Origin of the sequence: Vibrio tarriae (assembly GCF_002216685.1) — a bacterium.
GTDB classification, from domain to species: domain Bacteria; phylum Pseudomonadota; class Gammaproteobacteria; order Enterobacterales; family Vibrionaceae; genus Vibrio; species Vibrio tarriae.
In genome coordinates, this window is record NZ_CP022352.1 from 114,180 (window position 1) to 229,522 (window position 115,343).

Sequence of the window (115,343 nt, forward strand, 5' to 3'; positions counted from 1 at the left end):
ACCACCGCGGCTCATTGGGACTGGAAACGCCGCGCGTTGACAGTCCCGCTTGAGGCGTTTGTTAGTTGCCCTACACCAACACCAGTGCTAACATTCGTACACACAACAAAGGAGCTCACAATGGATACTAGAATTCAATTTCGTGTAGACGAAGAAACAAAACGTTTAGCTCAACAAATGGCTGAAAGCCAAGGTCGAACTCTTAGCGATGCTTGTCGTGAACTCACTGAACAATTAGCTGAGCAACAACGCAAGGCATTATCTCACGATACATGGCTAACTGAACAAGTGAATCAAGCATTTGAGAAGTTCGACTCAGGAAAAGCAGTATTCATTGAACATGACATCGCCAAAGCACGAATGGCTGAACGTAAAGCTAAAATCCGAAATCGAGGCCACGCATGATTTTCTGGGAAGAAGCATCTCTCAATGATCGTGAGAAAATTTTCGAATTTCTCTACGACTTTAACCCAGCAGCCGCTGAAAAAACGGACGAGCTCATAGAAGCCAAAGTCGAAAATTTGCTTGAGCAACCACTAATGGGTGTTCAGCGTGATGGCATTAGAGGCAGATTGCTTATTATCCCTGAGATATCAATGATTGTTTCGTATTGGGTTGATGGTTCTAAAATTCGAATAATGCGTGTACTACATCAGAAACAAAAATTTCCAAACGAATGATTTGTTGCTGATTGGCAACTAACGCCCGCCTAAGGGGCTGGCAACGCATAACACTAAACTCAATCACAACAACCGAAACCACCGCGGCTCATTGGGACTGGAAACGCCACGCGTTGACAGTCCCTCTTGAGGCGTTTGTTATGAGCAGCTAGCTAAAGGTTACTCGATTACTTTTAACACTCGTGCTGGATTACCACCAATGACAACATTGCTACCAAAACTCTTTGTTACAACGGCTCCTGAGGCAACAACAACATTGTCACCTAACGTCACTCCTGGGTTGATCGTTGCATGACCTCCAATCCAACAGTTGTTACCTATTCTGATTGGCTTTCCAAACTCTAACCCATTGTTTCTCTGAATCGGATCGATTGGATGAGTTGCCGTATAAATTCCGACCTGTGGTGCTATAAAACAGTTATCACCAATACGAACTTCTGCTACGTCCAAAATGACACAGCCAAAATTGGCATAGAAATTCTCACCAACGTGTATATTCAGCCCGTAATCGCAGTTGAAAGTAGATTCAATGTGAATACTATTTCCTGTAGAACCCAGCAAGGATTTGATTATCTCTACTCTTTTATCTGGGCAACTTACACTTGTTTGATTTAGCTTCTCTGTGAGTAAACGCGCCTCAAGACGCGACTTGACGAGCTCAGCGTCACTCGGATCGTAATACTCACCAGAGAGCATTTTTCTCTTTCTGTCATATACAACTCAGTTCTAAATTTTACTGCTGCTCATAACGCCCGCCTAAGGGGCTGGCAACGCATTAACACTAAACTCAAACACAACAACTGCAACCACCGCAGCTCAATGGGACTGGAAACGCCGCGCGTTGACAGTCCTTCTTGAGGCGTTTGTTATAAGCCCGAACCCTAGACTTCCGGGTTGCCCGAACTGTTGTACGAAAACATTCGGATTTCATCTCTCGGATACCAATCTAACTTGGTATAGAAGTTCTGTGCCGCAACATTCTCAATCAACACAAACAAATGCGTCTTAGAAATGCCTATTCTTGATAATGCATCTGTCGCTTTTTGAATTAAAGACTTACCAATCCCTTGGCCTCGAAAGTCAGATGATACCGCCAGATGTTGTACGTAACCTCGCCTACCGTCTGTACCAACCAAAACAGTACCAATCACAAGAGAGTCTGAAACTGCGACAAAGCTTAAACCTTGATTTCTTTTCAAATAAGCTTCGATGTTTGGCTGAGAATCGGCATCTCTGAGGGATAAGTTTTCAGTAGTAGACCATAAAGCGATCACTTCGTTGTAATCGGAAATATCCATTTCCCTAAATGTAACCACAATTTCTCCTTGGCTTATAACGCCCGCCTAAGGGGCTGGCAACGCATCACCACTAAACTCAAACACAACAACTGCAACCACCGCGGCTCAATGGGACTGGAAACGCCGCGCGTTGACAGTCCCTCTTGAGGCGTTTGTTATGGCTAGCAACCCAATGATTTATTGCGTAAAACCATTTAAGGATGTTCTAACCTTTCATCTCGACATTCGTAAGAGCCCATTTCGAATTCTCGACAAATCCAAGGGCGATTTTCGTAAATTGTACACATAAACGTTTCGCGATTTAGAGCTGAGCACCAGCCATCCGCCAAACGCAGCATTGTCTCGCCACCCCATTCGTCGAATGCAATGTGCTGCTTTGGCACACCTGTATCGGTAATGATCATGACCTCTAAACGACAACAACAGGCATGGCAGTTTGAGCAAGATATTTCAGGATTTAAAACATTTTTAATTGGGATTGTCATCGAGTTCTTCTGCGAATTTAATTGCAGCATAGTACTCCAATTTAAATCCACTTATCGACATTCGTGATGAACTCAATTTGATAGCCATAACGCCCGCCTAAGGGGCTGGCAACGCATTAACACAAAACTCAATCACAACAACCGAAACCACCGCAGCTCAATGGGACTGGAAACGCCACGCGTTGACAGTCCCTCTTGAGGCGTTTGTTATGCGCAACTCACCGTAACTTCATAATTACGTTCAACATTAACGGAAACTTTACCCCACGTAGATGATTTAACTCTTAGCTGATGCCTATCAAAAGCAGTTTGATCTCTAAACTCTTCATAAACATCGAATCGACATGGGTTTTCTTCGTTTTGCGTGACTTCAAAAATCAGACAACCATCCTCTAATCTCGTCAAACGAATATGATTTTCTAGCTCGCTGATAACCGCTGTTAGTTCTGCTTGTGGAACAATAATGTAGCCTTTTAGAATTACCTTGCTCAATTTCTATCCTTTTAAATTTTGCAGATATAGCTGATTTTTCATGATAGGCGCATAACGCCCGCCTAAGGGGCTGACAACGCATTACCACCAAATTCAAACACAACAACTGCAACCACCGCGGCTCAATGGAACTGGAAACGCTACGCGTTGACAGTCCCTCTTGAGGCGTTTGTTAGCTTCGTAGCCCATTGTTTACCAATGACTTTTTAAACACATTTGCTTGAAATGCATTTTACGCAAAAGCATCACTCAAACACACGTCCAACGCCAAAAGCTGTGAAGTGAGCTGCCAAAACTTGCAGTGACCAAGGTTAAGTTGGCCACTTACTGCATTTCCGACAAAGAACGCGTGATTTCAGCGACGATGCTGCTTTTTGTGAAACCAAGCTGCCAGTGTTGAACATCCAACAACATTGAAACATCGAGACTTGATGGTTTTCAGCGACTTTGAAACTGCTGAGCATTCAACACTTTCTACCAAGTCAGAATCCGACAAACTCGGAAGCCAACTTGTGCAATTTGAACGCTAAAAGCTTATTTTTCAGAACGATTGAGTTTGGATTTTGATGATTCCAGCCTTTAAGAAGCTAACGCCCGCCTAAGGGGCTGACAACGCATAACACAAAACTCAAACACAACAACCATAACCACCACGGCTCAATGGGACTGGAAACGCCGCGCGTTGACAGTCCCTCTTGAGGCGTTTGTTATGCTTAAGCTTCAACACTTTACATTTGAACCAACTCAAGAATAACCCACTGAAATCATTGGCCAAACTCGAATTTTCTTGAACTAGAACTGACTCAAATTTTACCTATGAACTGACCAATGCAGGCTTTCATTTAGCAACTAGGCCAATGTAGAAAACCTCTCCGACAAACTCACTCACCACGCATGGGCACGATAACTCAATGAGGCAATCACACTGAAACTTACAGCGACAGACACATTGCCGTTTCATTAGGCAGCGCAAAACAATATTCAATTGCCGACAGACTTTAAGCCTGTAAGTAAAGGCACCAAACTGCTCAAAGCGACTTGAGAGAGCAAAAGTCACCTCGCGTGGACTCAAAAATCCAATGAGGCAATCACTCAGAATTTACAGCGCCAGATACATTGCCGCTTCATTAGGCAGCGAAAAACAATATTGAATTGCCGACAAAACCAGAACGAAATGCTAAAGGAATCGACAATCACAACCTGCTGATTTTTATGGATTAAGCATAACGCCCGCCTAAGGGGCTGGCAACGCATAACACTAAACTCAAACGCAACAACTGAAACCACCGCGGCTCAATGGGACTGGAAACGCCACGCGTTGACAGTCCCGCTTGAGGCGTTTGTTAGCTTCGTAGCCCATTGTTTACCAATGATTTTTTAAACACATTTGCTTGAAATGCATTTTACGCAAAAGCATCAAGCAAACACACATCCAGCGCCAAAAGCTGTGAAGTGAGCTGTCAAAACTTACAGCGTTCAAGGTTGAGTTGGCCACTTACCGAATTTCCGACAAAGAAAGCGCTATTTCAGCGACGATGCAGCCTTTTGTGAAACAAAGTTGACCGTGTTGAACATCCAACAACTTTGAAGCATTGAGACTTGTTGGCTTTCAGCGGCTTTGAAACTGCGGAACTTCCAACACTTTCTACCAAATCAGCATTTAGCAAAATTCAAATGCCAAATTGTGCAATTTGAACACTAAAAGCTGATTTTTCAGAACAAGAAGTTGGGATTTTATGATTTTAGCCTTTAAGAAGCTAACGCCCGCCTAAGGGGCTGGCAACGCATACCACAAAACTCAAACACAACAACTGCAACCACCGCGGCTCAATGGGACTGGAAACGCCGCGCGTTGACAGTCCCTCTTGAGGCGTTTGTTATGTACGACGCTCCAACAATTGTTGCCAATGTTCATGGCTTAGCGCATTTTTCGGAATGTAAATACTACGTTTCTGCATAGTCTCTTCAAAATATGAGATCTTTATGGTTGAGCCTATTCCTAACGGCAGAAAGTTATACAACAAAGTTACATCGCACGCTAAACCTTTGAAAAATAACTGCCCACCTAATATTTTTAGAGAGCCTTGCCGAAACTTATTCCATAACATAAGGATCCTAGTAGCTGCACCACAACACATTATTAATGTAAGTAATTGTATCCATTGATGATTACCACTTGAAAGCCAATATAAGACAAGCCACAAAAACACGATATAAGTGAGCTCTGTGAACACATATCTGTACATATTCAATCTAATGTTATTGTTCATTTTTTCTACCTAGTACTGGTGTACCCCACAAAAAGTAGACAGCACATAACTACCTACTTTCGTACTCAACTGGGCTGACATACCCCAACGCTGAGTGTCTTCTTCTGCGATTGTAAAATACCTCGATGTATTCGAAGATGCCCATCCGAGCTTCTTCAACAGTTTGATAGTCTTCTGCGTATATCAGTTCGACTTTCAGTCGACTGTAGAACGACTCCATCACCGCATTATCCCAACAGTTGCCCTGTCGACTCATGCTCGGTACACCTCCATGCTTGCGCATGAAGTCTTGATATTTATAGGCCCTGTATTGTACACCTCGGTCCGAGTGAATAATGACTCCCTTAGGCGGCTTACGTGACTCGAACGCCATTTTTAGAGCATTGGTGATGAGCTCGACTGTCATCGTTGTTTCTAGCGACCAACCCACAATGCGTCTTGAATGCAAGTCCATCACTGTCGCCAAGAAGAGCCAACGACTCTTCACCCAGATATACGTAATGTCCGTGACCCACTTCTGATTGGGTGTCTCTGATTCAAAGTCTCTTCGCAGTAAATTGTCGGCAACATTCGTCATAGCCGCTACATCCTTGCTGTATTTAAACCCTTTACCATTACGTGCCATGATACCTTTTTCCTTCATGATATCAGCCACATAGTTCACGCAGCAGGCATAGCCTGCTTCGTTTAGCTCTTCGGCTATGCGCACTGAACCGTAACGCGCCCGATATTGGGCAAAGGTACACATCACTAGCTGTTCAAAGCGCTCTCGCCGCTTTGAACGCTCACTCGGCGTATGATGACACCATTTATAGTAACCGCCTCGACTCACTTCTAAGGTGCGGCACATTAAGCTAATCGAGTACTCGCCGGTGTAGCTTTCAATGAACTCGTACTTCACTCTTGCTGCTTCGCGAAGTACGCCGAGACCTTTTTTAGGAATTCCATTTCATCTTTGAGCCGCTTGTTCTCGCGCCTTAGCGCTCGAAGCTCTTCGGACTCTTTCTTCGAATAATCGACACCATCTAAGGTGTTAAACTGTTTATCAGATAGGCGTGTGAACTGGCGCTTCCAGTTCCGGATCTGCTGGGCACTGATACCCAGCTCTTTAGCAACAGAGACGGCAGTTCGGCCGGGAAGGCTGGCCAGCCGAACTGCTTCTTTGCGAAACTCTTCGGTGTACGCTGGATTACGATGTTTAGCCATAAATCACCTCTCAATTAGACCCTAGATCTAACTTAGTAAAGTGTCTACTAAACGTGGGGTACTCGGGTACATAACGCCCGCCTAAGGGGCTGGCAACGCATACCACAAAACTCAAACACAACAACTGCAACCACCGCGGCTCAATGGGACTGGAAACGCCGCGCGTTGACAGTCCCTCTTGAGGCGTTTGTTATGTACGACGCTCCAACAATTGTTGCCAATGTTCATGGCTTAGCGCATTTTTCGGAATGTAAATACTACGTTTCTGCATAGTCTCTTCAAAATATGAGATCTTTATGGTTGAGCCTATTCCTAACGGCAGAAAGTTATACAACAAAGTTACATCGCACGCTAAACCTTTGAAAAATAACTGCCCACCTAATATTTTTAGAGAGCCTTGCCGAAACTTATTCCATAACATAAGGATCCTAGTAGCTGCACCACAACACATTATTAATGTAAGTAATTGTATCCATTGATGATTACCACTTGAAAGCCAATATAAGACAAGCCACAAAAACACGATATAAGTGAGCTCTGTGAACACATATCTGTACATATTCAATCTAATGTTATTGTTCATTTTTTCTACCTAGTACATAACGCCCGCCTAAGGGGCTGACAACGCATAACAACCAAACTCAAACACAACAACCGTAACCACCGCGGCTCAATGGGACTGGAAACGCCACGCGTTGACAGTCCCTCTTGAGGCGTTTGTTAGTTTCGTAGCCTATTGTTTAGCAATGATTTTTTAACACATTTACTTGAAAGTAATTTTACGCAAAAGCATCACGCAAGCACACGTCCAACGCCAAAAGCTGTGAAGTTGGCTGCCAAAACTTAAACCGTTCAGGCCGCTTAAGAGTCCGCTACAAAGAAAGCCAGATCACAGCGATGATGCAGCTTTTTATGAAACAAAACTGATCAAGTTGAACGTCCGACAACATTGAAGCATCAAAACTTGTTGGTTATCAGCGATTTTGAAACCGCTGAACGTTCAACGCGTTCTACCAAATCAGCATCAGGAAAAACCCAAAAGCCAAATTGTGCACTTTGAACGATAAAGGCTGAATTATCAGAACCTTGTGCGTGAATTTTTGATGATTTTTCCTGAGAGAAACTAACGCCCGCCTAAGGGGCTGGCAACGCACACCACAAAACTCAAACACAGCAACCGAAACCACCACAGCTCATTGGGACTGAAAACGCTACGCGTTGGCAGTCCCTCTTGAGGCGATTGTTAGTTTCGTAGCCTATTGTTTGCCAATGACTTTTTTAACACATTTGCTTGAAAGCCATTTTATGTAAATCCATCACACAAACACACGTCCAACGCCAAAAGCTGTGAAGTTGACTACCAAAATTTAAAACGATCAAGGTTGAGTTGACCACGGTTAAGAGTCCGCGACAAAGAAAACCAGATCACAGCGATGATGCAGCCTTTATGAAACCAAACTTTCCGTGTGGAGCATCCAACAATATTGAAGCATCGAGGCTTGTTGGCTTTCAGCGACTTTGAAATAGCTGAACTTTCAACACTTTCTACCAAATCAGCATCAGGCAAAACTCAAAAGCCAAATAATTCGACTTGAACGCTTAAAGCTGACTTTTCAGAACGTTAAACCTGAGCTTTTGATGATTTTTCTAGATAGAAACTAACGCCCGCCTAAGGGGCTGACAACGCATTACCACCAAACTCAAATACAACAACTGCAACCACCGCGGCTCAATGGGACTGGAAACGCCACGCGTTGACAGTCCCTCTTGAGGCGTTTGTTAAGTGCGTATTGGAAGCGGATACTTTAGCCTAACATCTTTTGTCTCTAACTCTCGGGGCCCTTTAGTCGGATCGTGGAAATACCAAATATTAAACTTTCGCTCATGTGGCTTGGTGTCATGCTGTAAGGAATCCCAACCCAAGTAACTCGCAATATTATCAGCAACTTTTAATTTTGCTGGTGAACTGGCTTTACCTTGAAATGCACTCATAACTGCACCCAGTAAAAAGTCGGCTATCTGAATTTGTTCAGACTCTTTAGAATCTTTTGTGACTACTGAGCGAATAGGCACTTCACCACCAAATTGCTTTTTAAGCATATTGTTTGCAATTTTATGGAAGGCTTCATCAGCTTTCTTATACCGAGATGGTAAAGGGTCAACCTCTATGCGGAATTCACATTGTCTTTGCGGATGAGCTTTATGGATAGCGCTAATTTTGGTTTGAATTAGTTTTGTGAAATGCTTACGCATTGCCAAGTCATAATCACCATCATGGTATTTTTTATCCACGATTCCTTTTCTGATAACAATACAATGGAATGCTAGCCATTGATGTTTAAAGAACATTTCAATCAGATCTTCATAAAAATCTGCATAATGCTTTTTATGAGCTTTTTGCCACTTAATCTCGTTTAAATAATTATGCTTTTCTCTTAACTCTCTAATGATCCGAACGAAGTCGCCCCTCCTTTGGTACTTCATCCAGAGTGAGCCAAAACCATAATATTGCTGCCCGTCAACACCAGATTCATCGCATGCAACATGCCAAATCAATTTACCGTTTTGCATTTCACCTCCAATGTACCAATGTTCTGAGAGCACTTAACGCCCGCCTAAGGGGCTGGCAACGCATACCACTAAACTCAAACACAACAACCGTAACCACCGCGGCTCTATGGGACTGGAAACGCTACGCGTTGACAGTCCCTCTTGAGGCGTTTGTTAGGGCTTAGTTGAGTTGAATTCGATTCTCAAAGGAAGGTCCGTCATTGCATAGTGAATGAATTGCTGACCCAAAGCTGTAAGTTCATACCCTTCCTCATCATCAAAAGCTGATACAAGAGGTTTGGGACCATTTCCTTTGGGTCTACGTTGCGGAGTCTTAGCTACAAAATTTCCGAAATAATCTGTTTCTCTGTATTGCCGAATAACTCCACCAGTACTTAAATCACGAATTAAAAGTTTATATAGATCTGCATCAGCAGAATCTTCACGGACAGTGCCTTTGCCAATTTTATGCCAAATCTGCCCTCTCGTGATGCCATTACTGTTGTAAATAGCAGCTATTACTTGGAAGTGCATTTCTGAATATTGATTAATCCAATCAATGAACATACGAATAACGTCATCACTTGAAACTGTACTACTTGCAGCATTAGCCAAAATATTTCTGATATATTCCCGCTTTTCTTCACTTTCCGCACAAGACCATTCTCTAAATGTTTTCTTGACTAATGACTGATATGAACGACTATCAACACGCTCAGAGATTGCTTGATCCTGCAAGTCTAAACGCGCCATTATTTCTACAATAGTTTCTTCTTTTTCTTTCAACTCATCTTCTAACATTTGGACCCAGTGCTGAAAGAATTTGTTTACTTTGTCTTGTTCATTTTCAGACCAAGCACCAGCTATCGCAGAGAAAACACCACCAACAAATGGAACAACTCCGCCCGCAGCTTGAAGAGCACCTCTAACAACTTTGCTTCCCTTCCCAGATTCTGGCATTTCATTTTCAACATCACTCATATTTCCTCCTGAGCCCTAACGCCCGCCTAAGGGGCTGACAACGCATAACAACCAAACTCAAACACAACAACCGTAACCACCGCGGCTCAATGGGACTGGAAACGCCACGCGTTGACAGTCCCTCTTGAGGCGTTTGTTAGTTTCGTAGCCTATTGTTTAGCAATGATTTTTTAACACATTTACTTGAAAGTAATTTTACGCAAAAGCATCACGCAAGCACACGTCCAACGCCAAAAGCTGTGAAGTTGGCTGCCAAAACTTAAACCGTTCAGGCCGCTTAAGAGTCCGCTACAAAGAAAGCCAGATCACAGCGATGATGCAGCTTTTTATGAAACAAAACTGATCAAGTTGAACGTCCGACAACATTGAAGCATCAAAACTTGTTGGTTATCAGCGATTTTGAAACCGCTGAACGTTCAACGCGTTCTACCAAATCAGCATCAGGAAAAACCCAAAAGCCAAATTGTGCACTTTGAACGATAAAGGCTGAATTATCAGAACCTTGTGCGTGAATTTTTGATGATTTTTCCTGAGAGAAACTAACGCCCGCCTAAGGGGCTGGCAACGCATACCACTAAACTCAAACAAAACAACCGTAACCGCCACGGCTCATTGGGACTGGAAACGCCACGCGTTGACAGTCCCTCTTGAGGCGTTTGTTATGCGATTTTCATTCGACCAGACAAGATCGTTACTGCTTGACCAGATAGCTTCACTTGGTTTGGATTGAGTAGTTCCACATCCACAAAACCACCTCTCTTTGAGGCCTGATAACCTTTGAGCTGAAACTTACCAAGCCTTTTCGACCAGTAAGCACACAAAGCACAATGTGCAGAGCCTGTCACGGGATCCTCATTGACTCCAACCCACGGCGCAAAATAGCGCGATACAAAATCTACACCAGAGTCTGACTTAGCCGTAACTAAAACACCGCGACCCTTCAATTTTGATAGTCCGCTGAAATCCGGGGAAAGACCGTTGAGTAAGGACTCATTATCAATGACGATGATCTGCTTGTTATCAAACTGACCGTAAGCGATTAAGTTTGATTGTGCCAACCCTAAGAAATTGAGCATATCTATGTTTGGGGACACTTTCATATCAAGCATTGGAGTTGGGAAAACCAAGTGGATGCTATTTTCGTCTAAATGGGCAGTCAAAATGCCCGATAGAGTTTTAAACTCAAGAACATCACCCGTTTTATAAATCCCCTGCTCTTTTAAAACATGAGCTACAGCTAAAGTACCGTGGCCACATAGGCTCACTTCAATTTCTGGTGTAAACCAACGCAGTTGCATCGTGCTCAGCGATAAAAACGCCGTTTCAGACACTGCCATTTCAGCAGCAATTGCTCGCATTGTCGCTTCATCAAGGCTAGTTTCTGTAATGCATACCCCAGCAGGATTGCCCTTAAACACTTCTGATGTAAACGAATCTACCTGAAAAATACTGACTTCCACTCGATATCCTTAATTTCTTATGATGTCAGAAAAATCGCATAACGCCCGCCTAAGGGGCTGACAACGCACTACCACTAAACTCAAACACAACAACCATAACCACTACGGCTCATTGGGACTGAAAACGCCACGCGTTGGCAGTCCCTTTGAGGCGTTTGTTATAGGGATTTTGCCAGCTTATTCAAATCATTACCTTCAAATCGGTAATACTCTTTTTCTCTAATCAAACTGGCTCCGATTGATTTGTAAAACTTTCCTGCTGTCGGATTCGTACTCTCTGCTGTCCAATCTAGGCGCTGACAGTTATGAGTAATAGCGATAGCAGCCAAGTGTTTCATCAATTGAAGTCCGATACCTTTACCACGAGCAGAGGAAGATACAAACAGGTCTTTCATATACATCTGGCCTGATAATTTTGGTGCCGGAAACATTATTGTGTAAGTTGCAAAACCTAAAATCTTATCGTGTTCAAAGGCTGCGATCACTTTTACGCCTGAGTGCTCAGAAAATACTTGATGACTAAGATAGTTGGCTAAGTCCTGCTCTGATGCAGCCTTATCACCGAAATAGTACTGCTCAAGTTCAATGAAGATCCCAACTAAATCAAGGCAATGGTGTTTATCAACTCTTTTGATTTCTACAGACATTTACATCCCTATAACGCCCGCCTAAGGGGCTGACAACGCATTACCACTAAACTCAAACACAACAACGGTAACCACCGCGGCTCAATGGGACTGAAAACGCCACGCGTTGGCAGTCCCTTTGAGGCGTTTGTTATAGCGGTGCTTTTAGTTACCCGTGGACATATGATGTGTTGCACATAGCTTATTGCCTGCTGGATCTCGTAAATAAGCTAAATACATTTTTCTTTGTCCACTCGTTCTGATACCCGGAGGATCTTCACAAGCAACACCACCATTTCCTAAACCGGCTGCATGCCATGCTTCTACTAACTCTGGACTACTAACTTTAAAACCAATTGTCATCCCATTACCATGCGTCGCAGGTTCACCATTCACTGGTTTCGTAATACCAAGTACACCGTCTTGGTTTATGTAGAGACAGCGGCCTTTAGCGTCAATAACACCCGCCGGATAACCTAACACTGACAATATTGCATCATAGAAAACCTTTGACTTTTCAATGTCATTTGAGCCGATCATGATGTGACTAAACATACTTGTTCCTTTTGTTGAGCAAAGTCGGAATTTACTCTGAGGCATCGATTGAGCAATGTCTAGGTTGAAATGTGAGATAAGCTATAACGCCCGCCTAAGGGGCTGGCAACGCATTAACACTAAGCTCAAACACAACAACCATAACCACCGCGGCTCATTAGGACTGGAAACGCCACGCGTTGACAGTCCCTCTTGAGGCGTTTGTTATGTTTTTAGTGGTACACGACCTTAAAGTGCTCTAAAACCAAGAGCATATCTTCTTGAAACTCTATTCCAAGCTCATGACATTCTCGTGAGAAAAAATTTCGATGAGCTTTCTGCCACCATGCCAATGACTTGTCACCCTCACCTTCTGACGCCGCAAAATCTTCAGTGACCTGATTGTATTGGCACTTAGAGACTGAGGTAATTTCGATAATACAAATCGGCTTACCATCCCAGTTAGTCACCACTTGAAGATGACCAACTTGAGGCATAAGTTCGCCTTTTTGACTGTACCAATATTCCAGACTGCATGATGCTCGTTTTTCGCCTCGTAGGATTAAATCGGCACATACATTTGCGTTGTATTCATCTGCACAAAAATAGTCTGTGCTGAAAGAGGTATATTTTTCAGATACTTCTCTAGGTAAAGAGCTAAGGTATTGTTCCAAAAATAACTGACTTCTTTCTTCCATGATTCACTAAACCTGATTAAAAACATAACGCCCGCCTAAGGGGCTGGCAACGCATAACAACCAAACTCAAACACAACAACCGAAACCACCGCGGCTCAATGGGACTGGAAACGCCACGCGTTGACAGTCCCTCTTGAGGCGTTTGTTAGATTTCTATACGTTGTAGCCTACATTTCGCATTTCTAACTTCAGTTGATCTTGCCATCCAAGACTTGCATCCATACCAACATAAACTACACCACTGATATCATTTGGTGTTTCTATATCTCCTTTTACAACTGCACAGACACGTGGACGACCTAACTTACCAATAAGGTATCCATGTTCGAAAACAACATTTTGGCGTGCGCGATATCGACCACTTAATGCCCCAACTTTAGCTCCTGTATCGCAAGGAGTATAAAGTACAATACCGAAGCCAACATTTGAATAATGCTCGATTTTTTCAATGATTGTCATTCCAGAACTAGCTTGCATATGTAAAATTATTGGTTGCAAACCTAAACTAGTAATGAAACTTGCGACATCTAGTTTTGCGATGTCATCATGTCCATGAACAATGAAAACTTGTGAAGTGTTAAACCCTTTTTCATCGTGACTTTCAGGTTTCAAGACCGGTGGCGGTGGCATTCTTCGCTGTATAGCTGCGTTGACTTGAGCTTGATTGAGATATCCGTGCCTCATGAGAATTTCAAATATTGGCTCATCTTTAACAGCCCAGTGTGTACGAGACAATTCAAAGCGCCCGAGGTCAATATCAACGCGCATAGCTTCAATTGCGCCAATAGGAAGGCTAGGTAAAATTGGGTCAAATTCATAATTGATTACGACAGAATTATTTCTCACCCTAATTTCCGTAATATAGCCAATCCTAGACTCAACCGACTCATTCTCTGTAACAAATAAAGTGGGAAAACTTTTTAATTCTTCAATTGCATTCTTATCAAAGAACTTGTATCGCTCACTGATCTCATCAGCCGTATATTCAACAATCGCTCTACTACGATCGCATTGATAAGGAGTGAGATCCCAAGTTTCAGGATCAGAGGAAATAATTAAGTTAAACAATATAAAATCTCCGCTTATATAGGCTCAAATAAAATCTAACGCCCGCCTAAGGGGCTGGCAACGCATACCACAAAACCCAAACACAACAACTGCAACCACCGCGGCTCAATGGGACTGGAAACGCTACGCGTTGACAGTCCCTCTTGAGGCGTTTGTTATGCAGTTGGTTGCCACAAATGCTGCTATTTTACGGTAAAACTAAACTATCGCTTGGTAGCCACTGCCTTTATTGAGACAATCCTCACCGGTATTTCTACACCAACGGACAACTATGAAACTCTTAGTTCGCAACCTTGCTCGTACCACAACTGAGCACGACATTCGTAAACTGTTTTCTGAACACGGCTCTGTGACCGAATGCACTCTCGTTTTAGACCAAGAAACCGGTCTATCGAAAGGCTTTGCTTTCGTCGAAATGCCAGATGCTTCAGAAGCAAAAACTGCAATTGCAGCCCTGAATATGGCAAACGTTGCCAAAAGTAAGATTCGAGTCAAAGCAGCTCAATAACGCAAATTCTAAAGCCAGCTGAAAATGCTGGTTTTTTATTGCCCAAAAACTGCATAACGCCCGCCTAAGGGGCTGGCAACGCATTACCACTAAAGTCAAACACAACAACTGCAACCACCGCGGCTCATTGGGACTGGAAACGCCGCGCGTTGACAGTCCCTCTTGAGGCGCTTGTTAGCTGTATTTTTCCATTACAAAGTTTCTTAGTTTTTGACCACGGACTTCCATTTCTTGGGCTTGAACTACTTTAAAACCGAAGTGTTCGTAAAATGGGCGAGCAGTGATACTGACTTCAGAAAAATAACGTTTTATACCGCGCGAATTGCCAACCTTAAAAACATGATTCATTAAAGCTTTACCTACACCTTTCCCTTGATATTCATGGTGACAAAAGAAATGGTCTATAAGCCCACTAGCTTGCAAATCTGTGTAGCCAACAATGACACCGTCTATTTCAGCAACAAACGGAGATAACCCTTTCATCCGTTTTTCCCAGACTGACGGTTCTAGACATTCTGGAGCCCAAGCTTCGACTTGAACTTGAGAATAGTCACGAATATTAATATTCCGAATTGTATAAAAGTGAATATTCCATAGAGCTTTGGCATCTTCTACGCTGTAATTTCTAATTGTAATCATCGTGCTTACTCCACAATACAGCTAACGCCCGCTTAAGGGGCAGCCAACGCTACTACTAACTTTCAGCATAATACCGTGATCACAAAAACCAACGCATAGTAAAAATGCCACGCGTTGGCTGTCCCTCTTGAAGCGTTTGTTAAGTTTTTTTAGGACGATACGCGATAATATTAACGGTCCCTTTGCCCTTGTACTTTGTCATTTCAAAATCTTCCTTAAGCAGTGCAATAACCTCTGGTAACTTTGACACTCCATAACTACGAGGATCAAAATCTGGCTTGGCTCGCTTCACGAAACCACCAACAGGCGATACATTAGCCCAACCCGTGTCATCTTGAAATCTTTCCCAAGCTTTACGAAGTACAGGTACTAATTGTTGAACTTTGCTTTGATTACCCTTTTCAACCTTGTCAGTTTGAGGAGTGTTTGCATCTTCTGAACCCAGGTTTTCGGTAAAGATAAAGTCATCGCATGCATTTCGAAATGCAACCGGGGTGGTATTTTTTCCAACACCAAAAACAAAAATTTCTGACTCGCGTAAACGAGATGCTAGCTTAGTAAAATCACTATCACTAGAGACAATGACAAACGCGTCGAATTTGCCAGAATACAGCAAATCCATAGCATCTATAATTAAGTAGGCATCTGTTGCATTTTTGCCTTGAGTATATGCAAACTGCTGGATTGGTTGGATTGCAAGTTCATTGAGAATACCTTTCCAGTTTTTCAAATACTCACTCGACCAGTCACCGTATGCACGTTTGATGACCATATGACCATGAGCTGATATTTCATCAAGTATTAAATGTAACTTTGAGTACTGAGTGTTATCCGCATCGATCAACACTGCAATCTTTTTATGATCATCCAGATCTTTCATATTCGACTATCTCTAATTAAAAACTTAACGCCCTGTTAAGGTGTGAGCAACGCCACCACGAAACTCAACCATACCATCGTAGACACAAAACCCAACGATAGAATGAAAAATGCCACGCGTTGCGAATCACTCTTAAACAGTTTGTTATGCGTCCCTACTCAACTTCAAACTCTTCCTTAGCTTTTGCCACAGTTTTTTTACCGACACCGGGAATAGCTAAAAGTGAGTTTTCGGTTAAGACGCCTTCCTTGACTCTATACTTGAATATTTCTTTAGCAACATTACGACTAATACCTAATAAGGCCTCAAGTTCATCAATAGTTGCATCATTGATATTTGTTTTTTGTGGAACTTTTGATGCTTCGGAAGTTAAGTATCCAAGCAAATCACCGACTACCATATAAGTATGAAATACAGCTTTTACAGCCTCTATTTGCTCTAACTCAGCATGAACTCCTTTATTGGCCAATTTATTAACTTTTTCTAGCCACGAACCCACAAAGTCTACATGTGATTTTGCAAGTTCTTTATTACTGTTGGACTCAATGGATTTATCCATAAATGCCCATAAACGATTGACATATTGCCCCTGCTTAAAGGTGCGTCCATTAACACTAACATCTGATACTGGAAACAATTCATCTGCAAGACCTTCTAATAATCGCCTGCAAGTCGTCAAAGCTTGAGACCATTCTTCTGGGTTCTTTGAAGATACACTCTTAAATGCCAACATTAGTTGTTCTGCTAGTTCAGGACTCAAATCTAGAAGCTGATCATCAATTTCAAACTTCAACAGTTCAAATGCATTTGATATTGTTCCTGAAAACTTAATTTCTTCATGAAGTTCAGAAGCTATAGCATGGGCCTTCCTCGTAACGTATGCGATATGTTCCTGAAGGTTAGTTTTGTAGTAGGTACCATCGTTTCCTGACTTAGTTTTAACTAAATCAGCATACATTTCTTGAACAAAGCCTATGCTGGAATAGCCACCACCACTCTCATCTCTTTTTACATTTAATTCTTCATTGGAGTAATGAAAATTACTCTTCATACCTAATTCAGCTAACCTTTGATGAAAGCTTAAAACCTTAGAATCCAGTTCTTTAGATGGAGATTGACTGCGCTCAACAAGTAACTCAATGAAGTCGGCTAAATCTTTTGTATAAACCTGATCACCTAGTTGGATTTTGCACCAAATAACAACATCTTCATTTGAAATTAGACTAGCAGCTCGCTGTAGTTTTTGTATTGCTGCTAATAAAGAGCCCTTTTGTGACTCTAGCTCATGAAGACTTTGCTCTATAAGCGCTAACGATTCAGTTTTTCTTTTGTCCACAAAAGCTCCGTATTTTATTGAAAGTTAAGCAATTGAATAATATGTCATACTTTATCTGTGGATACTTTGACAAGGGCACAATTTAGTATGCTGGAAGTTCAATCTTGATGGACGCATAACGCCCGCCTAAGGGGCTGGCAACGCATAACACTAAACTTAAACACACCAACTGCAACCACCGCGACTCATTGGGACTGGAAACGCCACGCGTTGACAGTCCCTCTTGAGGCGTTTGTTAGTTTCATAGCCTATTGTTTAACAATGACTTTTTAAACTCATTTGCTTGAAAGTCATTTTACGCAAAGCATCACTCAAACACACGTCCAACGCCAAAAGCTGTGACGATGGCTGCCAAAACGTTAAGAGTCCGCGACAAAGAAAGCCAGATAACAGCGATGATTCAGCTTTTTATGAAACCAAACTGATCAAGTTGAACGTCCGACAACATTGAAGCATCAAAGCTTGTTGATTATCAGCGATTTTGCAACCGCTGAACTTTCAACGCTTTCTACCAAATCACCATAAGGAAAAACCCAAACGCTTGAACGATAAAAACTGAATTTTCAGAGCCTTGTGCGTGAATTTTTGATGATTTTTCCTGGGAGAAACTAACGCCCGCCTAAGGGGCTGGCAACGCATGACACTAAACTCAAACACAACAGCCGTAACCCCCGCGGCTCATTGGGACTGGAAACGCCACGCGTTGACAGTCACTCTTGAGGCGTTTGTTAGCTATTTTTTCTCGGAAACTTGATGAGGTTATTGCACTCACTGCACCTATGACCAGTTAATAGAATGAGCTTCAGGAGTTTGTTATCCACACCTTTCTGAGCTTCTAAATGCGCGACTCCTTCGCATCCATTTTGGTCGCATTTAATCGGAATCATTAAAAATAGGCGAATTGGTATTGCTGTAAAAATAACAACTAACGGGAGCATCTGAATTAATGACATATCTTTTCGAAAGAAATAGATTGTCAAACCAAACATTACAAACGCAATAATTGCACTGAGTAATCTATGCAGATATTTATTCATTTATGATCATTCTTGTTCATTTATTCACACATCAGACATCCTCTGCCTGAAATTCACTTAAATAGCTAACGCCCGCCTAAGGGGCTGACAACGCATTACCACTAAACTTAAACACAACAACTGCAACCACCGCGGCTCAATGGGACTGGAAACGCCGCGCGTTGACAGTCCCTCTTGAGGCGTTTGTTATATGCGCGGTTCCTTGTTTGCCACTGTTCTATCTTTCGCTAGTTCGATGACGGCGTGCCCTAACTGAACTAGTGTGCCAAAGTTTGGCGTTGTTTCTGGCTTCAAGGAGCGATAAGCACTCGTACGACTTTTTATACCCGCCTTTGCAATAACTTGACCATGACCAAACTGCTCTACGTAAGAACGAATAGCCGCTTGCAAGATGTCGGGACGCCCCTCCATCATCGATTCCCATGAGGCCTGTTTGATGACGGCTTCCATTTCTTGAACATTAAAACTTAACTCCACCGACTTTTGTGAGCCCTTGGTTATGTCACGGAGTGTCGCGGCCGTTAACTCATTACCATCCCAATTTAATGAGCCATCACGAGTCAAGGAAAAGCGTTTAAAGTCCTTAATTTCTGAAAACGGTGCTTTTTTAAAGTATACCGACAAGTCGGCATAGCCTTGGTAACCATCATTGAACGTCAGTTCTAATGTATGGTCTGAGACAAAATCAACATCTATGACTTTCAACATAAATCACCTAACTTACCTGGATTTTCACCATTCACCGCTTTATTCCACATCACCATCAATTGCTCTCGATGTTCAAGAATATGGTTTTCAGCACGTTTTCGTTGCTTATTGGGTAAGTAACCCTCTAAACACTCACCTGTTTCAATAGCAATAATTAGCTCGTAACTACCGTACTTAACGTGAATATGAGGCAATTTATGCTGCTTGTTATCAAAGAAGTACAAGCAAAATGAAAGGCCTAATAGGGCATCAATCTCTGGCATAGCCACCTCTAGTTCATCGCTCTAAAGAGACTATAGCAGCGTATCCTTTAGGAGACAAACCCTATAAGCATATAACGCCCGCTTAAGGGGCAGCCAACGCTACGACTCACTTTCCGCATAACATCGTAACCACAAAAACCAACGCATAGCAAAAATGCCGCGCGTTGGCTGTCCCTCTTGAAGCGTTTGTTAACAAGCATTACTTTCGGTTTTTATAACATTCTAGGGCTGATTCTAACCAACCCTTTTGTTCTGTTATATTTTTTACTACCCAAGTCACAAAGGCTTCTGAATAACGATGAATATCAGTGAAGTTGTGATGTGTAGAATTATTATCCTGTTTAATTTTGTGTTTATAGCAAATAGCTTGAAAGGAGTGTCGATTTATTTTTTTACTACCCAAGATAGAATTAACTTTATTAATTGCCTCATTAGTCGTATGAGGATGTGTCGTGTTTAAATCTTTCGCTTGAGTGATAATAACTGCTTGCTGGCCATTGTAACCAACGCTAAGTGTAAGGTCTGCATTACTAGGATTCTTTGTTAGCGCTAGTTTATATTCGATTGATATTGAGTATTTGTCAGAATTAATTTCCTTAGCATTAGTCTCAAACTGCTTAAGGAAACTAGCCACTTCTGAAGCTGTAATGTCACCGTAACACTCTTTGATTACGCCGATCTCTGGCTCTGGCCCATCAAGAACAAGGCTTAACATACCAACACTTTGTCCTGCTAGTGGGGAGTTACCCATTTGATTACGATACCGCTCTTGGTAATTAAGTACGTTTGCTTGAAAAAGCCTCGACAACTGTGGTTGCAATTCGGGTATAAGTAAATGCGTAGCCTGATCTCGTAGTTGAATTAATGTTTCAATATTCAACCTTACCGGATCATTATTTTGTAATCTTAGAGGTAAAGCGTCGCTAATGGAGATACTTCTACCATTTTTATAAAATACTTTTTCTGAACCTAAAGCATCTAATATTTCTGCTTTCAAAAATAGTTCCCAAGCATTTACCATCATAATAGTAAATGCTTCTACACGGTTGCTCAAACTTGGTCGGTTGTAAACTTCAAGAGCTAAAATGAATGCATCAAGACTGCGTTTAATGAGTTTCTGATAAATTTTTTCGTTGGGCGTGAGCTTGCGAGCTGAAGTACTTTGCGACATCAAACGAATAAAATCATCATTTGATACTTGGGACAATCCTTCTGAAACCCAACCACCTTTATCCGACTTGAAGATATAAGTACCATTTAATTTTTCACTAATATATTTCCCAACACTTTTTGGATTATATCCCGTCGCATCAGCAGCTTGCTGAAAAGTAAAACTTGCTGATTTATTTTCTTGTTCACGGAAGAACTCCAATAGCAAGATTCTCTTGTCTTGTCTAACCATATACTTGAACTCTCCTGATGCTTGTTAACGCCCGCCTAAGGGGCTGGCAACGCATAACCACTAAACTTAAACACAACAACCATAACCACCGCGGCTCAATGGGACTGGAAACGCCACGCGTTGACAGTCCCTCTTGAGGCGTTTGTTATAGGGATTTTGCCAGCTTATTCAAATCATTACCTTCAAAGCGGTAATACTCTTTTTCTCTAATCAAACTGGCTCCGATTGATTTGTAAAACTTTCCTGCTGTCGGATTCGTACTCTCTGCTGTCCAATCTAAGCGCTGACAGTTATGAGTAATCGCGATAGAAGCCAAGTGTTTCATCAATTGAAGTCCAACACCTTTACCACGAGCAGAGGAAGATACAAACAGGTCTTTCATATACATCTGGCCTGATAATTTTGGGGCCGGAAACATTATTGTGTAAGTTGCGAAACCCAAAACCTTATCGTGATCAAAGGCTGCGATCACTTTTACGCCTGAGTGCTCAGAAAATACTTGATGACTAAGATAGTTGGCTAAGTCCTGCTCTGATGCAGCCTTATCACCGAAATAGTACTGCTCAAGTTCAATGAAGATCCCAAGTAAATCAAGGCAATGGTATTTATCAACTCTTTTGATTTCTACAGACATTTACATCCCTATAACGCCCGCCTAAGGGGCTGGCAACGCATAACACCAAACTCAACCACAACAACCATAACCACCGCGACTCATTGGGACTGGAAACGCCACGCGTTGACAGTCCCTCTTGAGGCGTTTGTTATATGCCATTTTTACCACTATAATCAATGCGCATTTAAAATACGCACGGAGTAACTTCATGAGAACCACGTTTAGTACACAAGCCCCCAAAAAGGCGACCAATCTTAGCTTAAACAGTGAGTTACTTGCTGAAGCTAAACGCCTTAATATCAATCTATCCGCTACGATGGAAAAAGCCTTAGAAAAAGAAGTTTCCTCTAGATTGAAAGCTGAATGGCTAGAACAAAATGCCGAAGCCATTGAAGCTTGTAACGAGCTTACTGAGACACATGGCCTTTTTTCTGATTCATACCGAGTATTCTGATGTCTCAATTTACCCTTTACGAAAATCTCGACAAAAGTACGACTACCGCTTATCCCTATTTTGTTGACGTACAAAGTGAGCTGCTCAATACGCTAAATACTCGATTGGTGATACCACTTACACCACTTGATTTACTAGAAAAGAAAGCACCAAGCCATTTGTGCCCAACGATCCACATTGAACAAGGTGACTTTGTCATTCTTACTCAACAGATCGCAAGTGTACCAACCAAAATCTTAGTTGAGCCCGTCGCAGACTTAAGCACTTTCAGAGATGAGATTATCGCTGCTATCGACTTTTTGATTACTGGCATATAACGCCCGCCTAAGGGGCTGACAACGCATAACACTAAACTTAAAGACACCAACTGCAACCACCGCGGCTCAATGGGACTGGAAACGCCATGCGTTGACAGTCCCTCTTGAGGCGTTTGTTATGGCGCAATTCTCAAGTTAGGCCACACAGCCAACCAACCCTTTGACTTTAATCGATTTTCGAAGATTCCATATTCTCGTTTAGGATTATGTGTGATGAAACCTTGAAATAAACTCTCGAAACCAAAGGCTGATATGCATTCGTAACGATCATGCTCGACTTTTCTCACCGCTACCGCCGTTTCTTTTTCAGGCCAATAGCTCATGGCATCCAATATGCTTTGGTAAGCATTGTCGCCATTTTGTAAGTGCATCTTAGCTTGATTTTTCACTTGCCAATTGAGCTGGGGCATTTGCTCCGACAACTTGAGCTCAAGTGATTTTTCATAATCTGAATCTAAACAATCGGCATCGAAGAAAATGACATCAATGTCGTTTAATGGCGTCAGCTTTACGTTGTGATGTAAAGAGTCCCAGACAAGATTTCGCACAAAACCTGCGGCTATGTAGCATTGAGGCAATTCAAGCTGATAAACACATTCTAGTGCTTCAAGTCGAATGAGATCTTTTCTAATTAAATCAACGATGGCTTTCATTTTCACCTTGCGCCATAACGCCCGCCTAAGGGGCTGGCAACGCATTACCACAAAACTTAAACACAACAACCATCACCACTGCGGCTCAATGGGACTGGAAACGCCACGCGTTGACAGTCCCTCTTGAGGCGTTTGTTATGTGAATTACCTACCGAAGCCTGTTGTTTTTGTTAAAGCGCCTAACTTTGGCTCGCATATTCTTCATTGGTGATGACGTGTTGAACTGGATCATTCGACCAAATGTCCATTGTTCATACCACGTCGTTTCATACAATTCTTCATTGCTTAAACTTGTGACTAACAAGATAAGCTTGTTTATTGTTGAGTCTAACTCCTGAAGTAAGTCCTCGTATTGCCAATCACGGTACTGATCGTGAAAACTGACTGCCAACAATCCAAGCTGATTCCATTTATAACCCGTGTCAGGAAAATCGACTGGCAAACCTTGAGACTTCAAACTGTGCCATTTCAAAACCAAGTTTCCCCAACCAACAAGATAAGCGACTGTGTCACAAACGCTAATTTGTGTTCCTTTTACGTTACCCTCAATTTCACACTGACGTGCCATTGATGCTGGAACGCTCCGATAGTCGTCTGGTGTACCCCACAAAAAGTAGACAGCACATAACTACCTACTTTCGTACTCAACTGGGCTGACATACCCCAACGCTGAGTGTCTTCTTCTGCGATTGTAAAATACCTCGATGTATTCGAAGATGCCCATCCGAGCTTCTTCAACAGTTTGATAGTCTTCTGCGTATATCAGTTCGACTTTCAGTCGACTGTAGAACGACTCCATCACCGCATTATCCCAACAGTTGCCCTGTCGACTCATGCTCGGTACACCTCCATGCTTGCGCATGAAGTCTTGATATTTATAGGCCCTGTATTGTACACCTCGGTCCGAGTGAATAATGACTCCCTTAGGCGGCTTACGTGACTCGAACGCCATTTTTAGAGCATTGGTGATGAGCTCGACTGTCATCGTTGTTTCTAGCGACCAACCCACAATGCGTCTTGAATGCAAGTCCATCACTGTCGCCAAGAAGAGCCAACGACTCTTCACCCAGATATACGTAATGTCCGTGACCCACTTCTGATTGGGTGTCTCTGATTCAAAGTCTCTTCGCAGTAAATTGTCGGCAACATTCGTCATAGCCGCTACATCCTTGCTGTATTTAAACCCTTTACCATTACGTGCCATGATACCTTTTTCCTTCATGATATCAGCCACATAGTTCACGCAGCAGGCATAGCCTGCTTCGTTTAGCTCTTCGGCTATGCGCACTGAACCGTAACGCGCCCGATATTGGGCAAAGGTACACATCACTAGCTGTTCAAAGCGCTCTCGCCGCTTTGAACGCTCACTCGGCGTATGATGACACCATTTATAGTAACCGCCTCGACTCACTTCTAAGGTGCGGCACATTAAGCTAATCGAGTACTCGCCGGTGTAGCTTTCAATGAACTCGTACTTCACTCTTGCTGCTTCGCGAAGTACGCCGAGACCTTTTTTAGGAATTCCATTTCATCTTTGAGCCGCTTGTTCTCGCGCCTTAGCGCTCGAAGCTCTTCGGACTCTTTCTTCGAATAATCGACACCATCTAAGGTGTTAAACTGTTTATCAGATAGGCGTGTGAACTGGCGCTTCCAGTTCCGGATCTGCTGGGCACTGATACCCAGCTCTTTAGCAACAGAGACGGCAGTTCGGCCGGGAAGGCTGGCCAGCCGAACTGCTTCTTTGCGAAACTCTTCGGTGTACGCTGGATTACGATGTTTAGCCATAAATCACCTCTCAATTAGACCCTAGATCTAACTTAGTAAAGTGTCTACTAAACGTGGGGTACTCGGTCACATAACGCCCGCCTAAGGGGCTGACAACGCATTACCACAAAACTCAAACACAACAACTGCAACCACCGCGGCTCATTGGGACTAGAAACGCCGCGCGTTGACAGTCCCTCTTGAGGCGTTTGTTAGGTGAATTTACTCGTACACCTGCCCATTGTGTTTCAACCAACCATGGGCATGACGATTTTGAGGATCTTTATGAGTCCAGTGAAGAACCCCACCCATTTTGTTCCATTCGTATTCACCATAAAACTCAACACTATCGCCAACTTTCAAGTTCGGAACTCTTGGTGCTAAGTCGATGTTATGCGCAACCAGCAATGTTTGTCCGCTATTGAGCTTTAAGATGAATTTTTGATGTCTTGAACCATCATTGTCATCAGGCAGCACTTTCGCTACCTGTCCAAATCCTTGAACCTGTAAATCACTTTGCTGCGATTGATAAGCTTGTTGTAAAACGGCGTCATTGGCATACAAGCTAACCGAAAAACAGCTTGTGAGAACGAGCCAAAAAGCTAAAAACCATTTCATAAAACTGTCCTTGTTCAATCCACTGACTATTCACCTAACGCCCGCCTAAGGGGCTGGAAACGCATAACAACCAAACCTAAACACAACAGCTGCAACCACCGCGGCTCATTGGGACTGGAAACGCCACGCGTTGACAGTCCCTCTTGAGGCGTTTGTTATATTTCGGTGACTTGAACTAGCTTCTTAACCTTTTCTATTGGAATCAAACCTGTTGCATTATCCTGCTTAAAATAAACAGCTTTAGGAGTTATAAGCAAGACTACTATCTTTACCCCTTCTGGCGTAACATCATCGTACAGCTTCATTGGAATACTTCCGCCTACACCGAAAGCCCTCAAGCCATTTTCGAAAACCCTAGATGAAAGCTCTTGCTGAAAAAACGTTCCACCGATTGAAAGCAATAGCAGTGCCCCCAAAGAAAATACCTTTGTTCTTGGTGTTCCAAATAAAAACAAAGTGTAGTGCAGTGCTAAATAAGCACTAATTGCTAGTACAAATAGAGGGAAAGTTTTATCTTCTGTAAAAATTATTGGATAACCGACCATAAAACCAAATATTAAATTTATCAAAAATAAAGGCCGATATGTGGAAAATGGAGCAAGTATTTTTCCCCCACTAGCAAAATTTGAAAATGCAAAAATAGCGGAACCGAAAACTGCAAACATAGTTAACATCAACCCTGCAACCATCGTCATTATGAATATATTGACTGCAAAAAGGCTTTCCGAAACGATTTCATAACTAAAGAAGTCATTAACAGCCATGTAGTTTATCAACATTGAATAACCAAGTAGCGGAAAGAAAACTATGTTAAAAAAATAGTTTGAAACAATTGCACTGATTATTGAATGCAATGCCTTAGCACTCAGATTCAACATTTTTGCCATATTACAATTTAGCAACCAGTAATTTACTTTAATTATCTGTATTATTTTCATTGAGCAATTCTAATTTATGTATATTTTTAACAACAAATAAGTCGAACTTAAGACATATTCACCAAAATTAAAACAAATGGACAATTACATTTCAATCTAAGCACACGAAATAAATAGAAATATAACGCCCGCCTAAGGGGCTGGCAACGTATAACACAAAACTCAAACACAACAGCCGAAACCACCGCGGCTCAATGGGACTGGAAACGCCGCGCGTTGACAGTCCCTCTTGAGGCGTTTGTTATATGCGTGCTGCATTTGACTAATACTCAGTTATTTCAATGCCTTGTTTATAGAAATGACAATTGCCGTTCACCACATCCCGAATGATAGCTTGTGCAATGTGCTCAAAGTGTGTCTCGCTTCTTGCTGTGTGAGTAATGGTGTCATAGTCAAATGTTAGCCTTTTTAGCTTCAATGGCGGATAAGTAGTATTTGGCGCATACAGATAAGCATCATCGAACTTGAATTCATGGCTTAAACCCATTGTATTTTCAGGCTTTCTAGGCAATTTATTCTCAAAATCTAGGATAGTGCCTAACAAATTATAATCTTTGTCTAAAACCTTAATTTCGTCAGTCATACCATCGATCGTGAAAGAACTTTCCGCGGTAAGGTTTGTATTTTCAAGCACCCACACAGCATCTAAGTAAGGTTGCATACGGACATTTGAAATACAGAGAGCATTACTGTTAACAACCAATTTTCTAACACCATCAATTGATTTCAAATCATCTTCAGAAGGTTCACTTACACACATTAGTGAGATACCACAATGCTTGGCGTAGTCAATTGCACCTGATTGATAAGTACTGCTAGTAACAAAAATTCCTTTAACATTACCTATATCATTGAGAGCATCATTGAAATCACGAATCTTGCCAATAGAAACTTTAGCTTTATAGTCTTTACATTCAACTGCCACACGATGTTTTATTCCAGCGTGCACAAACTCCCAGTAAACATCTATTTGGTGCGAAACACCGGACTTTCCTAAAATCTTTAGATCATGCTCAATAACAGTATTTTCTATCTCATCTAAGGAGAGTATCTCCTCATAAATAGCTTTAACTAAAAGCTCAAAATCCGTGCCTTTTTTCATTATAACCTCTGAGCATATAACGCCCGCCTAAGGGGCAGGCAACGCATAACACTAAACTCAAACACAACAACCGTAACCACCGCGGCTCATTGGGACTGGAAACGCCACGCGTTGACAGTCCCTCTTGAGGCGTTTGTTAGCTCTCTGCTTGGCGAATAGGTTATTGAAATTGTTCACCATGATTTTCTAAAGTTGCGCTGCCACAGATAGCACAAACCACATATCTATCTGTTAATTCTAACGAAACGCCACCAGGTAAAGAGGCTGCCGAACTACTAAAAAATCCATCTAGAAATGCTTTGAACTGCTCTCTTTTGGACTTACCGTACTTCGATGGCTTTTGCTTCATCACCTCTTTATGTTCAGTGTTCTTCCCACACTTTTCACAAAACCTTGTGCTCATACTATCTCCTGAAATATCGCTAAAAAGAACTTCAAATCCAGCTTGGACTTTTGACTCCACGATGAACTTTGAAAGAGAGCTAACGCCCGCCTAAGGGGCTGACAACGCATAACAACCAAACCCAAACACAACAACCGAAACCACCGCGGCTCAATGGGACTGGAAACGCCGCGCGTTGACAGTCCCTCTTGAGGCGTTTGTTAGTTGCGTTCTATCCATGAAATAGGAAATTCTATAACATCAAGCACATAAGTTTTGGGCTTATATACTTGCCCCTCTTCAGATAGATAAACAACGGCAACATCACACCCCAAAATCGACTTAATTTGTGAAAGGCATACAAGTTGTGATTTTGAAAGACGATCTGACTCCTTTTTTACTTCCACAAAAAGAACTGAACCATCGTCTTTGTAAAGAAATAAATCAGGCTCTCCCGATGTTAAGCCTTGTCTGAGCGCTTTGAATATGGCTAGCCGAATAGGATGAACAAACTGAGCTACAGCGGCTCGACCTTGCACATATTTATCGTTGTTTAGCTCCCAATCACCTAACGCATAAAAAGCAGTCCCTTGCCAACCTAGCTCTAAATACTTTTTAAGAACATAGTATTCACCAAAATGATAATTTGGTTGATTGTGAACATCTTGAGGAACAAACAATGACTCGGGAATCCAGTCCTTATAACCATTTTTCCAATCATCCAACAGAGATTGTGGATAAGAAAAAATTGTTTCCGTTATTTCAAAATTCATCGATTTTCCTTGAAGCAACTAACGCCCAATTAAGTAGTGAGCAACGCTGCCACCTAACTAAAGCATTGCGCCGTAAACACTAAAGCTCATTCAAACCAAAATCGCCAAGCGTTGCGAATCTGCTTGAATTGATTGTTATAACGCTATTTTTCGATGAACTCGCAGCCTTCAGCTTCTCCAGTCCCTGACATTCGAAAGACGTAATCCAGATTCATGTTTGAAGTATTTCTGTAATAGTTAACCCTGAAGCCTTTGCTTTTATCACCTCTCACAGAGTAACCGCTTATGAACGAATCTGTTATGTTCGACTTTTCAAAGTAACCTTTAGTCGATGGCTCGGATAAACGAAGCACCGCTAACTCGTGAGTTGGTTTATCAAATATTAAAGCGGTATACGCGTATATTTAACATATTCTCCATCTTGAACTCTCATGTCCTCATACGGACAATGAAAATACCCAGAATCCTTTAAGACTGATTCAAACTCTGCTTTTGCAACTTCACCTTTCGACGCACACCCTATTAAAGCGAAGGCACTCATCGAAATAACTATTAAACTTCTCATATTACTACTCTCTCCATAGAGTTATAACGCCCGCCTAAGGGGCTGGCAACGCATAACAACCAAACTCAAACACAACAACTGCAACCACTGCGGCTAAATGGGACTGGAAACGCCACGCGTTGACAGTCCCTCTTGAGGCGTTTGTTATGTGAATTGCCTATCGAAGCTTGTTGTTTTTGTTAAATCGCCTAACTTTGGCTCGCATATTTTTCATTGGTGATGACGTGTTGAACTGGATCATTCGACCAAATGTCCATTTTTCATACCACGTCGTTTCATACAATTCTTCATTGCTTAAACTTGCAACTAACAAGGTAAGCTCGTTTATTGTTGAGTCTAACTCCTTGAGTAAGTCCTCGTATTTCCAATCACTGTACTGATCGTGAAAACTGACTGCCAACAATCCAAGCTGATTCCATTTATAACCTGTATCAGGAAAATCGACTGGCAAACCTTGAGACTTCAAACTGTGCCATTTCAAAACCAAGTTTCCCCAACCAACAAGATAAGCGACAGTGTCACAAACGCTAATTTGTGTTCCTTTTACGTTACCCTCAATTTCACACTGACGTGCCATTGATGCTGGAACACTCCGATAGTCGTCCATAAGTTTCGGGAATATAGACTTTATCGCTGTGAGCAACTCATCTTTTGATTCAGGAACTGAAGACATTATTTTCTCCATTCACATAACGCCCGCCTAAGGGGCTGGCAACGCATAACACTAAACTCAAACACAACAACTGCAACCACCGCGGCTCATTGGGACTGGAAACGCCACGCGTTGACAGTCCTTCTTGAGGCGTTTGTTAGTTTCGTAGCTTATTGTTTAGCAATGACTTTTAACACATTTGCTTGAAAGTCATTTTACGCAAATGCATCGAACAAGCACACGTCCAACGCCAAAAGCTGTGAAGTTAACAGCCAAAACTCAAAACAATAAAGGTTAAGTTGACCACGGTTAAGAGTCCGCGACAAAGAAAGCAAGATCACAGCGATGAAGCTGCCTTTTGTGAAACCAAACTTTCCGAGTGGAACATCTAACAACGTTGGAGCATCGAGGTTTTTGGGCTTTCAGCGACTTTAAAACTACTGAACTTTCAACGCTTTCTACCAAATCAGCATCAAGCCAAACTTAAAAGTGCAGTTGTGCAGTTTGAACGCCAAAAGCTGAATTTTCAGAACCTTGGGCGTAAATTTTTGATGATCTTTCCTGAGAGAAACTAACGCCCGCCTAAGGGGCTGACAACGCATAACAACCAAACTCAAACACAACAACTGCAACCACCGCGGCTCAATGGGACTGGAAACGCCACGCGTTGACAGTCCCTCTTGAGGCGTTTGTTAGGCACAGGATGCCCGCTTTAGCACCCACTTTTCCAATTTTTCATTGTCGCTATCAACCACAAAACCCATGAAAACAAAGTTGTTAGCACGTACGACATTCAACGAAGCGAGGTTCGCCGATGAAATCAAAGCCACAACACTTTCAATTGAATCCACATTAAACGCTAACTGACAAAGTTGATTAACTGCCAATTTTGCAAATCCTCGACCTTGTTTATGAGGCGAAACATTGTATCCAATTTCAACTTCACCATCTTGAGGTTCATCTTTGAAGCCACAGAAACCAACGACATTATTGCCCACTGACATCATGTAGGGTAATGACCAAATTTCAGCTTTTGAGTTTTGGAGCTGCTCATAAGAACGGATCAGAACATGCTTTGGTGGCACAGCCCCTTCACAAAACGTCAATTCTGAGTCAAGGCAAATATGGTCGAGCAAGCATTTAAGATGGCGCTGATTTAACTGTTGTAGTTCCAATTTTCCACCCTGTGCCTAACGCCCGCCTAAGGGGCTGGCAACGCATTACACTAAACTCAAACACAACAACCATAACCACCGCGGCTCATTGGGACTGGAAACGCCACGCGTTGACAGTCCCTCTTGAGGCGTTTGTTAGTTTCGTAGCCCATTGTTTAACAATGACTTTTTTAACACATTTGTTTGAAGACCATTTTACGCAAATGCATCGAGCAAACACACGTCCAACACCAAAAGCTGTGAAGTTAGCTGCCAAAACTCAAAACGGTCAAGGTTAAGTTGGCCACGTTTAAGAGTCCACGACAAAGAAAACCAGATCACAGCGATGATGCAGCCTTTGTGAAACCAAATTTGCCGTGTTGAATATCCGACAACATTGAAGCTTCGAAGTTTGTTGGTTCTCAGCGACTTTGAACTAGCTGAAATTTCAACACTTTCTACCAAATCAGCATCAGGAAAAACTCAAAAGCCAAATAGTGCGACTTGAACGTTTAAAGCTGATTATTCAGGGCATGAATCTGAACTTTTGATGATTTTTTCTAGATAGAAACTAACGCCCGCCTAAGGGGCTGGCAACGCATACCACTATACTCAATCACAACAACCGTAACCACCGCGGCTCAATGGGACTGGAAACGCCGCGCGTTGACAGTCCCGCTTGAGGCGTTTGTTATGTGATTGTTGCTCACGACTTGCATCTAACTTATCGATATAATCAATAAGCACCCAACACCATAATAAGGAAAAGTTATATGAAATCGCTTATTTCTGAAACTTTAATCAACCTTGCAAACCAAGAACCAGAACAACATGCTGAAACTCGGCAACTTCTGTATGAACAACTGGATTTGTCTTTCGAGAAACAACTCGCTTTGTATTCTTGCGCTCTAGGACCAGCAAGCTCTGGAAAACTCGAAAACAGCAGAGACTTCACTAAAGCAATAGATAGCGCGATTAGAATAATAGAAATGCCTGAACACTAGTATGTTCACCATCTATAATACAGCCCACATCAGAAGGGCTGTTTTTGTTTATGCTCAATCACATAACGCCCGCCTAAGGGGCTGACAACGCATGCCACTAAACTCAAACACAACAACGGCAACCACCGCGGCTCATTGGGACTGGAAACGCCGCGCGTTGACAGTCCCTCTTGAGGCGTTTGTTATGTGAATTGCCTACCGAAGCTTGTTGTTTTTGTTAAATCGCCTAACTTTGGCTCGCATATTTTTCATTGGTGATGACGTGTTGAACTGGATCATTCGACCAAATGTCCATTTTTCATACCACGTCGTTTCATACAACTCTTCATTGCTTAAACTTGCGACTAACAAGATAAGCTTCTTTATTGTTGAGTCTAACTCCTGAAGTAAGTCCTCGTATTGCCAATCACGGTACTGATCGTGAAAACTGACCGCCAACAATCCAAGCTGATTCCATTTATAACCCGTGTCAGGAAAATCGACTGGCAAACCTTGTGACTTCAAACTGTGCCATTTCAAGACCAAGTTTCCCCAACCAATAAGATAAGCGACAGTGTCACAAACGCTAATTTGTGTTCCTTTTACGTTACCTTCAATTTCACACTTACGTGCCATTGATGCTGGAACACTCCGATAGTCGTCCATAAGTTTCGGGAATATAGAATTTATAGCTGTGAGCAACTCATCTTTTGATTCAGGAACTGAAGACATTATTTTATCCATTCACATAACGCCCGCCTAAGGGGCTGACAACGCACAACAACTAAACTCAAACACAACAACCGAAACCACCGCGGCTCAATGGGACTGGAAACGCTACGCGTTGACAGTCCCTCTTGAGGCGTTTGTTAGCTTCGTAGCCCATTGTTTACCAATGATTTTTTAAACACATTTGCTTGAAATGCATTTTACGCAAAAGCATCACTCAAACACACGTCTAACGCCAAAAGCTGTGAAGTGAGCTGCCAAAACTCGCAGCGATCAAGCTTAAGTTGGCCACTTACCGAATTTCCGACAAAGAAAGCGCGATTTCAGCGACGATGCTGCTTTTTGTGAAACCAAGTTGACCGAGTTGAACATCCAACAACTTTGAAGCATCGAGACTTGTTGGCTTTCAGCGACTTTGAAACTGCGGAACTTCCAACACTTTCTACCAAATCAGCATCTAGCAAAATTCAAATACCAAATTGTGCAATTTGAACACTAAAAGTTGATTTTTCAGAACAAGAGGTTGGGATTTTGATGATTTTAGCCTTTAAGAAGCTAACGCCCGCCTAAGGGGCTGGCAACGCATACCACTAAACTCAAACACAACAGCCGTAACCACCGCGGCTCAATGGGACTGGAAACGCCACGCGTTAACAGTCCCTCTTGAGGCGTTTGTTATGAGGCGGATTCACCGTCTGCTCTTGGCGAAATTCCCAATTCTTTCTGTAACCTTTTACTAAGCCCGAGCGCAACAAGACGGTAGGACTCAGACAAGTAATACATCAACTCTTCATCTAATACACCTGAAGTCTCCGTTTGTTGGATCCACTTCATCCCTCTGTTGGCGAAGTAAGGAGCGGGAATATAACCATCGTGCTCACTCAGATACTCAAAGTTCAAATCCGATGTTTTGAATGTAAAAACGGGTTGCTGATCCTTGCCGATACTGCCAATAGAAAACACTTTTCCAGCCACTTTCCAAACATGAGAGCCACCCCATTGCACTACGTATGTAGTAGCAGGAAAGGAACGACAAAATTGGTTGAACTCATCGTGATTCATCTTTGTTTTCCTATAGCCTCATAACGCCCGCCTAAGGGGCTGGCAACGCATAACACTAAACTCAAACACAACAACTGCAACCACCGTGGCTCAATGGGACTGGAAACGCCACGCGTTGACAGTCCCTCTTGAGGCGTTTGTTATAGCGGTGCTTTTAGTTGCCCGTGGACATATGATGTGTTGCACATAGCTTATTACCTGCTGGATCTCGTAAATAAGCTAAATACATTTTTCTTTGTCCGCTCACTCTGATACCCGGAGGATCTTCACAAGCCACACCACCATTTGCTAAACCGGCTGCATGCCATGCTTCTACTAACTCCGGACTACTAACTTTAAAGCCAATTGTCATCCCATTACCATGCGTCGCAGGTTCGCCATTCACTGGTTTCGTAATACCAAGTACACCGTCTTGGTTTATGTAGAGACAGCGACCTTTAGTATCAATAACACCCGCCGGATAACCTAACACCGACAATATGGCATCATAGAAAACCTTTGATTTTTCAATATCATTTGAGCCGATCATGATGTGACTAAACATACTTGTTCCTTTTGTTGAGCAAAGTTGGAATTTACTCTGAGGCATCGATTGAGCAATGTCTAGGTTGAAATGTGAGATAAGCTATAACGCCCGCCTAAGGGGCTGGCAACGCACAACCACTAAACTCAAACACAACCACCATCACCACCGCGGCTCATTGGGACTGGAAACGCCACGCGTTGACAGTCCATCTTGAGGCGTTTGTTAGGCGATTAATCGACCAACTCTATCCCTAAGCATTCCAATAAATTCAAAGCTTCATAACGAGAAAACTTAGCCCCTTTGACTTGGTTCTCTAACACATTAATTGCGTAATTTGTCGACTCGCTGAAATCCACTTTTTGTAAGTTAGTCCGCATGAATAAACTATGCGTAAAATCGCAGTAACACATTGTTGAACTGGCAAAATTTCCTTCACGGAAATCCACATCATGCAACTTACACTCATCAAGTGTTAACTCATTCAATGTCAGCCCAAAGAATGAGGCATCGTTCAAAATACAACGCTGAAATTTAAGCTCAAAATCTAGGTGATAGACAGGCCACGTTGCTCTTGTCCAGTCGATACCCACGAGCTTGCTATCTTGAAATGACACACCAAACAAACGTGCATTAGGGAAACTCGCCAAACTGAGATTACAACGTTCAAACTCGCAGCTTACAAACTTGCAGTTTTGGAACTGTACGCCAGACAAATCACAGTCTGAAAAATGACATTCTTCAAATTCTATGTCTTTGAAACTATTTTCTGATAGCTCAAGCTTCTCGAAGGAAACCTCTAGATACTGCTCACCATTTTTCAAAGATTTCATCGTTTCCTCCAATCGCCTAACGCCCTGTTAAGATGTGAGCAACGCAATACCGAAGCTCCCGCATATCACCTCAATCACTTGAAGCAACGCATAATAAAAATGCCACGCGTTGCGAATCACTCTTAAACAGTTTGTTAGCCGCTCAACTCTGCGCCACTGACTCGTCACTATTAGGTCACTATAGCTTAAACCACGACTCGATAAACTAGCTTCGATAACGACGCCATACAAATGAGACAAAGTTTTTACTTCTTCTACGAGGCGAAGGTATTTGTCGTCTGCTGTGGTGTCATGAACGATACATCCATCAAGCGAACACTTATCATATCAAAACTTCTCACCGAGATTCGCAAGCAAACTGGCGTGGTGTTTACCGCTGTCGCTTAGCCCTCAACGAGATTAGGCAGCCCACAGCTGCTTTTTGTGTTTACTTAATCAAATCCATAGGTTCTTATCCGGCTTATAATCCAAGCCATTAAACTGTCAGCTTTGTGACAATAATCTCCAATGTCAATGCCTATTCCCAACTTAAACAAAGAGTTATAAGCGCTGACTTCCAGTTTTTTACATTTTCACATTGAATCTCTCATGAGTTTATTACATAGTTAACTTGATTTTATAAACCTCGATATATCATAGGGATATGCAGTGAAGATTTATCTAGCCTTATTTGCCACGCTTCTTGTTGGTTGTGCCAGCAAGCAACCAAAATTTGAAAGTGCACCGGCCAACGCACAGACCATCAATCTATACCTGTTTGAAAAAGCGCAAGATACTAACGCAGGGCTCCAGAACTACTACCAAAATCCAGAACTCATGAATGAGATTGCGAAAAGCAACACGCCTGTAGCCCTGCAAAACACATTTAGCGGGGATATGGCAGCCTCTGCGGGTGGTGCGATCGGTGGTGCGATTGTAGGCGCATTAATCGAGGCTGAAATGAAAGCGATTGAGGCCTATCGACTAACTCTTGGTCTGCATGCCAACAACCCTCAACTTGAAGCCTATTTTAAGCAAGGCTTTTCATCACAACGCCCAGGCAACTGGAAGAATGTGAATACCAGCTTTTCTGATGGTGCTTTGCAGTTATACCCAAACAGCAACGCCAATGAAATGAACGTTTCCGTTAGTTGGAATCACTATATCAATCCTATCGACAACATGTTCCAAAGCGGCCTACAAATCGTGTACGAGTTCGATGTCATCAGTGTTGATCCAGAAGATAACTCTTTGGACAAATTAAAATACTCTGTGATATTCGGATACTCGAAGGCTGGTGGCCTTGAAGAAAGTGAAAAACAGCTCTTGGCGAATGACAAGGCGCTATACAACAAAGTGTCGGAAACAGCGTTCAAGAGTGCGGCTAAGTTTATCTATCATCAACTAGATAACATCAAAGAGGAGAAACACATTGAATTGGCCTCTCCAGAACAAACGGATGGCTTTACCATGCACCACCATTACCTAAACTCAGCTGCTGCAATATCTACCGTAGAGTTTTAATTGTCTCTGGTGATAGTGAAAAAGCGATAACCTCTCATGAAAAACTAAAAAACCATGACAAAAGTCTGCCTAGTTTTGGACTTAGCTGCAACAGTATGGGCTTAGCTTTCTTCCTGAATAGTTTAGTACTATCTCACTCCTTGTGTAGGGCTAACGCCCGCCTAAGGGGCTGACAACGCATTACACAAAACTCAAACACAACAACCGTAACCACCGCGGCTCATAGGGACTGGAAACGCCACGCGTTGACAGTCCCTCTTGAGGCGTTTGTTAGCTCTCTGCTTAGCGAATAAGTTACTGAAATTGTTCACCATGATTTTCTAAAGTTGCGCTGCCACAAATAGCACAAACAACATATCTATCTGTTAATTCTAACGAAACGCCACCAGGTAAAGAGGCTGCCGAACTACTAAAAAATCCATCTAGAAATGCTTTGAACTGCTCTCTTTTGGACTTACCGTACTTTGATGGCTTTTGCTTCATCACTTCTTTATGTTCAGTGTTCTTCCCACACTTTTCACAAAACCTTGTGCTCATACTATCTCCTGAAATATCGCTAAAAAAAATTTCAAATCCAGCTTAGTTTTTTGGACTCCACGATGAACTTTGAAAGAGAGCTAACGCCCGCCTAAGGGGCTGACAACGCATAACAACCAAACTCAAACACAACAACTGCAACCACCGCGGCTCATTGGGACTGGAAACGCCACGCGTTGACAGTCCCTCTTGAGGCGTTTGTTATGTGCGTGGTCAAGATTGCACTCGAATTGGTTTTCGCCGGAATTTCACCGGCTCATCAGTAGGTTGAACCTAAAACCGCGGTTGAGTCCCGCTGATGATAGAACCTTTAGAGTTGCATATTGAATAATGTTCGATACGTGTTTAAAGATTTCTACTACCATAAGCACTCCTCCTTTAGTTTGAGACGTGAGAAAACCAACAAGTTCTGCCAACAAAAATGAAGCCCAAAAGCCCATTTGTTCAGGTTGTAAGTAAATGAAGGTTGCCATCATCAGCCTAAGGGAACCACCGCAAAGGGACATTTAATGTTTCGGCTTTACTCTACTTACATTTATATTTTGACATGGAACCTAATGATAACTAACCATTTTTTTAGAAAGCACATAACGCCCGCCTAAGGGGCTGGCAACGCATAACAACCAAACTCAAACACAACAACCGAAACCACCGCGGCTCAATGGGACTGGAAACGCCGCGCGTTGACAGTCCCTCTTGAGGCGTTTGTTATGTACGTGGTTGAGATTATCCCCAGAAACAGCCGTAAGCATCGTCTTGTAATATCTCAAAGAAAACCTCTAGAAATTTAACTTCAGGAATCGGTTCGTATGCATGCCATTTTAAATCTGATTTCATCCAGTAAATTTTCCACTCGTTCCGCGATTTGTAGTATTTGACTCTCGCTACTGGATGTTCAATTTTTTCTGATGGATCATTCCATCTGGGACGTATTTCGAAAATTTCGATTGCCTGCCCATCTAGACGATAGCCAATATCAACTTGATCTCGAATTTCTACTGGTGGTCGGCAAGTTTCTAGATACTTTTCCACTGCCTTTTCGTAACGTTTTTGTTCAATTTCTGAGAATGCCATATCTATTACCCCACGAATTCAAGTCCGAAGTTTACGGCTAGCTCTCATCTGTTGACTAGGTTATTTTAAGAAAAAGTACATAACGCCCGCCTAAGGGGCTGGCAACGCATAACACTAAACTCAGCCACAACAGCCGTAACCACTGCGGCTCATTGGGACTGGAAACGCCACGCGTTGACAGTCCCTCTTGAGGCGTTTGTTATGTGTATTTAAAGTGATGCTTCACAAATAAGTTGATACAGCTCTTTACGCTTTGGCATGTTAGGTTTTCCAGACACTTTTATCGCTTTATCTAGATCGTATAGGAATCCTTTCCCTGGGGCACTTCTACCAGTTTTAAGGCCATCAGCAATAATATCCAGCCACTTTTCTTTCACGTCGCCTTCCATGTAATAAGAAGCGAATTGATACATTGCATCATAGCACTCCTCATTGGTAGGGAAATCCATCTTTGTTTCCTCCATATGCACATAACGCCCGCCTAAGGGGCTGGCAACGCATAACACTAAACTCAAACACAACAACCGTAACCACCGCGGCTCATTGGGACTGGAAACGCCACGCGTTGCCAGTCCCTCTTGAGGCGTTTGTTAGCTTCGTAGTCTATTGTTTAACAATGATTTTTTAAACACATTTACTTGAAAGGCATTTTACGCAAAAGCATCATACAAACACACGTCCAACGCCAAAAGCTGTGAAGTTGGCTGCCAAAACTTAAAACGATCTAGGCTAAGTTGGCCACGGTTAAGAGTCCGCGACAAAGAAAACCAGATCACAGCGATGATGCAGCCTTTTGTGAAACCAAACTTGCCGTGTGGAACATTCAACAACCTTGAAGCATCGAGGCTTGTGGGTTTTCAGCGGCTTTGAACCTGCTGAACGTTCAACGCTTTCTACCAAGTCAGCATCAAGGAAAAACACAAAAGCCAACTTGTGAAAATTGACCGCTAAATGATGAGTTTTCAATGTAAATTAGCTTATATTTTGTTGATTCTAGCCTTTAAGAAGCTAACGCCCGCCTAAGGGGCTGACAACGCATTACCACAAAACTCAAACACAACAACCGAAACCACCGCGGCTCAATGGGACTGGAAACGCCATGCGTTGACAGTCCCTCTTGAGGCGTTTGTTAGCTGCGCTTTATCGGTTGTGGAGGTGTTGGACGTAACTCTTGCAAGCCTTCAACACTACTTTTAACTTCACCACCAGTATTTGTAAGAATACGATCTAATTCTTGCTTTTTATTGAGGTCAACAAGAGGTTGGGGTTTATCTATCGGTTTTGTCATTTTTTCTTACCTCCATTATTTTGTGGAGGCTGCGGTCTTAAATTAGCCGCACCTTCAAGACTCTTCTTCTCGCCTGTTGTAACAATTCTTTTATTAGTTTGATTATTGCTCATATATTCACCTAAATACCCGAGGCTATATAGCCAAGAGAAATTGTAGTTATTAAACCAAGTATGAATGACCCAAGAACTATACGATCGGCTGCCTTAAGGCGTTTGCTAAGAAGTTCCGCTTTCTTCTGTGATTCGCGAGCCGAATTTAAAACCGCGATAATATAATCACCATTAATTTTGAACACTTGAATCACGATAACGATTGAGACTAAAAAGCATAAACTAGCAACACAAAATAGAATTAACTCTAACCCTATGAGCTTTTCATCACCTAAGTTGGCAAAAGTTGCTAAATATCCAATACCTACTACTGCCAAGGTGAGGATACTTTTATCTTTTTCCATCCTAGTACCAAAAAATGCAGCATATGACTGACTATGGTACTCCACATCACGAGCTTCATATTGGCTAAACTCATTAATGCAATGTTCTCTTTCATTAAGAGCGTTACTCCACTTCTCAAGTCTTTGTTGCTCTTTTAGCAACTCACTTTTGAGACGATTGAGTTCGCTTTTTTCACGTACATCACGCAACTTATTAATTATATCGCTCACACAAAACCATATGGTAAATCATTCATACACAGCGCAAATCTAGCAAAATTCGTTGCAAATGGCTATCCAACTCAGACGCAAAGCAGCTAACGCCCGCCTAAGGGGCTGACAACGCATCACCACTAAACTCAAACACAACAACTGCAACCACCGCGGCTCATTGGGACTGAAAACGCTACGCGTTGGCAGTCCCTTTGAGGCGTTTGTTAGCTTCGTAGCCCATTGTTTACCAATGATTTTTTAAACAAATTCGCTTGAAATACATTTTACGCAAAAGCATCACACAAACACACGTCCAACGCCAAAAGCTGTGAAGTTGGCTACCAGAACTTAAAACGACCTAGGCTAAGTTGGCCACAGTTAAGAGTCCGCGACAAAGAATGCAAGATCACAGCGATGATGCAGCCTTTTGTGAAACCAAACTTTCCGAGTGGAACATCCAACAGCGTTGAAGCATCGAGGTTTGATGGTTTTCAGCAACTTTGAAACTGCTGAACATTCCACACTTTCTACCAAGTCAGCATCAGAAAGACTCGAAAGCCAAGTTGTGGAATTTGAACGCTAAAAGCGGATTTTTCACAGCAAATGAGCTTAGATTTTGATGGTTCTAGCCTTTAAGAAGCTAACGCCCGCCTAAGGGGCTGGCAACGCATTACCACTAAACCCAAACACAACAACTGCAACCATCGCGGCTCAATGGGACTGGAAACGCCGCGCGTTGACAGTCCCTCTTGAGGCGTTTGTTATAAGCAAGATACCAACGTTACAGAAGCTCTTCTAAATCCGACATTAGCCATGCGCTGTTATGCTGCTTAAAACCAATTTTTGGATAGTATTCAGTTGCTTGTGGTGCTGATAACAAAATCAACTTACAACCTTTTTTAAGACTAGCGAAAGTCTGTCGGATCAATTCTTTACCAATACCTTTCGATTGGACCTGCTCCGAGACAGCCAAATCCGATAAGTAGCAGCAGTAATGAAAATCTGTCACCGAGCGAGCAATACCGACAAGCCGCTCACCAATCCAAGCTGAAACAAGCAAATCCGTATTTGCCAACATCCCACTGATACATTCGTAATTATCGGTTGGACGTCTAGCTCCAAGCGTTGTCTGATTGAGGAGTTCCACAAACTGCTCTGGCGTAATTAGGCGATTTACAAAATATTCAACTTCCATTTTTCACTTTCCTTTAAAGCCCAAACTTCAACTTGCTTATAACGCCCGCCTAAGGGGCTGGCAACGCACTACCACTAAACTCAAACACAACAACTGCAACCACCGCGGCTCATTGGGACTGGAAACGCCACGCGTTGACAGTCCCTCTTGAGGCGTTTGTTATGTGTGTGTTTCTGATACCCACCCTTCCATTTAAAGGGGTAGCGAAAGGCATTTATGCCAAACGACATTCGATAAAAAACTATCATATACACAAGGCCAAGATGCTTCATGTCGATATATTTCGGCTATGAAATCTAGCTAAGCCATTGATTAATACCTCTTGTTTCTCGCCATTTGTTGCACTACTCCAACGACATATCTCGTCAAAAGTCCTACCACAACCTATGCAGATGTCTTTGTCATCTAAACAACAATGACGAACACAAGGGCTCTTATATGAACACGTTTCAATCGGTTCAGCTCTTTTAGCGTTTTGATTTTCAGACATAGTGCACCTCACGTCTGAATTATAAGCGCAGAGCTGTGAAAACTTTCCAGAAAAACACATAACGCCTTGTTAAGGGGTGAGCAACGCAATACCAATGTCACCGCATACCACCCTAATCACTAACACCAACGCATAGTAAGAATGCCACGCGTTGCGAATCCCTCTTGAACAATTTGTTATGTGCGTACTGTTTGTAGCAATTGCTCTGATAATTCAGAAAATTGTTCAATGAGCCAAGTTAAACCATCATTCATATTGCACTCAAGCTCATTTATAAGTGCTAACTCTCGGGAATTTAGGTCTTGCTTAGCTACGTTTTCAATTGGGTAATGCTCTATATCCCAACCCCGTTTTTGAGCATTAGCTAACACAAGATGAACGTAACGGTATTTCAAGTTACCTAGTGATTGAAGAGAACCATCTCTTTTTAACACTGGTCGTCGAGACTTTCCTTCGAGAATCTTTGCCACATTAGACTTGTACTCATTCAGCCTCGCTTTCTTCGAGGCTTTTCCAATATAGCGAAACTCCTTTTTTTCAGCAGAGATCTTAATGAAATACAGGTATGGTTGAGTGAGATCGATTTGCTTAGGGTTTGTCCAATCAAACATTAAATCAGTCCTTGATAGTTGATTATCACTGATACCAAGATTAACAGACATGGTTATCTAAAGTTTAAGACTTTTTCCAAAGCACATAACGCCCGCCTAAGGGGCTGACAACGCATCACCGCTAAACTCAAACACACCAACCGTAACCACCGCGGCTCAATGGGACTGGAAACGCCGCGCGTTGACAGTCCCTCTTGAGGCGTTTGTTAGCACGTTTTCAACACACTTGATTTCTATAATATTCACTTAACCCGAATTTTATCGAAAACGCCTGTTCAGGAACCAATCTAGAATACTTAACTGCATTTTCGAATACATTTCCTAGTTCGTCGGGCTTTTTGCCTTGATGAGTTTTAGAAAGAACCATTCGAAAATTACCCCAATACATATTCATTTTTCCAGACATGCCGTTTACTTTTTCACTTAAAGTCGGAACATAAAGATCAACGAGCATTTGCAATCTAGAACATTTATCACACAAAACACGGTATTTCGCATCATAGTCACTCATGCTTAAATTTGCCTCCCAATCGATATTGAGAAACGTAAGTGAAAACTCTCTTCCTAGTTCGGATACCAATACATGTGCTTCTTCAATTTTTGTTTCTAGCTTATCGATTAATACTTTTTGCTTTTCTTGTGCCAATTCAGCTTGCTTAGCTCGGAACTCCAAATTAATACGTTGCTCCAGAAGTTTACGTTGTCCCCAAAAAGTAAATACTGCTCCTAACGAAGCGCTAATCAAAGCTAGAAGCCCACTGGATATGTCCATTATTCCTCCGAAGTGCTAACGCCCGCCTAAGGGGCTGACAACGCATTACCACAAAACTCAAACACAACAACTGAAACCACTTCGGCTCATTGGGACTGGAAACGCCACGCGTTGACAGTCCCTCTTGAGGCGTTTGTTATGTGCGTTTTACCGTTTTCGCAGGAACCCAACCCACTTCACCCGTTGAACGCGACACTCTGTACCAAGAATTCAGTTCAAACAAGACTGCCAGCTTTTCTCCAAATTGAGTATTGAGCTCTACAGCATCGTAATCATGTAGCAGTATGCCTTTCTTAGTGCCTGAGATCGTCTCGATATATTGAGCAGGAGTCCAACCCTGTACACCTGAATCTGTAGTAACGAATATCCAATTAGGAAACTCATCATCCATTTCTCCAAGTTGAACTTCATCGCCTTGCTTCAAATAAATAGGATTTGGATATTCAGATGTATGTTCTTCAACAACAATAACTTCCATAATTTTCTCCAAAGCACATAACGCCCGCCTAAGGGGCTGACAACGCATACCACTAAACTCAAACACAACAACCATAACCACCGCGGCTCAATGGGACTGGAAACGCTACGCGTTGACAGTCCCTCTTGAGGCGTTTGTTATATTTTCGTTCTCAGCACTAATGTGACCAACAACTTAAGATTACAGAAAAACCATTAACAAACTGATACTTCTCGACTTTCTAAAACCGTAGCAGCGTCGGCTCGCTCAATAATTTTCAACAATACCGATTGAATTGCTTCATCTTCACGAACATCCTTATCACTCGTAAATCTCTGAATTTGCGCTTCAGCGTTTTCTTCAGGAATAAAAGTGATGACTACTTCGGTAGCAAAATCTGTCGTTTTCCCGAAATACTCTAAAGATATTTGCGGATAACCTTTGAAACCTCTTTGTACTCGTTTCAATATGCGTTTTTTCGCTTTATCCACGTTCATAATGAATCCTTTTGATTGCTGAACTTAAAAAAATATAACGCCCGCCTAAGGGGCTGACAACGCATTACCACTAAACTTAAACACACCAACCGTAACCACCGCGGCTCAATGGGACTGGAAACGCCACGCGTTGACAGTCCCTCTTGAGGCGTTTGTTATGCTTAAGCTTCAACACTTTACATTTGAACCAAACCAATAATAACCCACTGAAATCATTGGCCAAACTTCGAGTTTCTTGAATTTGAACTGGCTCATTTTTTACCTATGAACTGACCAATACAGGCTTTCATTTAGCAACTAGGCCAATGTGGAAACCCTCTCCGACAAACCAATTCACCACGCATGAGCACAACTACTCAATGAGGCAATGACACTGAAATTTACAGCGACAGACAGATTGCCATTTCATTAGGCAGCGCAAAACAATGCTCAATTGCCGACAAACTTTAAGCCTATAAGTAAAGGCACCAAACTGCTCAAAGCGACTTGAGAGAGCAAAACTCACCTCGCGTGGACTCAAAAAACCAATGAGGCAATAACACAGAATTTACAGCGCCAGACACATTGCCGCTTCATTAGGCAGCGACAAACAATATTGAATTGCCGAAAAAAACCGAACGAAATGCCAAAGAAATCGATAACACAACCAACTGATTTTTATGGTTTAAGCATAACGCCCGCTTAAGGGGCAGCCAACGCTATTACCAACTTTCCGCATAACACCGTAACCACAAAAAACCAACGCATAGTAAAAATGCCGCGCGTTGGCTGTCCATCTTGAAGCGTTTGTTAGCTTTTATCTTGGTGTGTGATATAGCATGATTGCAAGCTTAACTACTCGGTTCCTATCACCGTCAAGATGAAACTCGTAGTTAAACCATGTTTCATCTTTTTCACCAACGTACTTGAGAAAATTGGAGTGTCTTGGCGCTGCCTCTTTCGCAGTTTTAACAACACTACTAAAGTCTTTATTTGGCACAAACATAATTACAGCAGCTTTTGAGTCCCGCCATGTTAGATAGCCTAAAAGCTGAGTTATTGTAGATACAAAGCTTTTCTCGCCTTTCCAAAACTTACACTCGCCAATAAATACATTTGATCCTTCATGCCTGAGTAATATATCGGTTTTGCCAGTTTTATTGAATGTTTCTCCGGTAGCAGAACCTTCAAAATTTGGCTCTAACATCATTAAAAAGTGATCTCTAAGATGCTCTTCTTCCTTACTCGCGTACAAGCTAGGCAACCGCTCAAACTCTTTTCCCACATCATGGATTAATTTCAATATATCTATATATGTACTCTGGTCTAGGCTTGGTTCTGGTGTAAATCCAGCTTCCTTTACGCTTGGTTTGTTTAAAATAGTTTTTTTCCTCTTTTGAGGATTCGGAATAGAAAATGTTTCTGATACAACATTAGATTTCTTTATTGGAACACCTAATGACGCAAGTAACCCAGAGCTTTTTTGAATTCTCTGCTTTCGTGCATTAAATGCATTACGAATATGTAGCTGTAAACTAGCATTAGCTCTTTCTACTTCAGCTTTAACGTTACCATACTGCTGCAATATATTTCTGATGATTTCATCCTTTCTACGAACAATTTCACCTGCATCATCTCTGAAGTTAATTATTTCAAAACAAAACTCATCACGACTAACTTCGATCTCTATTGTCCATAATATTCTAGAACTCGGGATACAATGGAGCAATTGAACATTTCCACTTATTGGCACATGAAATTTTATTACATCTTTCTTATAAGACTTCCCTGAATAAACATTAAAATCGTGTGGAAAATACTCAGCTGGTATCATTTTCTCGCTAGAAGAAGCATAAATGTCTTCAATGTGAATTTCTAAACCTTCCACCGTTGCTTCTGACACTTTGTGAGCAACGTAATCATCTTCGTTTACGTTTAGAATATAGTCATCCTTTTCGGATTCGATTGAGAAAGTAACATTTGATTTACTCGCCTCAAGAAAATTCCCAAGATCCCTTTCTCCGAAAACGCTACTTTTTCTCATAAATGCTAAATTCTCCTTAAAAGCTAACGCCCGGCTAAGGGGTTGACAACGCACCGCCGGATTCAAAAAACACGCTGTAAACACTGAACTTCAATTTTGCACTAAAGTCGCCACGCGTTGGCAATCCCTCTTGAGCCGTTTGTTAGGCCAACCGATTGACAATGATACTTTCAAAAACAAAGAACAGGCTTTTTTGCAAACTTAAAACTAACTAACCGATTCATTTATAAACCAAAATTCTGAATCAGCAAAGAAACCAAAAAAACTCAAATTGAGCGATTTGGAAGAAAAGTGACGAGCGTAGCATGCTCGGCGGACGTTTGGATGCTGAAGGTTATTTTGCCGCTAAACTCACAACGATAAACAACCCAACGCGATCAAGAAACAACAAATATGTGATGATTATTTATTGTTTAAATTCAGCCATGAAAACATGGAATTTACTGTTCAATTCAAACTCGATTTAGCTGATAAAAACTCACTTTGCCTAACGCCCGCCTAAGGGGCTGACAACGCAATACCACTAAACTCAAACACAACAGCCATAATCACTGCGGCTCATTGGGACTGGAAACGCCGCGCGTTGACAGTCCCTCTTGAGGCGTTTGTTATGCGATTTTCATTCGACCAGACAAGATCGTTACTGCTTGACCAGATAGCTTCACTTGGTTTGGATTGAGTAGTTCCACATCCACAAAACCACCTCTCTTTGAGGCCTGATAACCTTTGAGCTGAAACTTACCAAGCCTTTTCGACCAGTAAACACACAAAGCACAATGTGCAGAGCCTGTTACTGGATCCTCATTGACTCCAACCCATGGCGCAAAATAACGCGATACAAAATCTACACCAGCGTCTGACTTAGCCGTAACTAAAACACCGCGACCCTTCAATTTTGATAATCCGCTGAAATCTGGGGAAAGATCGTTCAGTAAGGACTCATTATCAATGACGATAATCTGTTTGTTATCAAACTGACCGTAAGCGATTAAGTTTGATTGTGCCAACCCTAAGCAATTGAGCATATCTATGTTTGGGGACACTTGCATATCAAGCATTGGAGTTGGGAAAACCAGGTGGATGCTATTTTCGTCTAAATGGGCAGTCAAAATGCCCGATAGAGTTTTAAACTCAAGAACATCACCCGTTTTATAAACCCCCTGCTCTTTTAAAACATGAGCTACAGCTAAAGTACCGTGACCACATAGGCTCACTTCAATTTCTGGTGTAAACCAACGCAGTTGCATCGTGCTCAGCGATAAGAACGCCGTTTCAGACACTGCCATTTCAGCAGCAATTGCTCGCATTGTCGCTTCATCAAGGCTAGTTTCTGTAATGCATACCCCAGCAGGATTGCCCTTAAACACTTCTGATGTAAACGAATCTACCTGAAAAATGCTAACTTCCACTCCATATCCTTAATTTCTTATGATGTCAGAAAAATCGCATAACGCCCGCCTAAGGGGCTGGCAACGCATAACAACCAAACTCAATCACAACAACTGTAACCACTGCGGCTCATTGGGACTGGAAACGCCACGCGTTGACAGTCCCTCTTGAGGCGTTTGTTAGCTTCGTAGCCCATTGTTTACCAATGACTTTTTAAACACATTTGCTTGAAATGCATTTTACGCAAAAGCATCTCTCAAACACACGTCCAACGCCAAAAGCTGTGAAGTTGGCTGCCAAAACTCAAAACGCTCAAGGCTAAGTTGGCCACGGTTAAGAGTCCTCGACAAAGAAAAAACACTTTCAGCGATGATGCAGCCTTTTGTGAAACCAAACTTTCCGAGTTAAGCATCCAACAACATTGAAGCATCGAGGTTTGATGGTTTTCAGCGACTTTGAAACCACTGAACTTTCAACACGTTCGACCAAATCAGCATCAAAAAACTCGAAAACTTGAGCACTAAAAGCTGAATTTTCAGGACAATTAAACCCAGATTTTGAGGATTCTAGCCTTTAAGAAGCTAACGCCCGGTTAAGGGGCAGCCAACGCCACTGACAACTTAACGCATAACACCGTAACCACAAAAACCAACGCATAGTAAAAATGCCGCGCGTTGGCTGTCCCTCTTGAACCGTTTGTTATGTGTATTTACTTAAAGTCACTCAAAAGACTATTTTCAAGGTCACGCTGCTGAGTAAGTGTCTTTCTATTTCGGCTTTTGAATTTGATACTAAACGAGATGAAATGATGGAATATAATCATAAACTTATTATTTTTAGACCAAATCAAACACTCATCTTCCGCGATTACCCAAGAACGTGGATTTGACTCCAAGTCCTTTATTGGATTACTGGAGTAAGTTTTTTCATAATGTTTAGCGTGATTCATGTGAACTTGCTTATTAAAAAAGCGTATGTGCATAACCTGTCGATTTTCGTTAAAGACTCTGCCATGTTTAATAAAGTACAGACCTTTTCCAAAAAACTTGGCATATTCAAGAAGTTCGTGCCCATAAACTGGCATCTTAGCTACAATCTGACCATTTTTTTCCTGCGCACTGTCATACATGTCCCAATAACGTTGAGGCACATTTTCACGTTTAGTAAACGCCCGTATAAGCGCATTAACAGCCAATTCAGTATTGTCTGACTGAAACTTAGCCATCAGCCCAAATATTTCGTCCAGAGTGCCCTTCTCAGAATTACACTTACGACAGGCGTAAAAATCACCTTCACCGTTATTTCGTTTCTTAGTCAGGACTATGTTTGGAACAAGATGTTCTACAGAACGACTATTTGGCAAATTTTCGCCTTTCACCATAAGAATTGAGCAATACGGACAAATACTATTTGCAATCAAATTGATACTCTCCCTATACACATAACGCCCGCCTAAGGGGCTGACAACGCATTACCACTAAACTCAATCACAACAGCCGAAACCACCGCGGCTCATTGGGACTGAAAACGCCACGCGTTGGCAGTCCCTTTGAGGCGTTTGTTAGCTTCGTAGCCCATTGTTTACCAATGATTTTTAAACAAATTTGCTTGAAATGCATTTTACGCAAAAGCATCACTCAAACACACGTCCAACGCCAAAAGCTGTGAAGTGAGCTGCCAAAACTCGCAGCGATCAAGGTTAAGTTGGCCACTTACCGAATTTCCGACAAAGAAAGCACGATTTCAGCGACGATGCAGCTTTTTGTGAAACCAAACTTTCCGAGTTGAGCATCCAACAACATTGAAGCATCGAGGTTTGATGGTTTTCAGCGACTTTGAAACCACTGAACTTTCAACACGTTCGACCAAATCAGCATCAAGAAAAACGCAAAAGCCAACTTGTGCAAGCTGAACGCTAAAAGATAATTTTTCAGAACGATTGAGTTTGGATTTTGATGATTCCAGCCTTTAAGAAGCTAACGCCCGCTTAAGGGGCAGCCAACGCTACTACCAAGTTTCCGCATAACACCTTAATCACAAAAACCAACGCATGGTAAAAATGCCGCGCGTTGGCTGTCCCTCTTGAAGCGTTTGTTATGCGATTTGTGCTACAGACCATAATATTTGGCGCTAAAACCAACGGAAATAGGCGCTGTATCATACTGACATGCAACACTAACTTTTAACTGTCTACGATGATCAGAATACGAATGAAAGTGCGTCTGTTTTTTGACAAGTTCTAATTCAGAAAGCCCTATGCTCAATGCCCCAAGTATTGGCTCAGAGTCAAACTCTTGGTTTTGATAGTGAGGAGCGGTGCGTTTTATACTAACGTCAACGAAACTAACGAAGTTACCTTCTGCCTCTAAAAGCATTTTGCATTCATCGTTTTCAACAATGATGTTGCCAACGTCATTAGCCTTGACACCAATAGCAGCTTCAGCTCTGTTAATTTGCATCCCAATGTACTGATACGGGCGATGGAATGGTGCACTCAACAACGGAAGGCGATAGGAAATTGCTTTATCTATCGCAGAGCCAAGATTGTAGATTGATGCTGTATCGTCCATTGCCTGCTTGTTGAAAACAACACCAATTGTGTTAAGAAGTTTTTTAAATGATTCAATATAGTCACTCTCATCCGTGAAATTACCGTATAACTTACCAACAAGTAGTCCTGGAGGCTCACAGTCTTTTAGCATTATTGGAAGAACTTTAATTGGCTTTCCACTTATCTGAAAATTCATTGCAACATCAAGTTCATTTACAACCCATGGCGCATTAATTGAGCTAGGTGACAAAATTACAGCAAAAAATTCTACATTATCGATGCCTTCACGAATTTTTTGAATTAGTGAATCTCCAATTTTCATTTCAGCTTCGTCTAACCAGCACTTTACATTGTGATTTTCTAGATCTCTCGCTAACTTCCTTACAAATTCTTTGTCTGCATGATTGTGACTTAAAAAAACACTCGTAATCAATTTAATACTCCTTTACTAAAAAATCGCATAACGCCCGCCTAAGGGGCTGGCAACGCATAACAACCAAACTCAAACACAACAACCGTAACCACCGCGGCTCAATGGGACTGGAAACGCCACGCGTTGACAGTCCCTCTTGAGGCGTTTGTTAGGTTTGTGCGCCGAAGCTCATATAGTAGTAACCACCCAATTCATCGTCCACTTGCGACACAATTTCAAAACCTTGTGACGAATAAAAGTTAAGTGCTTTCTGATTTTGAACCATGCACTTAAGACTTAAGTTGCCATATTTCGCTTTTGCGCCGTTAAGTAGTATCGTTCCAATACCTTGCCCCTGATATTCAGTTGCAACATAGAGATGATGGACAAAATTGTCAGGCTCCCAAATGGATATGAAGCCGGCAATATTACCTAAAACCTCAGACAACCAAATTCGTTCACCTTGAGTATCGCGATCGAAGTCTTCTAGCCGAAAACTATCCGTCTTGAGCCATGGGAAACTATCTCGTCTAGAGTCCAAGTAGAGCTTTCTCAACGATTCGAGATTACAGGCACTAAACTCTTTGATTTCCATGAACAACCTTAAACCTAACGCCCGCCTAAGGGGCTGGCAACGCATTAACACTAAACTCAAACACAACAGCCATAACCACCGCGGCTCATTGGGACTGGAAACGCCACGCGTTGACAGTCCCTCTTGAGGCGTTTGTTAGCTTAATTTTAACCCACGACTTGCTTTGTATATTGCATTACTTTCGCTGACAAACGTAGGAGATCAGAGCCGGTTATTCTATATGTTTCTGATAGCTCAAAAATCTCAGTTGCATCATCCTCTCTACCAGAGCCGGGATCTGGATAACGACCAGCCCAGTAAACAAAATGGGTAAGTAGTCTTAGAATTGCTTTTTCTTTTCGGTTCAATGTAGGGATGAATTGAGACAACTCATGCAATCGGTGATGTCTATGCTTTTTTTCAATTTCTATATAACCGCTTATACCATGACTCATAATCATCATTGATTTCAGCGATATTTCTAGACTATAGCCAATAAGCATTAAAGCCACTGCACAATATTGGCTATCACAGATAGCTCTAATTTCAAATGGCATATTTTCAAATTTAGGCTCAGTTTTGATAAGTGTTATTGCAGCTTGCGTTAATGCCTCGGCATGAGCCAACCATAAAATCGGATTCTTCAGATCCTCTGATGTAGGTGCGGCATCAAAGTTAACAGGTATTCCATGTAAAGCCTTAACTACTCCAAATTGATAAAATGCTTGTGCGCTGTAACCAAATGGATCAACACCAAAATTTTCACGAGAATATTCCAATTCTTTCAACATCAACCCCATATCTTGGAAAATTAAGCTAACGCCCGCCTAAGGGGCTGGCAACGCACAACCACAAAACTCAAACAAAACAGCCGTAACCGCCGCGGCTCATTGGGACTGGAAACGCCACGCGTTGACAGTCCCTCTTGAGGCGTTTGTTATGTACGTGTATGCAACTTCATTTTTGATAACTTTTTTAATAGCAATATCTATTGTCCAATATCGCTTTTTGCCAACGCCACATCGCTTTTTAGGATTAAAACAATCAGAAAAACAATAGCTAGCGGTGGGACTAACGCAGTCAAAAAACCTATGAACGCGGTAGTTTTTGGGGTTTCAGTTTTCCTTTTCCCTAAAATGTAACTGAGCACAAGCATGATTAACGCAAGAATGAAAATCGCTTGCCCAAGAAGAGTTGCATTAAAATTCATACAAAATTCCATTAAATTTCAATATCACAGATGAGTACATAACGCCCGCCTAAGGGGCTGGCAACGCATTACCACCAAACTCAATCACAACAACCGTAACCACCGCAGCTCATTGGGACTGGAAACGCCGCGCGTTGACAGTCCCTCTTGAGGCGTTTGTTAGCTTCGTAGCCCATTGTTTAACAATGATTTTTAACACATTTTCTTGAAGGCCATTTTACGCAAAAGCATCACACAAACACACGTCCAACGCCAAAAGCTGTGAAGTTAGCGGCCAAAACTTAAAACGATCTAGGCTAAGTTGGCCACGGTTAAGAGTCCGCGACAAAGAAAGCAAGATCACAGCGATGATGCAGCCTTTTGTGAAACTAAGTTGACCGTGTTGAACATCCAACAACATTGAAGCACCGAGACATGTTGGTTTTCAGCGGCTTTTAAACTACGGAACTTTCAACTTTTTCTACCAAGTCAGCATCAGAAAAACTCGAAAGCCAAGTTGTGGAATTTGAACGCTAAAAGCTGATTTTTCACAACAAATGGGCTTAGATTTTGATGATTCTAGCCTTTTAGAAGCTAACGCTTTCTAGACAGCTTCTTACCTTTCCAACAGGTAGGCTACCGCTATCTAATTAATAGACCACTGGGTGCATACTACCATAACAACCTTCTAAATCAGTATGTTGAGCATCACACCATTCAAAAATCTCAGCTTATAGATTGCTGATGTCTGCATAGCATCTTGACATAAAAACAACCAACAAATACTGTATAAATAACCAGTCAAATATTCAGTGAGAACTATATGAAATCCCAGTTTTTGTTAAGTGTTCGCGAATTTATGCAAACTCGATACTATGCCAAAAAAACCATAGAAGCTTACCTTCATTGGATCACTCGTTACATCCATTTTCATAATAAAAAGCACCCTAGCTTAATGGGAGATAAAGAGGTCGAAGAATTTTTAACCTACTTAGCCGTGCAAGGTAAAGTGGCCACAAAGACTCAATCACTGGCCTTGAATTCACTCAGTTTTCTATACAAAGAAATTCTGAAAACACCCCTTTCTCTTGAGATCCGCTTTCAACGCTCGCAACTAGAACGAAAGTTACCGGTTGTACTGACTAGAGATGAGATTCGACGTTTACTTGAAATTGTCGATCCTAAGCATCAACTTCCCATCAAGTTACTCTACGGTTCGGGGTTAAGGTTGATGGAGTGTATGCGCTTGAGAGTCCAAGATATCGATTTTGATTATGGTGCAATCAGAATCTGGCAAGGTAAGGGGGGTAAAAATCGCACAGTCACGTTAGCAAAAGAACTCTATCCGCATCTTAAAGAGCAAATTGCGCTAGCAAAACGCTATTACGATCGAGACTTGCACCAAAAAAACTACGGCGGGGTTTGGCTGCCCACAGCCTTAAAAGAAAAGTATCCAAATGCACCTTATGAGTTTCGTTGGCACTATCTTTTTCCGTCTTTTCAGTTATCTCTAGATCCGGAATCCGATGTGATGCGCCGCCATCATATGAACGAAACAGTACTACAAAAAGCAGTGAGAAGATCGGCTCAAGAAGCGGGGATTGAAAAGACCGTGACTTGCCACACTCTCAGACATTCATTTGCAACCCATTTGCTTGAAGTGGGGGCTGATATACGTACCGTACAAGAGCAACTAGGACATACCGATGTAAAAACGACACAGATTTACACTCATGTTCTTGATAGAGGTGCAAGCGGTGTTTTAAGCCCATTATCCCGTCTTTAGCATGGGTTCTTTGCGAAATCATGAGATTTCACAGATAGAAAAAAGGGAGCATAAATGCTCCCCTTTCTTAATAACACGCTATTACAGAGCGCCTTTCGCCTTTTCAACCAGAACAGCGAATGCTGCTTTGTCGAATACTGCGATATCAGCAAGGATCTTACGATCGATCTCGATAGATGCTTTCTTCAGACCGTTGATGAAACGGCTGTAAGATAGACCATTTTGACGAGCCGCTGCGTTGATACGTGCAATCCACAGTTGACGGAATTGACGTTTCTTAGCGCGACGGTCACGGTAAGCGTATTGACCAGCTTTAATAACTGCTTGGAACGCTACACGATAAACACGTGAACGTGCACCGTAGTAACCTTTAGCTTGTTTTAAAACTTTCTTATGACGTGCACGAGCTTGTACACCACGTTTTACGCGAGGCATTATGTCTCTCCTAAACTAAACGAATATTAAACTAAAAAGAATTAAGCGTATGGAAGCATACGTGCTACAGCAGCCAGTTCGCACTTAGGCAGAATGGCGTTTGGACGCAGCTGACGCTTGTTCTTAGTAGTACGCTTAGTCAGAATGTGACGTTTTGTAGCGTGCTTGTACTTAATACCACCAGCAGTTTTCTTGAAACGCTTAGCAGCACCTTTGTTGTTTTTCATCTTAGGCATGATGAATAACTCCGCATTGTAGTAGTTAAATAACAGTGTAATTAAGGCGAATAAAACCCAGCCGCCTTTCAACGGCTAGGTTCATTACTTGTAATGCCGTTAATTACTTCTTTTTAGGGGCTAACACCATGATCATCTGGCGTGCTTCAATTTTGGTCGGGAAAGACTCAACCACTGCGAATTCGTCAGTGTCCTCTTTCAGTCGATTCAAAACGTCTACACCGATATCTTGGTGAGCCATCTCTCGGCCACGGAAGCGAATAGTTACTTTCACTTTGTTGCCTTCTTCTAGGAAACGGATCAGGTTGCGTAGTTTTACCTGATAATCTCCCACATCAGTCCCAGGACGGAATTTGAGTTCCTTAATCTGGATCTGCTTTTGCTTCTTCTTCTGCTCTTTTGTAGCCTTGCTCTTCTCAAAGAGGAACTTGCCATAGTCCATCACACGACAGACTGGTGGCTCGGCGTTAGGGCTGATCTCAACGAGATCCAAACCAGATTCTTCTGCTGTAGCCAGTGCTTCTTGGATCGAAACGATACCTACAGACTCACCGTCTGCGCCAGTTAAACGAACTTCACGAACGCCACGAATTTCACCGTTTAAACGGTGCTGGTTTTGCTTGACCGGAACTTGGCCACGTCTTCCGCCTTTAATAGTTTATTCCTCCAGATTAAGCTTACGGCTTGCAATCTCAGCTTGGATATGTGCAATAAAATCATCCAATTTAAATTTACCAAGATCTTTACCTTTACGTGTACGTACTGCGATTTCGCCAGCTTCCATCTCTTGGTCGCCACAAACCAACATGTACGGAACACGCTTCAAAGTGTGTTCGCGGATTTTAAAGCCTATTTTCTCATTTCTCAAGTCTGCTTTTGCTCGAATGCCACATTTTTGTAGCTTTTGAGCGACTTCATGAGCATAGTCGGCTTGTTTATCCGTGATATTTACAACAACAGCCTGCTCTGGCGCCAACCAAGTTGGGAAGAATCCTGCGTATTCTTCAATCAGAATACCGATAAAGCGTTCAAGTGAACCCAAAATCGCACGGTGGATCATCACCGGAATTAAGCGTTCATTGCTTTCACCAACGTAAGTGGCACCTAAACGTGTAGGCAAGTTGAAATCGAGCTGCACTGTACCACATTGCCACGCACGATCTAAACAGTCGTAGAGTGTAAACTCAATTTTCGGACCATAGAACGCACCTTCGCCTTCCTGAATTTCAAATGGAATGTCCATTGCCTTCAGAGAATCGATCAGCGCTTGTTCTGATTTGTCCCAAATTTCATCGCTACCCACGCGCTTTTCAGGGCGAGTAGACAACTTCACCACGATATTTTGGAAGCCAAAAGTCGTGTAAGTGTCATACACCATCTTGATGCACGAAGTCACTTCTTGTTGAATTTGATCTTCAGTACAGAAGATATGCGCGTCATCTTGAGTAAAGCCACGCACACGCATGATACCGTGTAGTGAACCTGATGGCTCGTTACGATGACAGGAACCAAACTCAGCCATGCGCAATGGCAGATCACGGTAAGATTTCAAACCTTGGTTGAAAATCTGGATGTGACCCGGACAGTTCATCGGCTTGATCGCGTATTCACGGTTTTCTGATGAAGTGGTGAACATCGCATCAGCGTATTTATCCCAGTGACCTGAACGTTCCCAAAGCACACGATCCATCATTAATGGACCTTTTACTTCTTGGTAACCGTATTCGTTCAATTTTTGGCGAATAAAGATTTCCAGATCACGGAAGACTGACCAACCGTTATGGTGCCAGAACACCATGCCCGGCGCTTCTTGCTGCATATGGAACAGATCAAGTTGCTTACCGATTTTACGGTGGTCACGCTTTGCAGCTTCTTCAAGGCGAGTTAAATGCGCTTGCAGAGCTTTCTTATCATGGAATGCTGTACCGTAGATACGTTGCAGCATTTTGTTGTCGCTGTTACCGCGCCAGTATGCACCAGCAATGTTCAGCAATTTGAAGTTTTGACAAAAGCCCATGTGCGGTACGTGTGGACCACGACACATGTCGATGTATTCTTCGTGATGGTAAAGACCCGGGCGATCATCACGCGCCACGTTTTCATCAAGAATTTCGATTTTGTAGCTTTCGCCACGCGATTCAAAGGTATCGCGCGCTTCCTGCCAGCTCACTTTCTTTTTGACAACCGCGTATTTGGTTTTTGCTAACTCAACCATGCGAGCTTCGATTTTCTCAAGATCTTCTTGAGAGAGAGACTGCTCAAGATCGATGTCGTAGTAAAAACCGCTGTCGATGGTTGGACCGATCGCCATTTTCGCATTTGGGTAAAGTTGCTTAAGCGCGTGGCCAAGCAAGTGCGCACATGAGTGACGCACGATTTCCAGACCATCTACTTCATCTTTAGTCGTGATGATTTCGAGGCTGGCATCGTGTTCAATCAGATCGCAAGCATCAACGCGAGCACCATTCACACGACCTGCAATGGTCGCTTTCGCAAGACCTGGACCGATAGATTGGGCAACTTCGAGAGTAGATACTGGGTTGTCAAAATGACGCTGACTACCGTCAGGAAGAGTAATAATAGGCATGTATTATCCTTACAGTGGTGTTGCACACCAAGCAACACTTGTGTGAAAAAATTACGCTTTAAATTCATTCTGTAATAAATAGCGGCGTAACGAGTTCAAAAAATTCGGTACAAATTTTGGCGCAAATACGGATGCACCAGCTTAAGTACGTTGCAGCATCATAAACCAATAAGCTGAAATGACAACCGCTTTCTCGGTTAGCTCAGGCTGTAAACCTAGGTTTCAAAAAGCACATAAGGAAGGTTTCCCTTCCTTTGCTAATAAGCGTTACTCATAAGAATGACACTGAAGAAATTATGCTCCGCGATAATAACGCTGAGGCACAAAAGGCATTTTTTCGACGGTCATCGGCAGCATCTTCCCGCGCACTTCGGCAAACACTTCACTGCCTAAAACGGCGTGCTCATTGCTGACATAAGCCATTGAAACCGGTTTGTCGGCCGTTGGGCCTGCAGTACCACTGGTCACAACACCAATTTTGTTGCCTTGCGCGTCAAACAGCTCGGTGCCTTCGCGTACTGGTGCTTTGGTTTGTCCGACCAAACCTACGCGTTTACGGCTGACTTGTTTGGTTTCAATCTGGCTGAGAATAATCTCTGCACCAGGGAAACCACCTTCACGCGCACCACCTTTGCGGCGAACAGGCTGAATCGCCCACAGCAAGCTAGCTTCGACTGGCGTTGTGGTTGGGTCAAGATCGTGTCCATAGAGACACAAACCACACTCCAAACGCAGTGAGTCGCGCGCACCAAGGCCTATCCACTCCACTTCTGCAAAATCCGTCAGTTTACGAGCCAGTGCCACCGCTTTATCTGCAGGCACTGAGATTTCGTAGCCATCTTCACCGGTGTAGCCACTGCGACTGACAATACATTCTGCACCATCGATCTCAAGGAGTTGAACATCCATAAACAGCATCTTGGCAACGGCAGGTTGCAAACGTGCGAGCACTTGCGCCGCTTTCGGACCTTGCAGCGCGAGCAGAGCGCGATCTTCAATCACTTCCATCTCAACATCCGCAGGCAGATGCGCTTTTAGATGCGCAATGTCTTGCGCTTTACACGCCGCGTTCACCACCACAAACAGATGATCCCCCATATTGGCCACCATCAAATCATCCATAATGCCACCTTGGGCATTGGTGAAAAACGCATAACGCTGTTTGCCAACAGGGAGATCAATAATATCAACCGGAACCAAGCTTTCTAATGCGGCAGCCGCTTGAGCACCGTACAAACGCAGTTGCCCCATGTGGGAAACATCAAACAGACCGGCTGCTTCACGGGTGTGTAAATGCTCCTTTTTCACCCCAAGGGCATATTGAACTGGCATATCGTAGCCCGCAAAAGGCACCATCTTTGCGCCAACTTCAATGTGTAGCGCATGTAGCGGTGTGGTCAGTAAGGTTTCGTGTTGTTCAGTCATTCTTGTTCTCCATATAAGCCAAAGCTGCGCTTTTGGCGCAATCTACCGTGGCAAGATTCCCTTAGTGAGGAAACTATGTTTCCGATAATAAACAAGCCGAGCTCGTTTTAGAGGATTCACCAAATTAAAACAGTGCTCACCATCACAGTTAACAACATTGTTAAGGAATAGTTATCAAAAACCACCACCAACACACTCCACGTCTTGGGTTGTTGTACGCGGATATTTCGGATAGGAAACTCACTATCTTGCGGTTACCCACAAGATCAGCGCATCTTCTTCACTCACTGAAACCAGCATGTGTCCCATGTTCGCGTCGTAATACACACTGTCCCCTTCCACCAGATGTACCGGCTCATAAAATTCGCTGTAGAACATCACTTCACCTTCGAGGATCAGCAAAAACTCTTCACCATCGTGACGCACCCAATCGCTGTACTCTTCAAACGCTCTGGCACGCACACGGCTTTTGAACGGCATCATCTTTTTGTTAGAAAGTTGAGTCGCGAGCAATTCATGTTCATAGGTTTGTGTTGGGTGCGGTTTTCCTGCTTCTTTACGGGTAATGTCTCGCCGCCCTGTAGCAACAATTTTCTTTGGTGGCTCAAAGAGTTGCGGCATATCAATCTGCAAACCATGCGCCAATTTTTGCATGGCCTGAAAGGTTGGCGAAATCTGCTCGTTTTCAATTTTGCTCAGTGTAGAGCGAGCGAGCCCAGTGCGCTGGCTAGCTTCTTCAAGCGTAATACCTAATCGCGTGCGGATATCTTTGATCCGCTGACCCAGCTTGAGTGGCTCGATGCCTTGTTCGCCCGATTCACGCGCCAAAGTGATGGATGGGTACTCATCATAAATGTCTTCTGACATGCTTTCCCTCTCGTTGTAAAACTTCCTGTGTGCCGAGCATTGTGGCATGAAGCGATTTGTTGATTAAAGAGTACACAAAGAAATAAAGCCACTTTTGCTAAGCAGATCAGAAACCAAGTTTCCTATAGGAAATTTTTGATTGATTGTTCTGTAAGCAAAGAGTATGTTACCGACTTGTTAGATGAAGAGATGCAATCACTCGCGGCTCTTAGCTGATTTTTCAGTTTATCTTATCACCGCGAGTTTTCGACCCTACGCATTGGGGTTATGTTGCCAAGGTTTAGGGCAATCTAGATTAGGAATGACTCAGCCGATCGCGATAGGTATCGCGATCAGAAAAAGGAGCGATAACCCCATCTTAGTGCGGTTATCAGATTGGAAGGCCATCTACTATGAATGCAAATCTAAACAAAGCTTATCCCAACGTTAGCCTTGAGAACTTCTTCTCTACCCCACTGGCGGCGACCAACGATGCGGTATTTGCCGCCATTCAAGCTGAATACACCCGCCAAAATGAACAGATCGAACTGATTGCCTCTGAAAACATCGTCTCTAAAGCCGTAATGCAGGCGCAAGGCACTTGCCTGACTAACAAATACGCCGAAGGTTATCCCGGCCGTCGTTACTACGGCGGTTGTGAGCATGTTGACAGCGTTGAGCAGATTGCTATCGAACGCGCCAAAATGCTTTTTCAGTGTCAATACGCAAACGTTCAACCACACTCAGGCGCTCAAGCGAATGGCGCTGTGATGCTTGCTCTGCTGCAACCGGGCGATACCATTATGGGTATGTCGCTGGATGCGGGCGGTCACCTCACCCATGGTGCGCGCCCTGCTCTTTCAGGTAAATGGTTCAATGCGGTGCAATACGGAGTGGATCGTCAAACTCTCGAAATTAACTACGATTCTGTTCGTGCGCTGGCGTTAGAGCACAAACCCAAAATGATCATCGCAGGCGGCAGTGCCATTCCTCGCACTATCGATTTTGCTCAATTTCGCGCGATTGCTGACGAAGTTGGCGCGCTGTTAATGGTCGATATGGCGCACATTGCTGGTCTGGTGGCTACCGGTGCACATCCAAGCCCGCTGCCGCATGCTCATGTCGTCACCACTACCACACACAAAACTCTACGTGGCCCGCGCGGCGGCATGATTTTAACCAACCACGAAGAGATCAATAAAAAGATTAATTCTGCCGTGTTCCCTGGTTTACAAGGTGGTCCACTGATGCACGTGATCGCCGCTAAAGCAGTGGCATTTGGTGAAGCGCTCGGCCCTGAATTCCGCACTTATATTGATTCGGTGATCGATAACGCAAAAGTGCTGGCCGAAGTATTGCAAACTCGCGGATGTGACATTGTGACTGGCGGAACGGATACGCATCTCATGTTGGTCGATCTTAGGCCTAAAGGTTTGAAAGGCAACCAAGTTGAACAAGCCTTAGAGCGTGCAGGGATCACGTGTAACAAAAATGGCATCCCATTTGACGAAGAGAAGCCTATGATTACATCGGGCATTCGTTTAGGTACGCCTGCCGGAACCAGCCGAGGTTTCGGCCGTGAAGAATTCAAACTCATCGGTGAGTGGATTGGGGATGTTCTGGATGGTTTGGTGGCCAGCCCAGAAGGCAACCCAGACGTTGAGCAACAAGTGCGTAAACAAGTGAAAGCACTGTGCCAACGCTTCCCGCTCTATCAATAGCTTTTTATCAGTACGATATTTTTTGGAGAATACGCAATGGACAAGACACTGAAGTTCACAGAAAGCCATGAATGGGTTCGCGACAACGGTGACGGTACAGTAACCATCGGCATCTCTGAGCACGCCCAAGAAATGCTCGGTGACGTAGTGTTTGTAGAGTTACCTGAAATCGATGCCGAAATTGATGCAGGTGACAGCTTTTCACTGGTTGAATCGGTGAAAGCCGCTTCTGACATCTATGCACCAGTGACCGGTGTCGTCATTGAGGTCAACGAAGATCTGCAAAACAGCCCAGAGCTGATTAATGAAGAGCCTTACGATGGCGGCTGGATCGTGAAAGTGAAAATGTCCGATCCTGATGAACTCAAAGATCTAAAAGACGCGGAAGAGTACCTAGCTTCAATCGAAGAAGACTAAGCACAATATGCATGAGAAAGCTGCCCTTCAGGGCGGCTTTTTTTCAAAGTCACTCACCGCAAATGAGTGATGTTTGATCGCCAAGTGAGTGGTGATTCCACCAAGGTTGTTCGCATGCTCACATGGAAAGAAGGTAAAGGACAATGACAGAATTACTTCACAGCCTAAGCACACAAAATGAGTTCGTTGCACGCCACAACGGGCCAGATAAACAAGAACAAGTCACTATGCTTAATACGGTGAATGCGGAAAGTTTGGATGCGCTGATCGCCCAAACCGTGCCTGCACAAATCCGTTTAGAAGCGCCAATGCAGCTCGCGCCCGCTCAAAGCGAAGCTGAGATGCTAGCGACCATTCAATCGTTCGCTAAGCTTAACCAGATTAAACGGACTTTCATCGGTCAGGGTTACTACAACACCTTCACGCCCAACGTCATTTTACGTAACGTGATGGAGAACCCGGGCTGGTACACCGCTTACACCCCTTATCAGCCAGAGATTTCGCAAGGCCGTCTTGAATCGCTGCTTAACTATCAGCAGATGGTGATGGATCTAAACGCGATGGAGATTGCGAACGCGTCACTGCTGGATGAAGCGACAGCGGCGGCCGAAGCGATGGCACTGTGTCAACGCGCAGGCAAGAGCAAAAGCAACTTGTTCTTTGTTGCCGATGATGTGCATCCACAAACCATTGAAGTGGTGAAAACTCGCGCCGCATTCCTTGGCTTTGAGGTAAAAGTCGATTCGATTGACAACATCACTCAACAAGAAGCTTTTGGCGCACTGCTACAATACCCGGGCACTACCGGTGAAGTTCGCGATCTGACTGACATCATCGCCAAAGCACAAGCCAACAAAACCTTAGTCACCGTGGCGACCGATTTGCTCGCCAGCGTGCTGCTCAAACCTGCGGGTGAAATGGGCGCAGATGTGGTGATTGGTTCAGCGCAGCGCTTTGGTGTACCTATGGGTTACGGCGGCCCACACGCGGCGTTCATGGCAACACGTGATGCGCACAAACGCACCATGCCGGGACGTGTGATCGGTGTTTCGATCGATGCGAAAGGCAATCAAGCCTTACGTATGGCAATGCAAACCCGTGAGCAACACATTCGCCGTGAAAAAGCGACCTCCAACATCTGTACTGCGCAAGCGCTGCTGGCCAACATGGCCGCGTTTTATGCGGTGTACCATGGTCCACAAGGTCTGCGCACTATTGCGCGCCGCACTCACCACCTCACCGCGATTCTTGCTGCTGGCTTAACCAAAGCGGGTTACGAACTGGCGCATCAGCATTTCTTTGATACGCTGGCGATCAATGCGGGCGCAAAAACCGATGCTCTGTACCAAGCTGCGCAACAAGCAGACATCAACCTGCGTAAGCTACCTAATCAGCTTGGCGTGAGCTTTGATGAAACCACGACAGTGGCAGACGTTGAAGCGCTCTTTGCGATCTTTGGTATTAAAGAAGAGGTTCATGCACTTTCAGACCGCATTGCGACCAATGAGTTCGCAGCGGTTCCGGAAAGTTGCCGTCGTCAAAGCGCGTTTTTGACTCACCCTGTGTTTAACACGCACCACAGTGAAACTCAGATGCTGCGTTATATGAAGCACCTGGAAAACAAAGATTTCTCTTTGACTCACGGCATGATCCCGCTAGGCAGTTGCACCATGAAGCTCAACGCTACCGCGGAGATGATCCCTGTCACTTGGCCTGAATTTGGCGCACTGCATCCGTTTGTACCGAAAGCACAGGCGGCAGGCTATGCGGCATTGGCTGAAGACCTGAAGCAAAAACTGTGTGAAATCACGGGGTACGATGCTTTCTCACTGCAACCTAACTCAGGCGCTTCCGGTGAGTATGCTGGTTTGATCGCGATTCAGCGTTATCACCAAAGCCGTGGCGAAGGCCACCGCAATGTTTGCCTCATCCCAAGCTCTGCACACGGCACCAACCCAGCTACCGCAGCAATGGTGTCGATGAAAGTCGTGGTGGTGAATTGCGATGAAAACGGCAACATTGATATGGTTGACCTTGCCGACAAGATTGAAAAGCACAAAGACCATCTTTCCAGCATCATGATCACCTACCCTTCAACGCATGGCGTGTATGAACAACAAGTGCGTGAAGTGTGTGAAATGGTGCATGCAGCAGGTGGTCAAGTTTACCTTGATGGCGCGAACATGAACGCGCAAGTGGGCTTAACGTCACCGGGCTTTATTGGCTCAGACGTATCACACCTGAACTTGCACAAAACGTTCTGTATTCCACACGGCGGCGGCGGCCCAGGCATGGGACCTATCGGCGTGAAATCACACCTCGCGCCTTTCCTACCGGGACACATTGAAGGTGGCGTAGAGGGCACTGATTTCGCGGTTTCCGCCGCTGATCTCGGCAGCGCATCCATTCTGCCGATCTCTTGGGCCTATATTGCGATGATGGGTGCAGAAGGTTTGGCTGAAGCCACCAAGCTCGCGATTTTGAATGCTAACTATGTGATGGAGCGTCTGCGTCCACACTACCCGGTCCTTTACCGCGGAGCCAATGGTCGTGTGGCGCACGAGTGCATCATCGATATCCGTCCTCTGAAAGAAGAGACCGGCATTAGCGAAGAAGATATTGCCAAACGCCTGATGGACTACGGCTTCCACGCGCCAACTATGTCATTCCCAGTCGCGGGCACCTTAATGGTTGAGCCCACGGAATCGGAAGATTTGGCGGAGCTGGATCGCTTCTGTGATGCATTGATTGCGATTCGTGGCGAGATCGACAAGGTGAAAAATGGCGAATGGCCGCTTGAAAGTAACCCTCTAGTGCATGCGCCGCATACCCAAGCGGATCTGCGCGAAGAGAAGTGGGATCGTCCATACTCACGTGAAATCGCCTGCTTCCCATCGGCGCACACCAAAGCCAGCAAATACTGGCCAACGGTGAACCGTGTCGATAACGTGTACGGCGATCGTAACCTCGTCTGTTCATGCCCAAGCATTGACAGTTATCAGGACTAATCGGTCATCCGGATGACCATTCGTATAACAAAGGCGAGCCAGAGTGCTCGCCTTTTTCATAGCTTTTTTCGGGACGTCATCAAATCGCAGCAAAACAGACATCTTCTCGTCAAATCACAAAGTTAACGTTGACAGGCGGCAGTAAAGGATGACCAGCCATACGGCTTATCATCGCTGTTGTGAGACTTTTCTCGTCCCAATTTAACTTCTGTGAATTTAATTTCTGCGAAGATTTTGGCGTCCTATTGGACGCCATTTTTTATGCTTGCTAAGCCTTGTATTAGTCGGCTTGCAAGACAAGACGAGCATTATGCGGTTGTACGGGTCGATTATTATGTCCCATCACGGCACTAAGATGCTGCTCTTGTTGATTCGACAAATGTGCTGGCTCTTTTAACACAATCCAACGCACCCCTTCGCTACAAGGTGGCGTTGTCAGTGAACCATTGAAGCGATAGTAGTGCTTCGATTCTGGGATCCAATCAGCCAAAGGGATCCCTTGCGTGAGCTGAGCCGAATTCCCTTTGGTCGGCATATCCGCCGTGAGAGCCTTAAGCAGCGGATTCTCCGAACCCACTTGGTACATCACCGCAACAACCGCCAGATTGCCTTGCTCATCGGCATGAACAAAATGCGCTTCCAGTGGGAATTGTTTTCCTTTTAGCAAATTTTCAGAAGGGGTATGAAAGTGAAACTGCTTAAGCTGAAACGTTTTACCATCGATCTGCAGTGGGTTATTACCACTGACTATCGCTTGTAAAGTGTGCCCGTTATTGAGCAGACCAACCACTTGACCTTGATAATTGAGCGTGAAAGGCTGTAGATCCGCTTCTACGCTTTGCGCGACATCAATCGGGCTTTGATTTTTACCCTCTGCGCAAAGCGGGGCGACTTTGCCCCAATGTTCTGGTGCATGTTCTCCTTCATACCCCCATTCGGAAGCCTGCACGCCGAAGCTCATACTGGCCGCCATCGCTAATACCCACGTTGCCTTTTTCATAGTCCCTCACTTAAATGATTGATTGAGTAATGGTTTAGGTTTGACATGGTGCAGAATAGCGTTGGCAGACAAAATGAATATGTTCGGAATATAAGATTCTAGAAACTCATCACGGCAGAATGTAATCGACAACTTACTCAAATAAGATTGACTGGCACTCACTCAAAAACACTTTACAATGTCGCCTCCTGTTATGACCCAAAGAAGAGTAATGCCATGGAGCGTGACTACACTTATCAATGCCTGCGTGCAATGGATAAACAAGAACTAACCGAATTCAGTTTGCGCATTTTGCACCGTTTGATCAGCGAAGAGACTTTACGTGAGTTGTACCGCTTTGATGATGAAGAATTTGAAGGCGAAGAAAAAGCACACATGGCACATATTGATGCAATGGTGAAAATGCACGCGATCGCTTTAGGCCAGCTACCTGCGATGTTTGAAGGCTCAGATCAAACGATACAAAATACCCAGCGCATGACACGCCTTTTGATGTGGCACTTTTATGCCATTGCCTTTCATTTAGAGCAGAGTGTGGATTTAGAAACCCATTGTGCGGAAGTGGAAAAACTGATCGCGACACAACCAGAAAACGCACTGGCATGGTCAACCCAGTTGACCGAACTGTTATATCGTTACGCGGAATTGTAAGTCTATCGATAAAAAGTGGCAGACATTTTACTGCCACTTGATGAGAGAGCGTCTATAAAGCCAACCGTGAGGATCGAGCCCTTAGCCAGTCAGGTTATTTGGCGAGATGGGTGTACTCGATGATCACCTGATTTCCTTCGACATAAACACGTTTAATATCCCCATCGACGGTAACGCGGTTTTGCAGATGCACAAGCTTTTCACCAGAGCGGGTTTTACGTTTTAGCGTAGGCAACACGCTGTGCGGCTCAACATGGAGATGCTGGCAAAAGCGGCTGACGAAAGACATAGAAAGCGGCGCATCACCACGCAACAGTTCAGAAAACTCCCCCTGACTCACACCTAGTCGCTTAGTCATCTCCATCTGAGTCATGTGCATTTTGGCTTTCTTGGTCATCCAGACGTCGTACAGCGCCTTACGGTCTTCTTGGTTCAGTTCCATTTCTGCCTCTCCTCTCGTTGTTGCGAATGGCCGATACCATGCCAGAATTCTTAGAGCAACGTGTCAATCTGATGTGAGTTTGCGATGTGTATTGTTCATCGAACAACAAACTGAGATCAAAATCCCAGTTTGTAGTGAGAATACTATCGATAAGGATAAGCTACCGAGTACTGCGTTCAAAACCAGCCAGAGAAGAGTAACTTGAACCAATCCATCAGACGTTTAAAGAACCAGCCCTGTGCGACCGATTCTTGGCTAACCAATTTGGCCTCACCAACCTTTTCTTCATCGATGTAGTAGAAAATCGAACCCACCACATCACCTTTGGCGATCGGCGCTTCAAGCGTTTTATCCCATTGGATCATAGCATTGAGTTTTTTCACGTCGCTGCGCGGCAGTGTTAAGTAGACAGTATCAGCACTGCCCAAAGCCACTTCGTTTTTATCCCCATACCACAGGCGCTGATTTTGGATCACCGTGTCTTTTTGATGTGGGGTCACCGTTTCATAAAAACGGAAACCATAACTGAGCAACTGTTTACTTTCTGCTTCACGACTCTTAACGCTTTTTGACCCCATTACCACTGAAATGAGGCGCATCTCGCCACTGGTGGCCGAGCTGGCTAAACTGTATCCCGCACCACTTGTGTAGCCCGTTTTCAACCCATCGACATTCATACTTCGATCGCGCAACAAACCGTTACGGTTGTGCTGAGTAATGCCGTTGTAGGTAAATGAGAGCTCACTATACAGCGGGTAGATTTCCGGTAGTTCACGAATAATCGCACGGCCCAGTAACGCAATGTCATAAGGTGTACTGTACAACGCAGGGTTATCCAGCCCGTGTGGGTTAGCAAACGAGCTATTGTTCATCCCCAATTGCTGCGCCCACGAGTTCATTAGACTCACAAACGCCCCTTCCGAACCCGCGACATGCTCGGCAATTGCCACACTGGCATCATTCCCTGATTGCACGATCAAACCGCGGTAAAGATCCATCAAATTGACGTAAGTGCCCACTTCAATGAACATTTTTGATGAATCAGGGAATTTCTTAGCCCATGCGTTATTGCTGATCCGCACTTGGTCATCCGCATGGATATTGCCACGCTTCATCTCTTGTCCTGCGACGTACGAGGTCATGAGTTTGGTTAAGCTGGCCGGATTGAGTTTTTGATGTGCGTTGTGTTCGACCAGAACTTTACCTGTATGGAAATCGATTAGAACATAACCGTTAGCGGCCAATTGTGGCGGCTCGGGTACGACGGTCAAAGCGGAAAAACCTAACGTTGGCACAAATGCCATACAAGCCATTGAAAACCTGACGAGAAACTTGGTGCTGGTCATAACGTGTCCCCCAATAAAATACTAAGCAAGCAGTATAACCAACTGCGACTTTAGCACAGCTTCTCTTTACTAACTCTTACAGTTGCAGGCCGAGTACTTACATTGTGTTACAGATCCCAACCGACTTAGCGCACCACACTCAGCCGGTCAGTCATGAAGAATCCCTATCTGAGGCTCATTTCTGCAATGAAAGCATCCAAATGAGTGCGCATGGTATGCGGGTTCATCAATACCACTTTTTCTCCCGGCAGATGCAAGCAGTGTCCCTCAGGGTCATAATGAGTACGCGTTAGCGATTCAACCCAGTTACTGTTTAAGGTTTGCCCTTTGCGCGCAAGAAAGTGGCTACGATGATACAGAGTATGAGTCACCATCTTCTCGACATAATCTGGATATTGACTGAGATCCATCTCTAGAGCGAACGCATCACGAGCCGATTTTACACTCGGAGGATAGAGACGAAATGCCACGCTCGGACCATTATTTTGTTCTGCAATCAATTTGCAGTGCGGCAGCGTCGCTAACTGTGCACGCAGATAACTGGCGTTTTGTAAACCGTGCGCGATGATGGTTTGATAGCCATCAATCCCCATCATTTGCAATGCTGAATAGGCGGCAAACACCCCAACCGCACTGCGTGAGCATTCTATCGTGGCTTGTAAATGCGTTTCTTGTTGCCGCGCAGTTTCAAAATAGGAGAAATAACTAGGATCAGATTTGAGTGCCTGTAAATCATGGCTATTTTTTATCATCACCAAACTGGAGGTGTAGGGTACATAACCCCATTTCTGGAAGTCCACGGTAAACGAATCCGCCCACTGCAGCGCACGAATTTTAGGTAGCCATTCGGTGATGGCCGATAAGGTCGCAGCATTAATCGCCAACGGGTTACGCTGTAAATCGTAACTTGCGAAAAACAGCAAACTCCACCCTACCGCCGCATCAACATGGATATGTGGTTTACGACGCACTCCGTATTGATGGCAGAGCGATTCACGGATGTCATACACCGCTTTGATATCATCCAGCGCGAACGTATCGGTCGTGCCAAACGTGAGCATGATGGTTGGCACAACTTGCTGCTGCTCAAAGCAGCGACTGAGCTGGCGATGCAGATCAATCAAGTCAATTTCGTTATTGTCGTTGACTCGGACACGGATGACCTGTGATTGCACACTGATCCCGAGCAGCGCCAAATTTGTCATGTTCGAGTAGTGTCCCGCCTCCGAATTCAGCATCCGCAAGGAACCTGTCGAGATGCCCTGAGAAATGGAACTGGGTAATGCTTTGCGCAGCCCAAGCAGGTATCCATATAAATTACAAAACGTTCCTCCTTGGGTAAAAATTCCGGTCGCCTGCTCGGTAGAATAGCCCGCCAGTGAAGCAATTTGCCGTACCACCAACTTTTCTAACTCCGCCGCCATACCCGAATATTCGCCGTACACCAAATTGGGATTGGCAATCATCGCCAGTAATGCACCATGAATAGCGGGATCACTCGGCGTTGAAATCACATTCTCGACCGAGCGAGGATCGTCCCAATTTTTCGAATGCTGCGCGGCATAAAGAGCGACCTCATCAAATGGCTTGCCTTGATAACGTGAAAAAGGGGGCACTTCCTCTCGGGTAGTCAGCTGTTTAAACAGATGATGATCGTAAACGGGTGACTCTCGACGCGATTGCAAAAGCGGTTGGATCTCCAATGAACGATACAGCGGCCACAATGCCGGATCGCGGGAAAAAAACTTCGCTTTTACGGCGAAGTAATGTTGCTCAAAACGCGGATTGAGCTGGTTGGCAGGCAGCGCCAACCAGCGATCAGATAACGCATGACTCATGATTGAACACCTTAATTAACGCAGTTTAAATTTGCCTACTAGCTGTTCTAATTCATGATTCGAGTGAGAAAGCGATTCTGTCGCGCCCACGGTCTGTCTTCCGCTGACCACAAGAGACTCCACTATCTCACGGATTGAGAGCATGTTACGGCTAAGCTCTGCCGCCACCGTACTTTGCTGCTCTGTCGCCGCCGCAATTTGTGTGCTGAGATCATCAATGTCGCTCACCGATGCACTCATCATATTCAGGCTACCTGAAACTTCAGAGGTTTTATCCGCCGTCGTTTGACACTGCTGCTTAGTACGCTCCATCGCCCCCACGACGCTGTCGGTACCTTCCAGCAATTTCGTCAACATATCGGAGATTTCCGTGGTGCTGTTTTGCGTTCTTGCCGCTAAAGCACGCACTTCATCGGCCACCACCGCAAAACCACGACCTTGTTCACCCGCTCGCGCCGCTTCAATAGCGGCGTTCAAGGCGAGCAAATTGGTCTGCTCAGAAATCGCGCCAATCACACTCAACACTTCGCTGATTTTGTTTGCATCACGATTCATGCTAGAGATGCTTTCCGACATTTTCTCAACATCATTGACCAACGAGGTCACGGTTGAAACGGCATTATTCACAATCACCAAAGATTGCTGCGCTTCTTTGCTCGCCGCTTCCGTGATCTGATTCGATTGCGTCACACTTTCCGCCACCGTGCGCGCACTCTCACTCATTTCAGTAATCGCAGTGACCACCTGATCGGTTTCGGAAGAGTGAGAAATCAACATCTGTTCGTTCTCTTTCGCCGTCTGGCTTAACTGCTCAATGCTGCTTGAAATGATCTGAGTCGTATCGGAAATTTGCAGCATCATGTTTTGTAAATTGCCTGAAAAACGGTTGAAGCCTTCACTGATTTGCGCCAAGTCATCATTACCATTCACTTCCAGTCGGCGAGTCAAATCACCACTGCCTTGAGCCAAATCCAGAACCGCGACTTTCAAACGCAGCAAAGGTTTATAGATTTGGTTGATGATGAAGATGATCACCCCAACACTGATCGCGATAAGTATTACCCCCGTCGTGAGCGCATTAGCCACAGCGACATCGACATCCGCTAACGCGGTGGCTTTATCGACAAACACCATCAAGGTCCAATACATATCATCGGTTAGATTGACCCGTTTGTAATAACCATCAAATTCGATCCCAAGATAAGGAAACGAGAGATGCCCACTCTCTTGACGATGAAACCCGTCTTCCATTTCACGAAATGATGGGCTGACTTGTGAAGGTGTGCGGCCAATATCGTTAGGATCATCGCTAGCAAAAAACACCGCATTTTTGTCGGTCAGCGTGGCCGCTCCTCCAGCAAAACGCATGTTACTCACTTGGGTGATGATGTCATCAAGCTGGAAGTCACCCAGCACAGCCCCTACAAATTGACCTTGATGAAGAATCGGGCTAACGGCACTGATCACTTTTTTGCCTGTAACTTGATCTTGATAAATCTCAGTCAAAAATGGGCTACGACGACTTTTGGCCTGTTGATACCAGTCACGGTCAGTAAATTTAAACCGATTTGTCGTCACTCCCCCCTCTTTATCTATCGACATGTAAGAACGACCATCTTCGTAGGCCGTAATGACATTGGTGATTTGTGCCGCCTCAGCCAATAAGCGCACTTGATTGAGATTGTCCGCATCTGAAAGTTCAGGGTTAAACAACTTCGAACCATGAGATACAGCGTCATAACGACTTTTCACCCAAAACTCGAGTTCTGAAACGTGATAATTGAGCTTGTTTTGTGTTTCGGTGGTTAATGATTGAATCATCTCTCGTTTGAGAGAGAGCATATTAATCGTGCCTAACACCATTAGCGATATGGTCACCAAGATGACCACACTGGCGTATATTCTTCCTTTGAATCCTAGAGTCATGACTCCCCTGCAGTTTTCATGCATGTGATTGCGGTTCCTCTTCAGGTGGGTTCGAATCTTAGAGTAATAGAATGAAATGACACGAGAGCCACCTAGCCAACCTTTAAAACTTGGTGCATAGATTCAAGATATGCAAGCTCTATCACAGAAAGTTCAAATATTCAGAAGAGCAAAGTCCAGTTAAAGCCATGAATATCAAAGGGATGTTTATTCGTGAATTTTATGCAATAAAGAGTCATAGAAAGGAAAAGCACAAGAGCAGCTAAAAGCTGCTCTTGTAACAATCAATGAAGGGTTAAGTGCTTATTTTTGGGTTAGATAAGGATATTCAACGCAACCTAGTTTCGCAGAAATACGTGCCGCAGCCTGGTGCAGCTCTTGCACATATTCAACCTGCTTTTGCTCAGTAAAACGAATTGTCGGCAGTGAAACGCTCATACCTGCAACCACACGGTTAAAACGATCATAAACAGGTACAGCCAAACAGCGCAATCCAACTTCTTGCTCTTCATTATCTTGAGCAAAGCCTTGTTCCTTAACGATGGGCAGCTCTTTCAACAGTGAATCCACATCGCTGTGTGTATTTTCTGTCGATTGAGTAAATTCTACCTCAGCCAAAATTTGGCGAACTTCCTCTTCACTGCGCTCAGCTAACAAAACTTTACCTATTGCCGTCGAGTAAAGCGGGTTACGACGGCCGATACGAGATTGCATGCGTAGATTGTATTTCGAATCAATCTTGTGGATGTAGATGATACCATCACCATCCAACGCCCCTAGGTGTAAAGCTTCCATGGTTAAATCTGAAATTCGGCGCATTTCCACATCGGCCAATTCAACCAAGTCAACGTATTCTAGGGCTGCCGCCCCTAATTCAAACAGTTTCAATGTCAGTGAGTAATTTTCTGTTTCACCTTCTTGAGAAACATAGCCCATCGTTTTCATCGTCTGCAAAAAACGGTAAACCGTGCTTTTGGACATCATTAAGCGTTGAGCTAGGTCACTAATACCAATGTCTTTCTGAGTTGCTAGCGCTTGAAGAATACCAAAGGTTTTCATTACCGATGAAACAGATTCAGGTTGTTTATCAATTGTCATTTTTTATACCTATTACTTAATTCCGGCTTTTGACATGCTTAAATGTGCTGTGACCTACCAAGAACGGCGCAAATTACCGAACTTTTTTATTTAGCTCAAACAATTCAATACAACTGGTTTCAATGTTAGACGCCAATCTAAAATAATGTTCTACAAAAAAACAGACCCGAATTCGATTTTTTTGTTTTTTTCTCGCCCGAATTAACGAAAATTGTGAATTTTACGAGCTTTTGCGCACAAACTGGTTCAATAACAAATTGATAGCGAACTAAAACACAAGGTGAGTTATGCATCTAATCATCAAAAATCACTTAAAAACCTTGTGAAAATAACGATTGATAAACCCTTTTTCAGAAATCTGTTCGCGGCAAATATCCACGTCTTCGAACGATATATGCCGCAAACAGAGAGAGGTTTATCAGCTTCCGACTGCGTAGTTATAAACGGTTTCAGGTGGCAGCTCAGCCACTGGAACCGCAGAGATCAATTGCTTGGTATAGGCTTGCTGAGGATTAAAGATCACTTCATCCACGCTGCCTTGCTCCACAATTTTTCCATGTTGAAGGACAAGCACGCGATCACAAAAGTACTTCACGGTCGCAATGTCATGGGTGATTAAAATAAACGCGGTGCCATAGATATTTTGAAACTCAATCAGCAGATCCAGCACTTGTGAGCGTAGTGATACATCCAGCGCTGCCGTGGCTTCATCGGCAATCACCACTTTCGGAATCGTCACCAATGCCCGAGCAATCACGATCCGTTGCCGTTGACCACCAGAAAAGGCGTGCGGATAACGGCTCGAGAATTCAGGTGGTAAACCAACCCACTTCATGATGTTACGTACTCGCTCTTCACGCTGAGTTTTGTTCATTTCGGTGCGCAGTTTGACTAATGGCTCTTCGATGATATCGAACACTGTCATTCTCGGGTTCAGTGATGACCATGGATCTTGAAAAATCAAACGCATGTCCGCAAACAGAGGATCACGAACTTGCCGTTTATAACCAGCCAGTTCAATGGTGGTTTCACTTTTTTCATCGACATAAAGAATGGTACCGGAACTGGCCGGTGACATACCTAAGATGGCTCGACCAAGAGTACTTTTTCCAGAACCGGACTCTCCTACAATGCCCAACGATTCACCGGGGTAGAGCGTCAGCTCGGCATTATCTACTGCCGTCATCCAGCTCTTTTTCTGGAATATTTTGGCGGGCTTTTCAAAAATCTTTGTTACTGCCTGCAAGTCTAAAATCGGTTGAAGGCTTTTCTCTTCTCGCATCGCGTAAGGCACTTTAACTTTAGAGGGTTTTTCCAACGCCCGCGTGGCTTTCATCAACTTCTGAGTATAAGGGTGTTGTGGGTTTTCAAAGATTTGTCGAACGTCACCACATTCAACCAGTATTCCTTTCTCCATCACTGCGACACGATCTGAAATCTGTGCCACCACGCCAAGATCATGAGTAATGAACAAAATTGCCATACCAATCTCTTGCTGGAGTTTGTCGAATAAGTGCAGGATTTCCGCTTGGGTGGTTACATCCAAAGCCGTAGTCGGTTCATCCGCAATCAAGATGTCAGGACGGGAAGCTATCGCCATGGCAATCACAACTCGTTGGCGTTGCCCACCGGATAACTCAAACGAATACTTATTAATGAGGCTCTCTGGTTCCGGCATCTGCACTTGATACAGCAGTTCAATGGCTCGTTTGTGAGCATTTTCTTTACTGATACTTGGTTCAACTAAGCACAGCACTTCTTTAATTTGATCGCCAACCGTATGAACTGGGCTTAATGCCGCCATCGGCTCTTGCGATACCAACGAGAAGTTAAAACGGCGCAATAAGCGCATTTCAGCACTACGTGGATCGATTTGCGCTATGTCGATGGTTTCATTGGTCTCAGTGGTATAGAGGATCTTGCCAGAATCAATTCGACCGGGTTTATCCAACAGTTGCATGATGGCGGAAGAGGTCACGGATTTGCCGGAACCTGATTCACCGATCACCGAGAGCGTTTCACCACGATACAAATCAAATGATACCCCTTTCACTGCCTGAAAGTGCTCAGTACTGGTTGGGAAACTCACATTTAAATCGATGACTTGTAGAATTTTATTACTCATTATTTTGCTCCCTGATCATGGTATGGGTCGCAGGCATCGCGCAAACCATCTCCCACAAAGTTCATTGCCAATATCACGACGACAACCGCTACTGCTGGAATGAGTAGCCAAGAAGCATCTGCCAGTGCCCGAATATTCTGCGCCTCTTGCAGCAGCACACCCCAACTGACCATCGGAGCTTGCAAGCCTAAGCCCAAGAAGCTGAGCGCGGTTTCACCCAAAATCATCGCTGGGATCGCCAATGTAACGACCGCAATAATGTGGCTTAGGAAGTTGGGCACCATGTAGCGGCGAATGATTTCAAAGGGGCTGTTACCGTCCAGCCATGCTGCAGCGACATACTCTTCGTTACGCAGTGACATAAATCGGCTGCGTACCACACGAGCCATATCAGGCCATGACACTAGGCCGAGAATAATGGTGATGAGGAAATATTTGGTTAATGAGCTCCATTGTGCTGGTAAGGAGGCTGACAATGCCATCCACAACGGCAATGTCGGGATGGATTTCATGAATTCGATGCTGCGCTGAATAAAGTTATCAATCGCACCACCAAAATAGCCCGAAATACCACCGATCAAGATACCCAGCACAAACGTAGTGAATACCCCCATCAGACCAACCGAGAGCGAGATTCGCGCCCCATAAATGAGGCGAGATAACAAATCACGTCCCATACGGTCTGATCCTAAAATGAAGAACGGCTGCTTAGGATCTTTAGGAACAATGAGTTTATAGCTGAATGGGATGAACCCTAATAACTCATAGCTTTCTGTTTTTCCGAAGAAAGCAAAATAGGCTTTTTTATCTGGATTCAGCTCGTAATGACGTTTTAAGGTTCTTGGATCGGTTTTGCTGGTATAGAGATCCAAATGAGGAGCCCAACGCCAACCCGCATCTGTTTGTTCAAACAGGCTAACCGCTTGAGGTGGAGCATAAGTAAAACGTCGCCAGTTATCGCTTGGTTGAAACGGGGCAAAAAACTCCGCAAACAGAGCAATAAAATACACGATGACCAGAAACCATAAGCTATACCAAGCCAGCTTATGTTGGCGCATTTTTAAGCCAATTAACTGCCACTGAGTTGCTGTTGAGAGATCCAGCGTTTTCTTCTTGCGGCCAAACAGGCGGCCCACCCTTTGAATTGTAGAGGTTGTCATAATTAAAACTCCTTCGCTACGCCAACTCGTACCCGAGGGTCAACCCAGTACAAAAGTAAATCGGAAATTAAAGTACCAATGATGGTCAAGATGGACATGATAAGCAGGACATCACCCGCTACATACATGTCTTGGGCGCGCAGAGAGGCCAACATCAGAGGGCCCAGCGTTGGAATATTCATGACCTGACTGACGATGATGTCCGCACCCAGTAAGGCAGGAAGCATCCAGCCTATGGTTGAAACAATCGGCAGAATCGCGATGCGTACAGGGTATTTCAGGATAAGCTTCGCTTCAGTTTGCCCTTTCGCTCGCGCAGTTTTGACATACGGTTTTTTCAATTCATCGAGCAAGTTAGCGCGCATGATGCGAATAATGCCAGCCAACCCTGCGGTCCCTACCACCAGTATGTAGATCCAACTACGCGAAACGGCATCAAAGAATTTGCCCCAAGACATAGGTTGTTCAAGATAAGCTTCAGAATAGAGGCCAGAAACCATCGTATCGAAGCTGTAATAACCAATCAGCAGAGCAACAATCGCGATAACGAAGTTCGGCGTGGCCATGCCAATAAAACCGAAGATAGTGGCGACGTAATCACCCCAAGAATATTGGCGAAGTGCGGAATACATCCCGATTGGAATCGCAATCAAAAACTGAAACAGAAACACTGCAGCAGCCAGTGACACGGTGGGCCAGATACGAGGTTCAATCGTGTTCCAAACCGGTTGGTTGGTGGTCAGGGAAATACCCAAATCACCCGTCATTAAACCCAACATCCAGTATGCGTAGCGTTCGAGCAACGGCTTATCCAAACCATACATTTCGCGCATGGTATAAATCATCTGCGGATCAACGGTTTGCCCCATCGATTGCAGCTCAGCAATTTTAGATGAAGCAAAATCTCCGGGTGGAAGATCGATAACGGCAAATACAACAATCGAGACAGCGAAAAGCGTGACAAGTATCGACACCAAACGCTTACCTGCAAACAGAAAAAAACTGCTCATTACTGTTCCTTAATACGATACGGTAAATCACTAGCAAAATGGCTCATCTTCAATCTCAAGCTTTAGCCTATGTTGCGGGCAGTAAGTCGATCAAAGATTTAGCCTCATTCAAGTTCAATTTTATTAGAACGCATCGAATTTAATTTTTAAAACGCTTTTTCATATTTTTGCCGAGTAGATCATTATCGTTTTTAAGAAGCGTGATCACACCCAGACAATTCACCGTGCAAATGACATGGAATTTTGCATACAAGAAACCAAAGCAATCGCTCTAAATCGAGTAAGAACAACCAACGACAGTAGTAATCGCTTATTAGGAGCAATAAAAAACCCCATCCGAAGATGGGGTTGTCTAACGATCAAAGGGATGGAGTTACTTCGATTTCCACAGTTGACTCATTCGCATTGGCCCAGGAGTGGGAAAGTTGTATGACTGAGGCATGTTTTCAGGCACATTGTGCAGCTTGTTATTCACCACAACACCCGCAGGCATAGATTCCACGGTACCAATCACATAGAAGTTATCTTTAGCAATCTGGATGATCTCTTTCATATAGCCATTTTGCTCCTCCTGCGATGAGGTTTTTGTCAGTTTTTGCCACAGCTCAAGCTGGCGTTTAACATGCGCTGGCGGCTCAACTGCAAACTCATTGGTTGGCTCACTAACCCACAGGTAGTAACCCAATCCCCATGTTGATTCTGGGCTGAATGGCATGTAATGACGAGCATCGTCAATGATACCGACACCACCATCCCCGATGATTGGAATCATGTCGAAATCGTTGGTCAAACGAAGGTTAGTCACATGGTTGATTTCAAGTACACGAATGTCTAAATACACGCCGACAGCTTTCCATTGGTTTTTCACCAGTTCAAGTGAATCTGCCAATACGCCTTTATCCGCGACTTTTGAGAGCGCTTCAATCCGCAAACGTTGACCATTTTTGAGTAAGCGGTAGCCTTCTTTATCACGTTTATTCAAACCGAGTGAATCCAGAAGTTGGTTCGCTTTTTCAGGGTCAAATTCCGTGTACTGAGTCGCCATTTGCTCATCATAGAAAGGCGAAATCTTCAGTGGTGCAACTTGATAAGGGCCAACCGAGCCAGAGAACACCGTTTCACTGATCTCTTCACGGTCAATCGCGTGAGATAACGCAATGCGGAAATCTTTGTTTTGGAACAACTCACGCTTGAGTGGATCTTTCGTGGTTTGGTTCAGCGCAATCGCCAATTCAGTGCTGAGCGTGCTTGGACGGAACTCGTAGGTGTAACCCCCTTTCTTCTCATTTTCAATCAGAAGTGGGCGATAAGACGTTTGACCAATATGGCGATGTTGGTAATCCGCTTCGCCATTGGCAGCACGTAACACCATTTCTTCTTGATCTTCACTGTAGCGCCAGCGAACAGAATCTAAATAAGGCAGTTGGTTACCTTCAGTATCGACTTGCCAATAGTAAGGGTTACGCTCAAACACGGCATAACTTGCATTCGGTCCCGGAGGTGTAGCCACCTTCCATGCGGTTAACACTGGGCGATCAACGTTGGTGTAATGCTCAATAAAGTAGTGAGCTTCACATTTGGTTGCCGCATATTGACGCCATGAATCAAAGCCAGCCGCTTTCGCATTCGCAATCGCTTTATCATTGAACTTAGGTAAAAACTGTGAGCAGTAATGCTTAGGGAAGGCGGTATAGCTTTCACTATCGACCGTCGCAAGGCTACGGATAAACAGACCATTCGGTTTGCTCAACGTAATTTTGACTGTGTACGTATCAATCACTTCTGCGCGAGCGGCATCATGGGTTGGTAGAGCAAGTGGTCGGTTACCTGAGTGTTCTGGATCGCCCACAATATCATTGATATAAAACGCGATGTCCTCTGCAGTAAACGGAGAACCATCAGACCATTTCACACCTTTGCGCAAAGTGATCACAAATTCTGTGTTCTCAGCGTTAGACGTAAAACCGGTCGCCAAGTTTGGGATGATTTTTGAATAGGTAGAATCAAAGTTAAACAGGTTATCGTAAGCTACCGTACGAATGCGATGTCCGTTATCGACCACTTTACCTACTAGGTTTAAAGTGCCGCCGTATTGACCAATCGATTCATTCGGCTCAACCACCAATGGGTTTTCTGGTAAACGCTGTTCCACCGCTGGCAATTTGCCTGCTTTGACTAACTCTGCTAATTGTGGGGCTTCATTGTAGGTTGCTGCCCATGTTGAAAATGACAGCGCCGCCGCAACAGATAGTGCGATTTTGCCGAATATAGGGGTAAGGTTATGTTGTTTCATCAGTCACTCCCTGATGTTTTTGATTGTTCAAGTTTAAGTTAACGCCGCTTCATGCAACGCTTTTACTTCCTGCCGATATCTGAACCTCTAACTCCGTAATACCTCGATGCGTAACACCAGATATCGCAGGTACACATGCGTGTGGATAGAGGATGTTGGTATTGGGAGCACAGGGGTAACAATGGTTTTCCCCAGGTCCCCGAATTAATGCCAGTTCGCTAAATAATTGCTCTGACTCGATGCGTTTTGATGAAGGTTCACTGTGAGTAAACCAACCACGCCAAGCGTCAACACAATAACCTGTCTGAATGAAAGCCAATTCACGTTGGCTTTCAATTCGATGAATGCGGATTTCTTTTCCCTCTTTCAGGGTTTGGTAAGTCGTTACGTAACAACCGGTAAAAGGTGACCACTCTGAAACTAACGTGTCGCCCACTCGGTAGGTCCGATGGTTCGATTTCCGCCCATACCAACCATGGGTATCGGGATGTTGTATCGCGAGAAGGTTGTCACCAATCCAGCCTTGGCTGACCCAACGCAAGCTATCGATACAAAAACCATGCTGTGAGCTGTAGGCGAATTTGTAGTATTTGTCCGCACACTCGCGCAGTTCACTGCTTCCCGGTGCATTGCTGATGAGATAGCTGCCACCATTACGCCAAATTTGATGATGGTGGTTAACCCAATAGGCTTCTGCATGAGAATGAAGAGGCGTAACACGGCTTTGCCAAAACGGATGATCCTCTTCCAACGCTAATGCGTTAAACGCTTTAAAAGCCAGCAAAGGAGAAGCGGAGCTAGTATAAAACTCACTCATCAAAAGATTAGGGTAAGCAAAGCCCGGCATTGGCGTGCCATTACAATCCCAAATCGGTTGTTCCGCCCACCAGTTCATCCCCTGCGTCCATAACGTGCGCCACAAAGGTACATTGCTATGTTCAGGAAGTAGACGCGCCAATTCGGCCCAGAAAGCCAAAATGGCAAAACGGTAATTAAGCGATCGACCGTACCCCAACTGGCTACCATCAGTACCAAACCAATTCACATAGGTTTCCGAAAACTGAAGCGCTTGCTTAAGCAAATTAGGAACACGGGGACATTGCGGTTTCCAGCGGCAATACATCAATGCATACAGTTGAAAAGCGAGCGGGTTGTAATAGTCCGTCACTGAGTTGTTGCCATCTTTGTACCAACCCTGTTCTAACTGCATCTGACTAATGGCATTCAGATCATTGTCTAACTCACTGCTTTCAATGCGTACATCCACACTCTGTAAAGCAGTGAGGATAAGCACTCGAAACCAATACCAATTATTCGGCGGTAAACTCAAGTGATTGACAGATAACAGCCAGAGTGCCAAATTTTGCTGCTCAGTCGATGAAAAGGGAGACCAATAGATTTCAGGTGCTTCCACTAACGCCATTGCAATGGCTGACATCTCCACCACTCGTTGATCATAATCTTTGGCTTTCTGCCAATAATTGGGGGAGTGAGGGTTGGTTCCTTCCATGATTTTCTGTGCAAGCTGCTGATTGAGCTCTAGGCATAATTTCTTCGCAGGTACTGCCAGCCAAAGTAGGCGACAATAATATTCGATTTGAGCCGTCTGTTCAGAATAGTGTGCAGCACCATAAGCTTGAGCATCCAAGTTTACCGAGTCAGTAACGACAGCAAGCTGTAAATCCGCAATTTTCTTAGTTAAATCATTAACATTGCTGCGGTGATTAAATGGTTTAGGTTGCTGAATTAGGTCTTTCAACCGCATGCACATGCTGACTCCTGAGTGACATTTGCTGCTCTATTGAAATAATTTAATCGCACAAACAAATATTTTTGAAACGCTTTTTTATATTTATGATATTTAGATCAAAACTCATCCCCATAAATCACAGTGATTAATTACCCCGATCACATTTTCATCATGAAAATTTCGTTTAATTTAAAAAGCCATTTCATTAATGATGTTTCAAACCATGATTCAAAGATTACCCAAGGAAGTCTTGGTACTGCTGTGCGGTTTTTCCTGCCCGTAAGCATTTGCCCATCGCACGCAAATAGGGGCGAAGGTGAGTGAAAAACTGTTTATAGCCGACGCAAAGATGATGTGGTGCAGTGAGCGAAAGCTCCCCTCGATCATTTAAGCGTTGTGCAGGACATGCGCCATGGCATAAATCCCATTGCGGACACCCTTGGCAATGAAGCTGGCTGCCTATGGGTTTACGTTCTGAAAAACTCTGTTGGATTGGGGTTTCAATCAGGTCGGGATAATCGTGTTCACGCAGATTACCCAGTTTGAATTCAGGAAAAACAAAGTGGTCACAACTGTACACATCGCCATTGTGTTCAACGGCCAAGTTGTCGCCGCAACGTTGGGCATGCACACAGATCGATGAAGGCAAACCGAGACTCATGCCCAACGCATTATCAAAGTGGCTGACAAAAACTTGCCCGATATGATACTGACGCCACTCTTCAAAGACATCAATCATAAACTGGCCAAACTGCTGAGCACTCACACTGCGTGAAGAGATGCCTTCTCCCGCAATACTTTCCACCACAGGAATAAACTGAATGAACTGAGCACCAAGCGAAACCAAATGCTGGTAAACCCTTGTCCCATGGTCTCCGTTGTGCGCTTGCACCACAGTCAACACATTGTATTCCACTCGATAACGCTGCAAACAACGCAGCCCTTTCACTACCGCTTGGTAAGTCCCTTGCCCACTGCGAGTCTTACGGAAGTGATCGTGCAGCTCTTCATCACCATCCAGACTGATGCCCACCAAAAATTGATGGTCGGCCAAAAATTGCGCCCATTCGTCATTAATGAGTACCCCATTGGTTTGTACGGTATTTGCAATGTGCATTCCCGGCCTAGCGTATTTGCGCTGTAAGGCCACCGCTTTACGATAAAAATCGATGCCACGCAGAGTGGGTTCGCCACCCTGCCAGCCAAAAGTCACTTCACGACATCCCATGGGCTGGCTTTCAATGTAGTTCCGCACATGCGCTTCTAGCAGTGCATCATCCATATCAAAGCGGTTTTGCCCCGGGTAATACTGGGTTTTATCGAGATAGAAACAGTAGGCACAATCGAGATTGCACAAAGGCCCAATCGGTTTTGCCAAGAGATGAAATGGCCGTTTTGCCGTTGGTTTGCGAGTAAAAATCCGTTGTTCTGACATCAATAAAAATCCAGTGTAGGCATCTGACCCTGCAATGGCAGGGCAAATTATCTTCCCAATCGATTTTATCCATTTTTATCAAAACATCTTTTCATTTTTTCCTTAGGTGGAGATTTGATCACAAATTCGAAATGGCGTTCCATTATAGAATTTTGATCAAAGAACTCTGCCCATCTCTGAACAATGAAAAAACCAAACTTACTTTATGTTTTTCCCGATCAGTGGCGCATGATGGCGTTGAGCATTTGGCAACACGCCACCTACCGGCCTTTTTGCTCTGGCGAGCCCGATCCTGTTTTCACCCCAGTGTTGGACAATTTCATTCAGCAAGCCACCTTGCTGACCCATGCTGTCAGCAATTGCCCATTATGCAGTCCTCACCGTGGAAGTTTGTTCACTGGGCAATACCCTAATAAAAGTGGCGTTCCACTTAACTGCCACTCTTTACGGACTATCTCAAATTTGCCGGCTGACGCGGAATGCTTTACCGATGTGCTCTCACAAGCAGGCTATCACATTGGTTACATCGGTAAATGGCATCTCGATTACCCGACTCCGAATGCGCCTGATAAGCCGGACTGCTATGTAGAAGAACAGTTTCCGGTTTGGGATTCCTATACCGAGCCAGAACGCCGACACCACATTGATTACTGGTATGGCTACGGCACTTTTGATGAACATCGCAACCCTCATTATTACGATACGCAAGGTAAACGCCATCAGCCCAAAACATGGTCGGCCGAGCATGAAGCGGATAAAGCGATCGCTTATCTACTTAATCAGCATGGCGAACGTGATGCACAGAAACCCTTCGCGCTTTTTGTGTCGATGAATCCGCCACACAGCCCGTATAACAGTGTTAATGACTGCCGTGAGAGTGACCTCGCGTTGTATCAAGCCGCCAGCAATCAGGAACTATTAATCCGCCCAAATGCCGATGCTTCAATCAACAAAGCCGACAGTGCGCGTTACTATTTCGCCAACATCAGCGGTGTGGATAAAGAGATTGGGCGTATTTTTCAGGCACTAGACGAGATCGGCGAGTGGCACAATACCGTGGTCGTGTTTACCAGCGATCACGGTGAAACCCTGTGTAGCCACAGCCTAAACGATGCAAAAAACGTCATTTATGATGAAGCTCTACGCGTGCCTTTTGTGATTAAAACAGACCACCAGCAGCAATCGACCATCAGCCAAACCTTACTGAGCAGCCCTGATATTATGCCGACCATCTTGGGCTTACTTGGCGTTCCGATGGCAAATCCTCTTTCGATAGATGGTCGCGATCTCTCTTGCGTGATTACCCAACCACCCGCTCATCCCGCTTTACCAGACTGCGCGCTTTATCTGCGTAATCAAGACGGAGAGAAAAACGCCTTAGGCGAAGTGATTTCCTATTTCCCGCAGAGCCGTGGTATCCGAACACTTCGCTACACACTGGCATTGGAAATCAATCATCAAGCAGAGCTTATCGCCACCCAGTTGTTCGATAACCAAGCTGATCCGTACCAATTAACTAATTTACCCTTTGAGCCTCAGGATTCATTCGTAAAACCACTCCTACAACTGATGGCCGAAGAACTGCACCGAATTCAGGATCCTTGGGTAGAACAAGGCATTTTGGCCTCACTCCTACCCTATCCAGTTCAATCAACGAAGGATAATTCATGAGAAATACCCAACCCAATGTCATTATTCTGTATGCCGACGATTTAGGTTTTGGCGACTTAAGTTGCTATGGCGCGAATGACATTCCAACACCAAATTTGGATCAACTCGCCGAGGAGGGGCTGAAGTTTGATCAAGCCTACGCCACTGCCGCAACTTGTACGCCTTCTCGCTACAGTTTATTGACGGGCAGTTACCCTTGGCGCAATCCAGATGCCGCGGTACTGCCCGGTGACGCCGCACAAATCATTACCAGTGACGATGCGACTTTAGCCAACTTGTTCCAAGAACACGGCTATGCCACCGGCATTGTCGGCAAGTGGCATCTTGGTTTGGGCAATGGGGAATTGGATTTTAATCAGGAGATCCAAGGTACACCGAATGATGTCGGTTTTGATCACTCCTTTATTATGGCCGCCACCAACGATCGCGTGCCTTGTGTTTACATCCATAACCGCCAAGTCGCGAATCTCGACCCCAAGGACCCGATTGAAGTCACCTATGATTGGGCCAAAGCCTTTCCTGATGTACCCAATGGTCGCCAAAACCCAGAGTTACTGGATGTGATGTACGATCACGGACATGATGGCACCATCATTAATGGCATTAGCCGCATCGGCCATATGCGGGGTGGTAAATCCGCGTTATGGAATGATGAAACCATGGGAGAAGTCTTTGCCGATAAAGCCATTTCCTTTATTGAACAACATCAGCAACAGCCATTTTTCTTGTATTATGCGCTGCACCAGCCACACGTACCTCGCATTCCTAACCCTAAATTTCGTGGCGTGACGCCACATGGTGTACGTGGTGATGTGATTGTTGAAATGGACTGGTGTATCGGCAAAGTTCTCAAAAAAATCGATGAGCTTGGGCTCAAAGACAACACCTTAGTGATCTTCTCCAGCGATAACGGCCCCGTACTTAACGATGGCTACAAAGATCAAGCTATAGAACTCAATGGGCAACATCGTATGTCGGGGCCATTACGAGGTGGAAAATACAGCTTATTTGAGGGTGGAACACGCGTTCCATTTATCGTCCGTTGGCCGCAGCAAGTCGCTTCAGGTCAAAGCTCCGCGCTTTTTAATCAGGTAGACCTCTATCATAGCTTCGCTCAGTTGCTCAACCGTCCGTTGACCCAAACAGAAGCCCCCGACAGTCAACCTTTACTCGACACACTGTTAGGTAGAGACTTTGTTGGGCGAAATGATATGGTCTTGGAAGGGATGCAGTACAAAAAAGTGTTCCGAAACCAACACTATGCTTATATCCCCGCACACGATGACGACTTTATTTGCCAATACACAGGTAATGAGAAAGGTAACCAATCCTCACCTCAACTTTATGATTTAAAAGATGACGTGGGTCAGCTCATCAATTTAGCTGAACAGATGCCAGAAAAGGTTGAAGAGCTCGAGTTAGCGCTTCAAAAAGTCATCAAACAGGCAAGGACTCGCTAAACAGAATTGGCTATTCATTACTGAGTAGCCAATTCTTTCATGCAGCATGGAGATATATGGATCACGTTCCAATTTGAATAATTTCATTTATTCGAACTAGAGAGCATGTCTCCATCACAGTTCAGACACTTATTTTGTAGAATAAACTTTCTAGCTACCCTTAGTGTGTGATAGTTGTTGCCCGTAAAAAATCACTAAACCGTATTAGTATTAACGTACAGATTACTTTTAAATCGGCGGTGACTCTTCACTTTATCCGTTTGATTATGTATAGGTCTCTCATAAATGCCTAAAAGACTGGCCGAAACCGCAGCGTCATTACTGCAACTTGAACACATAGGGATAAGCCAATATGACGTTTCCCAACTCCTATGCCGGCATTTAAGTACGTTATTACCAGTAGAAGGAGTCCAGATCTGTCACCCTGCCGCGCAGGATCTGTGTGCTTTACATGAAGGCTCTTGTTTAATTGAATCTGACTTTAGCGACAAACTCGATAGCACTTGGTGGCAATGGCTCTCCAAACTTAGAAGAGATGCCGGATTTGTCCTTATTCCACACTCGTTATTGGTTAAAAAGAGAAAGGCTTTGGTATGCCGCCTCTCCTTTGAAGAAGAGCATTCCACTGTACTGATTTTATTATTGGAGAATGAACAACATTTTCAAAGTTATGCTGATGAATGGCATATGCTCGCCACCGTTTTGCAGCAGTTTTGGCTCACTCAATATATTAAGCTCACCGCAGCGGAGAAACGTCGAGCCGTCGATCACCAATATGGTCTGATCCTCAATAAACTACAGACACAAACTCGCCGTCATCAAGCAATGAGCAAAGTCGCGCTCGGCGTTGCCGAACTTACTTCAGCTCGTACTGAATTTGATCTCCTCAAACAAAGTGTCAAATTGTTACGTGAAGATCTAGGATTAGATCGCGTTGGTACCTTTTTAATCGATCATAAAGTGAGCCGCTATCACGGTGTATTTGGAACCGATGACCAAGGTCAATATCGTGATGAATCCGATGACTACTACCCTTACACTCAACTGGATCCTCGCTTTTTAAGTATATTAAGTCAGCCGAATAACTGGTTTCATTTGGTATCAGATATTACGCTTTACCATCAACACCAACCGATCGGACATGGTTGGAATGCGATGGTTGTGCTACGCAATGAATCTCAAGAACCCCTTGGCTGGATTGCCATGGATAATTTACTCAACCAACAGCCTTTTGACCTCGACATTCAGGAAGCATTAGAAGTGTTTGCCAAAACCGTATCACGGATTTTGGTTGAAATCCGCCATAACAACCGGGTACGCATGATCAGCCAAGCGCTGCAATTGATGTCGCACGCCAGAAACTCACTGGAAATCTGTAAGCAGGCTGTCGAGTTCTCTGTCTCTAAGCTGGATATTGATCGTATCGGTATCTTTTTACCCAGTGATTCAGAACCAGACATACTACAAGGCACCTACGGTGTGGATACCGATGGCGTGATCCGTAACGAAAGCTATTTTTCTATGACCTACCCAGAATCGGCACTGTTTGAACAAGCTTTTACAACACCCAATACACTGGTCTTGCTCAATGACGTTCCGCTTTGGCACGACAGAAAAATGGTCGGCCACGGTTGGAATGCCGCGATTGCATTATCCGTTGATAACCAATTAATCGCGTTCATTTGTGCGGATAATTTACTCAGGCAGCGCCTGCTTTCCTCACATCAGCATGAGTTGATCCAGTTGTTTACTCGTAACTTTGGCGAAATGTTGGCAAGACTACGCGGACAAGAAAAGCTAGAAAAACTGAATAAAACTCTTGAAGAGCGCATTACCGCCCGCACTCGAGAGTTGCAAAGTGTTAATCGAAAATTGGCGCAAGCTGCTCGAACCGACAGTTTGACTCAACTTTACAATCGACGAGCCTACGAAGAATTCATCCAAGAGTATTGGCAAACGTACCAAGCGCAGCAACCGATCACGCTTGCCGTCATGGATTTGGATGGTTTTAAACTGGTTAATGATCAGCTCGGCCACCAAGTAGGGGACGAACTGCTGAGACAGTTTGCTGATTTACTGCGTGATATTTTCGTTCGACCGACGGATCGCCTCACTCGTCTTGGCGGGGATGAATTCGCTGTCATCATGTCTGGCTGTGATCCGCAATCTCATTTGAACTTATTGACTCAAGTGATTGCCGAGTTTGACCAAAGAACTGCACAGGCTTTCAATCATCTTTCGGTATCGATTGGCGCGGCAAGCACTACCCCAACTCCAACAATGACGACTGACAGCTTTTTCAGCCTTGCCGATCAAGCTCTTTATCAAGCGAAAGCCAATGGCAAGCAACAGTTGGTGGTCTATTCTGTCTAATAAATAAGGGCTTACCTAAACGACCCATTCATGGCAGATCGTACTAGGACAAGCCCTACTTAGGCTTCAGTTAAAGTTGAATAACTAATTGAGGTGCAGATCCACTCTCTTTACTAGAGAAATTCACATCCGATTTCTGGTGTGCGGGACCTTTATTTTCTAACAGCAGAGACAGCTCGCCTTGCACTATAAGATTCGAAACATCCATCTCTACCCACTCACTCACTTGAGGAGGTGAGATCGTCACCGTCGCACCTTGTTGTACAATCGGCGGCAAAGTGCTCCAAGTCAGGCTGTTTTCTTGCCATGCACTGGGTTTTAAACGGGATACCGTGATTGCTCGGGATGCAGCGTTATTGACGTTTTTCACATGCAATCTCAACACCGCTTGTGAATGGGAGGACAGCGCCTGTTGACTCAAGTCGAACTTTAGAACCGTTTTACGGTTATAGCCCGTAATATCGCTTTTTACGACTAAGTAACTGTTGGTGCCAAAGCTTTGGTTGGCGTATTGCCCATCACGCACAAATACATCGGCACTGACAGTCAAGGTCAAAGGTGGAACCATTGGTACGGCCTCAAAATCCGCCATCACACCTTTCCCCATCAAACGAGACTCTCCAGAAGTTATGACTCTTGTTTCCCAAACCTTGTTGCCTTGTTCCACTTTTAACTGTACTTGATCTCCGATCCCCGGTGTCGTCAATGTGATTTTCGGTGTCGTCTGAGATTCGTCAATCACCAACACACTTGGTTTATTCACAGTGACGGTTTTACCACTCGGCAATTGCAGCGTTCCCGCTTGGTGGAACACAATGCCACTCACCTGCTTGCTCACATGCGATACCGCTTGTATCTGTGGCGTGTTCGATAGAACGCTTACAGGCACTGAAGCTGCGTAGCTGGCCACCGATTGTGCATCACGATTCGGCACCACTATGTACTGATAAGAGGCGTTTGTTGGCTGCCAACTGTGACCCATACGTAACATGAAAACATCCGCAGAAACGGGAGCATCCGGTTGGCCTGTATTGATATTTCTCCAGTTGCCAGTTTGGGTTTGATTATCCATTTGCCCATACCAATTGGCAGGAAAAACATAGCCAATACCATCATGGTGAACCCAAGACGCATTCACTAACTGACGGCTGCCAGTACTATACACTTGACCATCCACAGTAACAGGTCCATTCAAGCGTGTTTGGTTAACTGTGGTATTCACATATTCTGCGCGAGTCGACTGAATACCCGCGCCTAAGGCGACCAGTTCATCATCAAAGCTAAACCATGCTTTTTTGGCTTTGGTTTGGTAGGCATCCATATCCATGACAGCAACGCCATTTCGCCCGTCCGATACGCTACCGACAAATTGGGTTTGCATTTCGATACGCCCCCAATCTGCTGGTTTAATCGCAAATTGTGGTGCCGTTGTACCCGGCACTAAAGCCCAGTTCCACACAGGGAAGAGGCCGTGGTATTCATCACCTCTTTGCATGATGAAAGTGCTACCAAAACCGATCCAGTTACCGAGTAGATTTTCACCATTCCCCGCTTCAGTGGGTTTAATTCGCTTAGAATTCATCTTGATACCAATGAAATGGCCATTAGCCACTTTGCTGGCATAGTCTGAACGGTAAAAAGAGCGAAATCCTGCGATGCTTTCCGGCGCACCATTCACATGTTGTTTAAACTGCTGCGCTTCAGCCGCGCGTTCAGGAGCCAACGCAGCGACGTAATCGGCTTGGCGTAGAATAGGACCGAGGTTTGCTTTATCCACTCGGCTTAAGCCACGACCACGCGCGTTATAATCCAGCGTGCCATGCCGGCTCATCCAACGGACACCATCTAAAAAGTAATCCGCAACGAGGCGATTCTTATCTGGGGCAAAATGCCACTGTAAATCGCGAACGTGGTAAGCCCAATAAGACGCGGCATCAAAGAAAACATCCCCATACCCGCCGTTATAAAGTTGAGCGCCATGTTGCTGGAAGGAAAAATCGGCTTGCACACCTTCTGCTTCAGTAAACACAATGGTCTCTTCAATGCCGCCAAGCCCACGTTTCACTTGCGCTGAATCGCTCCCAAGCAAACCGCCGTAGATGACTCCTTTTGAAATATCCGTGCGGTTAGCACCAGTTTTGTAAGGCTCTGTCGGCATATCTGAGCGTATCGAAGTACTCAAATCGCTAGGCAACTGGTTTCCAAGCAAAAAGGCTGTTGGGCCGAGATAAATCTGTTTACCAATCTCATTCCACCACCAGTTGCTGTTGGTACGGTCAGCGCTGTACCAATGATAAAGACCCGCGATGGCGCCTGCCGCAAAAGTGGGATCATTGGAAAGGTAATATTGGGCAGCCAACGCACGCACACGAGTCAAGTGCTCACGGATAGGCGCTTCTTGAGTTGGAATCAGTGCATAGTCAATATCCGACCAATGACCATCAGTTTGCTGATTGGCCAGATATTGCGCTGCGAGTGTAGACAGTGGTTGCCCAAGCCCTTGAGCCGCTTCAACGGCAACCTGAGCAAAATCAGGCGCAATACGCTGCGTGAGGGTTTGAATGTCGTCTGCCAATGCTGATTGACAGATCATATAGGGAGCCAATAGCCACCACTTTGTCTTCAGTTTGTTGATCATCATGGTTTGTTCTCTTTGTAGGGGATTTCATTTGTTATTAGGAGAAACCAAACTTGACGTTGTCGTAAAACTCTCGCTAACACTGACATCATTGCCGATGTTAGAAACATGTTTCACTTTGCTGATTGTTTAAACAATTCTATTTGGAACAGTAACACAACCATAATGAAAAGCTTTTTTATTTTTAAGAGAATGTAATTTCGATCAAATTTAAAACATCTGTATGAACTATCAACATCAGCTGTCTGGAGTAGGAATAAGCACTTTAAATCAACTTAAACAGAGAATTATGTAAAAAGGACGCCTAAGCGTCCTTTGTTCATTTATGAATGAATTCATCACTCAATCCATTTCCATTCATAGCCTTGTAGACGAATCTCAACGTCATATCCCCGTTCATCTACAACAGTCAGCATTTGCGGCAAGCTTGAAAAGTTCACCGCGGTCGCGACGTTCATCTCTGGATAATAGGCCACGTCCACCAATGGATGAGATGACAACCAAGGTTGAGGATATGCTTCATTACCGCCTAGCCATACCAGAATGTGTTGTAACAAACGTGCATTGACCATGGTAAACGGCAGATTCCCTAAGTAAACCGCCCGCCCTTCACCATAATTTCTTGCTGTCAGAGCGAGATGCTGCCCTTGCGCTGCAAGTACGGCCAAATCATCCGCCTGCGGGTAAACGTAGCTTGGATTACCAAAGTCTTCTTCACCAGTAACAAACTGGCTCAGGTAATGATCTTTGGCGATGTTCAGTGGCATGGCGACACGTCCCATGGTCAATGCCGTTTCTTTCTCTAGGCCAAAAACATCACCTAGTTGGAAATAGCGTCCGTTCTTTTGCAGTGCAGAAGGATCACATACCCCCAGTAAGCCGCCGCCATTGGCGACAAATCGACGTAAAGCCACCAGCACTTGTGGATCGGCCCAACACTCACCACCGCTCCATGCAGAATTCGCATCGCCCGTGTTGATGATCACTTTGATGTCATCACCAATGCCGTGCTGGATGATGTCTTCAAAACTGATGAACTCGACTTCAAATGGCAGCCCTGCCAAACATTCGAGTAAGTTATTGCCGACAAATTCCATCACATCCGGACGAGGCGGAACATAAAAGCGCTGATCGCGTGCTTGGTTTTGTAGCCAGCTACGTGCTTTACCCCACGCGCTTAATACCGCGACTTTACCCGGCAGCTTCTGTGATTCAGTACGTGCCGTTTTATCCAAATAAGTACCAAACTCACGTGAAATCTCACTCACATGGTCAATAAAATGCGGGAACTGGTTAGCTAAGGAGAGATAGCCACCGTAACCAATTCGATCCAATGGTTTTTGCAACATCGCACGGCGAATCTTAGTCCAGTTCGACATGGATTCAACAACTGGATCATTCCCTTCACGGAACACATCTGGGAAGAAATAAGGATAGAACCGTGCTTCGCGAATTTGGCTACCTTGTGAATCGGTTAAGCGACGCAGTGCCACGCCATCCTCCACTGCACCAATGTTGATATCTAAACCAATTTTTTGATAGCTATCCAAGAAAGGCTCGGTACCGATCCAATGATCGCCTTGGAACATGGCGGTTTTCTTACCTGCTTGGTGAGACATTTCCACCAACTGCGCGGCAAACTCCACCACAAAATCTTGCACAAAGGTCATCCAGTCACGGTAGCGCTGCGATGGTACCTTGTACGTTCCGTTGTAATAGCCTGCATCCACAAAATCTTCAGGGGAGAGTTTATACCCAAAGCGGCGTTCAAAATCTTCCAAAGCACGCGGGCTAACGGTTTCACCGTAACCCGTCCAATCACGATAGATATCTTGGTTCTTTTCACCAGTATCAATCACAAAGAGGAAAGCGAAAGTCGTGAAACGAACCACGGTCGTGTGCGGGTGCTCATCCAGCCATTTTTGGAAATGTGCCAGAAGATGTGCTCGACACTCGGGATGATAAGGATCCAAACTCTTGATTTTTGGCCCTTTCCAGTCGTTGGTTAGCGCGTTATACATGGATACGCTATCCCAAACCTGGCGTGCCATGAAAGTCACCGTGTATTCATGGTAAGGCACCGCTTGGAAAATTGTCACCTGCTGGCGATCAGCATCAAACTCCCACTGCGCAGCAGGAATCACTTGGTTCGTTGTGCGGTTACGCACTTCCCACCATTGCTTAGGATCGCTGTCGTCATCCAGCTCATACTTGTCTTTGCTGTAACCTTTTAGTGGTGTCAGCACTAAGGTTTCATCCATTGCCGTAACAGGGAAAGACATCAAGTATTTGCGGTGCAAGTATTCTGGGTGTTGGTTCGCAAAGGCTTGGTCGGCACGCACTAAACACATGATCGAATAGATTTCGCTGTCTTGCTCTGCCAGACAAGCTGGCATGCTGGTGCCATCACTATCGCGCAGTGCATCCGCTTGCCAACGCTGATATAAATCCAAAACTACCTCTTCCTGTCCCACTTCGACAGGCAGGGTCATATGCCCTTTACGTGAGGTCATCTTAGTCATCTTTCATACTCCGAAAAGTTGCGATTCTAGGCTGAACTCCCTCAGCCTAGAGAAGAGAGGTTACTGACTTACCAGAAGAAGTTCCGGTAGCCGTTTGCACGCATCAGTGCTTCTAGATAGTAGTAATCACCATAAGGCAGCATGTTGTTGCAAAGACCAATTTTGACGAAGGATGCGCCTTCCGCCAGCAGACCGAGAGCCTGTTCATCATCGGTTAAATCGCATTGCTTCATGAGACCTTGCAGCAAGAACAGACCCCAATCGCGGTACATTTTTGCTTCTTGTTCATCGTCAATGCACTGCGCAATCAGCAGCAAGCCTGCCGCGGTAATCGCACCAGCAGAGCTGTCCTTATACTGAATTTCATCAGCCGGTAGGCTGTAATCCCACACAGGTACACCATCGTCCGTGATGTGGTCAGTCGCGTATTTCGCAAGCTGCTTCGCGAGCGTTAAAAACTGCTCATCACCGGTATAAAGGTAGGTTTGGGCAAAGCCATGAATCGCCCATGATTGACCACGAGCCCAGCAAGAATCATCCGCGTAACCTTGGAAAGTCTCGCCCTTAAGCGGCTGTTGAGTCACTGGATGGAAATTAAATGAGTGATAAGTTGAGAAATCATCACGCACTATGTGCTTGGCTAAGGTTTCACTGTGGCGCTTAGCAGCATTCGCATAGACCGGTGAACCTGTCATCTTTGATGCCCAAAAGAGCAGTGCGGTATTTTGCAAAGAATCGATGATCGATTTCCCTTGGGTGATTTCAGGGCCAAGGGGATGCGTATCGTTCCACGCGACAATGTAACCGCCAATTTTGCGGAAGCGATGAATCAGATGATCGGCGGCGCGAATCGCCATCATCTTGGATTCTTCATCCCCTGTCAGTTGATAGTCCGCAACACAGCTTAAGCTGTATTGAAAACCTAAATCATGATCCAACCAGAACGGATCCAAAAGCATGTTGGCAAAGTAAGATTTGCGCAGTTTAGCGCTGTTTTTAAAGGTTTCTTGGCCTGTCATTTGGTAACAAAGCCAGAGTTCCCCCGTCCAAAATGAGGATACCCAATCAAATTGGCCACAAAATTCCCATTGATGATCGTGAGTACCGATTTTAGGGTTACGCTCACCAATTTTCGGAATATTACGTGCAATAGCTTCCACCACTTTACTCAGATGATTGAGTACCCGAGGTTCATCTAAAGTGCTTGGCAATGGTCGAAGTGCAATAGGTTTGGTCATATAAGTCATTCTCATCAATTATTCGATTTGCTTCATAAGCAAGCTCATACTGAAATCATAACTTGCTTATGAAATATTCACATCACGCCGAGTCACATTTTCCAAAACATCATTTCAAAAACGTCATTTCAAAACAAATGCTAAGTTTGTGACTCATACGCGGTGAATTGCAGGCTTACTAGCGGGCTAACCAACCACCGTCTACGGCAATGGTATAACCATTGACGTAATCAGATGCTGGCGAGGCCAAGAACACCACGGGGCCAGCTAAATCGCTTGGTAAACCCCAACGCTGAGCCGGAATACGTGACAGAATTTCTTGGTTACGATCGGCATCCGCTCTAAGTGCCGCCGTGTTATTGGTTGCCATGTAACCTGGTGCAATCGCATTGACATTGATGCCTTGTGAAGCCCACTCATTGGCCAGCAAACGAGTGATACCCATAACAGCACTTTTTGATGCGGTATAAGAAGGCACACGGATCCCGCCTTGGAAAGAAAGCATGGAAGCAATATTGATGATTTTTCCGCCTTGACCTTGAGAGAGGAACTGTCTTGCGACCGCCTGTGAAAGGAAGAAAACGCTTTTAATATTGATATCCATGACATCATCCCAATCTTTTTCGGTAAATTCGATGGCATCCGCACGACGGATAATGCCCGCGTTGTTGACTAGAATATCGATGCGTCCGGCTAATCCCACCGCTTCATCAACGACTTTAGTAATGACTTGCTGATCACTCAGATCGGCCGTCATTGAGAAAAAACGCTGACCAGCTGCTTGAACGAGTTCAGGCGTATCCGCTGCATCGGCATAGTTAACCCCGACAATGTCACAACCCGCTTGCGCTAACGCGACGGCCATTCCTTGACCTAAACCGGTATTACACCCCGTGACTAACGCCACTTTCCCTTTAAGATCAAAAGCTTCTAATATCATTTCTGGATTCCTGTAAATTCGATTTACGCTTTCGTTTTATGAAAGTGATGAATATTTTTTAAAAACAACGTTCCAAGTTTAAAATTAGGCAAAAAAATTTATGCGGATGCTCAAGTGCTACTGCTGCTCTTACCTTGCTTGTTGTCGGTAATGTACCGCACTCACACTTCTCAATCTTTCTGCGGCCTGTTCTGGCGTTAAATCACGCTGGCTTTCTGCCAGCATTTCATAACCCACCATAAATTTACGCACGGTCGCACTGCGCAATAGCGGTGGATAAAACAGTGCGTGTACTTGCCAATGTTGGCAATCTTGTTCTTCCAAGAAAGGAGCTCCATGCCAACCCATTGAATAAGGGAAGGAGCATTGGAAAAGATTGTCATAACGCGTAGTCAGTACTTTGATCGCGATGGCCAAATCCTGACGTTGTTCACCAGACAATTCCGTTAAACGACTCACTCGTTGCTTCGGCAACAGCAAGGTTTCAAACGGCCATGCCGCCCAATAAGGCACCAGCGCTACCCAAAACTCCGTCTCAACGACAATGCGTTCTTGCAGTGCTAACTCACGCTGAACATAGTCGTACAGCAAAGGCGAACCGTGCTCAGAAAAATAATCTGCTTGATGTCGATCCTTTTGGCTGACCAGCGTAGGCACAAAACTGTTGGCCCAGATTTGTCCATGTGGATGCGGCTGGGAACAGCCCATGGTCGCACCTTTATTTTCAAACACTTGAACCCAAGGATAGTGTTGACTCAGCTCCTGAGTTTGCTCAATCCAAGTCCGGATCACTTGCTCAATTTCGACAGATTCCAATTCTGGAAGTGTCTTGCTGTGATCGGCAGAGAAACAGATCACACGGCTTTCGCCTCGTGCGCTGTGCATTTTAAAAAGCGGATCATTCAACTGTTCTGCAAAGGGGGTGGTTTCCGTTAATGCTGCAAAGTCATTCTTAAACACATAAGTGCCATTGTAGGTAGGATTGACTTCCCCATTGACTCGCTGATTTCCGGGGCATAGAAAGCAGCCTTTGTCGTAGCTTGGTAGTGACTGCTCACTGGCAGCTTCTTGCTGTCCCTGCCATGGGCGCTTCGCTCTGTGGGGAGACACCAATACCCACTCACCAGTCAACGGGTTGTAGCGACGGTGCGGATGCTCTGCTACTTCAAATTCTTCTAACGTCATGTTTTCAATACTCTCTACATCCCAGATTTCAACTTGATGGCGTTACCTCAACATCCATCACCACTTTCAAGCCGTCAGTGCATCTACCGCTTTGCGAACCAGATTGCCGATCTCAGGCCAGTTCTGTTCATCAATCAATTGACCCGGAACCATCCAAGTACCGCCACAAGCCAACACGCTGCTAATGGCTAAATAATCTTGAATATTGGCGGCTGAAATTCCGCCTGTTGGCATAAATTTCACCGGGTAAACCGCGTTCAACGCTTTGAGCATGTCAGTACCGCCCGATGCACTCGCAGGGAAAAACTTCAATGTTTTCAATCCCATTTCCATTGCTTGCTCAACAAGGCTCGGGTTATTGACGCCTGGAACTATGGTGACACCACGTTGTTGGCAATATTTGACTATGGTTGGGTTAAAACCGGGGCTGACGATAAAATCGACTCCCGCTTCAATCGCGGCATCCACTTGATCGGTTCTAAGCACGGTGCCTGCTCCAATCAACATCTCGGGATAAGCATGACGCATTAAGCGAATCGCCTCTGCTGCGGCTTCCGTTCTGAATGTCACTTCGGCACAAGGCAGGCCGTTCTCCACCAAGGTTTTCGCTAATTGCACCGCATCTTCTGAACGCTTAATCGCAATCACGGGAACGACTTTCATCGCGCTTAACTGTTTCTCTAATTGGTTTTTACTCATTTTTCTCTCCTAGCATGACTGTTCACAGTGTTGGCATTGCATCTTGCGCGATGATGGCTCCGTAATGGCGTATCACCTGCCCCGCCAATGTATGTCCAGCTAAAGCCGCTTGAATTGCGTTTTGGCTAGACAACCACTTATAGATATATGCAGCGTTAAACGAGTCCCCCGCCGCAGTGGTATCAACCACATCGTGAATCGCCGTTGTCGGTACCCACTGCTCTTTGCCTTGTGTCACAACCATGCAGCCATCACTGCCGGACTTAAGTACCAGTTGAGCCAAACCAAAGGCTTGTAAGCGCGTTAAGGTGTCATTTTGCGATTTTTCTTGATACAGCTTTTGCTCATCGTCTAAGGTCAGCAATGCAATATCCGTCAATGCCAAAGTCTGTTCATAACATTCCTGAGCTTGTGCTGGCGTTGGCGTTGGCCATAAACGCTCTCGGTAGTTGGTATCAAACGCCACCACACAGCCCGATTCTTTTAGCTTTTTAATTAAATTCAGTAGCTTGGTTAGTGAGGCGCTATCTTGAATGGCTAAGGTAATTCCCGAGAGATAGATAAGGTCGTAGTCAGACAAAATGGTGTACAAGTGGTCATTATCTTCCCGTGCAATCCAGTAACGAGCGGCAGCATCTTGTCGCCAGTAATGAAAATCACGCTCACCATCTTCTCGATTTTCAATCAGATACAAACCGGGCAATTTATCTGCATAACGAGCCACATAAGTGGTATCCACGCCTTCTTGTTGCCAGCTGTTGATCATGTCATCGCTAAGATGGTCTTTACCCAATGCTGTAAAATAGCTGACCGATAGATCGACATTGGCAGCGCGAGCTAAACGAGCAAGGTAGACAGCCGTATTCAGCGTATCGCCACCAAAGCCCTGTCGTAGTCCCGACTGAGTTTTCTGGATCTCCAGCATACATTCGCCCAGCACAGCAATTTTCTTTTTCATAGTGACGTACCTAATACAGCAATCTACATTTCAAGCTATGTAGAGTATTTAATCACATGAAATTTATTTTTAAAACGACATTTCAATTTAAGTTTTGTTATGTTTTCTTTTCTGTGAGCAAGTTAATAAAACGTCATTTCAAAAATTTTCATTTCAAGTAAGAGTGGTAAAGTGCGTACAAGTTGAATGAGGGTGGCTATGTAGAAGGTAAAAAAGAGCAATACCATTACCGAAAGACACGGCCATACAGTTGATTCATGTCACTGGGAAACAAGGTGACATACTTATTGAAAGAGAATTGAGTAATGCAAATACGCCAAGCAATCCATAGCCAACATGCGAAAACCCTCGACACTGAAAATCTACGCAGCCAGTTTTTGGTTGAGTCGATCTTTGTCGATGACCAATACACCATGACTTACAGCCATATCGACCGCATCGTGTTTGGGGGGATTAAGCCCCTTAACCAAACGCTGAGTTTTGCGGCAGACCTAGGCAAAACTTTCGGCGTTGATTACTTCTTACAACGCCGCGAATTAGGGCTTATTAACATCGGCGGCGATGGCGTGGTGACGGTTGATGGTGAGACTTACCAAGTTGCGGCCAAAGAAGCCTTGTATGTGGGTATGGGGGCTAAAGAGATCGCGTTCGCTAGTGTAAACCCTGCGGATCCCGCGAAGTTTTACTACAACAGTGCGCCAGCTCATCAAGCTTATCCAAACAAAAAGATCACCTTACAAGAAGCATCACCAGTAACCTTGGGGGATGCTGCAACCAGTAACAAACGAACCATTTACAAGTACATCGTTCCAGATGTGTTGCCAACATGCCAATTGCTGATGGGGCTCACTCAACTAGAGCCAGGTTCACTGTGGAATACCATGCCTTGCCACACTCACGAGCGCCGGATGGAAGTCTACTTCTACTTTGGCATGCAAGATGACGCAGCCGTGTTCCATTTGATGGGCGAACCGAAAGAAACGCGTCACCTCGTTGTACGTAACGAGCAAGCGGTTATTTCACCAAGCTGGTCTATCCATTCCGGCGTGGGCACTCAGGCTTACACCTTTATCTGGGGTATGGTGGGTGAAAACCAAGTCTTCACCGATATGGATCATATCGCAATGCAAGACTTGCTATAACGAAGCGACTTCCTCACTTTTTGGCCAACCTAAGCGATTAGGAAGAGTGATGAGATCGTTCCATGGATAACATGGAAATACATCGATTGGATTCAATGAGCCTCTGAGTTATCGGATAACTTGGATGGTAATTTTATACTCAAACTACTTGGCGTTGTAGCCATCATCGCTGCAATGCCAAGTAGGAAGGGAATATTGAATCATAAAAAGATGATGCATAGCTGTTCTTAACTCAAAGCGCCCTCCGTGGGCATTTTTTATTTAAAAACATAAAGATAAACTGTTTTTCGACATTTACTTTTTTACCTCCTCACGCTTAGCCTTACTTTTATCAGGTGTAAATACCAATCTGTCTCAATCTGTGAGTTTTGTTTTATTATTTTAGTTTTTTATCTACAGTTTTGATTCTGATCTTACTTTAAATAATTAAAACGCTATTTCTATTTTAATGATTAAAAAGATCTATATTATTGCAATGGTGAATCAGTTCACTAAAAAACCAATAATTTTAAGAAATGGAAAGCGTATGAAAATGAAACATGTAGGCTCTAAAACCCTCGTTTGTACCTCCGTTTTGACGGCTTTGTTTGCTGCATCAACCTTTGCAGAAACACTGGATCCAAACGATATTCGTAACCAAAGTGCAGCGGCGGTTGATCTTACGACTGAAGCCAAACAAGCGTTCTACGACAGCTCTAGCTCTAAACTGCACTCATTCCTTTACTTCCGTGATCGCGAAGAGCGAAAAGAAGGCGAGAGTTTCAAACCCAATATTGAAAACCAAACTCTGCAATTAGCATGGGATTACAAGTCTGGTTACTTCAAAGATACCGTGGGTCTCGACATCTGGGCTAACATCAACCAGAAAATCGGCGACACCACCGGAATGTCTGAGATCCTGTACTTTGATCATGAGTGTGCTAACGATCCTTCTAGCCAAACTTATGACCCAGCGACAGGTCAAACCACTCGCGTTGCTTGTGAAAAATCCTACGCAGCCTTATCGGTATTTGCATTAAAAGCAAAATTTGGTGATGAGGCGACAGGGTTGGCTTTGCGTGGTGGTTATACACCCATTAACTTCGGCACGATTCGTTCTAGCTGGGGTTTGAACCCACACTCTTACCGCGGTATTGAAGCTAAAGCCCACTTTGGCAATTGGGTAGTCGGTTATGCTTTCGCTGATGAATTCAAGAATGACTGGCGCAAAGATTTCTTACCGATGACCACCGTTTGGCATCAACAACAAAACCCTTTATCAACCAACCAAGGTCATGTAATCGACTTTATCCATACCGTGGGAGCCGTTTATAACTTTGATGGTGGTTCATTCGATGTGGGTTACGGTGTTGGTAAAGAATACCGTACGAACTGGCAAGCTCTTGCGAAATATGGCTTTGACCTAGGTGGTGCAAAAGTCGATTTGACTGGTTTCTACCACGGTTCAATTGCTGAGGAAACTGAGTTAACCGGCGTAAAAGATGCAAAAGCCCAGAGTTATATTGGCTTAGGAGCGAACATCAAACACGGAAACTTCACTTGGATTGCAGGGGTTTCTGCAACCGATACACAAGGTGAAGAGCTCAACTACAACTTCCGACTCACACCATGGGCAAACTCAGATAACCGCAGCTTCCAACAGACGCTTTCCGGCTTAGACGATTACAACACTGATGGTACTCGTGCTGTGAAATTGGGTGTGAACTACAACTTCGCAAGCTTTGGAGTACCGGGGCTATCAGCGGGTATGGGTGGCAACTACGGTACTCATGTACGTTCAGATGCGAAAAATGCGGTGTATGATGGCAGCATGTACTCCGTGGATTGGAACGTCGGTTACAAGTTCCTTGATGGTGGTCTGGAAGGTCTGAACATTCAAACTTTCCGTAGCTTGTTCCGCGGCGATGACATAGTACACAAGAACGATCGTAACGATTTGAAAGTGTTAATCTCTTACAGTGTAACGCTGAAATAATCCCTCGTTGTTTCAGTTATTTCTGTGGCCTAATGGATTTCCATTAGGCTTTTTTATTCTGCCCGAGTCATGATTTTCAAGTTTGGCGTTTAGGCGATGTAATCCATGATGTCTTTAAAAGCATCGTATTTACCAAACCGCAGAACAAGCAAAATACAAAAGAAAAAGGCCTGATCTCTCAGGCCTTTACATTGCTTAACTCAGATTACTCTTCGTCTTTCTTGTTGGATGCCCAAACGTAGAGCAGCTCTAGAGCGATCGTTGCACCCGCCAGTGAAGTCAGGTCGCTTTGATCGTAAGGAGGTGATACTTCTACCACATCCATACCGATCAGGTTGATACCTTTCAGCGCGCGAATGATTTTCAGGATCTTGTCTGAGCTCAAGCCACCACACACTGGTGTACCCGTACCCGGTGCGAAAGCGGGATCCAGACAGTCAATGTCGAAAGTCAGGTAAACTGGCTTGTCACCCACGATTTGGCGAATTTGCGCCACGATCTCTTCGACAGACATATCGTTGGCTTGCATCGCGTTAATCACGTTGAAGCCGTGGCCTTCTTGTTTGTATTCCGTACGAATACCCACTTGCACAGAGTGCTTAGCCGAGATCAGACCTTCTTTTGGCGCATGGTAGAACATGGTGCCGTGGTCATACGCACTGCCGTTCGCGTAAGTGTCGGTGTGTGCATCAAAGTGGATCAGCGCCATTTCACCGTAGTGCTTAGCGTAAGCACGCAGGATTGGCAGAGTGATGAAGTGATCACCACCCAGTGCCAGCATGGTTTTGCCACTTTTCAGGATTTCGCTGGTCGCGGCTTCTAGGCGGTAAGTGAAATCTTCAGCATCACCACAATCAAAAACCAAGTCACCCGCATCAACCACGTTGATTTTTTTGAACAGGTTGAAATCCCAAGGAAATTTCTTACCTTCCCAAGCGAGGTTAACCGAAGCACGACGAATCGCGTCAGGCCCCATACGAGCGCCCGGGCGACCGGACGTCGCCATATCCAAAGGCACGCCAAGTACCACGACATCAGCGTTAGTATCTACTGGGTTACGCACATAAGGACGACGTACAAACGTCATCGCGTTTGAGTAGAGTGAATAATCAGTTTTAGTAAACAAATCATTCATTTAGAAATCCTCTAAGTAAGTATAGCCGCTCAGGCCTAATTCAAGTTCCGCCAATACGGTTTCTTGTTCTTCTTTAGCAACACGTTGAGAAACGAGTTGACGATAGTTGGTGCGAATTTTATCTACGTCAATGTGAACGTAGCGCATCATATCTTCAACCGTGTCACCTTCATTGATAAAGGCAATTTCAGACTCACCATTATCGTTAATGTTTACCACTACACTGTGCGTATCACCAAACAAGTTGTGCATATCACCCAAGATCTCTTGGTATGCACCGACTAGGAAAAAGCCCATCAGATAAGGCTTGTCGCTTGTCCACGCTGGTACAGGCAGTGTACTTTCAATACCTTGGCCTTCAACGTACTGTTCAACCGCGCCGTCTGAGTCACAGGTGATGTCGAGCATCACTGCGCGGCGATCGTTCATCTCTTCCAAACCAGAAAGCGGCAGCACTGGGAACACTTGGTCAATACCCCAAGCATCTGGCAGTGACTGGAACAGTGAGAAGTTCACGAAGAACTTGTCTGCTAAACGCTCTTGCAGCTCATCCAAAATTGGACGATGGAAGCGGTTTTTGTTACTCATCTTCTGACGCAGTTCATGGTAGATACGCAGTGACAGCTGCTCTGCCCATGCACGGTGCTCAAGGTTTAATACACCCGTTGCAAACTGGCTGTGTGCTTCAGAAAGATCGCTTTGCGTGTCGTTGTAAATTTCAATCAGTGCGCGGTCATCGGTACCATGCTGCACTTCTTCAAATCCACGCCACATGTTTTTAATCAGCATTGGCGATTCTGCATCTGGTGCAGGAATATCTTCTGGTGAATACGCTTCTGTACCGATGACGTTGGTGATCAACACCGCGTGATGCGCCGTGATCGAACGACCGGATTCAGAAATGATCACCGGACGCGGCTGACCGTATAGGTTACATACATCGCTGACTGTGCTCACGATGTTACGCGCATATTCGTGAAGACCGTAGTTCATCGAGTTGGATGACTGGCTACGAGTACCATCATAATCCACCGCCAAACCGCCACCCACGTCGAAGAAATCGATGTGTGCGCCCAGCTCACGCAGTTCACAGTAGAAACGTACCGCTTCGTTCACGCCATTACGTACGTCGCGAATGTTCGCCATTTGTGAACCAAGGTGGAAATGCACCAGTTGCAGCGCTTCCAGTTGGTCTTCCGCTTTCAAGCGGTTAATCACGGTGAGCACTTGTGATGCCGCTAGACCGAACTTCGATTTTTCACCGCCGCTCGATTGCCATTTACCCGCACCTTGAGAAGCCAAACGAATACGCAGACCCAGACGTGGTTTCACACCAAGGCTTTTCGCTTCTTTCAGGACCAGATCCAGCTCTGACAATTTTTCCAGAACGATAAAAACTTTATGACCCAGTTTCTCACCGATCAGTGCCAGACGAATGTACTCTCTGTCTTTATAACCATTACATACAATCACTGAACTGGCTTGCTGAGCCATCGCCAACACTGCCAGAAGTTCAGGCTTACTGCCCGCTTCCAAGCCGAGTTGTTTGTGTTCTAATTCGGCCTGACTGGCCAAAATTTCGTCTACCACCTCTCTTTGTTGGTTCACTTTGATGGGATAAACCAGCAGGTATTTATTCGGGTAGTCGTACTCTTCAATCGCCTGATTGAAAGCGTCACAAATGTTGTGCACGCGTTGATGCAGGATCTGCGGGAAGCGTACAAGCACAGGCAAATTTAAATCACGCGCTTCGAGCTGTTTAACAATTGAGCTTAATTGCGTTTGATGGGCTTTGTCTTTTCTCGGCGATACATACACTTCGCCTTGATCGTCAATGCCAAAAAAGCCTTGGCTCCAGTAATGCACATTGTAGTCAGCGCGAACGCGGTCTAATTTGGATGGTTGTTCCACATCGTATCTCACAAAAACAGAGAGGATTACAATGATTTCATCGGTTGAAATCACACCTGACACCCTAGATGTCACGCGCTTTATCGGTGAAAAGCTAGGGTGTGTCTAATGATAATAATTTATCGTTATGACAACTGTTAGTTATCACACATAAACTTGCATAAATGTCTTCATTTCATTCATTTTTTCTGGCGCGCACTTGATGCCACAAGGCATAGCCACAAAGCACTCATCGATTCTCTGCAATAAAAATGCCATTGAATACGCAAATTTATAGGCTGAAACAAACAAATAGAATGCATCAATTCGTCATCTGTATATTGCTGTCTATTGCGATGTGCACAATTCAACCAACTGGCCATGTTAACTCGAGTTTTCATTTGGTTGTTCTTTGTAATTACATACAATTCCGTTAAGGTGATTTGACCAAAGAGGTGAGATATACGATGGAATACCTAGCTTTATTACAAACCCACTATAAATGGTTGATGACAATACTCATCATCGTCTTATATCCGCATATTTCACGGATAACCTTACGTCTGTTCGAAAGCATGATTACCGGACGGGTAGACATTCACCGTTTGAAACGCGCGCGTTGGCTCATCCGCACCTTACTCTTTATAGTGATGCTGTTTACGACCTTGATTTTGTGGGGTATTGAGTTACGTGGTTTACTGGTCGTCGGCTCATCCCTGTTTGCCTTGCTTGGGGTGGGTCTGTTTGCCGGTTGGTCACTGCTGAGCAATGTCACCGCATTCTTAATTCTGTTTGTACAAAATCACTGCCGGATCGGCTGCTGGGTACGTATTGTCGATGGTGCAAACTTTATTGAAGGGAAGATCATTGACATGGCACTGCTGAATGTTGAGTTGGAAACCCTTGAGGGCAACCGCGTACTTTACCCTAACAACTTATTTATTGTTCGCCCAGTGATTGTCTTGCAAAAGGCACCCGAGAAAGCGGTCAAAAAGCCAGAAAGAAAACAGCTACCCAAGGGATTGTAATTTTGAGCGAATACCAAGACTTATCTCAACAAATTGAACTAATTGCCACTGCCGAAGAGTCCGAGCAGACCTATTTGCTCGGTGAGATGGTAGAAAATGGCTTAGATGAAGGCTCGATCGCTCTGATTTTAGAAGCGTTTCCCGTCGAACAACGGGTACGTTTATGGCGAAGTTTGCCACTGGAGATGCACATTGATGTGCTGACCGAAATGCGCGCCGAGGTGCGGGTTTCGGTCATTAATGCGCTGTCAGAAATTGAACTCAAACTGACGCTGGCTAAGCTCGATAACCTGTCACTGATCGAATGGGAAGACTCGCTACCCGATGACATCATCAGTGAAGCATTAAGCCTGATTAACCGTGATGAACTTGAGCTATACGACCAAGCCAACGAGTTTGCAGATGATGAAATTGGCCACTGGGCGGATCGAAAAGTTTATACCTTACCTTTTAGCATCAGTGTTCGCCGCGCCAAAGTCTTGTTGGATAAATATCACTACGACTCCCCTCAATACATTTACCTCATCAACAAAGCCAAAAAGTTCCGTGGCTTAGTAAGCTTTAGTGATGTATTGCAAGCCGAAGAAACAACTCAGCTCAAGAGCTTGCGTATGGAAGAACTGGTGACGCTCAATGCGCAGCAAACCTTATCAGACGCGGTGGATGCCCTCGAACACACCACTTTGCCAATTGTGCCAGTGCTGAGTGACGATGAAACCTTGATTGGTGAAATTGACTGGCACTTTGCGCTCAGTGTGCAGCGTGAAATGTATGAAGCACGTCTGATGGCCGGTACCGGTATGGATGAAGGTGATGATCTGTTCGCACCAGTACTCAAAAGCTCGAAAAAGCGCGGGCTGTGGCTCGGTATTAACCTTCTGACCGCCATTCTTGCCTCCATCACCATTGGCTTATTTGAAGATGTCATATCCCAAGTTGTGGCCCTAGCGGTGCTGATGCCAATTGTTGCTTCAATGGGTGGCATTGCCGGAAGCCAAACCTTGACTTTGATGGTACGCGCGATGGCGCTTAATCAGATCACCGTGGGTAACCGTTTTGCCTTACTGAAAAATGAACTCGGCATTGGTTCAATCAATGGCCTAGTCTGGGCGCTGATCATCGGTGGTATGGCCGCACTTTGGTTCCAAGAGCCGGTGATCGGCGCAACGATTGCGCTGGCAATTGTGGTCAACATTATTACCGCAGCACTATTTGGGGTGTTGATCCCGATAATTCTGGATAAATTCAAGCTCGATCCAGCGCTGGCAGGTTCGGTTATTCTCACCACCGTGACCGATGTGGTCGGCTTTTTTGCCTTCCTCGGTACCGCCAGTTTGGTGATGTTGTAGCATTTCCTAGGCATAGCATGACGGCTATGCCTACTTTTCAAACTGTTTTATCCTCTCTGCCCCTCAACATCTATTGCTCTTTGCTTGAAGCATCTCGCATCTTTTATCTTCCATTTTGCAATATTTGCAATTTGCAATCGCACAATGCAATCGGATGAGCATTATTTCATCTTAATTTGCGTAAAACCCGCACAAATCTATGCATATCAACTTGGCACAGATACTGCATTATTAGTAATGACCCTTATTAAGCCGAGGGTCACCTAGCCAACTGACGTTGTTAGTGAATGAAATTGTTCACACTGTTTTATCAGCCAATCACCCTTTTGTGATTGGCTTTTTTCTTTCTTGTGCTTAGCCTTTCTTCACGCGATTTACTTATCACGCTCTTCCACCACACCGAGGTGCGTTTTTGCACAGCCGTGAAATAAGTGACGCCAGCCATTGCAATACCGACTGAAGCTGCTAAAAGACAACATCAATCTTTGTAGTGATGTGAGCGATACGCTCGCGGTGTCATGTGGCTCCAAGCTTTAAAACGGGTACTAAAATTGGCGGCATTGGGGTACCCCACCATGTCGCCAATTTGTTGAATAGGCCAATCAGACCGAGCTAACTCACGCGCTGCATATTCCATACGTAACCGAGTTAAATGTGCGGTGGGGCTATGCCCAAAATACTGTAAGCAGAGACGATGCAGATGAGCCACCGAGCACGGTACAAGCGCCGCCATCGCACTCACAGGCCACTCTTTGTGTAACTGTTTCTGCACACGCTCAAACATTCGATTAAGGCGAATTTGGGCACGAGGCATCTGCCGTTCACCCGGTGTCGCCAGTAACAGTTCTATTTGCTCGACTGCACGTTGTGCTACGGGCTGGCCGATCCCATCAGGCAAAATTTGGGTTCGTAATAAGGTTTGAATGCAGGTGTACATCACATCGGCTGCTGGCGTGAACCCATAGTGGATCTGTTCACCAAGATGGTTGGGCCACTCTCGTTGCGCGGAAAGGAACAACCAAGCTAACTGCCAATTTTCCTCTTCAATGCCAAAACCGTTTTCCACACCCGCCGGAATAATCATCACTGAACCCGGTTCAAGCAGGTAGCGTTGACCTTGGCTGTTTAACCAGCCTTTGCCACGAATGGTAAACAACAGCATATGTTGCTTGGGTGATTTTCGATAAACATTGAAGGACTCGCGGCAAGTCGCAATCCCACATTGCACAACGCCACTTTGCTCTAGCTTAAGCACATGTTCTTGATCAATGACCTCATGCTGGGTTTTCTCTGAGATCAAATAGCTCTCTTGTTTTTCATGCATGATGAGATTTTGGCAATAGTTTTGGAGTTTTAAACACAATACTGCGATGGCACAGAGATCTACACTATTCACATTCATTCCAAGGAGTCAGATCACATGATTGCCCACTTTCGCCAACTCGACCGACCATTTTGGCAAAAATTACTCCAAATCGGCTTACCCGTCTCAATGCAGTCCATGTTGTTTTCGTTATTAGGCGTGGTCGATATTTTTATGGTCAGCCAGTTGGGAGAATCGGCCACTGCCGCGGTAGGGGTTGGCAACCGCATTTTCTTCTTCAATTTGATCGTAATTGTCGGTGCCAGTGGTGCAGTCAGTGTGTTGGCATCTCAATATTTTGGTGCGGGCAATCTTGATGGGGTTCGCCGCACGCTTGCCCAATCTTGGATAATGGCGGTCGTGCTGACGCTACCTTTTGCATTGATGTACAGCTTGATGCCGGAAAGTATCGTAACGCTCGTCACCGATGATCCACACTATGTTGCGCAAGCAACAGATTATCTGTGGGTCACCGGGAGCAGTTTATTTTGTACCGCGTTAGTGGTGCCATTAGAAGGTGCATTACGCAGTATTGGGGAAGCAAAGCTCCCAACGCGTGTAAGTATTTTTGCCATTATCGTCAACGCTATCCTCAATGCCTTACTCATCTTCGGTCTGTTCGGGTTTCCAGAGCTTGGGGTACTCGGTGCTGGCTTAGGTACCACTCTGTCGCGCTTATTCCAAACCACACTATTGTTCATCTTGGTCAAACGCCGTTATGCCCACTTACTGCCCAACCAGAATCATTGGCAGGAAAGCTTACAGCGCCACCATCGTCAACGTTATTTTAAGATTGCTTGGCCCATGCTTATCCACGACAGCGCTTGGGCTGCCGGGCTCTTAGTTTACAACGTGATTGTCGGGCAATTAGGTGTTTCAGAGTTGGCGATTATTTCACTGCTTGCTCCTATCGAGAGTGTGTTGATCTCCGCTTTCCTTGGGTTTGCGGTCGCAGCATCGATCATTTTAGGTAATGAGATTGGCGCACAAAACTATCAGCGTGTAGAAAGCACCGCGTGGTGGTATGTCATCACCAGTTGCAGCTTAGCCTTAGTGCTCGCTTTACTCTGCATGGCTGCCAAACCACTGCTTGCCTGGGTCATTAGCCACAGTCCGTTAGAAAACCATCAATTGGCACTCAATGTTTGCCTTGTGATGGCCTTTGGCATGGTTTTTAAAGTCTTTAACATGGTCGGAATTGGTGGAGTGCTCAAAAGTGGCGGTGATATCCGTTACAGCATTTTTATTGATCTGTTTGGTCAATGGGCGGTGGGTCTTCCTCTCGCTTACCTGACAGGCGTCGTCTGGGGGTGGCCACTACATTGGGTATTAATGGCTATTTGGCTTGAAGAGTGGGGCAAAATAGGACTCACCACACAGCGGATAAACTCAAAACGCTGGATTAATAATCTCATTAGTGAGCCAATATCTGAAGTTGCAGCTTGAAATAAAATAGAGCGAGCTAATTATCTCTAATCACTCGCTCTACTATTTTAGTGTTGCTTAACAAGCAGAAAACTTAAAAACGGTAGCCTAGGCCTACGGTATAAGTCAGTGCTGTTGTATCAACTAGGTGCTCGCTGTATTCAATGCCAGTATTTAGACTAAAGCTTTGAGTCAAATTCAACTCAATGCCTGTGCCTACTGCAAAGGCACTGTCTTCAATACTTCCATTCACTGTCTTACCTGATTTATTTTCTATCTTATAAGTTGCATATCCAAGTGTGGCATAGCCACTGACCACATCGTTAAAACGGTAAGTTGGGCCAATATGGAAACTGCCATAAGAACGATCAACGCTATTCAACACAATTTTATTGTTAACCACCGAGAATGATTGAGCATCACTCAGGACAGTACCCGTTAAACCAACTAATAATCCTAAACGACCAGGTTCATAACGATATTTAAAAGCAAGCCCTTTCAAATCGTCATTAAGTCTTTTGATGTCTGTCTGTGCATATCCAACACTGAAAGTATGGTCAGCAGCATTTGCGTGAGCAATTTGTAATGAAGCCGTTAATAGGGCAACAATAGCAATGGTATTTTTCATTATTATTAACTTCTCAAAATATACAGTAAAAATATAAAAATGAACTCAGTGGTTCAAATGAAACCTAAACCAATATATTCACAAGGTCAATAACTCAAAACTACGCGATCTAATAGTAAATAAAAATCATCTTTATTTACATGGAGTTATGAATATAAAAAATGCAAAATGAAACCCATACAATATCAATTGTATGGATATCAATATTTTGAATTAATGTCTAAATATCGAACAAATTACGAAATAAGACCATCACACTTCGTAGCACAGATAAAATCATTTTTGTGTAGACCTTTGATGGAATGGCTCCACCAAGTTACGGTCACTTTACCCCACTCTAATAAAATTGCCGGATGATGAAATTCTTGTTCCGCCAATTCAGCAATCTGATTAGCAAACGCCCAGGCTTGTTTAAAATTTTTGAAGCGATATATCTTTTCTAGTTGGGCAATACCGTCTCGGTGAATTAATGCCCAACCATCCAGTTCACTGAGCAGCTGTTGCTGCTCTTCTGATGTCAAACCGATAGCGTCTGCACTGCACGCTTCACAACGTAATTCATCCAGCATGTTGTTGTTCCTTTGGTTGAAAAAGAGGCGGGAGTAACCCGTCTTGCATAGCTTGCCACACCAAGCCCATCACATCGCGTTGACTGAGTTGATACAGTTGACTGAGATCCGGCAACACATAATAAATCGGCTGCATGATATCAATGCGGTAAGGAGTGCGTAGCACTTGCATAATATCGAACGGCTCACGTTTTGGGATTGTGCTTTCTGAAGCGTAAAGCGTTTCACCCGGTGACGACAAAATGCCCCCGCCATAAATTTTGGTTTGTCCCTGTTCTTGAACTAAGCCGAACTCAACCGTAAACCAGTACAAACGCGCTAAGTAGCTACGCTCTTTGGGGGTCGCTTTCGCACCTAGCTGGCCATAAACATGAGTAAAAGCGGCGAAATCAGGGTGCGTGAGCATAGCGCAGTGACCATACACTTCATGGAAGAAATCCGGCTCTTGGAGATAATCAAACTCCTCTCGACGCCGCAAAAACGTGGCCACTGGAAACTTCTTATCGGCGAGTAAGGCAAAGAAGCGATCAAAACTGATCAATGCCGGAACAGGCTCAACTTGCCAACCGGTTTCTCTTTGCAATACTCGGTTTATTTCCGGCAATTGTGGCAGGCGATCTGTCGGCAAATTAAGCATATTCAAACCATCTAAATAAGCTTGGCAGGCTCTGGTTTTCACCACCTCTTGCTGGCGAGTGATCAGCTCATGCCAAACAGCATGCTCATCCTGATCCCAATCAATATGACCATGCTCACTAACGGGTTTAGAGTGATACTGAGTCATCGCCCTACTCCTTAACAAATTCGTTACATTAAGCCTACCTAGCGCAATCTGAACTGCCAATGGGATCTTGCTCAATCAAGCCAACATTAATGTAACAATAATTTTACAGTCGTGCATTTTTTAGTTATTTTTCATAGGCCTGATCCTGACCCGTCAAGTTGACTTTCGAACTTGCGAGGACAAAACTTGTTCACAGTGATCACGTCAGAATTGATTTTTAGACAGGGAATATTATGTCATCGACTACACCATTGTGGACGCCAAGCCACGAGCGCATTTCCGCTTCTAACCTGCAACAGTTCATCGCACATGTGAACATGCAAGGTGAAGCGATCGACAGTTATTCTGCGTTGCATCACTGGTCTGTTGCTGAAACACGGCAATTCTGGCTTGAGGTGTGGCAATTTTGCGATGTGATCGGCTATCGCGGAAACTGCATTATTGGTGAAGGACTACCTCGTTTTGGTAAAACCATGGTTCCCGCTCGTGATTCGATCTGGTTTCCACAAGCTCAGCTCAACTATGCAGAAAACCTACTCTCTTACGCATTCCAAAATCCCGATGGGATCGCCCTCTGGTTTAAAAATGAAAATGGCCATACCAAGAAATTCAGTTGGCAGCAGTTGTGTGATCATGTTTCCGTCGTTCAACAGTGGTTGGCACAAAATGGCGTTGGAGAGGGTGATGTCGTGGCTGGCTATCTTCCCCACTTACCCGAAACCGTGATTGCCATGTTAGCCGCCACCAGTTTGGGGGCAATCTGGACTTCGACGTCACCGGATTTTGGCGTGGAAAGTGTGATTGAACGCTTTGGTCAAGTTCAACCGAAAATTCTGTTTTGTTGTAATGGCTACACGTTTAACGGTAAATCGTTTCCCATGCAAGAGCGTAATGCTCAGATAGCTAGCGCCCTGCCAAGCCTAGCCAACACTTGTCAAATCGAATATCTGCAAGATCGCAACTTCACACCGGATTTCAATGATAGCTTTTCTGACTGGCAATCGATTTTCGCCAGTTATCAACCGCGAGGAGTCGAATACCGCCGGATTGGTTTTAACGATCCGCTGTTTGTTTTGTATTCCTCTGGAACAACGGGCAAACCGAAATGCATCACGCACTCCGTTGGCGGTACGCTACTCAACCATTTGAAAGAGCATCAGTTACACTGTGATATCCAGCCACAAGATCGCGTGTTCTATTACACGACAACAGGTTGGATGATGTGGAACTGGCATGTCTCTGCACTCGCCAGTGGCGCAACCTTAGTGATTTATGATGGGCATCCACTCTACCCACAAGCGGGAGCGTTATGGGCTCTGGTTGACGAAGCCAAAGTCAGCTTGTTTGGCACCTCTGCCAAGTACCTAGAAACTCTGCAAAAAAATCAGTTTTCTCCATGCGATTTTTACTCATTAAGCCACTTAAAAACCCTGTGTTCGACCGGTTCGGTGCTCTATCCCGAGCAATTTGACTATGTGTATGAGCATGTCAAATCCGATCTGCATCTGGCTTCTATTTCTGGTGGCACGGATATTTGCGGCTGCTTTGTGCTTGGTAACCCTATTTCTCCGGTTTATCAGGGCGAATGCCAAAGTGCGGGCTTAGGTTTGGATGTCGTGGCTTACAATCAGCATGGAGAGGCCATCGTCGCTGAGCGTGGAGAGCTGGTATGCCGAAATAGTTTCCCCAATCAACCGATTGGATTTTGGCATGATGATGGCAGCCGTTATCACCAAGCTTACTGGGATAAATACCCGGGAGTTTGGCATCATGGCGATGAAATCGAAATCACCGACAAAGGGGGCGTATTGTTCTTCGGTCGTAGTGACACCGTTCTGAACCCGGGTGGTGTTCGGATTGGTACGGCTGAAATCTATCAGCAAGTCAATGCATTACCTGAGATCCACGATTCGATTGCCATTGGTCGCCAGATTGACCGTGATGAGCAGGTGATTCTGTTTGTTCAACTCGTGCAAAACGTCCCCTTTAATGACGAACTGCAGCAGAAAATCCGCACCTTACTGCGTGAACGCTGTTCTCCACGTCATGTTCCTGCTCACATTTATGCCATCAGCGAAATCCCGCGCACGAAATCGGGCAAATTGGTCGAACTTGCCGTAAAACAAGTGTGTCATGGTGATGAAGTGAAAAACCTCGGCGCTATCGCCAACCCACAAGTGTTAACAGAAATAGAAAGATTACTCACGGCATGAATTAAGCATTGCTATAAGCTGCAACAGCCTGAATACAAAGCTTAATTTAAGTAATACCAACACATTTATCGGTTTGATTTTCGTGCCACAGTGGTATTCTTGGCTCAGCTGTTCTCTGCATAGACTTTTTATGGATTATATTCACCTCTCCCGCTTTAGCTTAAAACACCTGACAGCCCTGCATGTCATGCTCAACACGCGCAGTGTTACCCAAACCGCCGCTCGACTGTGTGTAAGTCCATCCAGTATCAGTAAAATCCTCGCTCAATTGCGTGAACTACTTAATGACGACCTTTTTTACCGGGATGGAAATCAGTTGATCCCGACCCCTTATGTACAGCAAATGGGGCCAACAGTGCATCATGTTCTGTCCAGTATGAATGGCTTATTGCACTGCACCGAATTCGATCCTCAGGCATACCAAGGCCACTATCGTTTAGCGATGCGTGAAAGTACATTTGAGCTATTTGCGTCCAAAGTCACTGCGATTCTCGCCGCTTGCTCATCCGAGCTCTCCATGACGATTCACTCCAAAGAACATTATGGGTTTGAGGCTTTGCAGAGTGGCTTGATTGATTGCATTCTTCTGCCACATGACATCAGCCAGCCACCAACCTTTGCCCAAGACTTAGTTTGGCAGGTAATCGAATCGGATGAGCTGGTCTGTTTGATGAGCGCTGATCATCCTCTCGCTCACACTGAACTCAGTGTCGAAGCCTACCTTGCTTATAAGCACATCGGCATTCTCGATAATGAGCTCAATGAGCCGTATTTTGAGAAGTACCTGACTCAGCAACACGAAACTCGACGTATTGCTGTTGCCACTCCTGACTTTGGTGCAGCAGCCATCTTGTGTCGGCAGACACACTTGCTGCTCACCTGTTCAAAGATGTGGGCGGATCACGCAATGCAAGCTCAAGGCTTGGTGCAAAAAGCCCTACCCTTTGAATATGGTAAGGTGGCTTACAGCTTAGTCTGGAACAAACCCAGCATGAATGACCGAGCCATTCGTTGGCTATGCCAGCAACTGAACAGCCAGTTAACTTGAAATAAAAATGAGTGGAAAAGGAAAGGGTCAGCAAATGCTGACCCTTTCCTTTGTTGCTCTGTTTTTGATTTTTGTTAATAACCCTAGCCATGAGTTGTCAGTCAATAAACAGAAACTGAGACGTG

Annotated in this window: 115 protein-coding genes and 15 pseudogenes (1 of these 130 only partly in view); 23 read left to right on the forward strand and 107 right to left on the reverse strand. The window is 44.5% G+C overall.

Annotated elements, in window-relative coordinates:
* Positions 1 to 120: 120 nt before the first annotated feature.
* Positions 121 to 405, forward strand: coding sequence for a type II toxin-antitoxin system RelB/DinJ family antitoxin (locus CEQ48_RS00825; protein WP_045569736.1), 285 nt, complete (start codon positions 121 to 123; stop codon positions 403 to 405).
* A complete protein-coding gene (locus CEQ48_RS00830) occupies positions 402 to 680 on the forward strand; it encodes a type II toxin-antitoxin system RelE/ParE family toxin (protein WP_089069892.1) in 279 nt (92 codons plus the stop codon). Before CEQ48_RS00825 ends, CEQ48_RS00830 begins: the two co-directional genes overlap by 4 nt.
* A gap of 159 nt (positions 681 to 839) precedes the next feature.
* On the opposite strand, the gene CEQ48_RS00835 is transcribed toward CEQ48_RS00830, so the two are convergent.
* The 21 genes and pseudogenes from CEQ48_RS00835 to CEQ48_RS00985 form a co-directional block, all read right to left on the reverse strand.
* Entirely contained in the window at positions 840 to 1,376 is a 537-nt protein-coding gene (locus tag CEQ48_RS00835) for a sugar O-acetyltransferase (protein WP_089069893.1), read from the reverse strand.
* 185 nt (positions 1,377 to 1,561) lie between these two features.
* Positions 1,562 to 1,996, reverse strand: coding sequence for a GNAT family N-acetyltransferase (locus CEQ48_RS00840; protein WP_089069894.1), 435 nt, complete (start codon positions 1,994 to 1,996; stop codon positions 1,562 to 1,564).
* 176 nt (positions 1,997 to 2,172) lie between these two features.
* Positions 2,173 to 2,463 (reverse strand): YkgJ family cysteine cluster protein, encoded by a 291-nt coding sequence (locus tag CEQ48_RS00845; protein ID WP_032469738.1) that lies wholly within the window; start codon positions 2,461 to 2,463, stop codon positions 2,173 to 2,175.
* A 207-nt stretch (positions 2,464 to 2,670) separates the two neighbouring features.
* Positions 2,671 to 2,955 (reverse strand): putative quinol monooxygenase, encoded by a 285-nt coding sequence (locus tag CEQ48_RS00850; protein WP_000048765.1) that lies wholly within the window; start codon positions 2,953 to 2,955, stop codon positions 2,671 to 2,673.
* 232 nt (positions 2,956 to 3,187) lie between these two features.
* Positions 3,188 to 3,341, reverse strand: a pseudogene (locus CEQ48_RS20020) (DUF645 family protein).
* Positions 3,325 to 3,369 (reverse strand): annotated as a pseudogene (locus CEQ48_RS20235) (DUF645 family protein); the annotation flags it as partial. The pseudogenes CEQ48_RS20020 and CEQ48_RS20235, both read right to left, overlap by 17 nt.
* Positions 3,370 to 3,793: 424 nt before the next feature.
* The gene (locus CEQ48_RS00865) at positions 3,794 to 4,027 is read right to left on the reverse strand and encodes a DUF3709 domain-containing protein (RefSeq protein WP_089069895.1); all 234 of its coding nucleotides are present in this window, start codon (positions 4,025 to 4,027) and stop codon (positions 3,794 to 3,796) included.
* Positions 4,028 to 4,450: 423 nt separating this feature from the next.
* On the reverse strand, positions 4,451 to 4,537 hold the full coding sequence (locus CEQ48_RS20555) for a DUF645 family protein (protein WP_175597613.1): 87 nt from the start codon (positions 4,535 to 4,537) through the stop codon (positions 4,451 to 4,453).
* Between the two features lie 737 nt (positions 4,538 to 5,274).
* Positions 5,275 to 6,126, reverse strand: coding sequence for an IS3 family transposase (locus CEQ48_RS00890; RefSeq protein ID WP_089069862.1), 852 nt, complete (start codon positions 6,124 to 6,126; stop codon positions 5,275 to 5,277).
* The gene (locus CEQ48_RS00895) at positions 6,123 to 6,431 is read right to left on the reverse strand and encodes a transposase (protein WP_004413754.1); all 309 of its coding nucleotides are present in this window, start codon (positions 6,429 to 6,431) and stop codon (positions 6,123 to 6,125) included. The genes CEQ48_RS00890 and CEQ48_RS00895 overlap by 4 nt, the downstream gene beginning before the upstream one ends.
* A gap of 779 nt (positions 6,432 to 7,210) precedes the next feature.
* Positions 7,211 to 7,381: pseudogene (locus CEQ48_RS20510) on the reverse strand (DUF645 family protein).
* 328 nt (positions 7,382 to 7,709) lie between these two features.
* Entirely contained in the window at positions 7,710 to 7,826 is a 117-nt protein-coding gene (locus tag CEQ48_RS20270; RefSeq protein ID WP_089069899.1) for a Tfp pilus assembly protein, read from the reverse strand.
* Positions 7,792 to 7,916 (reverse strand): annotated as a pseudogene (locus tag CEQ48_RS00925) (DUF645 family protein); the annotation flags it as partial. The pseudogene CEQ48_RS00925 and the gene CEQ48_RS20270, both read right to left, overlap by 35 nt.
* A 294-nt stretch (positions 7,917 to 8,210) precedes the next feature.
* On the reverse strand, positions 8,211 to 9,002 hold the full coding sequence (locus CEQ48_RS00930; RefSeq protein WP_001179144.1) for a DUF3800 domain-containing protein: 792 nt from the start codon (positions 9,000 to 9,002) through the stop codon (positions 8,211 to 8,213).
* A gap of 153 nt (positions 9,003 to 9,155) precedes the next feature.
* Positions 9,156 to 9,962 carry a hypothetical protein gene (locus CEQ48_RS00935; protein ID WP_089069900.1) on the reverse strand — a complete coding sequence of 269 codons (807 nt, stop codon included), beginning with the start codon at positions 9,960 to 9,962 and terminating at the stop codon, positions 9,156 to 9,158.
* 195 nt (positions 9,963 to 10,157) lie between these two features.
* Positions 10,158 to 10,328 (reverse strand): annotated as a pseudogene (locus tag CEQ48_RS20515) (DUF645 family protein).
* A 293-nt stretch (positions 10,329 to 10,621) separates the two neighbouring features.
* Positions 10,622 to 11,422, reverse strand: a complete 801-nt coding sequence (locus tag CEQ48_RS00955; RefSeq protein ID WP_089069901.1) for a PhzF family phenazine biosynthesis protein — start codon at positions 11,420 to 11,422, stop codon at positions 10,622 to 10,624.
* A gap of 158 nt (positions 11,423 to 11,580) precedes the next feature.
* Positions 11,581 to 12,069 (reverse strand): GNAT family N-acetyltransferase, encoded by a 489-nt coding sequence (locus CEQ48_RS00965; protein ID WP_000110029.1) that lies wholly within the window; start codon positions 12,067 to 12,069, stop codon positions 11,581 to 11,583.
* A gap of 144 nt (positions 12,070 to 12,213) precedes the next feature.
* Positions 12,214 to 12,603 carry a VOC family protein gene (locus CEQ48_RS00975; protein ID WP_055032899.1) on the reverse strand — a complete coding sequence of 130 codons (390 nt, stop codon included), beginning with the start codon at positions 12,601 to 12,603 and terminating at the stop codon, positions 12,214 to 12,216.
* Between the two features lie 212 nt (positions 12,604 to 12,815).
* A complete protein-coding gene (locus CEQ48_RS00980; RefSeq protein ID WP_089069902.1) occupies positions 12,816 to 13,280 on the reverse strand; it encodes an ASCH domain-containing protein in 465 nt (154 codons plus the stop codon).
* Between the two features lie 153 nt (positions 13,281 to 13,433).
* On the reverse strand, positions 13,434 to 14,348 hold the full coding sequence (locus tag CEQ48_RS00985; protein WP_089069903.1) for a TIR domain-containing protein: 915 nt from the start codon (positions 14,346 to 14,348) through the stop codon (positions 13,434 to 13,436).
* 271 nt (positions 14,349 to 14,619) lie between these two features.
* On the opposite strand from CEQ48_RS00985, the gene CEQ48_RS00990 reads away from it, so the two are divergent.
* Positions 14,620 to 14,856: an RNA recognition motif domain-containing protein gene (locus tag CEQ48_RS00990; RefSeq protein ID WP_000772125.1), complete on the forward strand. Its 237-nt coding sequence runs from the start codon at positions 14,620 to 14,622 to the stop codon at positions 14,854 to 14,856.
* Between the two features lie 174 nt (positions 14,857 to 15,030).
* Here the strand turns inward: CEQ48_RS00990 and CEQ48_RS01000 are convergent, their stop codons facing one another.
* The 8 genes and pseudogenes from CEQ48_RS01000 to CEQ48_RS01065 all read right to left on the reverse strand — a co-directional run bounded on the left by CEQ48_RS01000 (position 15,031) and on the right by CEQ48_RS01065 (position 21,755).
* Positions 15,031 to 15,495, reverse strand: coding sequence for a GNAT family N-acetyltransferase (locus CEQ48_RS01000; RefSeq protein WP_089069904.1), 465 nt, complete (start codon positions 15,493 to 15,495; stop codon positions 15,031 to 15,033).
* Between the two features lie 139 nt (positions 15,496 to 15,634).
* A complete protein-coding gene (locus CEQ48_RS01010) occupies positions 15,635 to 16,375 on the reverse strand; it encodes an NYN domain-containing protein (RefSeq protein ID WP_089069905.1) in 741 nt (246 codons plus the stop codon).
* Positions 16,376 to 16,529: 154 nt separating this feature from the next.
* On the reverse strand, positions 16,530 to 17,711 hold the full coding sequence (locus CEQ48_RS01015) for a ComEA family DNA-binding protein (RefSeq protein ID WP_089069906.1): 1,182 nt from the start codon (positions 17,709 to 17,711) through the stop codon (positions 16,530 to 16,532).
* Between the two features lie 303 nt (positions 17,712 to 18,014).
* A pseudogene (locus CEQ48_RS01025) lies at positions 18,015 to 18,159 on the reverse strand (DUF645 family protein); the annotation flags it as partial.
* Positions 18,160 to 18,934: 775 nt separating this feature from the next.
* Positions 18,935 to 19,456 carry a type II toxin-antitoxin system antitoxin DhiA gene (gene dhiA / locus CEQ48_RS01040; RefSeq protein WP_000921691.1) on the reverse strand — a complete coding sequence of 174 codons (522 nt, stop codon included), beginning with the start codon at positions 19,454 to 19,456 and terminating at the stop codon, positions 18,935 to 18,937.
* Complete coding sequence (gene dhiT / locus CEQ48_RS01045; RefSeq protein ID WP_001114075.1) at positions 19,450 to 19,719, reverse strand: type II toxin-antitoxin system toxin DhiT; 270 nt, start codon at positions 19,717 to 19,719, stop codon at positions 19,450 to 19,452. The genes dhiA and dhiT overlap by 7 nt, the downstream gene beginning before the upstream one ends.
* 199 nt (positions 19,720 to 19,918) lie before the next feature.
* Positions 19,919 to 21,121 (reverse strand): DUF3644 domain-containing protein, encoded by a 1,203-nt coding sequence (locus CEQ48_RS01055; RefSeq protein WP_198301105.1) that lies wholly within the window; start codon positions 21,119 to 21,121, stop codon positions 19,919 to 19,921.
* Between the two features lie 145 nt (positions 21,122 to 21,266).
* Positions 21,267 to 21,755 carry a GNAT family N-acetyltransferase gene (locus CEQ48_RS01065; protein WP_089069910.1) on the reverse strand — a complete coding sequence of 163 codons (489 nt, stop codon included), beginning with the start codon at positions 21,753 to 21,755 and terminating at the stop codon, positions 21,267 to 21,269.
* Positions 21,756 to 21,945: 190 nt separating this feature from the next.
* On the opposite strand from CEQ48_RS01065, the gene CEQ48_RS01075 reads away from it, so the two are divergent.
* Both CEQ48_RS01075 and CEQ48_RS01080 read left to right on the forward strand, forming a co-directional pair.
* The gene (locus CEQ48_RS01075) at positions 21,946 to 22,191 is read left to right on the forward strand and encodes a type II toxin-antitoxin system CcdA family antitoxin (RefSeq protein ID WP_043990290.1); all 246 of its coding nucleotides are present in this window, start codon (positions 21,946 to 21,948) and stop codon (positions 22,189 to 22,191) included.
* Positions 22,191 to 22,508 (forward strand): CcdB family protein, encoded by a 318-nt coding sequence (locus CEQ48_RS01080; protein ID WP_089069911.1) that lies wholly within the window; start codon positions 22,191 to 22,193, stop codon positions 22,506 to 22,508. The genes CEQ48_RS01075 and CEQ48_RS01080 overlap by 1 nt, the downstream gene beginning before the upstream one ends.
* A 116-nt stretch (positions 22,509 to 22,624) precedes the next feature.
* Here CEQ48_RS01080 and CEQ48_RS01085 read toward each other — a convergent pair whose 3' ends face one another.
* The 13 genes and pseudogenes from CEQ48_RS01085 to CEQ48_RS01165 all read right to left on the reverse strand — a co-directional run bounded on the left by CEQ48_RS01085 (position 22,625) and on the right by CEQ48_RS01165 (position 31,507).
* Complete coding sequence (locus CEQ48_RS01085) at positions 22,625 to 23,161, reverse strand: nucleotidyltransferase family protein (RefSeq protein WP_089069912.1); 537 nt, start codon at positions 23,159 to 23,161, stop codon at positions 22,625 to 22,627.
* Between the two features lie 148 nt (positions 23,162 to 23,309).
* The gene (locus tag CEQ48_RS01090; protein WP_308507405.1) at positions 23,310 to 23,771 is read right to left on the reverse strand and encodes a ClbS/DfsB family four-helix bundle protein; all 462 of its coding nucleotides are present in this window, start codon (positions 23,769 to 23,771) and stop codon (positions 23,310 to 23,312) included.
* Positions 23,772 to 23,789: 18 nt separating this feature from the next.
* Positions 23,790 to 24,641 (reverse strand): IS3 family transposase, encoded by an 852-nt coding sequence (locus tag CEQ48_RS01095; protein ID WP_089069862.1) that lies wholly within the window; start codon positions 24,639 to 24,641, stop codon positions 23,790 to 23,792.
* Positions 24,638 to 24,946, reverse strand: coding sequence for a transposase (locus CEQ48_RS01100; protein ID WP_004413754.1), 309 nt, complete (start codon positions 24,944 to 24,946; stop codon positions 24,638 to 24,640). Before CEQ48_RS01100 ends, CEQ48_RS01095 begins: the two co-directional genes overlap by 4 nt.
* 201 nt (positions 24,947 to 25,147) lie before the next feature.
* Positions 25,148 to 25,543, reverse strand: coding sequence for a DUF3465 domain-containing protein (locus tag CEQ48_RS01105; RefSeq protein ID WP_198301106.1), 396 nt, complete (start codon positions 25,541 to 25,543; stop codon positions 25,148 to 25,150).
* 155 nt (positions 25,544 to 25,698) lie between these two features.
* A complete protein-coding gene (locus tag CEQ48_RS01110; RefSeq protein WP_089069915.1) occupies positions 25,699 to 26,481 on the reverse strand; it encodes a hypothetical protein in 783 nt (260 codons plus the stop codon).
* A 262-nt stretch (positions 26,482 to 26,743) separates the two neighbouring features.
* The gene (locus tag CEQ48_RS01115; RefSeq protein ID WP_000715844.1) at positions 26,744 to 27,583 is read right to left on the reverse strand and encodes a restriction endonuclease; all 840 of its coding nucleotides are present in this window, start codon (positions 27,581 to 27,583) and stop codon (positions 26,744 to 26,746) included.
* Between the two features lie 160 nt (positions 27,584 to 27,743).
* A complete protein-coding gene (locus CEQ48_RS01120; protein WP_000107461.1) occupies positions 27,744 to 27,986 on the reverse strand; it encodes a hypothetical protein in 243 nt (80 codons plus the stop codon).
* Between the two features lie 200 nt (positions 27,987 to 28,186).
* On the reverse strand, positions 28,187 to 28,738 hold the full coding sequence (locus tag CEQ48_RS01125) for a VRR-NUC domain-containing protein (RefSeq protein WP_088733306.1): 552 nt from the start codon (positions 28,736 to 28,738) through the stop codon (positions 28,187 to 28,189).
* Positions 28,739 to 29,460: 722 nt separating this feature from the next.
* Positions 29,461 to 29,976 (reverse strand): ClbS/DfsB family four-helix bundle protein, encoded by a 516-nt coding sequence (locus CEQ48_RS01135; RefSeq protein WP_089069916.1) that lies wholly within the window; start codon positions 29,974 to 29,976, stop codon positions 29,461 to 29,463.
* Between the two features lie 194 nt (positions 29,977 to 30,170).
* Positions 30,171 to 30,350, reverse strand: a complete 180-nt coding sequence (locus CEQ48_RS01140; protein WP_089069917.1) for a DUF645 family protein — start codon at positions 30,348 to 30,350, stop codon at positions 30,171 to 30,173.
* Between the two features lie 297 nt (positions 30,351 to 30,647).
* Positions 30,648 to 31,130 (reverse strand): GNAT family N-acetyltransferase, encoded by a 483-nt coding sequence (locus CEQ48_RS01150; protein ID WP_089069919.1) that lies wholly within the window; start codon positions 31,128 to 31,130, stop codon positions 30,648 to 30,650.
* A 195-nt stretch (positions 31,131 to 31,325) separates the two neighbouring features.
* Positions 31,326 to 31,507 (reverse strand): annotated as a pseudogene (locus CEQ48_RS01165) (DUF645 family protein).
* Positions 31,508 to 31,882: 375 nt separating this feature from the next.
* Here CEQ48_RS01165 and CEQ48_RS01170 point away from each other — a divergent pair.
* Complete coding sequence (locus CEQ48_RS01170; protein WP_089069921.1) at positions 31,883 to 32,113, forward strand: PAS factor family protein; 231 nt, start codon at positions 31,883 to 31,885, stop codon at positions 32,111 to 32,113.
* A 195-nt stretch (positions 32,114 to 32,308) separates the two neighbouring features.
* Here the strand turns inward: CEQ48_RS01170 and CEQ48_RS01180 are convergent, their stop codons facing one another.
* From CEQ48_RS01180 to CEQ48_RS01210, 6 genes and pseudogenes are all read right to left on the reverse strand, one after another.
* Positions 32,309 to 32,824 carry a ClbS/DfsB family four-helix bundle protein gene (locus CEQ48_RS01180; RefSeq protein WP_089069922.1) on the reverse strand — a complete coding sequence of 172 codons (516 nt, stop codon included), beginning with the start codon at positions 32,822 to 32,824 and terminating at the stop codon, positions 32,309 to 32,311.
* 197 nt (positions 32,825 to 33,021) lie between these two features.
* Positions 33,022 to 33,175: pseudogene (locus tag CEQ48_RS01185) on the reverse strand (DUF645 family protein).
* Positions 33,156 to 33,200: pseudogene (locus CEQ48_RS20560) on the reverse strand (hypothetical protein); the annotation flags it as partial. The pseudogenes CEQ48_RS20560 and CEQ48_RS01185, both read right to left, overlap by 20 nt.
* A gap of 296 nt (positions 33,201 to 33,496) precedes the next feature.
* Complete coding sequence (locus CEQ48_RS01200; RefSeq protein ID WP_089069923.1) at positions 33,497 to 33,883, reverse strand: MmcQ/YjbR family DNA-binding protein; 387 nt, start codon at positions 33,881 to 33,883, stop codon at positions 33,497 to 33,499.
* A 154-nt stretch (positions 33,884 to 34,037) separates the two neighbouring features.
* Positions 34,038 to 34,427: a VOC family protein gene (locus CEQ48_RS01205; protein WP_057552792.1), complete on the reverse strand. Its 390-nt coding sequence runs from the start codon at positions 34,425 to 34,427 to the stop codon at positions 34,038 to 34,040.
* Positions 34,428 to 34,639: 212 nt separating this feature from the next.
* A complete protein-coding gene (locus CEQ48_RS01210) occupies positions 34,640 to 35,239 on the reverse strand; it encodes a pentapeptide repeat-containing protein (RefSeq protein WP_089069924.1) in 600 nt (199 codons plus the stop codon).
* Positions 35,240 to 35,887: 648 nt separating this feature from the next.
* Between CEQ48_RS01210 and CEQ48_RS01220 the strand changes: the two genes are divergently transcribed.
* Positions 35,888 to 36,742, forward strand: a complete 855-nt coding sequence (locus tag CEQ48_RS01220) for a hypothetical protein (protein ID WP_089069926.1) — start codon at positions 35,888 to 35,890, stop codon at positions 36,740 to 36,742.
* A gap of 294 nt (positions 36,743 to 37,036) precedes the next feature.
* Here the strand turns inward: CEQ48_RS01220 and CEQ48_RS01225 are convergent, their stop codons facing one another.
* The 28 genes and pseudogenes from CEQ48_RS01225 to CEQ48_RS01405 form a co-directional block, all read right to left on the reverse strand.
* Entirely contained in the window at positions 37,037 to 37,279 is a 243-nt protein-coding gene (locus CEQ48_RS01225; RefSeq protein ID WP_000107461.1) for a hypothetical protein, read from the reverse strand.
* A 726-nt stretch (positions 37,280 to 38,005) separates the two neighbouring features.
* Positions 38,006 to 38,353 carry a DUF3024 domain-containing protein gene (locus CEQ48_RS01235; protein WP_055065323.1) on the reverse strand — a complete coding sequence of 116 codons (348 nt, stop codon included), beginning with the start codon at positions 38,351 to 38,353 and terminating at the stop codon, positions 38,006 to 38,008.
* A 209-nt stretch (positions 38,354 to 38,562) separates the two neighbouring features.
* The gene (locus CEQ48_RS01240; protein WP_089069928.1) at positions 38,563 to 38,802 is read right to left on the reverse strand and encodes a P-II family nitrogen regulator; all 240 of its coding nucleotides are present in this window, start codon (positions 38,800 to 38,802) and stop codon (positions 38,563 to 38,565) included.
* Between the two features lie 185 nt (positions 38,803 to 38,987).
* Positions 38,988 to 39,077 carry a Tfp pilus assembly protein gene (locus CEQ48_RS20325; protein ID WP_230604749.1) on the reverse strand — a complete coding sequence of 30 codons (90 nt, stop codon included), beginning with the start codon at positions 39,075 to 39,077 and terminating at the stop codon, positions 38,988 to 38,990.
* Positions 39,067 to 39,129, reverse strand: a pseudogene (locus CEQ48_RS20330) (DUF645 family protein); the annotation flags it as partial. The pseudogene CEQ48_RS20330 and the gene CEQ48_RS20325, both read right to left, overlap by 11 nt.
* A gap of 353 nt (positions 39,130 to 39,482) precedes the next feature.
* Positions 39,483 to 39,641 (reverse strand): hypothetical protein, encoded by a 159-nt coding sequence (locus CEQ48_RS19850; RefSeq protein WP_157724679.1) that lies wholly within the window; start codon positions 39,639 to 39,641, stop codon positions 39,483 to 39,485.
* A gap of 121 nt (positions 39,642 to 39,762) precedes the next feature.
* Positions 39,763 to 40,308, reverse strand: a complete 546-nt coding sequence (locus CEQ48_RS01255; RefSeq protein ID WP_089069929.1) for a hypothetical protein — start codon at positions 40,306 to 40,308, stop codon at positions 39,763 to 39,765.
* Between the two features lie 226 nt (positions 40,309 to 40,534).
* A pseudogene (locus tag CEQ48_RS20645) lies at positions 40,535 to 40,648 on the reverse strand (cell shape-determining protein MreC); the annotation flags it as partial.
* The gene (locus tag CEQ48_RS01265) at positions 40,629 to 40,754 is read right to left on the reverse strand and encodes a DUF645 family protein (protein WP_080551860.1); all 126 of its coding nucleotides are present in this window, start codon (positions 40,752 to 40,754) and stop codon (positions 40,629 to 40,631) included. The pseudogene CEQ48_RS20645 and the gene CEQ48_RS01265, both read right to left, overlap by 20 nt.
* A gap of 317 nt (positions 40,755 to 41,071) precedes the next feature.
* A complete protein-coding gene (locus tag CEQ48_RS01275; protein ID WP_089069930.1) occupies positions 41,072 to 41,485 on the reverse strand; it encodes a GNAT family N-acetyltransferase in 414 nt (137 codons plus the stop codon).
* A gap of 268 nt (positions 41,486 to 41,753) precedes the next feature.
* Positions 41,754 to 42,035 (reverse strand): DUF1289 domain-containing protein, encoded by a 282-nt coding sequence (locus CEQ48_RS01290; RefSeq protein WP_089069931.1) that lies wholly within the window; start codon positions 42,033 to 42,035, stop codon positions 41,754 to 41,756.
* Positions 42,036 to 42,151: 116 nt separating this feature from the next.
* Entirely contained in the window at positions 42,152 to 42,586 is a 435-nt protein-coding gene (locus tag CEQ48_RS01300) for a hypothetical protein (protein ID WP_089069932.1), read from the reverse strand.
* A gap of 217 nt (positions 42,587 to 42,803) precedes the next feature.
* The gene (locus tag CEQ48_RS20025) at positions 42,804 to 43,358 is read right to left on the reverse strand and encodes a hypothetical protein (RefSeq protein ID WP_089069933.1); all 555 of its coding nucleotides are present in this window, start codon (positions 43,356 to 43,358) and stop codon (positions 42,804 to 42,806) included.
* A gap of 136 nt (positions 43,359 to 43,494) precedes the next feature.
* A complete protein-coding gene (locus tag CEQ48_RS01310) occupies positions 43,495 to 43,836 on the reverse strand; it encodes an SH3 domain-containing protein (protein ID WP_042988175.1) in 342 nt (113 codons plus the stop codon).
* Between the two features lie 194 nt (positions 43,837 to 44,030).
* Entirely contained in the window at positions 44,031 to 44,312 is a 282-nt protein-coding gene (locus tag CEQ48_RS01315) for a hypothetical protein (protein WP_176467129.1), read from the reverse strand.
* A gap of 286 nt (positions 44,313 to 44,598) precedes the next feature.
* Positions 44,599 to 44,817: pseudogene (locus CEQ48_RS01320) on the reverse strand (DUF3709 domain-containing protein).
* A gap of 11 nt (positions 44,818 to 44,828) precedes the next feature.
* Positions 44,829 to 44,879 (reverse strand): annotated as a pseudogene (locus CEQ48_RS20345) (hypothetical protein); the annotation flags it as partial.
* 229 nt (positions 44,880 to 45,108) lie between these two features.
* On the reverse strand, positions 45,109 to 46,335 hold the full coding sequence (locus CEQ48_RS20350) for a hypothetical protein (protein WP_089069935.1): 1,227 nt from the start codon (positions 46,333 to 46,335) through the stop codon (positions 45,109 to 45,111).
* Between the two features lie 608 nt (positions 46,336 to 46,943).
* Entirely contained in the window at positions 46,944 to 47,744 is an 801-nt protein-coding gene (locus CEQ48_RS01340) for a PhzF family phenazine biosynthesis protein (protein WP_089069936.1), read from the reverse strand.
* Between the two features lie 219 nt (positions 47,745 to 47,963).
* Positions 47,964 to 48,098, reverse strand: coding sequence for a DUF645 family protein (locus tag CEQ48_RS01350; protein ID WP_231811053.1), 135 nt, complete (start codon positions 48,096 to 48,098; stop codon positions 47,964 to 47,966).
* Positions 48,099 to 48,433: 335 nt separating this feature from the next.
* Positions 48,434 to 49,144 (reverse strand): hypothetical protein, encoded by a 711-nt coding sequence (locus CEQ48_RS01360; RefSeq protein WP_141239534.1) that lies wholly within the window; start codon positions 49,142 to 49,144, stop codon positions 48,434 to 48,436.
* Positions 49,145 to 49,344: 200 nt separating this feature from the next.
* A pseudogene (locus tag CEQ48_RS01370) lies at positions 49,345 to 49,498 on the reverse strand (DUF645 family protein).
* A pseudogene (locus tag CEQ48_RS20565) lies at positions 49,479 to 49,526 on the reverse strand (DUF645 family protein); the annotation flags it as partial. The pseudogenes CEQ48_RS20565 and CEQ48_RS01370, both read right to left, overlap by 20 nt.
* Before the next feature lie 306 nt (positions 49,527 to 49,832).
* Positions 49,833 to 50,708 carry a toll/interleukin-1 receptor domain-containing protein gene (locus CEQ48_RS01380; RefSeq protein WP_089069940.1) on the reverse strand — a complete coding sequence of 292 codons (876 nt, stop codon included), beginning with the start codon at positions 50,706 to 50,708 and terminating at the stop codon, positions 49,833 to 49,835.
* Positions 50,709 to 50,856: 148 nt separating this feature from the next.
* Positions 50,857 to 51,282, reverse strand: a complete 426-nt coding sequence (locus CEQ48_RS01385) for a GNAT family N-acetyltransferase (protein WP_000403016.1) — start codon at positions 51,280 to 51,282, stop codon at positions 50,857 to 50,859.
* 146 nt (positions 51,283 to 51,428) lie between these two features.
* Complete coding sequence (locus CEQ48_RS01390; protein WP_198301107.1) at positions 51,429 to 52,052, reverse strand: HEPN domain-containing protein; 624 nt, start codon at positions 52,050 to 52,052, stop codon at positions 51,429 to 51,431.
* A 197-nt stretch (positions 52,053 to 52,249) separates the two neighbouring features.
* Positions 52,250 to 52,471, reverse strand: a complete 222-nt coding sequence (locus CEQ48_RS01395) for a hypothetical protein (RefSeq protein ID WP_089069942.1) — start codon at positions 52,469 to 52,471, stop codon at positions 52,250 to 52,252.
* Positions 52,472 to 52,688: 217 nt separating this feature from the next.
* Entirely contained in the window at positions 52,689 to 52,871 is a 183-nt protein-coding gene (locus CEQ48_RS01405; protein WP_000923336.1) for a DUF645 family protein, read from the reverse strand.
* A gap of 402 nt (positions 52,872 to 53,273) precedes the next feature.
* Between CEQ48_RS01405 and intIA the strand changes: the two genes are divergently transcribed.
* Positions 53,274 to 54,236 (forward strand): integron integrase IntIA, encoded by a 963-nt coding sequence (gene intIA, locus CEQ48_RS01410; RefSeq protein ID WP_000841995.1) that lies wholly within the window; start codon positions 53,274 to 53,276, stop codon positions 54,234 to 54,236.
* 81 nt (positions 54,237 to 54,317) lie between these two features.
* On the opposite strand, the gene rplT is transcribed toward intIA, so the two are convergent.
* From rplT to CEQ48_RS01440, 6 genes are all read right to left on the reverse strand, one after another.
* Positions 54,318 to 54,671 carry a 50S ribosomal protein L20 gene (gene rplT / locus CEQ48_RS01415; RefSeq protein ID WP_001138366.1) on the reverse strand — a complete coding sequence of 118 codons (354 nt, stop codon included), beginning with the start codon at positions 54,669 to 54,671 and terminating at the stop codon, positions 54,318 to 54,320.
* A 41-nt stretch (positions 54,672 to 54,712) separates the two neighbouring features.
* Positions 54,713 to 54,907, reverse strand: a complete 195-nt coding sequence (rpmI, locus tag CEQ48_RS01420; protein ID WP_001885060.1) for a 50S ribosomal protein L35 — start codon at positions 54,905 to 54,907, stop codon at positions 54,713 to 54,715.
* 103 nt (positions 54,908 to 55,010) lie between these two features.
* Complete coding sequence (gene infC / locus CEQ48_RS01425; RefSeq protein ID WP_001894072.1) at positions 55,011 to 55,562, reverse strand: translation initiation factor IF-3; 552 nt, start codon at positions 55,560 to 55,562, stop codon at positions 55,011 to 55,013.
* 3 nt (positions 55,563 to 55,565) lie between these two features.
* Complete coding sequence (gene thrS / locus CEQ48_RS01430; protein ID WP_089069944.1) at positions 55,566 to 57,494, reverse strand: threonine--tRNA ligase; 1,929 nt, start codon at positions 57,492 to 57,494, stop codon at positions 55,566 to 55,568.
* Between the two features lie 294 nt (positions 57,495 to 57,788).
* Entirely contained in the window at positions 57,789 to 58,919 is a 1,131-nt protein-coding gene (gene gcvT / locus CEQ48_RS01435) for a glycine cleavage system aminomethyltransferase GcvT (protein ID WP_089069945.1), read from the reverse strand.
* Between the two features lie 243 nt (positions 58,920 to 59,162).
* On the reverse strand, positions 59,163 to 59,786 hold the full coding sequence (locus tag CEQ48_RS01440; protein WP_001287801.1) for a helix-turn-helix domain-containing protein: 624 nt from the start codon (positions 59,784 to 59,786) through the stop codon (positions 59,163 to 59,165).
* A gap of 392 nt (positions 59,787 to 60,178) precedes the next feature.
* On the opposite strand from CEQ48_RS01440, the gene CEQ48_RS01450 reads away from it, so the two are divergent.
* The 3 genes from CEQ48_RS01450 (at position 60,179) to gcvP (ending at position 64,911) form a co-directional block, all read left to right on the forward strand.
* Positions 60,179 to 61,486: a serine hydroxymethyltransferase gene (locus CEQ48_RS01450; protein WP_000993295.1), complete on the forward strand. Its 1,308-nt coding sequence runs from the start codon at positions 60,179 to 60,181 to the stop codon at positions 61,484 to 61,486.
* A 36-nt stretch (positions 61,487 to 61,522) separates the two neighbouring features.
* A complete protein-coding gene (gene gcvH / locus CEQ48_RS01455; RefSeq protein WP_000361811.1) occupies positions 61,523 to 61,903 on the forward strand; it encodes a glycine cleavage system protein GcvH in 381 nt (126 codons plus the stop codon).
* A gap of 143 nt (positions 61,904 to 62,046) precedes the next feature.
* Entirely contained in the window at positions 62,047 to 64,911 is a 2,865-nt protein-coding gene (gene gcvP / locus CEQ48_RS01460; RefSeq protein WP_089069947.1) for an aminomethyl-transferring glycine dehydrogenase, read from the forward strand.
* Positions 64,912 to 65,191: 280 nt separating this feature from the next.
* On the opposite strand, the gene CEQ48_RS01465 is transcribed toward gcvP, so the two are convergent.
* Positions 65,192 to 65,911, reverse strand: coding sequence for a carbonic anhydrase (locus CEQ48_RS01465; RefSeq protein WP_089069948.1), 720 nt, complete (start codon positions 65,909 to 65,911; stop codon positions 65,192 to 65,194).
* Between the two features lie 216 nt (positions 65,912 to 66,127).
* Between CEQ48_RS01465 and CEQ48_RS01470 the strand changes: the two genes are divergently transcribed.
* On the forward strand, positions 66,128 to 66,562 hold the full coding sequence (locus tag CEQ48_RS01470; protein ID WP_089069949.1) for an exoribonuclease R: 435 nt from the start codon (positions 66,128 to 66,130) through the stop codon (positions 66,560 to 66,562).
* Positions 66,563 to 66,656: 94 nt separating this feature from the next.
* On the opposite strand, the gene CEQ48_RS01475 is transcribed toward CEQ48_RS01470, so the two are convergent.
* The 11 genes from CEQ48_RS01475 to CEQ48_RS01525 form a co-directional block, all read right to left on the reverse strand.
* A complete protein-coding gene (locus CEQ48_RS01475) occupies positions 66,657 to 67,004 on the reverse strand; it encodes a helix-turn-helix domain-containing protein (RefSeq protein WP_089069950.1) in 348 nt (115 codons plus the stop codon).
* A gap of 176 nt (positions 67,005 to 67,180) precedes the next feature.
* The gene (locus CEQ48_RS01480; protein ID WP_089069951.1) at positions 67,181 to 68,350 is read right to left on the reverse strand and encodes a D-alanyl-D-alanine carboxypeptidase family protein; all 1,170 of its coding nucleotides are present in this window, start codon (positions 68,348 to 68,350) and stop codon (positions 67,181 to 67,183) included.
* Positions 68,351 to 68,514: 164 nt separating this feature from the next.
* A complete protein-coding gene (locus CEQ48_RS01485) occupies positions 68,515 to 70,188 on the reverse strand; it encodes a pyridoxal phosphate-dependent decarboxylase family protein (RefSeq protein ID WP_089069952.1) in 1,674 nt (557 codons plus the stop codon).
* A 15-nt stretch (positions 70,189 to 70,203) separates the two neighbouring features.
* Positions 70,204 to 72,114 carry a methyl-accepting chemotaxis protein gene (locus tag CEQ48_RS01490; RefSeq protein ID WP_089069953.1) on the reverse strand — a complete coding sequence of 637 codons (1,911 nt, stop codon included), beginning with the start codon at positions 72,112 to 72,114 and terminating at the stop codon, positions 70,204 to 70,206.
* 303 nt (positions 72,115 to 72,417) lie between these two features.
* Entirely contained in the window at positions 72,418 to 73,212 is a 795-nt protein-coding gene (gene kdgR / locus CEQ48_RS01495; protein WP_089069954.1) for a DNA-binding transcriptional regulator KdgR, read from the reverse strand.
* 418 nt (positions 73,213 to 73,630) lie between these two features.
* Positions 73,631 to 75,337: a dipeptide ABC transporter ATP-binding protein gene (locus CEQ48_RS01500; protein WP_089069955.1), complete on the reverse strand. Its 1,707-nt coding sequence runs from the start codon at positions 75,335 to 75,337 to the stop codon at positions 73,631 to 73,633.
* Positions 75,337 to 76,497, reverse strand: coding sequence for an ABC transporter permease (locus tag CEQ48_RS01505; RefSeq protein WP_089069956.1), 1,161 nt, complete (start codon positions 76,495 to 76,497; stop codon positions 75,337 to 75,339). The genes CEQ48_RS01500 and CEQ48_RS01505 overlap by 1 nt, the downstream gene beginning before the upstream one ends.
* 2 nt (positions 76,498 to 76,499) lie before the next feature.
* Positions 76,500 to 77,507: an ABC transporter permease gene (locus CEQ48_RS01510; RefSeq protein WP_089069957.1), complete on the reverse strand. Its 1,008-nt coding sequence runs from the start codon at positions 77,505 to 77,507 to the stop codon at positions 76,500 to 76,502.
* A gap of 373 nt (positions 77,508 to 77,880) precedes the next feature.
* Positions 77,881 to 79,800, reverse strand: a complete 1,920-nt coding sequence (locus CEQ48_RS01515) for an ABC transporter substrate-binding protein (RefSeq protein ID WP_089069958.1) — start codon at positions 79,798 to 79,800, stop codon at positions 77,881 to 77,883.
* 49 nt (positions 79,801 to 79,849) lie between these two features.
* Positions 79,850 to 81,565 carry a DUF2264 domain-containing protein gene (locus CEQ48_RS01520; RefSeq protein WP_232477823.1) on the reverse strand — a complete coding sequence of 572 codons (1,716 nt, stop codon included), beginning with the start codon at positions 81,563 to 81,565 and terminating at the stop codon, positions 79,850 to 79,852.
* A 220-nt stretch (positions 81,566 to 81,785) separates the two neighbouring features.
* Complete coding sequence (locus CEQ48_RS01525; RefSeq protein ID WP_089069960.1) at positions 81,786 to 82,985, reverse strand: anaerobic sulfatase maturase; 1,200 nt, start codon at positions 82,983 to 82,985, stop codon at positions 81,786 to 81,788.
* A 183-nt stretch (positions 82,986 to 83,168) separates the two neighbouring features.
* On the opposite strand from CEQ48_RS01525, the gene CEQ48_RS01530 reads away from it, so the two are divergent.
* The 3 genes from CEQ48_RS01530 to CEQ48_RS01540 all read left to right on the forward strand — a co-directional run bounded on the left by CEQ48_RS01530 (position 83,169) and on the right by CEQ48_RS01540 (position 88,489).
* Positions 83,169 to 84,656, forward strand: coding sequence for a sulfatase family protein (locus CEQ48_RS01530; protein WP_089069961.1), 1,488 nt, complete (start codon positions 83,169 to 83,171; stop codon positions 84,654 to 84,656).
* A complete protein-coding gene (locus CEQ48_RS01535; protein ID WP_089069962.1) occupies positions 84,653 to 86,116 on the forward strand; it encodes a sulfatase family protein in 1,464 nt (487 codons plus the stop codon). The genes CEQ48_RS01530 and CEQ48_RS01535 overlap by 4 nt, the downstream gene beginning before the upstream one ends.
* A gap of 285 nt (positions 86,117 to 86,401) precedes the next feature.
* The gene (locus CEQ48_RS01540; RefSeq protein ID WP_089069963.1) at positions 86,402 to 88,489 is read left to right on the forward strand and encodes a GGDEF domain-containing protein; all 2,088 of its coding nucleotides are present in this window, start codon (positions 86,402 to 86,404) and stop codon (positions 88,487 to 88,489) included.
* A gap of 70 nt (positions 88,490 to 88,559) precedes the next feature.
* Here CEQ48_RS01540 and CEQ48_RS01545 read toward each other — a convergent pair whose 3' ends face one another.
* From CEQ48_RS01545 to CEQ48_RS01575, 7 genes are all read right to left on the reverse strand, one after another.
* Complete coding sequence (locus CEQ48_RS01545) at positions 88,560 to 91,130, reverse strand: polysaccharide lyase family 8 super-sandwich domain-containing protein (RefSeq protein WP_089069964.1); 2,571 nt, start codon at positions 91,128 to 91,130, stop codon at positions 88,560 to 88,562.
* A gap of 335 nt (positions 91,131 to 91,465) precedes the next feature.
* Positions 91,466 to 93,649 (reverse strand): 1,3-beta-galactosyl-N-acetylhexosamine phosphorylase, encoded by a 2,184-nt coding sequence (gene gnpA / locus CEQ48_RS01550; RefSeq protein WP_089069965.1) that lies wholly within the window; start codon positions 93,647 to 93,649, stop codon positions 91,466 to 91,468.
* 68 nt (positions 93,650 to 93,717) lie between these two features.
* The gene (locus tag CEQ48_RS01555; protein WP_181710979.1) at positions 93,718 to 94,887 is read right to left on the reverse strand and encodes a glycoside hydrolase family 88 protein; all 1,170 of its coding nucleotides are present in this window, start codon (positions 94,885 to 94,887) and stop codon (positions 93,718 to 93,720) included.
* Between the two features lie 178 nt (positions 94,888 to 95,065).
* Positions 95,066 to 95,827 (reverse strand): 2-dehydro-3-deoxy-D-gluconate 5-dehydrogenase KduD, encoded by a 762-nt coding sequence (gene kduD / locus CEQ48_RS01560; protein WP_055035492.1) that lies wholly within the window; start codon positions 95,825 to 95,827, stop codon positions 95,066 to 95,068.
* Positions 95,828 to 95,956: 129 nt separating this feature from the next.
* Positions 95,957 to 97,012 (reverse strand): galactose-1-phosphate uridylyltransferase, encoded by a 1,056-nt coding sequence (gene galT / locus CEQ48_RS01565; protein ID WP_089069966.1) that lies wholly within the window; start codon positions 97,010 to 97,012, stop codon positions 95,957 to 95,959.
* Between the two features lie 66 nt (positions 97,013 to 97,078).
* Positions 97,079 to 97,711 carry a bifunctional 4-hydroxy-2-oxoglutarate aldolase/2-dehydro-3-deoxy-phosphogluconate aldolase gene (locus CEQ48_RS01570; RefSeq protein ID WP_089069967.1) on the reverse strand — a complete coding sequence of 211 codons (633 nt, stop codon included), beginning with the start codon at positions 97,709 to 97,711 and terminating at the stop codon, positions 97,079 to 97,081.
* Between the two features lie 22 nt (positions 97,712 to 97,733).
* Entirely contained in the window at positions 97,734 to 98,669 is a 936-nt protein-coding gene (locus CEQ48_RS01575; protein WP_089069968.1) for a sugar kinase, read from the reverse strand.
* A 305-nt stretch (positions 98,670 to 98,974) separates the two neighbouring features.
* Between CEQ48_RS01575 and kduI the strand changes: the two genes are divergently transcribed.
* Positions 98,975 to 99,811: a 5-dehydro-4-deoxy-D-glucuronate isomerase gene (gene kduI / locus CEQ48_RS01580; RefSeq protein ID WP_001167140.1), complete on the forward strand. Its 837-nt coding sequence runs from the start codon at positions 98,975 to 98,977 to the stop codon at positions 99,809 to 99,811.
* A 526-nt stretch (positions 99,812 to 100,337) separates the two neighbouring features.
* A complete protein-coding gene (locus tag CEQ48_RS01585; protein WP_089069969.1) occupies positions 100,338 to 101,786 on the forward strand; it encodes an OprD family outer membrane porin in 1,449 nt (482 codons plus the stop codon).
* Between the two features lie 205 nt (positions 101,787 to 101,991).
* Here CEQ48_RS01585 and speB read toward each other — a convergent pair whose 3' ends face one another.
* Complete coding sequence (gene speB / locus CEQ48_RS01590) at positions 101,992 to 102,921, reverse strand: agmatinase (protein ID WP_000998715.1); 930 nt, start codon at positions 102,919 to 102,921, stop codon at positions 101,992 to 101,994.
* A complete protein-coding gene (gene speA / locus CEQ48_RS01595) occupies positions 102,922 to 104,832 on the reverse strand; it encodes an arginine decarboxylase (protein ID WP_181712805.1) in 1,911 nt (636 codons plus the stop codon). It abuts the gene before it with no gap.
* A 446-nt stretch (positions 104,833 to 105,278) separates the two neighbouring features.
* Between speA and CEQ48_RS01600 the strand changes: the two genes are divergently transcribed.
* Entirely contained in the window at positions 105,279 to 105,839 is a 561-nt protein-coding gene (locus tag CEQ48_RS01600; protein ID WP_181714734.1) for a mechanosensitive ion channel domain-containing protein, read from the forward strand.
* Positions 105,840 to 105,841: 2 nt separating this feature from the next.
* Positions 105,842 to 107,188, forward strand: coding sequence for a magnesium transporter (locus CEQ48_RS01605; protein ID WP_157724681.1), 1,347 nt, complete (start codon positions 105,842 to 105,844; stop codon positions 107,186 to 107,188).
* A gap of 478 nt (positions 107,189 to 107,666) precedes the next feature.
* Here CEQ48_RS01605 and CEQ48_RS01610 read toward each other — a convergent pair whose 3' ends face one another.
* Entirely contained in the window at positions 107,667 to 108,512 is an 846-nt protein-coding gene (locus CEQ48_RS01610) for an AraC family transcriptional regulator (RefSeq protein WP_089070553.1), read from the reverse strand.
* Positions 108,513 to 108,608: 96 nt separating this feature from the next.
* Here CEQ48_RS01610 and CEQ48_RS01615 point away from each other — a divergent pair, with 96 nt between their 5' ends.
* Positions 108,609 to 109,997, forward strand: coding sequence for an MATE family efflux transporter (locus CEQ48_RS01615; protein ID WP_089069972.1), 1,389 nt, complete (start codon positions 108,609 to 108,611; stop codon positions 109,995 to 109,997).
* A gap of 73 nt (positions 109,998 to 110,070) precedes the next feature.
* Here the strand turns inward: CEQ48_RS01615 and CEQ48_RS01620 are convergent, their stop codons facing one another.
* From CEQ48_RS01620 to phhA, 3 genes are all read right to left on the reverse strand, one after another.
* Positions 110,071 to 110,604: an Ail/Lom family outer membrane beta-barrel protein gene (locus tag CEQ48_RS01620; protein WP_089069973.1), complete on the reverse strand. Its 534-nt coding sequence runs from the start codon at positions 110,602 to 110,604 to the stop codon at positions 110,071 to 110,073.
* Positions 110,605 to 110,840: 236 nt separating this feature from the next.
* Positions 110,841 to 111,173 carry a 4a-hydroxytetrahydrobiopterin dehydratase gene (locus CEQ48_RS01625; RefSeq protein WP_089069974.1) on the reverse strand — a complete coding sequence of 111 codons (333 nt, stop codon included), beginning with the start codon at positions 111,171 to 111,173 and terminating at the stop codon, positions 110,841 to 110,843.
* Complete coding sequence (gene phhA / locus CEQ48_RS01630) at positions 111,163 to 111,957, reverse strand: phenylalanine 4-monooxygenase (RefSeq protein WP_000195734.1); 795 nt, start codon at positions 111,955 to 111,957, stop codon at positions 111,163 to 111,165. The genes CEQ48_RS01625 and phhA overlap by 11 nt, the downstream gene beginning before the upstream one ends.
* Before the next feature lie 233 nt (positions 111,958 to 112,190).
* Between phhA and CEQ48_RS01635 the strand changes: the two genes are divergently transcribed.
* The 3 genes from CEQ48_RS01635 to CEQ48_RS01645 form a co-directional block, all read left to right on the forward strand.
* Positions 112,191 to 114,170: an acetoacetate--CoA ligase gene (locus CEQ48_RS01635; RefSeq protein ID WP_157724682.1), complete on the forward strand. Its 1,980-nt coding sequence runs from the start codon at positions 112,191 to 112,193 to the stop codon at positions 114,168 to 114,170.
* A 130-nt stretch (positions 114,171 to 114,300) separates the two neighbouring features.
* On the forward strand, positions 114,301 to 115,218 hold the full coding sequence (locus CEQ48_RS01640; protein WP_181710973.1) for a LysR family transcriptional regulator: 918 nt from the start codon (positions 114,301 to 114,303) through the stop codon (positions 115,216 to 115,218).
* Between the two features lie 7 nt (positions 115,219 to 115,225).
* Positions 115,226 to 115,343, forward strand: partial view of a hypothetical protein gene (locus tag CEQ48_RS01645; protein WP_181710974.1) — the 5' portion only. The gene runs 71 nt beyond the window's last position; the window shows 118 of its 189 coding nt (coding positions 1-118); it begins with the start codon at positions 115,226 to 115,228; its stop codon lies off the right edge, out of view.

Excerpts from the sequence above, each read along its gene's own strand:
- CEQ48_RS00825 (WP_045569736.1), top strand. The coding sequence starts at position 121 with ATGGATACTAGAATTCAATTTCGTGTAGACGAAGAAACAAAACGTTTA.
- CEQ48_RS00830 (WP_089069892.1), top strand. The coding sequence starts at position 402 with ATGATTTTCTGGGAAGAAGCATCTCTCAATGATCGTGAGAAAATTTTC.
- CEQ48_RS00835 (WP_089069893.1), bottom strand. The coding sequence starts at position 1,376 with ATGCTCTCTGGTGAGTATTACGATCCGAGTGACGCTGAGCTCGTCAAG.
- CEQ48_RS00845 (WP_032469738.1), bottom strand. The coding sequence starts at position 2,463 with ATGACAATCCCAATTAAAAATGTTTTAAATCCTGAAATATCTTGCTCA.
- CEQ48_RS00895 (WP_004413754.1), bottom strand. The coding sequence starts at position 6,431 with ATGGCTAAACATCGTAATCCAGCGTACACCGAAGAGTTTCGCAAAGAA.
- CEQ48_RS00930 (WP_001179144.1), bottom strand. The coding sequence starts at position 9,002 with ATGCAAAACGGTAAATTGATTTGGCATGTTGCATGCGATGAATCTGGT.
- CEQ48_RS00935 (WP_089069900.1), bottom strand. The coding sequence starts at position 9,962 with ATGAGTGATGTTGAAAATGAAATGCCAGAATCTGGGAAGGGAAGCAAA.
- CEQ48_RS00965 (WP_000110029.1), bottom strand. The coding sequence starts at position 12,069 with ATGTCTGTAGAAATCAAAAGAGTTGATAAACACCATTGCCTTGATTTA.
- CEQ48_RS00975 (WP_055032899.1), bottom strand. The coding sequence starts at position 12,603 with ATGTTTAGTCACATCATGATCGGCTCAAATGACATTGAAAAGTCAAAG.
- CEQ48_RS00980 (WP_089069902.1), bottom strand. The coding sequence starts at position 13,280 with ATGGAAGAAAGAAGTCAGTTATTTTTGGAACAATACCTTAGCTCTTTA.
- CEQ48_RS00990 (WP_000772125.1), top strand. The coding sequence starts at position 14,620 with ATGAAACTCTTAGTTCGCAACCTTGCTCGTACCACAACTGAGCACGAC.
- CEQ48_RS01000 (WP_089069904.1), bottom strand. The coding sequence starts at position 15,495 with ATGATTACAATTAGAAATTACAGCGTAGAAGATGCCAAAGCTCTATGG.
- CEQ48_RS01010 (WP_089069905.1), bottom strand. The coding sequence starts at position 16,375 with ATGAAAGATCTGGATGATCATAAAAAGATTGCAGTGTTGATCGATGCG.
- dhiA (WP_000921691.1), bottom strand. The coding sequence starts at position 19,456 with ATGTTGAAAGTCATAGATGTTGATTTTGTCTCAGACCATACATTAGAA.
- dhiT (WP_001114075.1), bottom strand. The coding sequence starts at position 19,719 with ATGCCAGAGATTGATGCCCTATTAGGCCTTTCATTTTGCTTGTACTTC.
- CEQ48_RS01055 (WP_198301105.1), bottom strand. The coding sequence starts at position 21,121 with ATGGTTAGACAAGACAAGAGAATCTTGCTATTGGAGTTCTTCCGTGAA.
- CEQ48_RS01065 (WP_089069910.1), bottom strand. The coding sequence starts at position 21,755 with ATGTCTGTAGAAATCAAAAGAGTTGATAAATACCATTGCCTTGATTTA.
- CEQ48_RS01075 (WP_043990290.1), top strand. The coding sequence starts at position 21,946 with ATGAGAACCACGTTTAGTACACAAGCCCCCAAAAAGGCGACCAATCTT.
- CEQ48_RS01080 (WP_089069911.1), top strand. The coding sequence starts at position 22,191 with ATGTCTCAATTTACCCTTTACGAAAATCTCGACAAAAGTACGACTACC.
- CEQ48_RS01085 (WP_089069912.1), bottom strand. The coding sequence starts at position 23,161 with ATGAAAGCCATCGTTGATTTAATTAGAAAAGATCTCATTCGACTTGAA.
- CEQ48_RS01100 (WP_004413754.1), bottom strand. The coding sequence starts at position 24,946 with ATGGCTAAACATCGTAATCCAGCGTACACCGAAGAGTTTCGCAAAGAA.
- CEQ48_RS01105 (WP_198301106.1), bottom strand. The coding sequence starts at position 25,543 with ATGAAATGGTTTTTAGCTTTTTGGCTCGTTCTCACAAGCTGTTTTTCG.
- CEQ48_RS01110 (WP_089069915.1), bottom strand. The coding sequence starts at position 26,481 with ATGAAAATAATACAGATAATTAAAGTAAATTACTGGTTGCTAAATTGT.
- CEQ48_RS01115 (WP_000715844.1), bottom strand. The coding sequence starts at position 27,583 with ATGAAAAAAGGCACGGATTTTGAGCTTTTAGTTAAAGCTATTTATGAG.
- CEQ48_RS01120 (WP_000107461.1), bottom strand. The coding sequence starts at position 27,986 with ATGAGCACAAGGTTTTGTGAAAAGTGTGGGAAGAACACTGAACATAAA.
- CEQ48_RS01125 (WP_088733306.1), bottom strand. The coding sequence starts at position 28,738 with ATGAATTTTGAAATAACGGAAACAATTTTTTCTTATCCACAATCTCTG.
- CEQ48_RS01135 (WP_089069916.1), bottom strand. The coding sequence starts at position 29,976 with ATGTCTTCAGTTCCTGAATCAAAAGATGAGTTGCTCACAGCGATAAAG.
- CEQ48_RS01170 (WP_089069921.1), top strand. The coding sequence starts at position 31,883 with ATGAAATCGCTTATTTCTGAAACTTTAATCAACCTTGCAAACCAAGAA.
- CEQ48_RS01180 (WP_089069922.1), bottom strand. The coding sequence starts at position 32,824 with ATGTCTTCAGTTCCTGAATCAAAAGATGAGTTGCTCACAGCTATAAAT.
- CEQ48_RS01200 (WP_089069923.1), bottom strand. The coding sequence starts at position 33,883 with ATGAATCACGATGAGTTCAACCAATTTTGTCGTTCCTTTCCTGCTACT.
- CEQ48_RS01205 (WP_057552792.1), bottom strand. The coding sequence starts at position 34,427 with ATGTTTAGTCACATCATGATCGGCTCAAATGATATTGAAAAATCAAAG.
- CEQ48_RS01210 (WP_089069924.1), bottom strand. The coding sequence starts at position 35,239 with ATGAAATCTTTGAAAAATGGTGAGCAGTATCTAGAGGTTTCCTTCGAG.
- CEQ48_RS01225 (WP_000107461.1), bottom strand. The coding sequence starts at position 37,279 with ATGAGCACAAGGTTTTGTGAAAAGTGTGGGAAGAACACTGAACATAAA.
- CEQ48_RS01235 (WP_055065323.1), bottom strand. The coding sequence starts at position 38,353 with ATGGCATTCTCAGAAATTGAACAAAAACGTTACGAAAAGGCAGTGGAA.
- CEQ48_RS01240 (WP_089069928.1), bottom strand. The coding sequence starts at position 38,802 with ATGGATTTCCCTACCAATGAGGAGTGCTATGATGCAATGTATCAATTC.
- CEQ48_RS19850 (WP_157724679.1), bottom strand. The coding sequence starts at position 39,641 with ATGACAAAACCGATAGATAAACCCCAACCTCTTGTTGACCTCAATAAA.
- CEQ48_RS01275 (WP_089069930.1), bottom strand. The coding sequence starts at position 41,485 with ATGGAAGTTGAATATTTTGTAAATCGCCTAATTACGCCAGAGCAGTTT.
- CEQ48_RS01290 (WP_089069931.1), bottom strand. The coding sequence starts at position 42,035 with ATGTGTTTTTCTGGAAAGTTTTCACAGCTCTGCGCTTATAATTCAGAC.
- CEQ48_RS01300 (WP_089069932.1), bottom strand. The coding sequence starts at position 42,586 with ATGTTTGATTGGACAAACCCTAAGCAAATCGATCTCACTCAACCATAC.
- CEQ48_RS20025 (WP_089069933.1), bottom strand. The coding sequence starts at position 43,358 with ATGGACATATCCAGTGGGCTTCTAGCTTTGATTAGCGCTTCGTTAGGA.
- CEQ48_RS01310 (WP_042988175.1), bottom strand. The coding sequence starts at position 43,836 with ATGGAAGTTATTGTTGTTGAAGAACATACATCTGAATATCCAAATCCT.
- CEQ48_RS01315 (WP_176467129.1), bottom strand. The coding sequence starts at position 44,312 with ATGAACGTGGATAAAGCGAAAAAACGCATATTGAAACGAGTACAAAGA.
- CEQ48_RS20350 (WP_089069935.1), bottom strand. The coding sequence starts at position 46,335 with ATGAGAAAAAGTAGCGTTTTCGGAGAAAGGGATCTTGGGAATTTTCTT.
- CEQ48_RS01385 (WP_000403016.1), bottom strand. The coding sequence starts at position 51,282 with ATGGAAATCAAAGAGTTTAGTGCCTGTAATCTCGAATCGTTGAGAAAG.
- CEQ48_RS01390 (WP_198301107.1), bottom strand. The coding sequence starts at position 52,052 with ATGTTGAAAGAATTGGAATATTCTCGTGAAAATTTTGGTGTTGATCCA.
- CEQ48_RS01395 (WP_089069942.1), bottom strand. The coding sequence starts at position 52,471 with ATGAATTTTAATGCAACTCTTCTTGGGCAAGCGATTTTCATTCTTGCG.
- CEQ48_RS01405 (WP_000923336.1), bottom strand. The coding sequence starts at position 52,871 with ATGTTGTTGGATGTTCAACACGGTCAACTTAGTTTCACAAAAGGCTGC.
- intIA (WP_000841995.1), top strand. The coding sequence starts at position 53,274 with ATGAAATCCCAGTTTTTGTTAAGTGTTCGCGAATTTATGCAAACTCGA.
- rplT (WP_001138366.1), bottom strand. The coding sequence starts at position 54,671 with ATGCCTCGCGTAAAACGTGGTGTACAAGCTCGTGCACGTCATAAGAAA.
- rpmI (WP_001885060.1), bottom strand. The coding sequence starts at position 54,907 with ATGCCTAAGATGAAAAACAACAAAGGTGCTGCTAAGCGTTTCAAGAAA.
- thrS (WP_089069944.1), bottom strand. The coding sequence starts at position 57,494 with ATGCCTATTATTACTCTTCCTGACGGTAGTCAGCGTCATTTTGACAAC.
- gcvT (WP_089069945.1), bottom strand. The coding sequence starts at position 58,919 with ATGACTGAACAACACGAAACCTTACTGACCACACCGCTACATGCGCTA.
- CEQ48_RS01440 (WP_001287801.1), bottom strand. The coding sequence starts at position 59,786 with ATGTCAGAAGACATTTATGATGAGTACCCATCCATCACTTTGGCGCGT.
- CEQ48_RS01450 (WP_000993295.1), top strand. The coding sequence starts at position 60,179 with ATGAATGCAAATCTAAACAAAGCTTATCCCAACGTTAGCCTTGAGAAC.
- gcvH (WP_000361811.1), top strand. The coding sequence starts at position 61,523 with ATGGACAAGACACTGAAGTTCACAGAAAGCCATGAATGGGTTCGCGAC.
- gcvP (WP_089069947.1), top strand. The coding sequence starts at position 62,047 with ATGACAGAATTACTTCACAGCCTAAGCACACAAAATGAGTTCGTTGCA.
- CEQ48_RS01465 (WP_089069948.1), bottom strand. The coding sequence starts at position 65,911 with ATGAAAAAGGCAACGTGGGTATTAGCGATGGCGGCCAGTATGAGCTTC.
- CEQ48_RS01470 (WP_089069949.1), top strand. The coding sequence starts at position 66,128 with ATGGAGCGTGACTACACTTATCAATGCCTGCGTGCAATGGATAAACAA.
- CEQ48_RS01475 (WP_089069950.1), bottom strand. The coding sequence starts at position 67,004 with ATGGAACTGAACCAAGAAGACCGTAAGGCGCTGTACGACGTCTGGATG.
- CEQ48_RS01480 (WP_089069951.1), bottom strand. The coding sequence starts at position 68,350 with ATGACCAGCACCAAGTTTCTCGTCAGGTTTTCAATGGCTTGTATGGCA.
- CEQ48_RS01485 (WP_089069952.1), bottom strand. The coding sequence starts at position 70,188 with ATGAGTCATGCGTTATCTGATCGCTGGTTGGCGCTGCCTGCCAACCAG.
- CEQ48_RS01490 (WP_089069953.1), bottom strand. The coding sequence starts at position 72,114 with ATGACTCTAGGATTCAAAGGAAGAATATACGCCAGTGTGGTCATCTTG.
- kdgR (WP_089069954.1), bottom strand. The coding sequence starts at position 73,212 with ATGACAATTGATAAACAACCTGAATCTGTTTCATCGGTAATGAAAACC.
- CEQ48_RS01500 (WP_089069955.1), bottom strand. The coding sequence starts at position 75,337 with ATGAGTAATAAAATTCTACAAGTCATCGATTTAAATGTGAGTTTCCCA.
- CEQ48_RS01505 (WP_089069956.1), bottom strand. The coding sequence starts at position 76,497 with ATGACAACCTCTACAATTCAAAGGGTGGGCCGCCTGTTTGGCCGCAAG.
- CEQ48_RS01510 (WP_089069957.1), bottom strand. The coding sequence starts at position 77,507 with ATGAGCAGTTTTTTTCTGTTTGCAGGTAAGCGTTTGGTGTCGATACTT.
- CEQ48_RS01515 (WP_089069958.1), bottom strand. The coding sequence starts at position 79,800 with ATGAAACAACATAACCTTACCCCTATATTCGGCAAAATCGCACTATCT.
- CEQ48_RS01520 (WP_232477823.1), bottom strand. The coding sequence starts at position 81,565 with ATGCGGTTGAAAGACCTAATTCAGCAACCTAAACCATTTAATCACCGC.
- CEQ48_RS01525 (WP_089069960.1), bottom strand. The coding sequence starts at position 82,985 with ATGTCAGAACAACGGATTTTTACTCGCAAACCAACGGCAAAACGGCCA.
- CEQ48_RS01530 (WP_089069961.1), top strand. The coding sequence starts at position 83,169 with ATGAAAAAACCAAACTTACTTTATGTTTTTCCCGATCAGTGGCGCATG.
- CEQ48_RS01535 (WP_089069962.1), top strand. The coding sequence starts at position 84,653 with ATGAGAAATACCCAACCCAATGTCATTATTCTGTATGCCGACGATTTA.
- CEQ48_RS01540 (WP_089069963.1), top strand. The coding sequence starts at position 86,402 with ATGCCTAAAAGACTGGCCGAAACCGCAGCGTCATTACTGCAACTTGAA.
- CEQ48_RS01545 (WP_089069964.1), bottom strand. The coding sequence starts at position 91,130 with ATGATGATCAACAAACTGAAGACAAAGTGGTGGCTATTGGCTCCCTAT.
- gnpA (WP_089069965.1), bottom strand. The coding sequence starts at position 93,649 with ATGACTAAGATGACCTCACGTAAAGGGCATATGACCCTGCCTGTCGAA.
- CEQ48_RS01555 (WP_181710979.1), bottom strand. The coding sequence starts at position 94,887 with ATGACCAAACCTATTGCACTTCGACCATTGCCAAGCACTTTAGATGAA.
- kduD (WP_055035492.1), bottom strand. The coding sequence starts at position 95,827 with ATGATATTAGAAGCTTTTGATCTTAAAGGGAAAGTGGCGTTAGTCACG.
- galT (WP_089069966.1), bottom strand. The coding sequence starts at position 97,012 with ATGACGTTAGAAGAATTTGAAGTAGCAGAGCATCCGCACCGTCGCTAC.
- CEQ48_RS01570 (WP_089069967.1), bottom strand. The coding sequence starts at position 97,711 with ATGAGTAAAAACCAATTAGAGAAACAGTTAAGCGCGATGAAAGTCGTT.
- CEQ48_RS01575 (WP_089069968.1), bottom strand. The coding sequence starts at position 98,669 with ATGAAAAAGAAAATTGCTGTGCTGGGCGAATGTATGCTGGAGATCCAG.
- kduI (WP_001167140.1), top strand. The coding sequence starts at position 98,975 with ATGCAAATACGCCAAGCAATCCATAGCCAACATGCGAAAACCCTCGAC.
- CEQ48_RS01585 (WP_089069969.1), top strand. The coding sequence starts at position 100,338 with ATGAAAATGAAACATGTAGGCTCTAAAACCCTCGTTTGTACCTCCGTT.
- speB (WP_000998715.1), bottom strand. The coding sequence starts at position 102,921 with ATGAATGATTTGTTTACTAAAACTGATTATTCACTCTACTCAAACGCG.
- CEQ48_RS01600 (WP_181714734.1), top strand. The coding sequence starts at position 105,279 with ATGGAATACCTAGCTTTATTACAAACCCACTATAAATGGTTGATGACA.
- CEQ48_RS01610 (WP_089070553.1), bottom strand. The coding sequence starts at position 108,512 with ATGCATGAAAAACAAGAGAGCTATTTGATCTCAGAGAAAACCCAGCAT.
- CEQ48_RS01615 (WP_089069972.1), top strand. The coding sequence starts at position 108,609 with ATGATTGCCCACTTTCGCCAACTCGACCGACCATTTTGGCAAAAATTA.
- CEQ48_RS01620 (WP_089069973.1), bottom strand. The coding sequence starts at position 110,604 with ATGAAAAATACCATTGCTATTGTTGCCCTATTAACGGCTTCATTACAA.
- CEQ48_RS01625 (WP_089069974.1), bottom strand. The coding sequence starts at position 111,173 with ATGCTGGATGAATTACGTTGTGAAGCGTGCAGTGCAGACGCTATCGGT.
- phhA (WP_000195734.1), bottom strand. The coding sequence starts at position 111,957 with ATGACTCAGTATCACTCTAAACCCGTTAGTGAGCATGGTCATATTGAT.
- CEQ48_RS01635 (WP_157724682.1), top strand. The coding sequence starts at position 112,191 with ATGTCATCGACTACACCATTGTGGACGCCAAGCCACGAGCGCATTTCC.
- CEQ48_RS01640 (WP_181710973.1), top strand. The coding sequence starts at position 114,301 with ATGGATTATATTCACCTCTCCCGCTTTAGCTTAAAACACCTGACAGCC.